At 72.1% G+C, this 114,679-nt stretch carries 99 protein-coding genes, 1 pseudogene and 1 riboswitch (1 of these 101 cut by a window edge); of the genes and pseudogenes, 69 read left to right on the forward strand and 31 right to left on the reverse strand.

The window, feature by feature from the left end:
* Positions 1-47: 47 nt before the first annotated feature.
* From ACFVHO_RS04605 to ACFVHO_RS04625, 5 genes are all read left to right on the forward strand, one after another.
* Positions 48-818 carry an enoyl-CoA hydratase/isomerase family protein gene (locus tag ACFVHO_RS04605; RefSeq protein ID WP_385710120.1) on the forward strand — a complete coding sequence of 257 codons (771 nt, stop codon included), beginning with the start codon at positions 48-50 and terminating at the stop codon, positions 816-818.
* A gap of 263 nt (positions 819-1,081) precedes the next feature.
* Entirely contained in the window at positions 1,082-1,585 is a 504-nt protein-coding gene (locus ACFVHO_RS04610) for an ATP-binding protein (RefSeq protein ID WP_385710123.1), read from the forward strand.
* Positions 1,586-1,970: 385 nt separating this feature from the next.
* On the forward strand, positions 1,971-2,753 hold the full coding sequence (locus tag ACFVHO_RS04615) for a polysaccharide deacetylase family protein (RefSeq protein ID WP_385710126.1): 783 nt from the start codon (positions 1,971-1,973) through the stop codon (positions 2,751-2,753).
* Positions 2,753-3,973 carry a hypothetical protein gene (locus ACFVHO_RS04620; RefSeq protein WP_385710129.1) on the forward strand — a complete coding sequence of 407 codons (1,221 nt, stop codon included), beginning with the start codon at positions 2,753-2,755 and terminating at the stop codon, positions 3,971-3,973. Before ACFVHO_RS04615 ends, ACFVHO_RS04620 begins: the two co-directional genes overlap by 1 nt.
* A 98-nt stretch (positions 3,974-4,071) precedes the next feature.
* A complete protein-coding gene (locus ACFVHO_RS04625; protein ID WP_385710132.1) occupies positions 4,072-5,007 on the forward strand; it encodes a LysR family transcriptional regulator in 936 nt (311 codons plus the stop codon).
* Between the two features lie 2 nt (positions 5,008-5,009).
* Here the strand turns inward: ACFVHO_RS04625 and ACFVHO_RS04630 are convergent, their stop codons facing one another.
* Positions 5,010-5,774 (reverse strand): SDR family NAD(P)-dependent oxidoreductase, encoded by a 765-nt coding sequence (locus tag ACFVHO_RS04630; protein ID WP_385710135.1) that lies wholly within the window; start codon positions 5,772-5,774, stop codon positions 5,010-5,012.
* A 56-nt stretch (positions 5,775-5,830) separates the two neighbouring features.
* Complete coding sequence (locus tag ACFVHO_RS04635) at positions 5,831-6,886, reverse strand: alkene reductase (RefSeq protein WP_385710611.1); 1,056 nt, start codon at positions 6,884-6,886, stop codon at positions 5,831-5,833.
* A gap of 269 nt (positions 6,887-7,155) precedes the next feature.
* On the opposite strand from ACFVHO_RS04635, the gene ACFVHO_RS04640 reads away from it, so the two are divergent.
* The gene (locus ACFVHO_RS04640) at positions 7,156-7,368 is read left to right on the forward strand and encodes an EF-hand domain-containing protein (RefSeq protein ID WP_030358919.1); all 213 of its coding nucleotides are present in this window, start codon (positions 7,156-7,158) and stop codon (positions 7,366-7,368) included.
* Positions 7,369-7,444: 76 nt separating this feature from the next.
* Here the strand turns inward: ACFVHO_RS04640 and leuA are convergent, their stop codons facing one another.
* Positions 7,445-9,226, reverse strand: coding sequence for a 2-isopropylmalate synthase (leuA, locus tag ACFVHO_RS04645; protein ID WP_385710138.1), 1,782 nt, complete (start codon positions 9,224-9,226; stop codon positions 7,445-7,447).
* A gap of 145 nt (positions 9,227-9,371) precedes the next feature.
* Here leuA and ACFVHO_RS04650 point away from each other — a divergent pair, with 145 nt between their 5' ends.
* The 3 genes from ACFVHO_RS04650 (at position 9,372) to nadE (ending at position 12,008) form a co-directional block, all read left to right on the forward strand.
* Positions 9,372-10,082 (forward strand): FadR/GntR family transcriptional regulator, encoded by a 711-nt coding sequence (locus ACFVHO_RS04650; protein WP_385710141.1) that lies wholly within the window; start codon positions 9,372-9,374, stop codon positions 10,080-10,082.
* A gap of 89 nt (positions 10,083-10,171) precedes the next feature.
* Positions 10,172-11,128 (forward strand): class A beta-lactamase, encoded by a 957-nt coding sequence (gene bla / locus ACFVHO_RS04655; protein WP_385710144.1) that lies wholly within the window; start codon positions 10,172-10,174, stop codon positions 11,126-11,128.
* 49 nt (positions 11,129-11,177) lie between these two features.
* Positions 11,178-12,008 (forward strand): ammonia-dependent NAD(+) synthetase, encoded by an 831-nt coding sequence (nadE, locus tag ACFVHO_RS04660; protein WP_385710147.1) that lies wholly within the window; start codon positions 11,178-11,180, stop codon positions 12,006-12,008.
* A 4-nt stretch (positions 12,009-12,012) separates the two neighbouring features.
* Here nadE and ACFVHO_RS04665 read toward each other — a convergent pair whose 3' ends face one another.
* Positions 12,013-12,954: an AraC family transcriptional regulator gene (locus tag ACFVHO_RS04665; RefSeq protein ID WP_385710149.1), complete on the reverse strand. Its 942-nt coding sequence runs from the start codon at positions 12,952-12,954 to the stop codon at positions 12,013-12,015.
* 101 nt (positions 12,955-13,055) lie between these two features.
* On the opposite strand from ACFVHO_RS04665, the gene ACFVHO_RS04670 reads away from it, so the two are divergent.
* Both ACFVHO_RS04670 and ACFVHO_RS04675 read left to right on the forward strand, forming a co-directional pair.
* Positions 13,056-14,072, forward strand: coding sequence for a zinc-dependent alcohol dehydrogenase family protein (locus ACFVHO_RS04670; protein ID WP_385710152.1), 1,017 nt, complete (start codon positions 13,056-13,058; stop codon positions 14,070-14,072).
* A 502-nt stretch (positions 14,073-14,574) separates the two neighbouring features.
* A pseudogene (locus ACFVHO_RS04675) lies at positions 14,575-14,880 on the forward strand (endonuclease domain-containing protein); the annotation flags it as partial.
* Here the strand turns inward: ACFVHO_RS04675 and ACFVHO_RS04680 are convergent.
* Positions 14,877-15,428 carry a glycoside hydrolase family 25 protein gene (locus tag ACFVHO_RS04680; protein ID WP_385710155.1) on the reverse strand — a complete coding sequence of 184 codons (552 nt, stop codon included), beginning with the start codon at positions 15,426-15,428 and terminating at the stop codon, positions 14,877-14,879. The pseudogene ACFVHO_RS04675 and the gene ACFVHO_RS04680 overlap by 4 nt on opposite strands.
* 244 nt (positions 15,429-15,672) lie before the next feature.
* Between ACFVHO_RS04680 and ACFVHO_RS04685 the strand changes: the two genes are divergently transcribed.
* The gene (locus ACFVHO_RS04685) at positions 15,673-16,551 is read left to right on the forward strand and encodes a phosphatidylinositol-specific phospholipase C (RefSeq protein ID WP_385710158.1); all 879 of its coding nucleotides are present in this window, start codon (positions 15,673-15,675) and stop codon (positions 16,549-16,551) included.
* 32 nt (positions 16,552-16,583) lie between these two features.
* On the opposite strand, the gene ACFVHO_RS04690 is transcribed toward ACFVHO_RS04685, so the two are convergent.
* The 4 genes from ACFVHO_RS04690 to gcvT form a co-directional block, all read right to left on the reverse strand.
* Complete coding sequence (locus ACFVHO_RS04690; RefSeq protein WP_385710161.1) at positions 16,584-17,954, reverse strand: L-serine ammonia-lyase; 1,371 nt, start codon at positions 17,952-17,954, stop codon at positions 16,584-16,586.
* Positions 17,955-18,114: 160 nt separating this feature from the next.
* Positions 18,115-19,377 (reverse strand): serine hydroxymethyltransferase, encoded by a 1,263-nt coding sequence (glyA, locus tag ACFVHO_RS04695; RefSeq protein WP_385710164.1) that lies wholly within the window; start codon positions 19,375-19,377, stop codon positions 18,115-18,117.
* A 25-nt stretch (positions 19,378-19,402) separates the two neighbouring features.
* Positions 19,403-19,780, reverse strand: coding sequence for a glycine cleavage system protein GcvH (gene gcvH / locus ACFVHO_RS04700; protein ID WP_385710167.1), 378 nt, complete (start codon positions 19,778-19,780; stop codon positions 19,403-19,405).
* 133 nt (positions 19,781-19,913) lie between these two features.
* Complete coding sequence (gene gcvT, locus ACFVHO_RS04705; RefSeq protein WP_385710170.1) at positions 19,914-21,038, reverse strand: glycine cleavage system aminomethyltransferase GcvT; 1,125 nt, start codon at positions 21,036-21,038, stop codon at positions 19,914-19,916.
* 165 nt (positions 21,039-21,203) lie between these two features.
* A riboswitch (glycine riboswitch) is annotated at positions 21,204-21,323 on the reverse strand.
* 143 nt (positions 21,324-21,466) lie between these two features.
* On the opposite strand from gcvT, the gene ACFVHO_RS04710 reads away from it, so the two are divergent.
* The 10 genes from ACFVHO_RS04710 (at position 21,467) to ACFVHO_RS04755 (ending at position 32,925) form a co-directional block, all read left to right on the forward strand.
* A complete protein-coding gene (locus tag ACFVHO_RS04710) occupies positions 21,467-22,189 on the forward strand; it encodes an AAA family ATPase (RefSeq protein ID WP_385710173.1) in 723 nt (240 codons plus the stop codon).
* Positions 22,190-22,282: 93 nt separating this feature from the next.
* Entirely contained in the window at positions 22,283-23,134 is an 852-nt protein-coding gene (locus ACFVHO_RS04715; RefSeq protein WP_385710176.1) for an enhanced serine sensitivity protein SseB, read from the forward strand.
* Between the two features lie 443 nt (positions 23,135-23,577).
* Positions 23,578-24,393: an enhanced serine sensitivity protein SseB C-terminal domain-containing protein gene (locus ACFVHO_RS04720; protein ID WP_385710179.1), complete on the forward strand. Its 816-nt coding sequence runs from the start codon at positions 23,578-23,580 to the stop codon at positions 24,391-24,393.
* Positions 24,394-24,763: 370 nt separating this feature from the next.
* Positions 24,764-25,768: an ABC transporter permease gene (locus ACFVHO_RS04725; protein WP_385710182.1), complete on the forward strand. Its 1,005-nt coding sequence runs from the start codon at positions 24,764-24,766 to the stop codon at positions 25,766-25,768.
* Positions 25,769-25,870: 102 nt separating this feature from the next.
* Positions 25,871-27,646 (forward strand): ABC transporter substrate-binding protein, encoded by a 1,776-nt coding sequence (locus tag ACFVHO_RS04730; RefSeq protein WP_385710185.1) that lies wholly within the window; start codon positions 25,871-25,873, stop codon positions 27,644-27,646.
* 166 nt (positions 27,647-27,812) lie between these two features.
* Positions 27,813-28,814: an ABC transporter permease gene (locus tag ACFVHO_RS04735; protein ID WP_385710188.1), complete on the forward strand. Its 1,002-nt coding sequence runs from the start codon at positions 27,813-27,815 to the stop codon at positions 28,812-28,814.
* Positions 28,811-29,953: an ABC transporter ATP-binding protein gene (locus ACFVHO_RS04740; RefSeq protein ID WP_385710191.1), complete on the forward strand. Its 1,143-nt coding sequence runs from the start codon at positions 28,811-28,813 to the stop codon at positions 29,951-29,953. The genes ACFVHO_RS04735 and ACFVHO_RS04740 overlap by 4 nt, the downstream gene beginning before the upstream one ends.
* Positions 29,954-29,964: 11 nt before the next feature.
* Positions 29,965-31,188 (forward strand): ABC transporter ATP-binding protein, encoded by a 1,224-nt coding sequence (locus ACFVHO_RS04745; protein WP_385710194.1) that lies wholly within the window; start codon positions 29,965-29,967, stop codon positions 31,186-31,188.
* Positions 31,189-31,352: 164 nt separating this feature from the next.
* Entirely contained in the window at positions 31,353-32,030 is a 678-nt protein-coding gene (locus ACFVHO_RS04750; protein WP_385710197.1) for a trimeric intracellular cation channel family protein, read from the forward strand.
* Between the two features lie 25 nt (positions 32,031-32,055).
* Positions 32,056-32,925, forward strand: coding sequence for a thioesterase family protein (locus ACFVHO_RS04755; protein ID WP_385710200.1), 870 nt, complete (start codon positions 32,056-32,058; stop codon positions 32,923-32,925).
* A 98-nt stretch (positions 32,926-33,023) separates the two neighbouring features.
* Here the strand turns inward: ACFVHO_RS04755 and ACFVHO_RS04760 are convergent, their stop codons facing one another.
* The 3 genes from ACFVHO_RS04760 to ACFVHO_RS04770 all read right to left on the reverse strand — a co-directional run bounded on the left by ACFVHO_RS04760 (position 33,024) and on the right by ACFVHO_RS04770 (position 35,697).
* The gene (locus ACFVHO_RS04760; protein WP_385710203.1) at positions 33,024-34,088 is read right to left on the reverse strand and encodes a YeiH family protein; all 1,065 of its coding nucleotides are present in this window, start codon (positions 34,086-34,088) and stop codon (positions 33,024-33,026) included.
* Positions 34,088-34,669: a cysteine dioxygenase gene (locus ACFVHO_RS04765; protein ID WP_385710206.1), complete on the reverse strand. Its 582-nt coding sequence runs from the start codon at positions 34,667-34,669 to the stop codon at positions 34,088-34,090. The genes ACFVHO_RS04760 and ACFVHO_RS04765 overlap by 1 nt, the downstream gene beginning before the upstream one ends.
* Positions 34,670-34,791: 122 nt before the next feature.
* Complete coding sequence (locus ACFVHO_RS04770; RefSeq protein WP_385710209.1) at positions 34,792-35,697, reverse strand: LysR substrate-binding domain-containing protein; 906 nt, start codon at positions 35,695-35,697, stop codon at positions 34,792-34,794.
* A gap of 202 nt (positions 35,698-35,899) precedes the next feature.
* On the opposite strand from ACFVHO_RS04770, the gene ACFVHO_RS04775 reads away from it, so the two are divergent.
* The gene (locus ACFVHO_RS04775; RefSeq protein ID WP_385710212.1) at positions 35,900-36,940 is read left to right on the forward strand and encodes a helix-turn-helix transcriptional regulator; all 1,041 of its coding nucleotides are present in this window, start codon (positions 35,900-35,902) and stop codon (positions 36,938-36,940) included.
* Here the strand turns inward: ACFVHO_RS04775 and ACFVHO_RS04780 are convergent.
* Positions 36,912-37,778: an alpha/beta fold hydrolase gene (locus ACFVHO_RS04780; RefSeq protein WP_385710215.1), complete on the reverse strand. Its 867-nt coding sequence runs from the start codon at positions 37,776-37,778 to the stop codon at positions 36,912-36,914. The genes ACFVHO_RS04775 and ACFVHO_RS04780 overlap by 29 nt on opposite strands.
* Before the next feature lie 100 nt (positions 37,779-37,878).
* Positions 37,879-38,529: a TetR family transcriptional regulator gene (locus tag ACFVHO_RS04785; RefSeq protein WP_385710218.1), complete on the reverse strand. Its 651-nt coding sequence runs from the start codon at positions 38,527-38,529 to the stop codon at positions 37,879-37,881.
* A 123-nt stretch (positions 38,530-38,652) separates the two neighbouring features.
* Between ACFVHO_RS04785 and ACFVHO_RS04790 the strand changes: the two genes are divergently transcribed.
* From ACFVHO_RS04790 to ACFVHO_RS04800, 3 genes are all read left to right on the forward strand, one after another.
* Positions 38,653-38,823, forward strand: a complete 171-nt coding sequence (locus ACFVHO_RS04790) for a hypothetical protein (protein WP_385710642.1) — start codon at positions 38,653-38,655, stop codon at positions 38,821-38,823.
* Positions 38,824-39,058: 235 nt separating this feature from the next.
* Positions 39,059-39,277 carry a DUF4190 domain-containing protein gene (locus tag ACFVHO_RS04795; RefSeq protein WP_385710221.1) on the forward strand — a complete coding sequence of 73 codons (219 nt, stop codon included), beginning with the start codon at positions 39,059-39,061 and terminating at the stop codon, positions 39,275-39,277.
* 64 nt (positions 39,278-39,341) lie between these two features.
* Complete coding sequence (locus ACFVHO_RS04800; protein WP_385710224.1) at positions 39,342-40,520, forward strand: cysteine desulfurase family protein; 1,179 nt, start codon at positions 39,342-39,344, stop codon at positions 40,518-40,520.
* Between the two features lie 147 nt (positions 40,521-40,667).
* Here the strand turns inward: ACFVHO_RS04800 and ACFVHO_RS04805 are convergent, their stop codons facing one another.
* Positions 40,668-41,390: an N-acetylmuramoyl-L-alanine amidase gene (locus ACFVHO_RS04805; protein WP_385710227.1), complete on the reverse strand. Its 723-nt coding sequence runs from the start codon at positions 41,388-41,390 to the stop codon at positions 40,668-40,670.
* A gap of 61 nt (positions 41,391-41,451) precedes the next feature.
* On the opposite strand from ACFVHO_RS04805, the gene mnmA reads away from it, so the two are divergent.
* Positions 41,452-42,594 (forward strand): tRNA 2-thiouridine(34) synthase MnmA, encoded by a 1,143-nt coding sequence (gene mnmA, locus ACFVHO_RS04810; protein WP_385710230.1) that lies wholly within the window; start codon positions 41,452-41,454, stop codon positions 42,592-42,594.
* 95 nt (positions 42,595-42,689) lie between these two features.
* Here the strand turns inward: mnmA and ACFVHO_RS04815 are convergent, their stop codons facing one another.
* Positions 42,690-43,646, reverse strand: coding sequence for an NADP-dependent oxidoreductase (locus tag ACFVHO_RS04815; protein ID WP_385710233.1), 957 nt, complete (start codon positions 43,644-43,646; stop codon positions 42,690-42,692).
* Between the two features lie 94 nt (positions 43,647-43,740).
* Between ACFVHO_RS04815 and ACFVHO_RS04820 the strand changes: the two genes are divergently transcribed.
* The gene (locus ACFVHO_RS04820) at positions 43,741-44,721 is read left to right on the forward strand and encodes a GlxA family transcriptional regulator (protein WP_385710236.1); all 981 of its coding nucleotides are present in this window, start codon (positions 43,741-43,743) and stop codon (positions 44,719-44,721) included.
* Positions 44,722-44,817: 96 nt separating this feature from the next.
* On the opposite strand, the gene ACFVHO_RS04825 is transcribed toward ACFVHO_RS04820, so the two are convergent.
* Positions 44,818-45,150, reverse strand: coding sequence for a DUF427 domain-containing protein (locus ACFVHO_RS04825; RefSeq protein WP_385710239.1), 333 nt, complete (start codon positions 45,148-45,150; stop codon positions 44,818-44,820).
* A gap of 112 nt (positions 45,151-45,262) precedes the next feature.
* On the opposite strand from ACFVHO_RS04825, the gene ACFVHO_RS04830 reads away from it, so the two are divergent.
* From ACFVHO_RS04830 to ACFVHO_RS04850, 5 genes are all read left to right on the forward strand, one after another.
* The gene (locus ACFVHO_RS04830; RefSeq protein ID WP_385710241.1) at positions 45,263-45,802 is read left to right on the forward strand and encodes a TIGR00730 family Rossman fold protein; all 540 of its coding nucleotides are present in this window, start codon (positions 45,263-45,265) and stop codon (positions 45,800-45,802) included.
* A 25-nt stretch (positions 45,803-45,827) separates the two neighbouring features.
* Positions 45,828-46,517 (forward strand): SDR family oxidoreductase, encoded by a 690-nt coding sequence (locus tag ACFVHO_RS04835; protein ID WP_385710244.1) that lies wholly within the window; start codon positions 45,828-45,830, stop codon positions 46,515-46,517.
* Between the two features lie 17 nt (positions 46,518-46,534).
* Complete coding sequence (locus ACFVHO_RS04840; RefSeq protein ID WP_385710613.1) at positions 46,535-47,533, forward strand: methionine synthase; 999 nt, start codon at positions 46,535-46,537, stop codon at positions 47,531-47,533.
* A 41-nt stretch (positions 47,534-47,574) separates the two neighbouring features.
* Positions 47,575-49,758 carry an NAD-dependent DNA ligase LigA gene (gene ligA, locus ACFVHO_RS04845; protein ID WP_385710247.1) on the forward strand — a complete coding sequence of 728 codons (2,184 nt, stop codon included), beginning with the start codon at positions 47,575-47,577 and terminating at the stop codon, positions 49,756-49,758.
* Positions 49,759-51,083: 1,325 nt separating this feature from the next.
* On the forward strand, positions 51,084-53,237 hold the full coding sequence (locus ACFVHO_RS04850; protein WP_385710615.1) for a putative bifunctional diguanylate cyclase/phosphodiesterase: 2,154 nt from the start codon (positions 51,084-51,086) through the stop codon (positions 53,235-53,237).
* Between the two features lie 129 nt (positions 53,238-53,366).
* Here ACFVHO_RS04850 and ACFVHO_RS04855 read toward each other — a convergent pair whose 3' ends face one another.
* Complete coding sequence (locus ACFVHO_RS04855; protein WP_385710250.1) at positions 53,367-54,872, reverse strand: glycosyltransferase 87 family protein; 1,506 nt, start codon at positions 54,870-54,872, stop codon at positions 53,367-53,369.
* A 241-nt stretch (positions 54,873-55,113) separates the two neighbouring features.
* On the opposite strand from ACFVHO_RS04855, the gene gatC reads away from it, so the two are divergent.
* From gatC to ACFVHO_RS04915, 12 genes are all read left to right on the forward strand, one after another.
* On the forward strand, positions 55,114-55,410 hold the full coding sequence (gene gatC, locus ACFVHO_RS04860) for an Asp-tRNA(Asn)/Glu-tRNA(Gln) amidotransferase subunit GatC (protein WP_016642027.1): 297 nt from the start codon (positions 55,114-55,116) through the stop codon (positions 55,408-55,410).
* Positions 55,411-55,416: 6 nt separating this feature from the next.
* Entirely contained in the window at positions 55,417-56,916 is a 1,500-nt protein-coding gene (gene gatA / locus ACFVHO_RS04865; protein WP_385710252.1) for an Asp-tRNA(Asn)/Glu-tRNA(Gln) amidotransferase subunit GatA, read from the forward strand.
* On the forward strand, positions 56,913-57,167 hold the full coding sequence (locus ACFVHO_RS04870; protein WP_385710255.1) for a hypothetical protein: 255 nt from the start codon (positions 56,913-56,915) through the stop codon (positions 57,165-57,167). Before gatA ends, ACFVHO_RS04870 begins: the two co-directional genes overlap by 4 nt.
* A gap of 18 nt (positions 57,168-57,185) precedes the next feature.
* Positions 57,186-58,703 carry an Asp-tRNA(Asn)/Glu-tRNA(Gln) amidotransferase subunit GatB gene (gene gatB / locus ACFVHO_RS04875; RefSeq protein WP_385710258.1) on the forward strand — a complete coding sequence of 506 codons (1,518 nt, stop codon included), beginning with the start codon at positions 57,186-57,188 and terminating at the stop codon, positions 58,701-58,703.
* Between the two features lie 186 nt (positions 58,704-58,889).
* The gene (locus ACFVHO_RS04880; protein WP_385710261.1) at positions 58,890-60,977 is read left to right on the forward strand and encodes a phosphocholine-specific phospholipase C; all 2,088 of its coding nucleotides are present in this window, start codon (positions 58,890-58,892) and stop codon (positions 60,975-60,977) included.
* Between the two features lie 252 nt (positions 60,978-61,229).
* A complete protein-coding gene (locus ACFVHO_RS04885; RefSeq protein ID WP_385710264.1) occupies positions 61,230-63,473 on the forward strand; it encodes an MMPL family transporter in 2,244 nt (747 codons plus the stop codon).
* A 35-nt stretch (positions 63,474-63,508) separates the two neighbouring features.
* Complete coding sequence (locus ACFVHO_RS04890) at positions 63,509-64,102, forward strand: GNAT family N-acetyltransferase (protein ID WP_385710267.1); 594 nt, start codon at positions 63,509-63,511, stop codon at positions 64,100-64,102.
* Positions 64,103-64,243: 141 nt separating this feature from the next.
* Positions 64,244-64,897 carry a hypothetical protein gene (locus ACFVHO_RS04895; RefSeq protein ID WP_385710270.1) on the forward strand — a complete coding sequence of 218 codons (654 nt, stop codon included), beginning with the start codon at positions 64,244-64,246 and terminating at the stop codon, positions 64,895-64,897.
* A gap of 142 nt (positions 64,898-65,039) precedes the next feature.
* A complete protein-coding gene (locus ACFVHO_RS04900) occupies positions 65,040-65,594 on the forward strand; it encodes a helix-turn-helix domain-containing protein (protein WP_385710273.1) in 555 nt (184 codons plus the stop codon).
* A 216-nt stretch (positions 65,595-65,810) separates the two neighbouring features.
* Positions 65,811-66,002, forward strand: a complete 192-nt coding sequence (locus ACFVHO_RS04905) for a hypothetical protein (RefSeq protein ID WP_385710276.1) — start codon at positions 65,811-65,813, stop codon at positions 66,000-66,002.
* Between the two features lie 148 nt (positions 66,003-66,150).
* Entirely contained in the window at positions 66,151-69,261 is a 3,111-nt protein-coding gene (locus tag ACFVHO_RS04910; protein ID WP_385710279.1) for an AAA family ATPase, read from the forward strand.
* Between the two features lie 137 nt (positions 69,262-69,398).
* On the forward strand, positions 69,399-69,614 hold the full coding sequence (locus ACFVHO_RS04915; protein WP_385710282.1) for a DUF6191 domain-containing protein: 216 nt from the start codon (positions 69,399-69,401) through the stop codon (positions 69,612-69,614).
* 65 nt (positions 69,615-69,679) lie between these two features.
* Here the strand turns inward: ACFVHO_RS04915 and ACFVHO_RS04920 are convergent, their stop codons facing one another.
* Complete coding sequence (locus ACFVHO_RS04920; protein ID WP_385710285.1) at positions 69,680-70,858, reverse strand: PQQ-dependent sugar dehydrogenase; 1,179 nt, start codon at positions 70,856-70,858, stop codon at positions 69,680-69,682.
* Between the two features lie 88 nt (positions 70,859-70,946).
* On the reverse strand, positions 70,947-71,945 hold the full coding sequence (locus tag ACFVHO_RS04925) for an aldo/keto reductase (RefSeq protein WP_385710288.1): 999 nt from the start codon (positions 71,943-71,945) through the stop codon (positions 70,947-70,949).
* A 106-nt stretch (positions 71,946-72,051) separates the two neighbouring features.
* Between ACFVHO_RS04925 and ACFVHO_RS04930 the strand changes: the two genes are divergently transcribed.
* The 6 genes from ACFVHO_RS04930 to serA all read left to right on the forward strand — a co-directional run bounded on the left by ACFVHO_RS04930 (position 72,052) and on the right by serA (position 82,328).
* Positions 72,052-73,002, forward strand: a complete 951-nt coding sequence (locus ACFVHO_RS04930; RefSeq protein ID WP_385710291.1) for a 2-hydroxyacid dehydrogenase — start codon at positions 72,052-72,054, stop codon at positions 73,000-73,002.
* Positions 73,003-73,656: 654 nt separating this feature from the next.
* Positions 73,657-76,737, forward strand: coding sequence for a putative bifunctional diguanylate cyclase/phosphodiesterase (locus ACFVHO_RS04935; protein WP_385710617.1), 3,081 nt, complete (start codon positions 73,657-73,659; stop codon positions 76,735-76,737).
* 253 nt (positions 76,738-76,990) lie between these two features.
* A complete protein-coding gene (locus tag ACFVHO_RS04940; RefSeq protein ID WP_385710294.1) occupies positions 76,991-78,850 on the forward strand; it encodes an acetolactate synthase large subunit in 1,860 nt (619 codons plus the stop codon).
* Positions 78,851-78,885: 35 nt separating this feature from the next.
* Positions 78,886-79,410 carry an acetolactate synthase small subunit gene (ilvN, locus tag ACFVHO_RS04945; protein WP_385710619.1) on the forward strand — a complete coding sequence of 175 codons (525 nt, stop codon included), beginning with the start codon at positions 78,886-78,888 and terminating at the stop codon, positions 79,408-79,410.
* A gap of 86 nt (positions 79,411-79,496) precedes the next feature.
* A complete protein-coding gene (ilvC, locus tag ACFVHO_RS04950; RefSeq protein ID WP_385710297.1) occupies positions 79,497-80,495 on the forward strand; it encodes a ketol-acid reductoisomerase in 999 nt (332 codons plus the stop codon).
* 228 nt (positions 80,496-80,723) lie between these two features.
* Positions 80,724-82,328, forward strand: coding sequence for a phosphoglycerate dehydrogenase (gene serA, locus ACFVHO_RS04955; RefSeq protein ID WP_385710300.1), 1,605 nt, complete (start codon positions 80,724-80,726; stop codon positions 82,326-82,328).
* Between the two features lie 91 nt (positions 82,329-82,419).
* On the opposite strand, the gene ACFVHO_RS04960 is transcribed toward serA, so the two are convergent.
* Complete coding sequence (locus ACFVHO_RS04960; RefSeq protein ID WP_385710303.1) at positions 82,420-84,051, reverse strand: MFS transporter; 1,632 nt, start codon at positions 84,049-84,051, stop codon at positions 82,420-82,422.
* A 135-nt stretch (positions 84,052-84,186) separates the two neighbouring features.
* On the opposite strand from ACFVHO_RS04960, the gene ACFVHO_RS04965 reads away from it, so the two are divergent.
* The 3 genes from ACFVHO_RS04965 (at position 84,187) to ACFVHO_RS04975 (ending at position 86,782) form a co-directional block, all read left to right on the forward strand.
* Entirely contained in the window at positions 84,187-84,879 is a 693-nt protein-coding gene (locus tag ACFVHO_RS04965) for a TetR/AcrR family transcriptional regulator (RefSeq protein WP_385710306.1), read from the forward strand.
* Between the two features lie 76 nt (positions 84,880-84,955).
* Positions 84,956-85,990 (forward strand): GlxA family transcriptional regulator, encoded by a 1,035-nt coding sequence (locus ACFVHO_RS04970; protein WP_385710309.1) that lies wholly within the window; start codon positions 84,956-84,958, stop codon positions 85,988-85,990.
* Positions 85,991-86,158: 168 nt separating this feature from the next.
* Positions 86,159-86,782: an isochorismatase family protein gene (locus tag ACFVHO_RS04975; RefSeq protein ID WP_385710312.1), complete on the forward strand. Its 624-nt coding sequence runs from the start codon at positions 86,159-86,161 to the stop codon at positions 86,780-86,782.
* 15 nt (positions 86,783-86,797) lie between these two features.
* Here ACFVHO_RS04975 and ACFVHO_RS04980 read toward each other — a convergent pair whose 3' ends face one another.
* Positions 86,798-88,126 carry a helix-turn-helix domain-containing protein gene (locus ACFVHO_RS04980; protein ID WP_385710315.1) on the reverse strand — a complete coding sequence of 443 codons (1,329 nt, stop codon included), beginning with the start codon at positions 88,124-88,126 and terminating at the stop codon, positions 86,798-86,800.
* Positions 88,127-88,276: 150 nt separating this feature from the next.
* On the opposite strand from ACFVHO_RS04980, the gene ACFVHO_RS04985 reads away from it, so the two are divergent.
* Positions 88,277-89,203, forward strand: coding sequence for a proline dehydrogenase family protein (locus tag ACFVHO_RS04985; RefSeq protein ID WP_385710318.1), 927 nt, complete (start codon positions 88,277-88,279; stop codon positions 89,201-89,203).
* A gap of 50 nt (positions 89,204-89,253) precedes the next feature.
* Positions 89,254-90,885 carry an L-glutamate gamma-semialdehyde dehydrogenase gene (gene pruA, locus ACFVHO_RS04990; RefSeq protein ID WP_385710321.1) on the forward strand — a complete coding sequence of 544 codons (1,632 nt, stop codon included), beginning with the start codon at positions 89,254-89,256 and terminating at the stop codon, positions 90,883-90,885.
* 99 nt (positions 90,886-90,984) lie between these two features.
* On the opposite strand, the gene ACFVHO_RS04995 is transcribed toward pruA, so the two are convergent.
* On the reverse strand, positions 90,985-91,854 hold the full coding sequence (locus tag ACFVHO_RS04995; RefSeq protein WP_385710324.1) for an alpha/beta fold hydrolase: 870 nt from the start codon (positions 91,852-91,854) through the stop codon (positions 90,985-90,987).
* Between the two features lie 144 nt (positions 91,855-91,998).
* Here ACFVHO_RS04995 and ACFVHO_RS05000 point away from each other — a divergent pair, with 144 nt between their 5' ends.
* A complete protein-coding gene (locus ACFVHO_RS05000; protein WP_385710327.1) occupies positions 91,999-93,093 on the forward strand; it encodes an alkene reductase in 1,095 nt (364 codons plus the stop codon).
* Positions 93,094-93,105: 12 nt separating this feature from the next.
* Here ACFVHO_RS05000 and ACFVHO_RS05005 read toward each other — a convergent pair whose 3' ends face one another.
* The 4 genes from ACFVHO_RS05005 to ACFVHO_RS05020 form a co-directional block, all read right to left on the reverse strand.
* On the reverse strand, positions 93,106-93,837 hold the full coding sequence (locus tag ACFVHO_RS05005) for a nitroreductase family protein (RefSeq protein ID WP_385710329.1): 732 nt from the start codon (positions 93,835-93,837) through the stop codon (positions 93,106-93,108).
* 102 nt (positions 93,838-93,939) lie between these two features.
* Positions 93,940-95,316 carry a lysophospholipid acyltransferase family protein gene (locus ACFVHO_RS05010; RefSeq protein WP_385710332.1) on the reverse strand — a complete coding sequence of 459 codons (1,377 nt, stop codon included), beginning with the start codon at positions 95,314-95,316 and terminating at the stop codon, positions 93,940-93,942.
* Positions 95,313-96,176 carry a phosphatidate cytidylyltransferase gene (locus ACFVHO_RS05015; RefSeq protein WP_385710335.1) on the reverse strand — a complete coding sequence of 288 codons (864 nt, stop codon included), beginning with the start codon at positions 96,174-96,176 and terminating at the stop codon, positions 95,313-95,315. The genes ACFVHO_RS05010 and ACFVHO_RS05015 overlap by 4 nt, the downstream gene beginning before the upstream one ends.
* On the reverse strand, positions 96,173-97,213 hold the full coding sequence (locus ACFVHO_RS05020) for a CDP-alcohol phosphatidyltransferase family protein (RefSeq protein ID WP_385710338.1): 1,041 nt from the start codon (positions 97,211-97,213) through the stop codon (positions 96,173-96,175). Before ACFVHO_RS05020 ends, ACFVHO_RS05015 begins: the two co-directional genes overlap by 4 nt.
* Positions 97,214-97,290: 77 nt before the next feature.
* Between ACFVHO_RS05020 and ACFVHO_RS05025 the strand changes: the two genes are divergently transcribed.
* On the forward strand, positions 97,291-97,851 hold the full coding sequence (locus ACFVHO_RS05025) for a GNAT family N-acetyltransferase (RefSeq protein ID WP_385710341.1): 561 nt from the start codon (positions 97,291-97,293) through the stop codon (positions 97,849-97,851).
* A 68-nt stretch (positions 97,852-97,919) separates the two neighbouring features.
* Here the strand turns inward: ACFVHO_RS05025 and ACFVHO_RS05030 are convergent, their stop codons facing one another.
* Positions 97,920-98,930: an NADP-dependent oxidoreductase gene (locus ACFVHO_RS05030; protein WP_385710344.1), complete on the reverse strand. Its 1,011-nt coding sequence runs from the start codon at positions 98,928-98,930 to the stop codon at positions 97,920-97,922.
* Between the two features lie 160 nt (positions 98,931-99,090).
* On the opposite strand from ACFVHO_RS05030, the gene ACFVHO_RS05035 reads away from it, so the two are divergent.
* Both ACFVHO_RS05035 and ACFVHO_RS05040 read left to right on the forward strand, forming a co-directional pair.
* Positions 99,091-100,059, forward strand: a complete 969-nt coding sequence (locus ACFVHO_RS05035; protein WP_385710347.1) for a LysR family transcriptional regulator — start codon at positions 99,091-99,093, stop codon at positions 100,057-100,059.
* Between the two features lie 216 nt (positions 100,060-100,275).
* Positions 100,276-100,404 carry a hypothetical protein gene (locus tag ACFVHO_RS05040; protein WP_087885970.1) on the forward strand — a complete coding sequence of 43 codons (129 nt, stop codon included), beginning with the start codon at positions 100,276-100,278 and terminating at the stop codon, positions 100,402-100,404.
* Positions 100,405-100,462: 58 nt separating this feature from the next.
* Here the strand turns inward: ACFVHO_RS05040 and ACFVHO_RS05045 are convergent, their stop codons facing one another.
* On the reverse strand, positions 100,463-102,052 hold the full coding sequence (locus ACFVHO_RS05045) for a purple acid phosphatase family protein (protein ID WP_385710350.1): 1,590 nt from the start codon (positions 102,050-102,052) through the stop codon (positions 100,463-100,465).
* A 164-nt stretch (positions 102,053-102,216) separates the two neighbouring features.
* On the opposite strand from ACFVHO_RS05045, the gene ACFVHO_RS05050 reads away from it, so the two are divergent.
* Both ACFVHO_RS05050 and ACFVHO_RS05055 read left to right on the forward strand, forming a co-directional pair.
* Positions 102,217-103,257 carry a 3-isopropylmalate dehydrogenase gene (locus ACFVHO_RS05050; RefSeq protein ID WP_385710353.1) on the forward strand — a complete coding sequence of 347 codons (1,041 nt, stop codon included), beginning with the start codon at positions 102,217-102,219 and terminating at the stop codon, positions 103,255-103,257.
* A gap of 252 nt (positions 103,258-103,509) precedes the next feature.
* Positions 103,510-104,598: a branched-chain amino acid aminotransferase gene (locus ACFVHO_RS05055; protein ID WP_385710355.1), complete on the forward strand. Its 1,089-nt coding sequence runs from the start codon at positions 103,510-103,512 to the stop codon at positions 104,596-104,598.
* 144 nt (positions 104,599-104,742) lie between these two features.
* On the opposite strand, the gene ACFVHO_RS05060 is transcribed toward ACFVHO_RS05055, so the two are convergent.
* Entirely contained in the window at positions 104,743-105,429 is a 687-nt protein-coding gene (locus ACFVHO_RS05060; RefSeq protein WP_385710357.1) for a TetR/AcrR family transcriptional regulator, read from the reverse strand.
* A gap of 132 nt (positions 105,430-105,561) precedes the next feature.
* Between ACFVHO_RS05060 and ACFVHO_RS05065 the strand changes: the two genes are divergently transcribed.
* A complete protein-coding gene (locus ACFVHO_RS05065) occupies positions 105,562-106,491 on the forward strand; it encodes a zinc-binding dehydrogenase (protein ID WP_385710359.1) in 930 nt (309 codons plus the stop codon).
* A 191-nt stretch (positions 106,492-106,682) separates the two neighbouring features.
* On the opposite strand, the gene ACFVHO_RS05070 is transcribed toward ACFVHO_RS05065, so the two are convergent.
* Positions 106,683-108,152, reverse strand: coding sequence for a cytosine permease (locus tag ACFVHO_RS05070; protein WP_385710361.1), 1,470 nt, complete (start codon positions 108,150-108,152; stop codon positions 106,683-106,685).
* Positions 108,153-108,396: 244 nt separating this feature from the next.
* On the opposite strand from ACFVHO_RS05070, the gene ureA reads away from it, so the two are divergent.
* The 6 genes from ureA to ACFVHO_RS05100 form a co-directional block, all read left to right on the forward strand.
* Entirely contained in the window at positions 108,397-109,095 is a 699-nt protein-coding gene (gene ureA, locus ACFVHO_RS05075) for an urease subunit gamma (RefSeq protein WP_385710363.1), read from the forward strand.
* Complete coding sequence (locus ACFVHO_RS05080) at positions 109,095-110,777, forward strand: urease subunit alpha (RefSeq protein WP_385710365.1); 1,683 nt, start codon at positions 109,095-109,097, stop codon at positions 110,775-110,777. Before ureA ends, ACFVHO_RS05080 begins: the two co-directional genes overlap by 1 nt.
* Positions 110,778-110,788: 11 nt before the next feature.
* Positions 110,789-111,811, forward strand: coding sequence for an agmatine/peptidylarginine deiminase (locus ACFVHO_RS05085; protein WP_385710367.1), 1,023 nt, complete (start codon positions 110,789-110,791; stop codon positions 111,809-111,811).
* Positions 111,812-111,898: 87 nt separating this feature from the next.
* Positions 111,899-112,444, forward strand: a complete 546-nt coding sequence (locus ACFVHO_RS05090; RefSeq protein ID WP_385710621.1) for a TetR/AcrR family transcriptional regulator — start codon at positions 111,899-111,901, stop codon at positions 112,442-112,444.
* 164 nt (positions 112,445-112,608) lie between these two features.
* A complete protein-coding gene (locus tag ACFVHO_RS05095) occupies positions 112,609-113,688 on the forward strand; it encodes a protein TolB (RefSeq protein ID WP_385710369.1) in 1,080 nt (359 codons plus the stop codon).
* Positions 113,685-114,679, forward strand: partial view of a TolB family protein gene (locus ACFVHO_RS05100; RefSeq protein ID WP_385710370.1) — the 5' portion only. The gene runs 130 nt beyond the window's last position; 995 of the gene's 1,125 nt are visible here — the first part of the coding sequence; it begins with the start codon at positions 113,685-113,687; its stop codon lies beyond the right edge, outside the window. Before ACFVHO_RS05095 ends, ACFVHO_RS05100 begins: the two co-directional genes overlap by 4 nt.

The following is a 114,679-nucleotide window of genomic DNA, read 5'->3' on the forward strand; positions in this document are numbered from 1 at the left end:
AGAGACAGTCCGCACGCCGCGTGCGGGGCACGGCTAACGTGCCCCGCATGACAACTGTGCATCTCGAAGTCGCCGAGGGCGTCGGCACGATCCGCCTCGACCGCCCCCCGATGAACGCCCTGGACATCGCGCTCCAGGACCGCCTGAAGGACCTCGCGGCGGAGGCGACCGCCCGCGACGACGTGCGGGCCGTCGTCCTCTACGGCGGCGAGAAGGTGTTCGCGGCGGGCGCGGACATCAAGGAGATGCAGGACATGGACCACGCGGCGATGATCGTGCGGTCCCGGGCCCTGCAGGACTCCTTCACCGCCATCGCCCGCATCCCCAAGCCGGTCGTGGCCGCCGTCACCGGCTACGCCCTCGGTGGCGGCTGCGAACTGGCGCTGTGCGCCGACTTCCGCATCGCCGCCGAGGACGCCAAGCTGGGCCAGCCCGAGATCCTGCTCGGCCTGATCCCGGGCGCGGGCGGCACCCAGCGGCTGCCGCGGCTCGTCGGCCCGGCCAAGGCCAAGGACCTGATCTTCACCGGCCGCATGGTCAAGGCCGACGAGGCGCTGACCATCGGCCTGGTGGACCGGGTCGTGCCCGCCGCCGAGGTGTACGAGCAGGCGCACGCGTGGGCCGCGAAGCTCGCCCAGGGTCCGGCGTTCGCGCTGCGGGCCGCCAAGGAGAGCGTGGACGCGGGTCTGGAGGCGGACATCGACACCGGCCTCGCCATCGAACGCACGTGGTTCGCGGGCCTGTTCGCCACCGAGGACCGTGAGCGGGGCATGCGCAGCTTCGTGGAGGACGGCCCCGGCAAGGCGAAGTTCCGCTGAAGTCAGGCCAGTTGAAGGCCCGTCAGCCAAAGTGTCCCCCGAAGGAGCGGTTTATGGCAGGCTTAAGACAACCTTAAGGCCGGGCCCTTGTAGGCGCTCCGTGATCACCTGTGAGCGAGAAGTCATCGCAGGTGGGGGCGGGTGCCGCAGGGGTCGAACTGCCGTAGGCATATGCCTGGACAGCCCCCCGGAATGGAAGCTTCCGGGGGGCTTATTCCGTCGGAACGGCCCCAATGCGGTCGCGGGGCGGCCATGATGGGGGCATGGCGGGGCAGGAGGGTTTCGAACAGCCGCAGCGGCGCACGGGCGCGACCGCGGCGCGCTGGTCTCCGGCGGTGGAGGACGAACACGCGCTGAAGGCGCTGGAGTTGTTCGGCAACCCCACCGACGCCGAGGTCCCGCTCCCCTCCCGCCCGGAGTCCGCGGCCATCGCCCGCCGCCTCGCGCAGGTGGTCGTCCTGCGCCACTGGGGCCTGACGCCCAAGCTCACCGAGGACGTCGTCCTCCTGGTGTCCGAGCTCGTCGGCAACGCCGTGCGGCACACCGGCGCCCGCGTCTTCGGTCTGCGCACGCTGCGGCGGCGCGGCTGGATCCGGGTGGAGGTGCGCGACCCCTCGCGGGGGCTGCCGTGCCTGATGCCCGTCCATGAGCTCGACGTCAGCGGCCGCGGGTTGTTCCTCGTCGACAAGCTCGCCGACCGCTGGGGCGTGGATCTGCTGCCGCGGGGCAAGACGACCTGGTTCGAGATGCGGATCACCGACCGCTGACGGCCGCGTCCGGGGCTCGTACGCGAAAGCCCCCGGGGCCGTGGGTGCGGCGCTGTCGGGGGCCTTCGGGCGGGACCGTGAACGATTGGGGTGTGTTCACGGCCGCGAAGACGACATAGCTCGGGTCAAGGAGAGTCGCTCGTCCCCGACTATGACAGGCGGGCGCCACCGATCCAAAACTCTCAATCCGGTCATATCGCATCAAGCCATGACAGTTTAAAGGTGAATCCTTGGTGAGATAGAGCACTTGCCTTGTAAACGATGGCTAAACGATGGCTGTGCGAGGCGATGGGAAGGGCTCATGGGGCCCTCCTGGTCCAGGCCAGCGACCCGCAAAGGTCCTGAATCGGGTCAATCATCGGCTTTCGCCACCGATCCCCATTAAATGGTCCCCGTGACTGAGCGTGCAGACGGGACCGACCGCCGCCGAGTACTGCGCACATCGGTGGGTCTGGCCCTCGCCGGCGCCCTCACCGCCGGCTGCTCCACCACGGAGCACCGGAACAAGCCCCGCCCCACCGGATCCCCCCACCGCGACCCCGCCCCCGGCCCCCGCGGCTTCCCCGGCCTGCCCGTCCAGATCGCCCACAGCCCCCGCGGCCGCCCCGAGGTCGCCCTCACCTTCCACGGCCAGGGCGACCCCGGCACCGCCCGCGCCGTGCTCGCCGAGGCCGAACGCGCGGGCGCCCGCGTCACCGTCCTCGCCGTCGGCAGCTGGCTCGACGCCCACCCCCGGATGGCCCGCCGCATCCTCGACGGCGGCCACGACCTCGGCAACCACACCCTGAACCACCGGGACATCAACGCACTGCCCGAGCGGGCCGCGTACGCGGAGATCACCGGCTGCGCCGACCGGCTGCGGCGGCTCACCGGCGGCATCGGCAACTGGTTCCGGCCCTCGCGCGCCCAGCGGGCCAGCCCGCTCGTCGCCCGCCTCGCGCGCCGCGCCGGTTACCCGCACGTCTTGTCGTACGACGTCGACTCCCTGGACTTCACCTCGCCCGGCGCCGCGGCCGTCACCCGCACCGTCGCCGCCGAGGTCCGCGCGGGCTCCGTGGTGAGCCTGCACTTCGGGTACGCGGACACGGTCGCCGCGCTCCCCGCCGTCCTCGACGAACTCCACCGCCGCGGCCTGCGCGCGGTCACGACCACGGAGCTGCTGACCTGATGACCCGCACTCGAACTCGCACCCGCACCCCGCTGCCCCTCACGCTGACCCGGCGGACCGCCGTGCTGCTCGCCGCCGGGACCGCCGTCGCCGCCGCCCTCGCCGGCTGCGGCACCGAGCAGGCCGACCGGCAGAACAAGGCCCTGTCCACCAAGGCCGTGCCCGAGCCCGCCAAGCCGAAGGCGGTCCAGGGCCTGCCCGGCATGCCGCCCGTCCTCGACCCCAAGGACGTCTACGCCGCCGACCGCCCGAACAAGCTCTCCCCGGTGGTCAAGGACTTCCCCGCGCGCGTCTACGTCCCCAACACCAACTCCAACACCGTCTCCGTCATCGACCCCAAGACGTACGAAGTCATCGACACGATCAAGGTCGGCGTCCAGCCGCAGCACGTCGTGCCGTCCTGGGACATGAAGACGCTCTGGGTCAACAACAACCGCGGCCACACGCTCACGCCCATCGACCCCAGGTCCGGCAAGGCGGGCAAGCCCGTCGAGGTGCACGACCCGTACAACCTCTACTTCACGCCGCACGGCAAGTACGCCGTCGTCATGGCCTCCCTCGACCGCGAGCTCGTCTTCCGCGACCCGCACACCATGAAGCGCGTCAAGACCGAACCGGTGAGCTGCTACGGCGTCAACCACGCCGACTTCTCCCTCGACGGCCGCTACTTCATCGTGTCCTGCGAGTTCTCCGGCGAACTCCTCAAGGTCGACACCGAGAAGATGAAGGTCGTCGGCCAGCAGAAGCTGCCCTTCAAGGGCGCCATGCCGCAGGACGTCAAGGTCTCCCCTGACGGCAAGCGGTTCTACGTCGCCGACATGATGGCCGACGGCATGTGGGTCCTGGACGGCGACACCTTCTCCAAGCCCGAACTGCTGCCCACCGGCAAGGGCTGCCACGGCCTGTACGTCAGCAGGGACTCGCGCGAGATGTACGTCTCCAACCGCGGCGAGGGCTCGGTGTCGGTCTTCGACTTCACCAGGAACAAGCTGACCAAGAAGTGGCACCTGCCCGACGGCGGCAGCCCCGACATGGGCGGCGTCTCCGCGGACGGCAAGGTCCTGTGGCTGTCCGGGCGCTACGACTCCGAGGTGTACGCCATCGACACCCGCACCGGCGTCCAGCTCGCCCGCATCCCCGTCGGCGGCGGCCCGCACGGCCTGGCCGTGTATCCGCAGCCGGGCCGCTACTCACTGGGGCACACCGGCATCTTCCGCTGAGCGGCTCGCGGCGTCGGCGGGCGGCCGTCGTTCAGAGAGTGTGAACGATGCGGCAGAATCGTGTACATCGGCTGTGTGATCAAGGGGGGATCAGTCGGATGATGGAACGCGCCGAGATGGAGATATTCCTGACGCTCGCGGAGGAGCTGCATTTCGGCCGCACCGCCGCCCGCCTGCACGTGTCGCCCGCCCTGGTCACCCAGACGGTCCAGAAGACCGAGCGGCGGCTCGGGGTGGCGCTGTTCGCGCGGACCAGCAGACGCGTCGCGCTGACCGAGGTCGGCGAAGGGCTGCGCGACGAACTGCGGCCGTTGTACGAGGGCATCAGGCGGGCGCTCGATCGCGCGGAGCTCGCCGGACGCGGCATCACCGGCACGATCACCGTCGGGTTCATGGGCAGCCAGAGCGGACGCTGGGTGGGGGCCGCCCGTGAGGTGTTCGAGCTGCGGAACCCGGAGTGCGGCGTACGCATCGTCGAGACCCAGCTGCACCACCACGTGGCGCAGTTGCGCGACGGCACCGCCGATCTGCTGCTGATCACGCTGCCCGCCGACGAGCCGGACGTGACGGTCGGCGCGGTGGTCACGCACAGCACCCGATATCTGGCCGTGGCCGCGAACCACCGCCTCGCGGGGCGCGAAGCGGTGTCGTTCGAGGACCTGGCGGGCGAGACCTTCATCTCCGTGGCCGGGACGGTGCCCGCCGAGTGGGCCGACTTCCACATGCCCCGGCGGACGCCCGGCGGGCAGCCGATCGGCAGGCACGGCGATCCGTGCGACACCTACGCCGAGGCCCTGGCCCTGGTCGCGACCGGGCGGGCCATTGTGCCCGGCGACGCCCAACTGCCGCTGCTGTACCAGCGGCCGGACCTCCGCTTCCTCCCGGCCCCCGACATGCCGCCGGTCGAGCAGGGCCTGGTGTGGCGGACCCGCGACGACGCCGACAAGCGCGTGCGGGCCTTCGCCGACGTCGTCCTTGAGATCGCGCCCCCGCTGGCGCCGCCCGGGACGACTTCCGTCCCGGGCGGCGCGTGAGCTCAGAGGACCTTCAGGAGCCCGCCGTCGATGACGTAGTCGCTGCCGGTGACGTACGAGGCGGCCGGGGAGCTGAGGAAGGCGATCACGTTGGCGACCTCCTGCGGGGTTCCCCAGCGCCCCAGGGTGACCTTGATCTGGTCGGGCAGGTCGGTCATGACCTGCTGGAAGTCCGCGCCACGGGCCTGGCTCACGCGCGGGCCGTACTCGTCCCACAGCGGGGTGCGGATCAGGGCGGGCGAGACGGTGTTCACCCGGATCCCGCGCGGCCCCAGCTCGTCGGCGAGCCCCTTGCCGAAGGCGGTCAGCGCGGACTTGGACGTTCCGTACCAGTGCGGGCCGGACGCGGGCCAGTGTGCGACGCTGGTGGAGACATTGACGACGGACTCGCGCAGCAGCGGCACCAGCGCACGGGTGATCCGCACGGTCCCGAAGAAGTTCAGCTCGAACGCCCGCTGCCAGGTGGCGTCGTCAAGGTCCGGCAGCGGCCCCAGGTCCAGGCCCGCAAGACCGCCGACGCCGTTGACCAGCAGATCGACATGGCCCCATTCTCTCTCGGCGACCCGCCGCAGCTCCTCGACGCCTTCGGGAGTGAGGAGGTCCGCCTCCACGGTCACGGCCCCGGTGTCCTTCAGCTCGGCCGAGACCGTGCGGTCCGCACCGAGCACCTTGACGCCCTCGGCGATCAGAGTGCGCACGACCGCGCCCCCGATGCCGCCGCTGGCGGCCGTCACCACGGCGGTCTTGCCCTTGAGCTGCAGATCCATGACTTCTCCTTGTGTTGTGCGCGGGATGGTGCGCGGGTGGTACGGGAAAGGTGGGGTCAGCGGTGTGCGTCGAGCGTCGGATAGTCGGTGTAACCGCGCTCGTCACCGCCGTAGAAGGTGGCCTTGTCGGCCGTGTTGTACGGCCCTTCGGCCCGGACGCGGGCGGGCAGGTCGGGGTTGGCGAGCCACATCTCGGCGAGCGCGACGGCGTCGGCGAGACCGTCGCGCAGGGCCTCAGCGCCGATCTCCGGCGTACTGGGGAAGGACTCGGCGTCCGGGTGCGCGCACAGGATCAGCAGGCCGGGCCACTCGGCGCGGATCAGCCGGGTGACGTCGCGGGTGAGGATCTCCAGGACGTGCAGATACGCGAGCGGAGTCGGCGCGAGCGCGCGCACGAGGGCGACGTACAGCTCGGTGGTGTCGCTCTCGCTGATCCCGTTGTAGGTGATGCCGGGCGAGATCCGCACCCCGACCCGCTCCGGACCGATCGCGTCGGCGACCGCAGCGACCACCTCGGCGGTGAACCGGATGCGGTTCTCGACGGAGCCGCCGTACGCGTCGGTCCGCGTGTTCGCGCCGTCGGCGAGGAACTGGTGGAGCAGGAACCCGTTGGCGGCGTGCAGCTCGACACCGTCGAAGCCCGCCTCCACCGCGTTGCGCGCGGCCGTGACGAAGTCCCCGACCGTCTCGCGGATGTCGTCGACGGTCATCTCGCGCGGCGTCGGATGGTCGAGCATGCCGTCGGCGCTGAACATCTGCTCGCCGGACGCGATCGGGGACGGGCCGACCGGGAGCGCGCCGTCCGCGTACAGGCTCGGGTGCCCGATCCGCCCGCAGTGCACGAGCTGGGCGAACATCCGGCCGTCCGCGGCGCGCACGGCGTCCGTCACCACGCGCCACGCCCCGACCTGCTCGTCGGTGTGCAGGCCCGGCGTCAGGATGTAGCCCTGCCCCAGCTCGTTGACCTGCGTCGCCTCGGTGATGATCAGGCCCGCCGACGCGCGCTGCGCGTAGTACTCGGCGGTCAGCCGCGACGGCACACCCCGCTCGTCCGCGCGGCTGCGTGTCATCGGCGCCATCACCAGACGGTTCGGCAGCTCCAGTTTGCCCATGGTCAACGGTTCGAAGTACCCCGCCACGACGTCACTCCTCCATGAAGAGGCCCCCGCCACGGTCGAGGCGGAGGCACTCGTCAAAGGTCGCCGTGCGGCGCGGCCGGAACAACGCGAGATATCGCAAGAATCCCGACGCGCGACTGAATGATCGGCAGCGGTGCGCTGGCCACGGCCGTACTCATTGCGATCGTCACCCGGTCCGGCCGTTACCCTGACCTCCGTCAGTAATGCAGAACGCAGTAGTGCGGAACGAAGGGGCGGACCCGGTGGCGGACATCGAAGAGGCACGCAAGCAGTTCGAGCGGTTCGACGCGGACGGCGACGGATTCATCACGGCCGCGGAGTACAAGCAGGCCATGGCGCAGATGGGGGACTGGAACGTCACCGAGTCGGTCGCCGAGGCCATCATCAAGTCCAAGGACGCCAACGGCGACAAGCTGCTGTCCTTCGACGAGTTCTGGGCGAGCCTGAACAAGTAGCGCGCGGCACGGCCGCCCCGCGCCCGGAAGGGGCCGCACCCGGTGTCCGGGGTGCGGCCCCTTCGCGCATCCCGCCTCAGCCCCCCGCCCGGTTCACCGCCGACACCACCGCCTGGACCGAAGCCGCAAGGAGCGAGGTGTCCACGCCCACGCCCCAGACGTCCGGCCCCTCGGCGCGGCTCGTCCCGTCGGCCGCGCCCGCCCCGGTCGCCCCGCCGACCCGGCACCGCGCGTACGCCGCCGCCTCGCTCGCGCCGCCCGACGCGAGGGCGTGCTCGCTGTAGTCGAGGACGTCCACGGCGACCCCCGCGGCGGCCAGCGCGTGCACGAACGCGGACAGCGGGCCGTTGCCGAAGCCCTCGAAGTCGCCCGTCCTGTCCCCGACCCGGAGCGTGCAGACGCAGCGGTGGGCGCCGTCCGCGGCGGTGTCCGTCGTCCAGGAGAGCAGGGACACCGCACCCCCTGAGCCCGGTCGCCCCGGCTCCAGATACGCCGTGCGGAACAGCGCGTACAGCTCGTCGGGGCTCGCCTCGCCGCCGCTGTCGTCGGTCGCCTCCTGCACCACCCGCGAGAAGTCGCGGCGCAGCCCCGAGGGCAGGTCGAGGCCGTGGTGGGTGCGCAGCAGATACGCCGTACCGCCCTTGCCCGACTGGGAGTTGACGCGGATCACGGCCTCGTACGAACGCCCGATGTCGGCCGGGTCGATCGGCAGGTACGGCACGCTCCAGGGTGCCTCGCGCGGCTCGACGCCCAGGTCGGCGGCCTGCTTGGCGTGGTGGGCGAGGCCCTTGGCGATGGCGTCCTGGTGGGTGCCGGAGAACGCGGTGTGGACGAGGTCGCCCGCGTACGGGTGGCGCGGGTGCACCGGCAGGCGGTTGCAGTGCTCGACGGTCGCGCGGACCGCGTCGATGTCGGAGAGGTCGAGCATCGGGTCGACGCCCTGCGCGTACAGGTTCAGGGCCAGCGTCACCAGGTCGACGTTGCCGGTGCGCTCGCCGTTGCCGAACAGACAGCCCTCGACGCGCTGCGCGCCCGCGAGCACCGCGAGCTCGGCGCAGGCGACGCCGGTGCCGCGGTCGTTGTGCGGGTGCACGGAGAGGATGACGGAGTCGCGGCGCGCCAGGTTCCGGTGCATGTACTCGATCTGGTCGGCGTACACGTTGGGCGTGGCGATCTCCACGGTCGCCGGGAGGTTGTGCGTCACCGGGCGGTCCGGGCTCGCGTCCCACAACTCGGTCAGCCCGTCGCAGAGTTCGAGGGCGAAGTCGGGCTCGGTGAGGTTGAAGGTCTCCGGTGCGAACTGGAACCGGATGTGCGCGCCGGGGCGGGCGTCGGCGAGGCGGGCCATGTGGGCGGCGGCCTCCGTGACGGTGGCGCGCACGGCGGCGCGGTCCCGGCCCAGGACGACGTCGCGCCACACCGGCGAGGTCGGGATGTACAGGTGGACCACCGCCCGCGGCAGCCCGTCGATCGACTCGAAGGTGCGGTCGATCAGGTCGGTCCGCGCCGGGGTGAAGACGACGGGCGTGACGTCGTCCGGCACGGCGCCCGCGCGCACCCGCTCGACGAGATGGCGTACGAAGTCGAAGTCCGCGCGGCTCGCCGACGGATAGCCGACCTCGATCTCCTTGAAGCCCATCGACACGAGCAGCTCGAAGAAGCGGTGCTTGCGCGCGGTGTCCATCGGCTCGGCGAGCGCCTGGTTGCCGTCGCGCAGGTCGACGGGGACCCACAGCGGGGCGCTCTCGATCCGTGCCGAGGGCCAGCCGCGGTCGGGGGCGAGGACGGTGACCCGGTCCTCGTGGGAGCGGTAGCGGTGGAAGGGCATCGGTCCGGGGCGCTGCGGGTTCCAGATCATGCGGAGCACCCTAAACACACCTCAGGTCCTCAGACAAGTACTCCTCAGACAAGTACACTCGGCGTACGCTCCTGACGCCCGCAGGCCGACAACAGACGGACCAGGCGTGCGTTCCCGACGCCGCAGACAGACAGGTGACCCCCGCATGCCGCTCGGCTCCCTCCGCCCCAGCCCTCTCGTCGAACAGGCCACGGAGCGGCTGCGCGAACAGATCACCACAGGTCACTGGCCCGTCGGCAGCAAACTCCCCGGCGAGACGACCCTCGCCGGAGAGCTCGGCGTCGGCCGCTCCACCGTCCGCGAGGCCCTGCGCGCGCTCGCCGGGGCCGGCCTCGTGCAGGCACGGCAGGGCGCCGGGGTCTTCGTCATCGCCGCGGCACCGGCCGAGGACTGGCCGACCCGGCTGCGCAGGGCGAAGATCGGCGACGTGTACGAGGTGCGGATGCTGGTCGAGGTGCAGGCGGCCCGGCTCGCGGCCACCCGCCGCACCCCCGCCGACATCCGGGCGATGCACGCCGCGCTCGCCGCCCGCACGGCCGCCGCCCCCGCCGCCGACGCCGCGTTCATCGACGCCGACATCGCCCTGCACGCGTCCGTCGTCGCCGCCGCCCACAACCCCGTCCTCACCGACCTGTTCGGCGAGTTCGTGCCCGCCCTGCGCGAGGGGCTCATCGCGCTGCTCGACCTCATCGACATCCGCCGGGCGGAGTCCGACCACGGCGACGAGGCCCACGAGGCGCTGGTCCGGGCGGTCGAGGCGGGGGACCCGGAGGTGGCGGAGCGGGTGGCGCTCGCCGAACTGCGGGCCACGTTCGGGAAGTTGACGGGGATCGGTGGCGAGGACGGCCGGGGCTGAGGGGGCCGGGGCGGACGCCGGGCGGGGCGGGGCCGAAGGTATCGTTCGCCTCAGCTCGTTGTGTTCGCAAAGCCTGACGGGGGATGGTCATGACGTCGTCGCCGCGCTCGGCCCTGACGCGCCGCGGATTCCTGGGAGCGGCGACGCTGGTCCCGCTGGCCGCCTGCTCCAGCGACGACGACCCGGTCACACGCCCCCGCGGCACGGCCCCGACCGAGTCTCCGTCGGCCTCCGCGCCCGACGCCCGCCGCCACCGCCGCCGATTCGCCGACCTGGAGCGGGAGTTCGACGCCCGCCTCGGCGTCTACGCCCTCGACACCGGCACCGGCACCACCCTCGCCCACCGCGCCGACGAGCGGTTCGCGTTCTGCTCGGCCTTCAAGGCCCTCGCCGCGGCGGCGGTCCTCGACGGCAACCCGCTGTCCCACCTCGACAAGCGCGTCACGTACAGCAGAGCCGACCTCATGAAGCACGCGCCGGTCACCGCGCGCCACGTCGACACCGGCATGACCATCCGGCAGCTGTGCGACGCCGCCATCCGCTACAGCGACGGCACCGCCGGGAACCTGCTGCTCCGCGACCTCGGCGGCCCCGACCGCCTGACCGCGTACGCCCGCGGCCTCGGTGACAAGGTCACGCGCATGGACCGCGTCGAACCCGCGATCACCCAGGCCACCCCCGGCGACCCCCGCGACACCAGCTCGCCCCGGGCCTTCGGCGGCACGTACCGGAAGATCGTCCTCGGCGACGCGCTCGCGGGGCGGAAGCGCGCCTTCCTCCTCGACCTCCTCAAGCGCAACGCCACCGGCGCCGAGCGGATCAAGGCCGGACTGCCGCGCGGCTGGACCATCGCCGACAAGACCGGCACCGGCGACTACGGCACCCTCAACGACATCGCCGTCCTCTGGCCCCCGAAGTCCGCGCCGCCCCTGCTCCTCGCGGTCATGACGAGCAAGACGGCGAAGGACGCCCCGTACGACCAGGCGCTGCTCGCGGAGGCCGCCGCCTACGTGACGTCCGTACTGCCCGGAAAGACCCCCCGGTAGGGCTCGGTAGGGTGGACGGCACATCGTGAACCGGAACAAGGAGCCAGACGTGAGCGAGTCGGCGGCCATCGCCCTGCAGCAGGAGATCGCCCGGGAACTCCAGGTGGCCGAGGTCTTCGAGGCCGAGCGCGAGATCGAGCGCCGGGTGGCGTTCCTCGCCGAGCGGCTGACCACCACGGGCCTGCGCTCCCTCGTGCTCGGCATCAGCGGCGGCGTCGACTCCACCACCACCGGACGGCTCTGCCAGCTCGCCGTCGAGCGGGCCCGCGCCGCCGGGCACGAGGCCCGCTTCCACGCGATGCGGCTGCCGTACGGCGTCCAGGCCGACGAGCACGACGCCCAGCTCGCGCTCTCCTTCATCCAGGCCGACGACGTGCTGACCGTGGACATCAAGCCCGCGAGCGACGCCGCCCTGGACGCCTCCCTCGCCGCCGGAGCGCGCTTCCGCGACGCCCACCACCAGGACTTCGTGCACGGCAACATCAAGGCCCGGCAGCGCATGATCGCCCAGTACGCGGTCGCCGGTGCGCACGACGGCCTCGTCGTCGGCACCGACCACGCCGCCGAGGCGGTCTCCGGCTTCTTCACCAAGTTCGGCGACGGCGCCGCCGACCTGGTCCCGCTCACCGGCCTCACCAAGCGCCGGGTGCGCGCCGTCGCGGACGCCCTCGGCGCCCCGGCCGAGCTGGTGTGGAAGACCCCCACGGCCGACCTGGAGACCCTCGACCCGGGCAAGGCCGACGAGGACGCCCTCGGCGTCACCTACGACGACGTCGACGACTTCCTTGAGGGCAAGCCGGTGGACGCGCGCGCCTTCGACACCATCGTCCGCCGCTACCGCCTCACCGACCACAAGCGGCAGCTGCCCGTCGCACCCTGAGGGACTACGCGCTCCGCCCCCTGCGGTACCGCCCCGGCGACACCCCGAACTCCCGCTTGAACGCCTTGGCGAACGCGAACTCCGAGGCGTAGCCGCTGCGTTCCGCCACCACGCGCAGAGGCGTGTCCTCCGTGCGCAGGAGGCGGCCCGCCGTCGTCATCCGCCACCACGTCAGGTACGTGAGCGGGGGCGAGCCCACCGTCGCCGCGAACCGGCGGGCGAACGGGGCCCGCGAGAGCCCGCCGAGCGCACCCAGCTCCGCCACCGTCCACGGGTGCGCGGGGTCGGCGTGCACGGCCCGCAGCGCCGCCGCCACCGCCGGGTCGGCGAGCGCCGCCGCCCACCCCGTCGGATGTCCGGTGCCGTGCCGCTTGCCCAGCCACCAGGCCCGCAGGATGTACAGCAGCAGCGTGTCGAGCAGCGCCGACACGATGGTGTCCGAGCCCGGCTTCGGCTCGTCCAGCTCCGCGCCGAGCAGCTCCACGGCCGCGCGCAGCGAACCGTGGGCGCCCACGCGGGCAGGCAGGTGGATCACCTCGGGCAGCTCGGCCAGGAGCGGGTGGGCGCGGGCGCGGTCCAGGCGGTAGGCGCCGCAGAGGAGCACCGCGGCGGGCGGCTCGCCCGGCGCCGTGTCCGGCAGCCGCTCGGGCGGCAGCGGCCAGGACCCGTCCGGCTCCAGCTCGAACCGGTCCAACGGCACGCCCGGCCCGCTCATCAGGGCGTGCCCGCTGCCGTGCGCGACGAACGCGATGTCCCCCGGCGCGAGCGCGATCGGCTCCGCCCCCTCCCGCCCCGGCACCAGCCAGGCCGACCCGCGCAGCAGCACATGGAACCCGGCCCCGCTGGACTCCCCGAACCGCGCGCCCCACGGCGCGTACTTGTCCCAGATCGCGGAGTGCGGCCGCCCCAGCCGCATGGCGGCGATCGCGTCACTCAGTACGTCCATGTCCGAACGGTAGCGGGCACGCCGAGCAGCGAGACGCACGGACAGAAAACCGAGATCGACGAGCATGGTTCGTCTCGCGGACGCTGCCTAGCGTGTGAGCCATGACGACAACGACCGCACCGCCCACATCAACTACCGCCCAGGCAGTGCTCTTTGACGAGACCGGCGGACCCGAGGTCCTGAAGGTGCGCGAGGTGGAACTCCCCGCCCCGGGCCCGGACGACGTCCTGATCCGCGTCGAGGCACTCGGCCTCAACCGCGCCGACGCCCTCTTCCGCTCCGGCACCTACTACTACCCGCCCACCCTGCCCGCCTCCCGCAACGGCTACGAGGCCGCGGGCGTCATCGAGGCGGTGGGCGCGGACGTGACGGCGTTCGCACCCGGCGACACCGTCCTCACCACCGGCAACTTCGAGCTCAGCGCCCACGGCGTGTACGCGGACCGCGTCGTGCTCCCGCAGCACGCGGTCGCCCGGCGCCCCGCCGACGTCGACGCGGTCACGGCGGCCGCCGTCTGGCTCACGTACACCACCGCCTACGGCGCCCTGCACCTGCGCGCGGGAATGCGCCCCGGCGACCACGTCCTGATCACCGGCGCGTCCAGCGGGGTCGGCACGGCGGCTCTCCAGGTCGCACGCCGAGCGGGCGCGACCCCCATCGCCACCACCCGCACCGAGGCCAAGCGCCGCGAACTCCTCGACCTGGGCGCCGAACACGTCATAGTCACCGACACGGAAGACGTTACGAAGGAAACGAAACGCCTCACCGAAGGCCGAGGCGCCGACATCGTCCTGGACGCGATCGGCGGCCCCGCCTTCCGGGCCCTCGGCGAGGCCGCCACGGAGAACGCCACCTACGTCCTCTACGGCTGGCTCGACAGCCGCCCCGCCACCATCCCGATGACCTGGCCCGTAACCGTCCACGGCTACAACAACGCCCTGGTCACCGACACCCCCGACGCCCGCCGCCGCGCCGCCGCCTACCTCAACTCGGGCCTACGGGACGGCACCCTGCGCCCCAGGATCGCGCAGGTCTTCGACGGCCTCGACCGCATGCCGGACGCCCACCGCCTGATGGAGACGAACACCCACATCGGCAAGATCGTGGTGCGGCCGTAGCCGCTGTGCCCCTGGGGCGCTTTGGGGTGTCGCCGTAACCCAGGGGCAATCGATCCGTTAATCGATATATGAGTAAATGTTCTGCACGTGGTGGCGATTGGGTATGCGACCGGACCTCTGACCGGTATCGACTGACCAGGGGGCTGTGCATGGGGCACTATCGGCAAGCACAGAGCGGCAAGACCCTGACGCGTATCCACTTCGCCCGAGCTGCACCGGCTGCCCACCCGGGGTGCCGCTTCGAAGGATGTGACCGGAGGCTGGTAGCCAAAGGGCTCTGCAACGGCCACTACCAGCAGCACAGAACGGGGAAGCCGTTGGCCCCGCTTCGGCGGAAGCGGGGCAATTCCACCCTTGCAGCGACCATCGAGAGTGGAACGGCTGACTGCCTCGGATGTGGTGAGAAGAAGCCGTTACGGGAGTTCGTCTCCACAAGGCCTCCGGTCTACCGAGGCCATACTGCAAAGCGTGCAATGCGGAGTACGTCCGCCTCAGCCACTACAACTTGACGCGGGAGTTCCTTGACCAGCTCTGGCTATATCAGCAAGAGGTCTGTGCCATCTGTGAGACCACTGACGTGACGGGGGTGCGTGGCTTGCACATTGATCACGATCATGCCTGCTGCAAAGGGCGTCGAAGCTGCGGAGCTTGCGTGCGAGGCCTCGTGTGTTCGAACTGCAATGCCTACGCTCTTGCCTGGTATGAGGCTCTCCCGCCCAGGCTACGCACTTTCGACCTGCTCGACGGCTATCTCGCCAACCCGCCGGCAAAGCTGCTCCGGCAGGAGCAGCTCGCCCAAGGCGGCTAGGGAGTGGCCCAGTCCCGCATCGCGTCCTCGCTCGCGAAGTCCGCCACGTTCTTGTCCAGCGGCGTCGACGTGTACTGGTGGATGCGCCACTTGGCCTGGATACGGGGCTTGCCCGCAGTTACATAATCGGCGATCCAGAGGCCGTCTCCCGCGAATGACGTGACGTCGTGGTTCAGCCAATAATCTCGATTACAGTACAAGATCGTCCGATGGTTGGGGCGCAGTCGCTTCACCTCCCTGATGAAGCGGTCCTTTTCCGTATTCGTCGCCGTCGTGCCGTCGCCGGTCCTTTCCCAGTCCACCGCCAGGAAATCCCCCGCCTTCTCCGGCGCCTTGCTCACGAAGTACTCGGCCTGGGCGGTGATGTTGCCCGGCCACAGGAAGTGGTAGAAGCCGACGACGCAGCCGCCGTCGCGGGCGAGTTTCGTCTGGGCGGTGAGGCGGGGGTTGATGTAGGAGCGGCCCTCCGTCGCCTTGATGATGACGAAGGAGAGTCCGTCGGTGGAGAAGGACGACTGGTGGGAGCTGACGTCGATGCCGCGCAGCATGGGGCCTCCAGCGGGGTGGGGGGAGTGGGTCCGGCGCCGGGGCCGTGGGGTGGCCGGGTCCGGCGCGTGACGGGTGGTTGGTTTCGGGTCTGACGGGTGAACGGTCAAAGGTTGACTGTTACTTGACCGTTCCCCGTGAGGGGATGGTTCCACCCTCGTACTGGCGTTCCTTGCCTCCGTGCGTGTATGGAGTACGGGCACGCGCGTCCGCCACCACCCCCCACTCACGGATACGGGATCCCACATGCCCCTGACCCGCCGCGCCTTCCTCACCGGCGCCACGGCCACCGCCGCCACCGCCCTCCTCACCGCCCCCGCCTCCGCCAGGAGCCGCACGCGTGCTCTCGGCGTGCAGAACTGGATGGCGGGCATCGACGCGGGGACACCGTTGCAGCGCCTCACGATTCCCGGGACGCACGACTCGGGCGCCCGCTTCGGCGGCTGGTGGGTGGAGTGCCAGAACACCACGCTGGGGCAGCAACTGGGCTCCGGCATACGGTTCCTGGACATCCGGTGCCGGGCCTTCGAGGGGTCCTTCACCATCCACCACGGCGCGTTCTACCAGAACCTGAATTTTGACGACGTGCTCGGCGCGTGCCGGGACTTCCTGCGCGGGCAACCCACGGAGACCGTGCTGATGCGGGTCAAGCAGGAGTACTCGGAGGCCGACGACGGGGCGTTCCGGGCGATCTTCGACGACTATCTGGACCGGCGCGGCTGGCGCTCCCTGTTCCACATCGGGAACGCCTGGCCGCGCCTCGGCGACGTACGCGGGAAGGTCGTCCTCATCGCCGACAATGGCGGCCTGCCCGGCGGCATCCGCTGGGGCGACGGCGGCCTCTTCGACATCCAGGACGACTACAACGCGGTGCCCGCCGCCAAGTTCCCCAAGGTCGAGGCGCACTTCAGGAAGGCCGCGGCCCAGCCCGGCAAGCAGTACATCAACTTCGTCAGCACGGCCGCCGCGATCCCGCCGCGCTGGAACTCCGACGACCTCAACCCGAGGACGCACACCCTCCTGGAGAGCGCGGAGGGACGCGGCTGGCGCGGGCTCGGGATCGTCCCGATGGACTATCCCAACACCCGCGCCGGACTCGTGGAGTCACTGATCGCGCACAACTAGCCGCGGCCGCGGTGAGCGGCGTGCGGCGGGGCTCAGCACTCGATGATGTTCACGGCGAGCCCGCCGCGCGCCGTCTCCTTGTACTTCACGCTCATGTCGGCGCCGGTCTCCTTCATGGTCTTGATGACCTTGTCGAGGGACACCTTGTGGCTGCCGTCGCCGCGCATCGCCATCTTCGCGGCGGTCACGGCCTTCACGGCCGCCATGCCGTTGCGCTCGATGCACGGGATCTGGACGAGCCCGCCGACCGGGTCGCAGGTCAGGCCGAGGTTGTGCTCCATGCCGATCTCGGCGGCGTTCTCGACCTGCTCGGGGGAGCCGCCGAGGACCTCGGCGAGGGCGCCCGCGGCCATCGAGCAGGCGGAGCCGACCTCGCCCTGGCAGCCGACCTCGGCGCCGGAGATGGAGGCGTTCTCCTTGAAGAGCATGCCGATGGCGCCCGCCGCGAGCAGGAAGCGGACGACGCCCTCGTCGTCGGCGCCGGGCACGAAGTTCATGTAGTAGTGCAGGACGGCGGGGATGATCCCGGCGGCGCCGTTCGTCGGGGCGGTGACCACGCGGCCGCCCGCGGCGTTCTCCTCGTTCACCGCCATCGCGTACAGCGTGATCCACTCCATGGCGCGGGCCTGCGGGTCGCCCTCGGCGCGCAGCTGCCGGGCCGAGTTCGCGGCGCGGCGGCGGACCTTCAGACCGCCGGGCAGGATGCCCTCGCGGGACATGCCCCGGGACACACAGGCCTGCATGACGCGCCAGATGTCGAGGAGGCCCTCGCGGATCTCGTCCTCGGTGCGCCAGGCCTTCTCGTTCTCCAGCATCAGCGCGGAGATGGAAAGGCCGGTCTCGGAGGAGAGGCGGAGCAGTTCGTCGCCGGTGCGGAAGGGGTACTTCAGGACGGTGTCGTCGGGGACGATCGGGTTCTCCCCGGCCACCGCGTCCTCGTCGACGACGAAGCCGCCGCCCACCGAGTAGTACGTCTTCTCCAGGACGAGGGCGCCGTCGGTGTCGTACGCGAAGACGGTCATGCCGTTCGCGTGGTACGGCAGGGCCTTGCGGCGGTGCAGGATCAGGTCGGCGTCGAAGTCGAAGGCGATGTCGTGCATGCCGAGGACGTTCAGGCGGCCCGTGGACTTGATCTCCTCGACGCGGTCGTCCGCGGACTCCACGTTCACGGTGCGCGGGGACTCGCCCTCGAGGCCGAGCAGGACGGCCTTGGGGGTGCCGTGGCCGTGGCCGGTGGCACCGAGGGAGCCGTACAGCTCCGCGCGTATCGAGACGGTGTGGGCCAGCAGGCCCTCGTTCTTGAGGCGGCGGGCGAACATGCGCGCCGCGCGCATCGGGCCGACCGTGTGGGAGCTGGACGGGCCGATGCCGATCGAGAACAGGTCGAAGACCGAGATGGCCACGGGAGAACTCCAATGATGGGTGGTAGACGCCTTTGTCCGCCGGGTGGTGCGGGGGCAGTGCTGAGCGTGCGGGGAACGTGGTGCGGGGCACCACGCGCACTGTCCTCATGTCCAGTGTGCGCGGTGCCCCGGAAGTCCGTACCAACTAAAGCGTACGAAACTACTTCAGGCCGGGGTACAGCGGGTGCTTCGCGGCCAGAGCGGACACCCGGGCCTTGAGGGCCTCGGCGTCGAAGTCCGGCTTCAGGGTCTCGGCGATCACGTCCGCGACCTCGCGGAAGTCCTCGTCCTGGAAGCCGCGGGTGGCCAGGGCCGGGGTGCCGATCCGCAGGCCTGAGGTGACCATCGGGGGCCGCGGGTCGTTCGGGATGGCGTTGCGGTTGACCGTGATGCCGACCTCGTGGAGGCGGTCCTCGGCCTGCTGCCCGTCCAGCTCGCTGTTCCGCAGGTCGACCAGGACCAGGTGCACGTCCGTGCCGCCGGACAGGACGTCCACGCCGACGGCCTTGACGTCGTCCCGCACCAGGCGCTCGGCCAGGATGCGGGCGCCGTCCAGGGTGCGCTGCTGGCGCTCCTTGAAGTCGTCCGAGGCGGCGACCTTGAAGGAGACGGCCTTGGCCGCGATCACGTGCTCCAGCGGGCCGCCCTGGAAGCCGGGGAAGACCGCGGAGTTCAGCTTCTTCGCGAAGTCCTTGTTGCGGGCCAGGATGATGCCGCCGCGCGGGCCGCCGAGGGTCTTGTGCGTGGTGGAGGTGACCACGTCCGCGAACGGCACCGGGTTCGGGTGCAGCCCGGCGGCGACGAGACCGGCGAAGTGCGCCATGTCGACCCACAGGTACGCGCCGACCTCGTCGGCGATCCGGCGGAACTCGGCGAAGTCGAGCTGGCGCGGGTAGGCGGACCAGCCCGCGATGATCACCTTGGGGCTGTTCTCCTTGGCCAGGCGCTCGACCTCGGCCATGTCGACCAGGCCGGCCTCGTCCACGTGGTACGCGACCACGTTGAACTGCTTGCCGGAGAAGTTCAGGCGCATGCCGTGGGTGAGGTGGCCGCCGTGCGCCAGGTCCAGGCCGAGGATCGTGTCGCCGGGCTTGGCGATGGCGAAGAGGGCGGCCTGGTTCGCGGAGGCGCCGGAGTGCGGCTGGACGTTGGCGTACTCGGCGCCGAACAGGTCCTTGACCCGGTCGATGGCGATCTGCTCGGTCACGTCCACGTGCTCGCAGCCGCCGTAGTAGCGGCGGCCGGGGTAGCCCTCGGCGTACTTGTTGGTGAGGACGGTGCCCTGGGCCTCCATGACGGCGACCGGAGCGAAGTTCTCCGAGGCGATCATTTCGAGGGTGGACTGCTGGCGGACGAGCTCGGCGTCGACGGCGGCGGCGACGTCCGGGTCGAGCTCGTGCAGAGGGGTGTTCATAAGCGTCATCGGAAGATCAGTCCTTACGCCGTGGTCAGCTGCCGGAGAAGGCGGTGTACTCGTCCGCGGAGAGCAGGTCGCCCGGCTCCTCGGCGACGCGCACCTTGAACAGCCAGCCGCCCTCGAAGGGGGCCGAGTTCACCAGGGACGGGTCGTCCACGACGTCCTGGTTGGCCTCGACGACCTCGCCGCTGACCGGCGAGTACAGGTCGCTGACCGACTTGGTCGACTCCAGCTCGCCGCAGGTCTCGCCCGCGGTGACCGTGGTGCCTGCGGCCGGGAGGTCGGCGTAGACGACGTCACCGAGCGCGTTGGCCGCGAATTCGGTGATGCCGATCGTGGCGACACCGTCCTCGGTGGCCGACAGCCACTCGTGCTCCTTGCTGTAACGCAGCTGCTGGGGGTTGCTCATGGCCTGAATTCTCCTGTACGCGGGCGAGTGCTGATGAACGTGGGTCTTACGGACTGAGACGGACGTGTGTCACCACGGGCGCCGACGGGACGCGGAAGGCGTCCGCGGCTCGCGCGAGGACGGCGCCGCCGGGCTACTTCTGGCGCTTGTAGAACGGCAGCGCGACGACTTCGTACGGCTCGTGCGTACCGCGGATGTCCACACCCACGCCCGCCGTGCCGGGGGCGGCGTGCGCCGCGTCGACGTACGCCATCGCGATCGGCTTGCCGAGGGTCGGGGACGGTGCGCCGGAGGTGACCTCGCCGACGACCTGGCCGTCGGCGACCACGCTCATGCCCGCGCGCGGGACCCGGCGGCCCTGGGCGATCAGGCCGACGAGCTTGCGCGGGGGAGCGGCCTCGGCGCGCTCGGCGGCGGCGCGCAGCGCCTCGACGCCCACGAAGTCGTCCGCGTGGGTCGTCTTGTCGAACTTGACGACCCGCCCCAGACCGGCGTCGAACGGCGTGAGGGCCGTCGTCAGCTCGTGCCCGTACAGCGGCATGCCCGCCTCCAGGCGCAGCGTGTCGCGGCAGGACAGGCCGCAGGGGACCAGGCCCACCGGGGCGCCGGCCTCGGTCAGCGCCCGCCACAGCTGCTCGGCGTGCTCGGGGGCCACGAACAGCTCGAAGCCGTCCTCGCCGGTGTAGCCGGTGCGGGCGATCAGGGCGGGGACGCCCGCCACGGTGCCGGGCAGGCCCGCGTAGTACTTGAGGCCGTCGAGGTCGGCGTCCGTGACCGCCTTCAGGATGCCGGGGGACTCGGGGCCCTGGACGGCGATGAGGGCGTAGGCGTCGCGGTCGTCGCGGATCACGGCGTCGAAGCCGCCGGCGCGCTCGGTCAGCGCGTCGAGGACGACCTGGGCGTTGCCCGCGTTGGCGACGACCATGTACTCGGTCTCGCCGAGGCGGTAGACGATCAGGTCGTCGAGGATGCCGCCGTCGGCCTGACAGATCATGGTGTAGCGGGCGCGGCCGACGCCTACGGAGCCGATGTTGCCGACGAGCGCGTGGTTGAGCAGGTCCACCGCCGCGGGTCCCGTGACCGTGATCTCGCCCATGTGGGAGAGGTCGAAGAGACCGGCGCGGGTGCGGACCGCGTTGTGCTCGTCGCGCTCGCTGGCGTACCGCAGCGGCATGTCCCAGCCCGCGAAGTCGGTCATGGTCGCACCGAGGTCGCGATGCAAGGCATCCAGGGCGGTGTGGCGTGAGGTATTGCTCATCAGTACTGGCTCCCGGGGCATGACGGGCGAGGTCGATCCTCCCCATCTGTCATCGAACCTGAGAGGTTCACCACGTCCCGTGCGTATGACGGGGCATGACTTGCACCTTGGGTGGAGCCGCCCCTGTGGCCAGTGACCGGGGATCGACCCGCTTTTCAGATGTGCCTCGCCCGCGCGGTACGGGGCCTGAGAGATTCAAGGGAGGAACTTGCTCCTTCGGCGCCCCGGGACGACGTCCGCGTCAGAGTGCGGTCACGTCTCCGGGAACTCTCCCGCGCGGATTCAAGCGGCCGGTATGGAGTTGGCGCGCACATCATTGCACGCGCCCCCGCTTCACGACAGCAGCAACTTCTTCACGACGGCGGTAACCGCGGAATGCCCTTGTGCGGCATTACCGTCTCTTTACACTCAACGGAGAAGTACTGGGGATGAGTGACGTGACCAGCATGGGGAGGCCGATCACGGTGCACAGGAGCGGTGCTTATGCGACCACCACGGGTGCGGCGCCGCCCGGGAGCGACGTGGTGCCGCCGCAGCCCGGTGCGCCCGTGCGCGAGAGCCTCGGGTACTTCCCCCGGCCCGTCGTGCGCGACCTCAGGGACCGGGCCCGGCGCGGCCCGCGCCGCCTGGTGTTCGCCGCGCACGACGTCGTGGTCGTGTCCGGGCTGCCCGGCAGCGGCAAGTCCACGCTGATGCGGCGCGCGGTGGCGGGGCCGCGCGTGGACTCCCAGGACACCCGGGACCGCTGGGCGGCCCGCATGCCCCGGCTCCTGCCGTACGCGCTCTACCGCCCCCTGGTCCGCCTCGCGCACTACGCGGGCCTGCGCCGGGCGCTGCGCTCGGGCGCGGGCGTCGTCGTGCACGACTGCGGTACGCAGCCGTGGGTGCGCCGCTGGCTGGGCCGCGCGGCGGCCCGGCGCGGCGCGACGCTGCACCTCCTCCTGCTCGACGTGCCCGTCGAGGTCGCCCTCGACGGGCAGCGGGAGCGCGGCCGGGGGGTCTCCCGGTACGCCTTCGCGCGGCACCGCAGGACGGTCGGCCGTCTCGTCCGCGCCGCCGAGCGGGGCGACCTGCCCCGGGGGTGCGGCTCGGCGGTGCTGCTCGACCGGGAGGCGGCGGGGGCGCTGCGGGAGATCGGGTTCGGGGGCTGAGGGGGCTGAGGGGGCGGTGCCGCGAGGCTCCCCGTTAGGGTCGGGCCCGCAGTACAGGAGTACGGCAGAGCGCAGAGCAGGGGTCGAGGACACATGAACTATCCGGGGGACTACCCGGGGGACGTCCCGGGCGGCATGGCGGGCGGCATTCCGGCACAGGGCCCGGGCCCGGGACCGGACCAGGGTCATCCGCACGGGCACCCGCACGAGGGCTGGCCGGCGAACGAGCTGGAGGAGGTCCTCGCCGCCTCGCTCGGTGCCCCGCCTTCGGACGCGGTGGGCGCCCGCATCGTCGAGACGCTGGGCCGCGGCCGGGTCTGGGTCCCGCTCCCGTCCGGCGGCGGCCCCGACCAGGGCACGCTCGATCTGCCCACGCTGGAGATCGACGGCCAGGCGTACGTCCCCGTCTTCACGTCCGAGCAGCAGTTCCAGCAGGTCACGGGGGGCCGGATGAGCTGGACGGTGGCGCCCGCGGTGGAGTTCGCGCGCGGGCTCCAGCCGCAGCTCGGCATCGTCCTGAACCCCGAGGGCACGGTCGCCGTACCGCTGCCGCCGCCCGCCGTGGCCGCGCTGTGCCAGGTGGGACGCACCGAGCTGGACGGCCCCACGAGCGGCGGCCGGGTCCGCCTCTTCGAGCCGGACTGGAAGGAGGACCCGGTCGACTTCCTGGGCGCCGCGTCCCGCGAGTTCCAGGCGACCGGGGTGGTCCTGACGGCCCGCCGCTGCCTGGCCAGCGTCGAGGGCGAGGACCCGTCCCTGTTCGTCGGCGTGGAACTCTCCTCCTGGGAGGGCGACGCCCGCGAGGCCCCCATGCAGGCCCTGGCCCGCGCCCTCACCGCCTTCCCCCCTGCCTGGCCGGTCAACCTGGTCCTCCTGGACGTGGCCCAAGACCCGGTAGCCGACTGGCTCCGCACCCACATCCGCCCCTTCTACACCTCCCACTGACCCCCTGCCGCAGGCTCTCTCCCACCCGCCCGCCCCCGCCATTACTTCGGCCGGGGCGGTCCGCACCGCCTGCCCGGAGTACCTTCAGCCCGCCCCGTGCTTCCCAGCCCGTCCCGGCGAAGCCTTCGGCCTGCCCCCGGCGAAGTATCAGCCCGTCCGGCGTTTGAGGACGAGGCGCGGAGCGCCGATTCGACGGCGCCCCCGGCGGAGTTGAGGCGGATGGCCCCCCGGGGCCCGCAGAAACGGGTGGGCGGGTGGGATGGCGGCCACGCAGTGGCGGTACAGCTTCCGCAGCCCCGGTGGCGGGAAACAGGACCAACGCCCACCCCGAGCCCCGATCAAGGCGCCCACGCCAGAAGTAAGCTGGTTCCATTGACTCGGTCGGAGCACGGCCGTGCGGACAGGTCGAGCACGTCGGGCAAGTCGTGAAGGGGCGGTTACGGGTGAGTGCGTCGGGCACGGCCGCGGGCGACGGGGCCTCCCCTGTTCGAGCGCGCCCGCGAGCTTGGGGAAACGTCGAGCACATGCTGCGCCAGGTGGCACCGGGGCGCTACGACGCGTACGAGGCGCTGCTCGGAGCCCTCGCCGACGACCAGGTGTGGATGCTCCTGTGGCACGGCCAGTCGGGTTCCCCCGACGCGCAGTACGGCAACATGGAGGTCGAAGGACTCGGCTACGCCCCCTGCGTGACCTCCGCCCAGGAGCTCTCCGCGAGCGGCTGGAACCGCGGTTACGAGGTCCTCGGCGGCCTCGACGCGGCCCGCGCCCTGTACCCCGACCACTACGGCCTGTGGCTGAATCCGCACGCCCCGGGCGGCGGCGTCGGCATCCCCTGGCTGGACCTGCGCCGCATCGCCAGTGGCCTGGACCTGCAGCCCGCCGGGCCCCTGCGCCTGACCGACCCGGCCATCGAACTCCCGCAGTTCTACGCCCTGTTGAGCCAGAACGCCCACCGGACCCCGACGGTCCGCTCGCTGCGCCGCGCCTGGGTGCAGCCCGTGCTCGGCGCCCCGTACCTGGCCATCGGCCTCGATGTGTACGACACCTCGCCGGGCGCGGTGGACACGGTCCGCGCGATGATGCAGCAGTCCATCGGCGCCGTCCCCGAGGGCCTGCCGGTCTCCACCGTGGCGATGGCCGACCCGCACGACCCGGTGGCGATGTGGCTGCGCGCCAACGCCCGCCCGTTCTACGACCGCGACGCGCAGGCGGCTCCGGCCCCCGCCGCGGGCGGATACGGCTATCCCGCTCCGTACTAGAACAAAAGGGAACAAACCCCTCCGCACTGATCAGGACAGCGTCCGGTTTTCGCCGGTGCGGAGCCTGCTGATCAGCGCCGACGTGCGCGATGTCCCCCAATGGTGCCGGAGTGGCGGTATGGACCCCCGTGGCGCCTTGGCCCTGAAGTGCCCCGTGTTCGCCCGGCGTTCAGTCTCGTCCGGATAACGGAACACCTCGATCAGCATCACGGTTGCGCATCCATTCCCCGACAAGTCTGGTAACAGATCACGACCCCGTTGAAGACTCCCGCACCAAGGGGCCTTCGCCCCTGTGTACGACGGACGATTCACGTCGCTACAGCGGCAAGTGCGGGCCGGTCACCGCCGGTTGAGAGGGGTCCCTGCCACGATGACGGCGCCATTGCATGACACACCTGCGGACGCGAAACCCACCGAGGACGTCGCTCCCGCAGCTGGTGCGGGGGTGAAGAAGGTCGAGGGACGGTCGCTCAAGCAGATCGCCTGGAACCGACTCAAGCGGGACAAGGTCGCCCTGGCCGGCGGAATCACCGTGCTCGTACTGGTCCTGGTCGCGGTCTTCGCGCCCCTGATCGTCAGCCTCCTCGGTCACCCGCCGAACGACTTCCACCAGGACAAGCTGGATCCGCTGACCAACCTGCCCACGGGCTCGCTCGGCGGTGTGAGCAGCGACTTCCTGTTCGGCGTCGAGCCCAACAAGGGCCGCGACGTCTTCAGCCGGATCGTCTACGGGGCGCGCATCTCGCTGCTCGTGGCCTTCCTCGCCGCCGTGGTCGCGGTGGTGCTCGGCACGCTCTTCGGCATCATCGCCGGCTACTTCGGCGGCTGGGTCGACGCGCTGATCAGCCGTGTGATGGACGTGCTGCTGTCCTTCCCGCAGCTGCTCTTCATCATCTCCCTGGTCTCCGTGCTCCCGGACGATCTGCTCGGCCTGCAGGGCACGAGCGTGCGGGTGGCGATCCTGATCCTGGTGATCGGCTTCTTCGGCTGGCCGTACGTCGGCCGCATCGTCCGCGGCCAGACGCTCTCGCTGCGCGAACGCGAGTACGTGGAGGCGGCCCGCAGCCTCGGCGGCGGCCGACGCCACATCCTCTTCCGTGAGCTGCTGCCCAACCTGGTCGCGCCCATCACCGTCTACGCGACGCTGATGATCCCGACCAACATCCTGACCGAGGCCGCCCTCAGCTTCCTCGGCGCCGGCGTCAAGCCGCCGACCGCCTCCTGGGGCGGAATGCTCCGCGACGCCCTGGAGACGTACGAGCACGATCCGATGTTCATGGTCTTCCCCGGCGTGACGATCTTCATCACGGTGCTCGCCTTCAACCTCTTCGGGGACGGTCTGCGCGACGCGCTCGACCCCAAGGGAACCCGCTAGCAGTCCCCAACTGACTTGCCCCTGCCGCAGTCAGGTGGCTCTTTCCATGGTTCTCAGGCAGCTCATGGCCAGGGACCGCGAATCTCGGAGGTTTGCGACAAAATGCCAACAGTTTCCTCGAAGCGACGGCTCACCGCTGGTGCGGCCTTCGTAGTCGCGGCGCTGGTGACCACCACCGCGTGCGGTGGCGGCGACGGCGACGGCGACGGCAAAGGCAAGGGCGCCGGGTACAACGCCGCCCTGAACAAGGTCGCCAACCCGTCGAAGAAGGCCGGCGGCACCCTGCGCATGGTCGGCAAGCAGGACCTCGACTCGGCCGACCCGCAGCGCGCCTACTACGGCATGTCCTGGGACTTCATGCGCTTCTACACCCGGCAGCTGGTGTCGTACGACACCAAGCCGGGCAAGGCGGGCACCAAGCTGGTCCCGGACCTCGCCGAGAGCAACGGCAAGATCTCGGACGGCGGCAAGACCTACACGTACAAGCTGCGCGACGGCGTCACCTGGGAGGACGGCTCGCCGCTGACCTCCAAGGACGTCAAGTACGGCATCGAGCGCATCTGGGCGACGGACACCATCACCGGTGGCCCGCAGTACCTGATGAAGGCGCTCGACCCCAAGGGCGAGTACAAGGGCCCCTACAAGGACTCGTCCAAGGACAAGCTCGGTCTGAAGGCGATCGAGACGCCCAACGACAAGACCATCGTCTTCAAGCTGCCGAAGCCCAACGGTGACTTCGAGCAGTTCCTGGCCATGCCGTCCGGCTCGCCCGTGAAGGCGTCCAAGGACACCAAGGCCAAGTACACCCAGCGGCCGTTCTCCGCGGGCCCGTACAAGTTCTCGCAGTACAAGCCGGGCAAGAAGATCATCCTGGTCCGCAACGACAAGTGGAAGAAGGACTCGGACCCGATCCGCGCCGCGCTTCCCGACAAGGTCGACGTGACGATCTCCGCCAACCTGGAGGAGAACGACAAGCGCCTGATGGCCGGCGACTACGACGTCGACCTCAACGGCACCGGCATGACCCAGTCCGGCCGCGTCACCGCCATCCAGAAGCACCGCGACAGCATCGACAACATGCACACGTCCTTCGTGCGCTACGTCGCGCTGATCCACACCGCGAAGCCGTTCGACAACGTGCACTGCCGCAAGGCCGTCTTCTACGGCACGGACTTCGCGGCCCTGCAGCAGACCCGCGGCGGCAAGCTCGCGGCCGGTGACATCGCCAACAGCACCTTCCCGAAGGCGATCCCGGGCTACAGCGCCTACGACCCGTACGGCGTCCTGGAGCGCCAGGGCAAGCCGGACGCGGCCAAGGCCAAGGACGAGCTGAAGAAGTGCAACAAGCCCGACGGATTCAGCGCCAAGATCACCGCTCGTAACAACAACCCGGGCGAGGAGGACACCGCCGAGGCGCTGCAGGCCCAGCTCAAGAAGGTCGGCATCAACCTCTCCGTCGAGACCCTCGACGGCGCGGACTCCTCCAGCATCACCGGTTCGCCGTCCGTGGTGAAGAAGCGCGGCTACAGCATGCAGATGAGCGGCTGGGGCCCGGACTTCCCCTCCGGCCAGGGCTACGCGCAGCCGCTGTTCGACAGCCGCTTCCTCGCCGAGACCGGTAACTACAACGAGTCCCAGATCAAGGACAAGAAGGTCGACGGGCTCTTCGACAAGGCGATCGCCGAGACCGACCCGGTCAAGGCCGGCGAGACCTACAAGGCCCTCGACAAGCGGATCCTCGACCAGGCTGACTGGATGCCCTTCCTGTACGAGAAGAACATCACCTGGCGCGGTCCGCGGCTGACGAACGCGTACATGTCCGACGCGTTCAACGGCCGGTACGACTACGTCTCGCTCGGCGTCAACGACAAGAAGTAACACCGTGAGCGCGTTGCCGCGGCGGGTGAACTCCCGCCGCGGCGGCCGCTCTTGACCGACCGCCACGCCACCGCCGCATCCCGCCAGTCCGAAGGGCAGGTGATGGCCCCGGGCGGCGACCGGAGCCCCTCACGAGGGGGCCTCGGCCACCGCCGGGCCGCGCACAGTGCTTGCTTATCTCATCCGGCGCCTGATCGCCGTAATCATCATGGTGCTGGTCGTACTGCTCGCGACCTTCACCGTCTTCTTCATGCTGCCCAAGTGGGCGGGACAGGACATCGCCGTCCTCTTCGCCGGCAAGGCGTCCGGAGCCGAGCAGCTCGAAGGCATCCGGACCAAACTCGGCCTCGACGACCCGCTGCTCGTGCAGTTCTGGGACTTCGTCAAGGGCATCCCGATGGGGCGCGACTACGCCAACGGCAGTGACGTCACCCACTGCCCCGCGCCCTGCTTCGGCTACTCCTTCCGCACCGAGGCCCCCGTCTGGGAGACCCTCAAGGACGCCCTGCCCGTCACCGGTGCGCTCGCCGCCGGTGCCTGTGTGCTGTGGCTCGGCGCCGGTGTCCTCACCGGTGTGATCTCCGCGCTCAAGCGGGGCACCGTCTGGGACCGCGCCGCGATGACCACCGCCCTCGCCGGCGTCTCGCTCCCCGTCTTCTTCACCGGCATGATCGCGATGGGCGTCTTCGTCCACAACCTCGGCTGGGTGAAGATCGCCGACAGCCTCAGTACGGACGACTCCATCGACGTCTGGTTCCAGACGCTGATCCTGCCGTGGATCGTGCTCGCCTTCCTGAACGCCGCGATGTACGCCCGCCTCACCCGAGCCACCATGCTGGAAGTGCTCGGCGAGGACTACATCCGCACCGCGCGCGCCAAGGGCCTCGGCGAGTCCGTCGTCATCCGCAGACACGCGCTGCGCTCCGCGATGACGCCGATCCTCACCGTCTTCGGACTCGACCTCGGCGTGCTCATGGGCGGCGCCGTGCTCACCGAGTCCACCTTCAACCTTCCGGGCCTCGGCCTGGAAGCGGTCAGGGCCATCAGCAGCAAGGACCTGCCCGTGATCCTCGGCGTCACCCTGTGTGCGGCCCTCGCGATCGCCATCGCCAACCTCGTCGTGGACATCATGTACGCCGTCATCGACCCGCGAGTGAGGCTGGGATGACCGAACTGTCCAAGAGCGGAGCGGCGCCCGAGGGCGGCGCGGAAGCCACCGTGTCGAAGACCGGCACGGCCGTCGGCGAGGTCGTCGCCGGCTCGCCCGCTCCCTCCGCCTTCCTCGAGGTGCGCGACCTCAAGGTGCACTTCCCGACCGACGACGGCCTGGTCAAGTCCGTCGACGGGCTCAGCTTCAGCCTGGAGAAGGGCCGCACCCTCGGCATCGTGGGCGAGTCCGGGTCCGGCAAGTCCGTGACCTCGCTCGGCATCCTCGGCCTGCACACCGCCGGGCAGTACGGCCGCCGCAAGGCGCAGCTGTCCGGCGAGATCTGGCTGAACGGCACCGAGCTGCTCAGCTCCCCGGCGGACGAGGTGCGCAAGCTCCGCGGCCGCGAGATGGCGATGATCTTCCAGGACCCGCTGTCGGCGCTGCACCCGTACTACTCGATCGGCAAGCAGATCATCGAGGCGTACCGGGTCCACAACAACGTCGACAAGAAGGCGGCGCGCAAGCACGCCGTCGAGATGCTCGACCGGGTCGGCATCCCGCAGCCCGACAAGCGCGTCGACTCCTACCCGCACGAGTTCTCCGGCGGCATGCGCCAGCGCGCGATGATCGCCATGGCGCTCGTCAACAACCCCGAGCTCCTGATCGCCGACGAGCCGACGACGGCCCTCGACGTGACGGTGCAGGCGCAGATCCTGGACCTGATCCGGGATCTGCAGAAGGAGTTCGGCTCCGCGGTCATCATGATCACCCACGACCTCGGCGTGGTGGCGGAGATGGCCGACGAGCTGCTCGTGATGTACGGCGGCCGCTGCGTCGAGCGCGGCTCCGCGCAGCAGGTCTTCCACGAGCCCCAGCACCCCTACACCTGGGGTCTGCTCGGCTCGATGCCGCGCATCGACCGCGACGAGACCGAGCGCCTCGTCCCGGTCAAGGGCTCCCCGCCCAGCCTCATCAACCTGCCGAGCGGCTGCGCCTTCAACCCGCGCTGCCCGTACGCCGACGTGCCCAAGGACCAGATCACGCGCAGCGAGCGCCCCGAGCTGAGCTTGGTCGGCTCCGGGCACTACTCGGCCTGCCACATGTCGCGCGAGGAGCGCACCAAGATCTGGACCGAAGAGATTGCGCCGAAGCTGTGAAGGGCCAGGACATGACCATCCCCGCGCAGGCGAAACCCGCCCCGGACTCCGAGCGGGACGTGCTCCTCAAGGTCGAAGGACTGGTGAAGCACTTCCCCATCAAGAAGGGGCTCCTGCAGCGCCAGGTCGCGGCCGTCCAGGCCGTCGACGGCATCAGCTTCGACGTGCGCTCCGGTGAGACCCTCGGCGTCGTCGGCGAGTCCGGCTGCGGCAAGTCGACCATGGGCCGGCTCATCACCCGGCTGCTCGAACCGACCGGCGGGCGGGTGGAGTTCGAGGGTACGGACATCACGCACCTGGGCACGGCGAGGATGCGGCCGCTGCGCCGCGACGTCCAGATGATCTTCCAGGACCCGTACTCGTCGCTGAACCCCCGGCACACCATCGGCACGATCGTCGGCGCGCCCTTCAAGCTCCAGGGCGTGAACCCCGAGGGCGGCGTCAAGAAGACCGTCCAGGGCATGCTGGAGCGGGTTGGCCTCAGCCCCGAGCACTACAACCGCTACCCGCACGAGTTCTCCGGCGGTCAGCGGCAGCGCATCGGCATCGCGCGGGCGCTCGCCCTGCAGCCGAAGCTGGTCGTGGCGGACGAGCCGGTGTCGGCCCTCGACGTGTCCATCCAGGCCCAGGTGGTCAACCTCCTGGACGACCTCCAGGACGAGCTCGGCCTCACCTACGTGATCATCGCGCACGACCTGTCGGTCATCCGGCACGTGTCCGACCGCATCGCGGTGATGTACCTCGGCAAGATCGTCGAACTCGCGGACCGCAAGGACTTGTACACCAAGCCCATGCACCCGTACACGAAGGCGCTCCTGTCCGCGGTGCCGGTGCCCGACCCCAACCGGCGCGGCGCCAAGAGCGAGCGCATCCTGCTGCGCGGCGACGTGCCCTCGCCGATCGACCCGCCGAAGGGGTGCCGTTTCCACACGCGGTGCTGGAAGGCGACGGAGATCTGCGCGGTCAAGGAGCCGGAGTTCATCGCCCTGGAGACGGCGCACCAGGTGGCCTGCCACCACCCGGAGAACGCGCCGGACCAGGCGCCGGAGGACACGAAGCTGCTCTCCGTGGCCCGAGAGGCCATTGATGTGGTGTCGGTCACCACTGCCGCCGACGTCGCCGCCGAGGAGCCCGCTGGCGCGGAAGCCGAGGACGCGGCTGCCCCGGCGAAGGAGGAGCCCGCCGCGGCTGCGGAGGAGGCTGAAGCCAAGGCGACCGACGTGACGAAGGACTGAGCGCACGCCGATCGGCCTGCGGCCTCGTCCTCAAACGCCGGACGGGCTTTTTCCCCGCCCGCCCCTTTTCGGGGGTGGGTGGGGGAAAGCCCGTCCGGCGTTTGAGGACGAGCTCGGCGGAGCCGGCGATTCGGGGCCACCCTCCCGGCGAGGGACAATGCGGCGTGCTTCAGGAACTGTTCAGTCCGGGGGTCCAGCACGCACTGGACATCGTCGGCATCTTCGTCTTCGCGATCTCCGGCGCCCTCCTCGCCGTCCGCAAGAACTTCGACGTCTTCGGCATCGCCGTGCTCGCCGAGGTCACGGCCCTGGGCGGCGGCCTCTTCCGCGACCTGGTGATCGGCGCGGTGCCCCCGGCCGCCTTCACGGACCTCGGCTACTTCCTCACCCCGCTGCTCGCCGCGCTCCTCGTGTTCTTCCTGCACCCGCAGGTCGAGCGCACCCAGTTCGCGGTGAACGTCTTCGACGCGGCGGGCCTCGGCCTGTTCTGTGTCACGGGCACCACGAAGGCGTACGACTACGGGCTCGGCCTGACCGCGTCGGCGACCCTGGGCCTGGCCACGGCGGTGGGCGGCGGCGTGCTGCGCGACATCATCGCCAACGAGGTCCCGTCCCTGGTGCGCTGGGACCGCGACCTGTACGCGGTCCCCGCCATCGTGGGGGCCACCATCGTCGCCCTGTCGATCCGCTTCGACGTGCTGAACGGGCTGACGACGGCGCTGGCGATCGTCACGGCGTTCGTCCTGCGGCTGCTCGCGATGCACTACCACTGGCGGGCGCCGCGCGCGTGGAACCGCCGCTCCTCGGCGTCGGAGGAGCCGGAGCATAAAGCTACCGCTTAGTAGTTTTGTGTTGTACGTTGCCGGTATGGCTGACACAGCAGCGGCGCCCCTCGCGCGCGCCACGGTCGGGGACAGCGAGTTCGACCGCGACACGGCGGTCACCCGGCGGGAGCCCGGCGTCTACGACATCGACCTCTCCGCGGGCTGGACCATCGTCAACGCCGTCAACGGCGGCTATCTCCTCGCCGTCGTCGGCCGCGCCCTCGCGGACGCGCTGCCGCACTCCGACCCGTTCACGATCTCCGCGCACTATCTGACGGCGTCCGACCCGGGCCCCGCCGTGATCCGCACCGAGACCGTGCGCACCGGGCGCGGCCTCTCCACCGGACAGGCCTCGCTGGTGCAGTTCGAGGCGGACGGCACCGAGGTCGAGCGGCTGCGCGTGCTCGCCTCGTACGGGGACCTGGACGCCCTGCCCGACGACGTGCGCACGACCGCCGAGCCGCCGGAGCTGCCCCCGGTCGACCAGTGCTTCGGCGCCGACGACGCCCCGCCCGAGCAGCGGGCGGTGCCCGGCTCGTCCGCGATCGCCGACCGGCTGTGGCTGAAGCTGGACCCGTCCACCCTCGGGTGGGCGCTCGGCCAGCCGTCCGGCAAGGGCGAGATGCGGGCGTGGTTCGGGCTCGCCGACGGGCGTGACGCGGATCCCCTGTCGCTGCTGCTCGCCGTGGACGCGCTGCCGCCGACGGCCTTCGAGATGGGCCTCTCCGGCTGGGTGCCCACCATCGAGCTCACCGTCCACGTGCGCGCCAGGCCCGCCCCGGGGCCGCTGCGCGTCGCCATCACCACGCGCAACCTCGCCGGCGGCTTCCTGGAGGAGGACGCCGAGGTCTGGGACTCCGCGGACCGCCTGGTGGCCCAGTCCCGCCAGCTCGCCCGCGCCCGCCTGCGCTGACAGGGCAGCACACCCCGCCCGGGCCGACCTCCGCGGCCCGGGCGTCGCGTGTCCGCGCACGCCCACCGGTCGTCCGGTCGCCGGGTGTCCGGGCAAGCTCACCCGGTCAGACACACCCCCGCGTACGACACCCCGCCGACCACCACCCACGCGCACAGCCCCACGAGCCCCACCCGGCCCCCGGTGCGTACCAGCGTCCGCAGGTCCACCGCGCTACCGAGGCCGAACAGGGCGGCGGCGAGGAGCAGTTCCTGGGCGATCCCGGCGGCGTCGAGGGCCGCGTCCGGGAGCCATCCGGTGCTGCGTACGCCGACCATCGCCACGAACCCCGCGACGAACAGCGGCACCAGCGGCGGCCTGCGCTCACCGGCGTCGGCGGTCCCGTCCGCGGCGGCCGCGCGCCGGGCCCGTACCGCGATCGCCACACCCGCGACCAGCGGCGCGAGCAGCGCCACCCGCATCAGCTTGACCAGGACGCCCTCGCCGAGGGCCGTGCCCCCGGCGGTCTGCGCGGTGGCGACGACCTGTCCCACGTCGTGCACACTCGCCCCGACCCAGCGCCCGAACTCCGCGTCGGTGAGCCCCAGCGGCCCCTGGAGCAGGGGGAGCACGGCGATGGCGAGCGTCCCGCAGAGCGTCACCACCGCGACCGAGGCGGCCGTGTCGCGCTCCTCGCTGCGGGAGACGTCGCTGACCGCGCCGATCGCCGACGCCCCGCAGATCGAGTAGCCGGTGGCGATGAGCAGCGGCTGGTCGCCGGGCAGGCCCAGCTTCCGGCCGAGCCACCAGGTGCCGAAGAACGTCGCCGCGACCACCACGAGCACCATCGCGACGGTCGCCCAGCCGACCCCGAGCACATCGCGCAGGCTGAGCTTCAGACCGAGCAGCACCACGCCGACCCGCATCAGGCGCTTCGCGGCGAAGGTGAGGCCGGGCCTGGCCCAGCCGCGTACCCACACCCGGGAACCCGGCACCTGCGCGGCGACGAGGCCGAGGACGATGGCGACCGTCAGCATCGGCACGTCCGGCACGAGCCGGTGCGTCAGCCAGGCGACGGCGACGCCCGCCGCGGCCAGGGCGAGGCCCGGCCAGGGCCCGGTGGCGCGCACGGGCGGACGCGGCGCCGACGCCGTCTTCGGCGGGCGCTGTCCGAGCAGGGCCATCAGCGGTCGGCCGGGAGGTCGTACACCCGTCGCACGCTGCTGCCGAGCCGTCCGATGTCCGCGCCGTAGACGTGCAGGGAGATCGCGCGTCCCGCGCCCGCGTTCCACACCCGGTGGATGTCTCCGGGCGGCGCGAAACCGCACACCGCGCCCTGCGGGTTCACCACGTCCTCCGTGGCGACGAGGTGCGCGGGAACGCCGTCCTCGGCGGGCACGAGCCGGTAGCGCCGCTCGTGCTCCTCGCCCTCGTGCACACCGGTCACGCACCACGACACGTGGTCGTGCACGGACGTGCGCTGGCCGGGCAGCCACACCAGGCCGACGAGGGAGAAGCTGCCGTCGCTCTCGGCGTGCAGGAGGTGCTGGCGGTAGCGGTCCGGGTCGCCCTCGCACTGCTCGGGGGTGAGCAGGTCGGCGGTGCCCAGGTGCGGGGCGAGGCGCTCGCCCACCAGGTACGCGGTCAGGTCCGGGGGCAGGCCGCGGCCGACGGCCTCGCGTATCTCCGCGACGAGCGCGTCGAGGCGCGGCGTCGTACAGGGGCGGGCGGGTGCGGTGCGGGTGTGCGCGGTGGGGGTGGTCATACTCGCAGCGTCGGCCCACCCCATCCATCACGTCCAACGACAGTCTTTTGGCGTGACCTCAAAAAGTGCTTATGGGTTGGCCGTTCAACGGTCGGCGGGGTGGTGGTCGGCGGCCGGTCCGGTCAGCAGCCGACACGGTTCGCCGCGACCGCCTTCAGCTCGTCGAGGACCAGTGCCGTGGCCGGAATGCGCAGATGCTCCCGCAGGACGTACGCCGACACCTGCCGCCGGGACGCCGGGTCGAGCGGGCGTCCCGTGACCGAGCGGTGGCACAGGAAGTTCAGGACGAGGCCCGGCATCATCGCGATGCCGAGGCCCTCGGAGACGAGGCTCTGGATGACGAGGTTGTCGTCCGTGGTGAAGGCGATGTCAGGGGCGAAGCCCTGCTCGGCGCACTCGTGCAGGAAGTTGGCGCGGCAGCGCAGGCACCCGGCGATCCAGCGCTCCTCGGACAGATCGGCGAGCCGCACCGAGCGGCGCCGCGCCATCGGGTGCCGGGTGGGCATCAGGACCGTCAACTGGTCCTCCATCAGCGGTACTTCGACGACCTCGTCCGGCACCTCTTCGAGCAGGCCGGGATAGGTGAAGGCGAGGGTGACGTCGGCGTCGCCGTGCACCAGGCGCTGCAGGGACTCCGGCGGCTCGTACTCCTGGAGTTCGACGCGGATGCCGCGGTGGTTGCGGGCGAGGCGGGCCAGCGCCTCCGGTATCAGCGTGGCCGTGGCGCTCGGGAACGCGCACAGTCTGACCCGGCCGGTGCGCAGCCGCGTGATCGCGTTCATCTGCTGCTGGGCCGCGTCGATGTTGCCGAGGATCACCCCGGCGTGCCGGGACAGCGCCTCGCCCGCCTCCGTCAGCCGCATCCGGCGGCCGACCCGGGTGAACAGGACCGTGCCCACGGACCGTTCGAGCGCCTTCATCTGCTGGGTGATCGCCGGTTGCGTATAGCCGAGCGAGCGGGCCGCGGCGGAGTACGAACCGGTGCGGACCACTTCGTGGAAGGACCTGATGTGCCGGGAGTCGAACACAGCCGAATCATAAGCAAAATTTGGGAACAAGTGACGGGCCTTTTCCGTCGCTTCTGGATCCGTCGTGCGCTTCCCGATCGAGCACGCCCGGCCGTCCGCGATCGGGAGCGTGTGCGATCCGTGATGGGGGGCGTGCGCGATCCTTGAGTGGGGGGCGTGCGCGATCCGTGAGTGGGGGGGGGCGTGCGCGATCCTTGACCGCGTGAAGTCCGACCGGCTGCTCTCGATCCTGCTGTTGCTCCAGACCCGCGGCACCGTCCCCGCGCCCGAACTCGCCGAGCGCCTTGAGGTGTCCGTCCGCACCATCTACCGCGACGTCGAGGCGCTGTCCGCGTCGGGCGTCCCGGTGTACGCCGAGCGCGGGCGGCACGGCGGCATCACGCTGCTGCCCGGCTACCGCACCGACGTCACGGGCCTGACCGCCGACGAGTCGCGCGCCCTGTTCGTCCTTGCCGCGCAGGGCGCCCACGCCGCGCTCGGCCTGGACGCGGCCATCGGCTCGGCCCTGCGCAAGGTGATGGCGGCGCTGCCCGCGCCGCACCGGCCCGCCGCCGAGCTGACCAGCCGCCGGATCCTCGTCGACGCCTCGCGCTGGACGCGCGGCCCCGGATCCGGGCTGCCCCTGGACCATCTGGGCACGCTCCAGGACGCGGTCTTCGCCGACCGGCGCGTGCGCGTCAGCTATGTGCACAGCGGGTCCGAGGGCGTGCGGGACTACACCCTGGACCCCTACGGCCTCGTCTCCAAGGCGGGTGTCTGGTACCTCGTGGCCGACCGGGACGGCGAGCCCAGGCTCTTCCGCGCGGACCGGGTGCGCTCGGCGAGCCTGATGGACGAGGCGGTGCGGCGCCGCCCGGGGGTCGAACTCGCGGACGTGTGGGAGCGGTTGAAGCAGTGGGTGGAGCGGCGCACCGGCGGCATCGAGGTCACCGCGCGGGTGCGCCGCGACCGCTACGGGCGCTTTCTGCGGTTGCACGGGGGTGCGATCACGGAGGTCGCGGAGGAGAGAGAGGAGAGGGGTGAGAGGGGTGAGAGGGAGCAGAGGGAGGAGGGGGCGGGGGACGGGGCTGCTGAGGGCGCGGGGGAGTGGGTGACCGTGCGCCTCGTCGTCGAGGAGGAGCGCGCGGCGCGCGTCCTGCTCGCCTTCTCCGACGCCGTCGAGGTCCTGTCGCCGCCGGAGATCCGGGAAGAGCTGGCGCGGGCCGCCGCGGCTGTCAGCGCACTGTACGAGGGCCCGCATTGAGGAAACGCGCGAGCGCCCCCGTGAGTTCCGCCGGGGCGTCCTCCTGTACGAGATGTCCCGCGCCCTCGATCAGACGCAGCTCGGCGCCGGGGACGAGACCGGCGAGTTCGTGGCCGCGCGCCACCGGGATCCAGGTGTCCTCGGTGCCCCAGCAGACCAGGACGGGCAGCTCCAACTCGCCGTACCTGCCCTGGATCTCGTCCGTGAACCGCTGGTCGTTCTGCTCGATCTGGCGGTAGAACGCGGGCCTGCCCGCCTCGGTGCACCAGGGCGCCACGAGCCGGTCGAGCACGGCCGGGTGCAGCCCGCGGTGGCTCGCCGAGCCGACGTACTCCCGTACCAGCGCCTCGTGCAGCGCGGGCGGCAGTTGGGCGAACACGTCCGCGTGCGCGCCGAGCAGCCGGTACGTGGGCGAGCCCCACGGCGCGAGGGCCACCGGGTCGACCACGGCGAGCCGGGCGTAGCGCGCGCCGTGCAGCAGGTGTGCCCGCAGGGCCACGCAGCCGCCGAAGTCGTGGGCCACGACGGCCGGGGGCTCCTGCCCGTCCAGGCCCCAGTGGGCGAGCAGCTCGGTGAACACCCGGGCCTGCGCGGCCAGCGAGACGTCCTGCCCGGCGCGCATCTCGGACGCCCCGTACCCGGGCAGGTCCCATACGTACACACGGTGTTCGCCCGCGAGCGCCTTGGCGACGCCCCGCCAGACGTACGACGAGAACGGGGTGCCGTGGACCAGGACGACGGGGGGCGCGTCGGCCGGTCCCAGGGCGGCCCAGCGGACGGTGCCCGACGAGGAGGCGAAGGTCTGGTCGAGGGTCCAGTCGGGATGCGTGGTTGTCATGACCGAGAAGGCTAGTTGCCCCTTACGGGTACGTCGAGTACCGGCCAGACTTGTCCGTCGTCATCCGCCGTCATCTGCCGACGCCCGTCGCTGTCCGTCGCTATCCGTCGTTCTTGTCTGCCGTCGCGTCCAGCCAGTGTCGGCGGCCCAGGGTGAGCAGGCGCAGTTGTCTGCGGGCCCGGTCGGCCACGGGCTCCTCGTCGTCGGTCCCCAGGAGCGCGGACGCGGTCATCACCATGTGGTCCACGTACATCCGGGCGAGCATCAGCAGGTCCGCCTCGCTCCAGCCCGCCGCCTCCGGCTCCTTGGCGAACTGCGCCGCCACCTCCTGGGCGAACAACGTGAGTTGGCCGCCTATGGCCTCGCGCACCGCCTTCACGCCGCCGTGCTGCTCGCGCGCGATGAAGCGGGCGTGGGCGGGGTATGCCCGGACGTACGCCACGATCAGGTCCACGGCGGCCGTGATGCGCTCCTCGCCGTCACCGGTCGCCGCGAGCGTGGCGACCAGCGTGGTGTGCAGGCTGCCCAGGGCCTCCTCGACGAGGGCCACGCCCAGGTCGGCCGTGTCGCGGAAGTGCCGGTAGAAGGCGGTGGGGGCCACGCCGACGGCACGGGTCACCTCGCGCAGGCCGAGGCTGGACAGGCTCTGCTCCGCGAGCAGGTGCAGCGCCGCGTCGAGCAGGGCCTGCCGGGTCTTCTGCTTCTGCGCCTGCCGGGCGCCCGGGGCCGGGCCGTCGAGGGTGTGACTCATGCCATGCAGTTAACAACTGTTCTCCGAGATTTGAAAGCCGTGGGAGGAGTAGACTCTCCAGTCAGTGAACAGTTGTAACCACAATCGTTCACCCAAGCTTCGACAGCTGTCCGGCCATCCGCTATGGGAGGGGTCCTTCTCGTGCTGTTCCTCGTCGCCGCACTCCTGCTCCTCGGCGTCGCCATGGGCACCGTGGCGCACGCCCCGCTGTCCGTCTCACTCGTCCTGGCCGCCGTCATCGGCGTCTGGCTGCTGGTGTTCGCGCTGCGCGAGCGGCACGCGCGCCACCGCTGACCGCCCCGCGGCCACCGACTCCGTACGACCTCCGACCACCCTGAGGAGTCGCACCATGGAACTCACCGCACAGGCACCCACCGACCGCGGTCCGCGGCGGACCGAGGCAGGTCCGCGGCCGACCCACGCGGGTCCGCGGCCGACCGACGCAGGTCCGCAATCGACCGGGAGCGGATCGCAGCCGACCGGAAGCGGGTCGGGGGACCGGCCCGTCGGCCGCCGCGACACCGACGGCATGGCCGTGGCCTCCTTCGTCCTCGGCCTGCTCGGGCTGCTCGTCCTGAACATCGTGCTCGGCCCCGTCGCCATCGTCCTCGCGTCCCTCGCGCTGTGGCGCGGCACCGCGCGGCGCGGCCGCGCGCTGCTCGGACTCGGGCTCGGCGTGGCCGATCTCGTCGTCCTCGGCACGCTGATGTCCCTGAACAACACGGTGTCCTGGAGCTTCGCGGGCTGACCGGCGCAGACGCGCCACCGCGGGGTCGGGGCCTTCGGTCACGGCTCGTAGAATCGTGCCCACCATGGCCTACCTCGACCACGCCGCGACCACCCCGATGCTCCCGGAAGCGATCTCGGCGATGACCGCCCAGCTCGCCGTCACCGGCAACGCCTCCTCGCTGCACGCGGCGGGCCGCCGGGCTCGCCGCACCGTCGAGGAGGCCCGCGAGACGCTGGCCGAGTCGCTCGGCGCGCGCCCCAGCGAGGTCGTCCTCACCTCGGGCGGCACCGAGGCGGACAACCTCGCCGTGAAGGGTCTGTACTGGGCGCGGCGCTCCGGCGCGGACGGCGGCCCGGCCCGCACCCGGGTCCTCGCGAGCCCCGTCGAGCACCACGCCGTCCTCGACGCCGTCGACTGGCTCGGCGAGCACGAGGGCGCCACCGTCGAGTACCTCCCCGTCGACGCGCACGGCCGCGTACACCCCGAGGCGCTGCGCGAGGCCATCGCCCGCAACCCCGACGACGTCGCCCTCGCCACCGTCATGTGGGCCAACAACGAGATCGGCACCCTCCAGCCGGTACGTGAACTGGCCGACGTCTGCGCCGAGTTCGACGTGCCGCTGCACGCCGACGCCGTGCAGGCCTTCGGGCAGGTGCCCGTCGACTTCGGCGCCTCCGGGCTCGCCGCGATGACGGTCTCCGGGCACAAGATCGGCGGCCCCTACGGCATCGGCGCGCTGCTGCTCGGCCGTGCCTACAGCCCCGTGCCCGTGCTGCACGGCGGCGGCCAGGAGCGACACGTGCGCTCCGGCACCCTGGACGTGCCCGCGGTCGCCGCGTTCGCCGTGGCCGGGCGGCTCGCCGCCGAGCGCCGCGAGTGGTTCGCCCGGGAGATCGGCGCGCTGCGCGAGGAACTGGTCGCGGCCGTCCGCGCCGCCGTCCCGGACGCGATCCTCGGCGGCGACCCGGACCCCGCCGGACGCCTCCCGGCCAACGCCCACTTCACCTTCCCCGGCTGCGAGGGCGACTCGCTCCTGCTGCTCCTGGACGCGCAGGGCATCGAGTGCTCCACCGGCTCGGCGTGCACCGCGGGCGTCGCCCAGCCCAGCCACGTCCTGCTCGCCACCGGTACCGACCCGGACCTGGCCCGCGGCACACTGCGGTTCTCCCTGGGGCACACGTCCACGAAGGCGGATGTGGACGCGGTGGCGGCGGCGATCGGCCCGGCGGTGGAGAGGGCGCGGACGGCAGGCTTGAGCTGAGTCCCTGCTGCTGCGGGTGATTCCCAGCCCCTCCGGCGGGGCGATCCAGCCCCTCCGGCGTTTGAGGAGCGGGGTCTGGGGCGGAGCCCCAGGATCGGGAAGGGGCGGGCTTGGGGAGCTCCCAGCCGGGCCCCCGCACCGGCCCCGCTAGGCGGGCGTCCTCGTCCGTGCAGGCCGACGGGCCCGATCCCGCTCCCGCCGCACCAGCCGCAGATACCGATCCCAGTCCCAGTACGGCCCCGGATCCGTGTGATCCGTCCCCTCCACCTCCACGTGCCCGATGATGTGCTCCCGGTCCACCGGAATGTCGTACCGCTCACAGATCCCCGCCGTGAGCCGCGCCGACGCCTCGTACATCGCGTCCGTGAACGACTCCTTCTTCTCCACGAAACCTTCGTGCTCGATGCCCACGCTGCGCTCGTTCATGTTCCTGTTGCCCGCGTGGAACGCCACGTCGAGCTCGCGGATCATCTGGGCGATGTGGCCGTCCTTGCGGACCACGTAGTGCGCGGCGGCGCCGTGGCCGGGGTCCTTGAAGACCTTCAGGGCGGTGCGGTAGCCGCCCTGCACGACGTGGATGACGACGCGGTCGATCTCGTAGTCGTCGGGGCGGTCGGCCCGCCGCCAGTTCGCGGAGGACGCCGCTATCCACTGCGCGCCCCGGGCGTCGACCGCGCCCTCCTCGCGCTTCTTCACCACTCCGGGAATCCGCCACCACAGGCGCCCCAGCTCGTCGCGGGCGACCAGGGCGGTGCCCACGCCCACGACGGCCGTGCCGCCGAGCAGCAGCGCGCGCCGGCTGACCGCGCGCTCCGGCGGCGGCTCGGCCTGCCCGGCGTCCCCGGCGCTCTCCGTCTTCTCGGCCCCCATGTGATCCTCAACGCATACTCAGGGGCGCCGGGTTCCCGCGGACCCGTACCCTGTTAGGGCTATGACTTCGCAGATCCCGTCGGCCCCGCCGCGCACCAGCCGCCCGCTCCGTGTCCTCGCCGCCATGTCCGGCGGGGTGGATTCCGCCGTCGCCGCCGCTCGTGCCGCCGAAGCGGGGCACGACGTGACCGGTGTGCACCTGGCGCTGTCGGCGAACCCGCAGTCGTTCCGCACGGGCGCGCGCGGCTGCTGCACCATCGAGGACTCGCGCGACGCCCGCCGCGCGGCGGACGTCATCGGCATCCCGTTCTACGTGTGGGACCTCGCCGAGCGCTTCCGCGAGGACGTGGTCGAGGACTTCATCGCCGAGTACGAGGCCGGGCGCACCCCGAACCCCTGCCTGCGCTGCAACGAGAAGATCAAGTTCGCCGCGCTCCTGGACAAGGCCCTGGCCCTCGGCTTCGACGCGGTCTGCACCGGGCACTACGCCCAGGTGATCACGGGCGAGGACGGGGTGCGCGAGCTGCACCGCGCCTCGGACATGGCCAAGGACCAGAGCTACGTCCTCGGGGTGCTCGACGACCGGCAGCTCGCGCACGCGATGTTCCCGCTCGGCGACACCGTCACCACGAAGGACGAGATCCGCGCGGAGGCCGAGCGCCGGGGTCTCGCCGTCGCCAAGAAGCCCGACAGCCACGACATCTGCTTCATCGCGGACGGCGACACCCAGGGCTTCCTGGCCTCGCGCCTCGGCAAGGCGGAGGGCGACATCGTCGACGAGTCCGGTGCGGTCGTCGGCAGCCACGAGGGCGCGTTCGGCTTCACGATCGGCCAGCGCAAGGGCCTGCGCATCGGCACGCCCGCGCCCGACGGCAAGCCCCGCTACGTCCTGGACATCTCCCCGGTCGACAACCGCGTGACGGTCGGCCCCGCCGCCGCTCTCGACGTGACGGCCCTGACGGCCGTCAAGCCCCGCTGGTGCGGTGCCGCCCCCTCCGGAGCGGGCACCTACACCGCGCAGCTGCGGGCCCACGGCGGCGAGACCGAGGTCACCGCCGAGCTGGTCGACGGCGCCCTGCACGTCAGCTTCACCGAGCCGGTGCGCGGTGTCGCCCCCGGCCAGGCGATCGTCCTGTACGACGGCTCGCGGGTGGTGGGCTCGGCGACGATCGCCTCGACCGAGCGGGTCGCTGCGCTGGCCTGAGGACGTGGCTGGCCTTGGCCGTCGGCCGGGTAGGGGGCTGCGTCCCTTTCCCCCGCATCGCCGCTTCGCGGCTCGTCCTCAATCGCCGGACGGGCTCAGACCGTGAGGACCAGCTTGCCCTGGGTGCGGGAGAGTTCGCCCAGGGCGTGCGCCTCGGCCGCCCGCTCCAGCGGGAACGTCTCGGCGACCTCGGCGCGCAGGCTGCCCTCGGCGACCAGACGGGCGATCTCCAGCATGCCGTGCCGGTCCGGCTCCACGATGGTCCAGCCCGTGCGGACGCCCGCCTCCCGCGCCCGCGCGGCGTCCGGCAGCCCCCCGGGGTCGGGCAGCGTCACCAGGTGGCCACCGGGCCGCAGCACGGGCAGGGAGCGGTCTCCGTAGGGCCCGCCGACGCCGTCGAGGACCACGTCCACGTCGCGCACGGCCTCGGCGAAGTCCGTCGTCGTGTAGTCGATCAGCTCGTCGGCGCCGAGGGAGCGCAGGAAGTCGTGCTTGTCGGCGCGCGCCGTCCCGATCACGTACGCGCCCTGCGCCTTGGCGATCTGCACGGCGAGGTGGCCGACGCCCCCGGCCGCCGCGTGGATCAGGACGCGCTGGCCCGCGCGCAGCTCCGCCGTCTCGATCAGGCCCTGCCAGGCGGTGAGGGCCGCCAGGGGCAGCGCGGCGGCCCCCACGTGGTCGATGTTCGCGGGCTTGCGGGCGAAGCGCCGGGCCGGGGCGGCGACGTACTCGGCGTAGCCGCCCGCCTGCTCCGGGAAGCGCGGCATGCCGAACACCTCGTCACCGGGCGCGAACAACGTCACCCCGGCGCCCACGGCCTCGACCGTGCCGGACACGTCGTAGCCGAGGATCGGGGTGTCGCCCCACGTCCCGAACCCGCCCGTGGCCCGCGTCTTCCAGTCGACCGGATTCACCCCGGCCGCGTGCACCTTGACCAGGATCTCGGTCATCCCGGGCTCGGGGCGGTCCACCTCGACGGGGACGAGGACATCGGGGGTGCCCCACGCGCGCGGGCTGACGGCACGCATGGTGGCGGTCGTACGGGAGCTCATTGATCTTGTCCTTTCTGGTGAGCGACCACCAGGGTGCGTCCGCCCGACCGCTCGCGGTGCTGGCAGTTTGGCCATCATGTGACAGGATCTGGCCATGGCATCCCACAGCACGCACCGCGTCGTCGTCCTCGCCCTGGAGGGGGTGTACGCCTTCGAGCTGGGCATCGCCTCGCGCGTCTTCGGCACCGCGCAGGACGAGGCGGGACGCCCCCTGTACGACATCGTGGTGTGCACGGTGGACGGCCGCCCCGTGCGGACGGAAGCGGGCTTCTCCGTAGCCGTCGAGCACGGACCCGAGGCCCTGGAGAGCGCCGACACGGTCGTGATACCGCCGACGAGCGAACTCGACAAGGGCCTGACCGGCGACCAGCTCCCGGAGCCGGTCGCCGCCGCGCTCGGCCGGATCAGGAACGGTGCCCGCCTGGTGTCGTTCTGCAGCGCCTCGTACGTCCTCGCCGCCGCGGGGCTCCTCGACGGGCGGCCCGCGACGACCCACTGGCACGTCGCCCCGCACTTCCAGCGCACCTACCCGCGCGTGCGTGTGGACGAGGACGTGCTCTTCGTGGACGACGGCGACGTCCTCACCTCGGCCGGGGTGGCCGCCGGGGTCGACCTGTGCCTGCACCTGGTGCGCCGCGACCACGGCAGCGCCGTCGCCAACCACGTCGCGCGCGTCTGCGTCGTGCCGCCCTGGCGCGACGGCGGCCAGGCGCAGTACATCGAACGGCCCGTCCCCGAGGCGACCCTCGCCACCACGGCGGACACGCGCGCGTGGGCGCTGCAGCGGCTCCAGGAGCCGCTGACACTGGGCGAGATGGCCGACCACGCGCGCATGAGCCTGCGCACGTTCACGCGCCGCTTCCGCGACGAGGTGGGCACCACGCCGGGCCGCTGGCTCACGGCCCAGCGCCTCGAACTGGCCCGCCACCTCCTGGAGGCCAGCGACCTGCCCATCGACCTGGTGGCCCACCGCGCGGGCTTCGGCACCGCCAACTCGCTGCGCCAGCACATGCGTTCTGTACTCGGCGTTTCTCCGGCGGCCTACCGCAGGACGTTCACGGCGACCGCGGCGTAGCGCTCCGCTCGGTGCGGAGGAGTTCTGCCCGCGGGCCGGTGGGGGCTTGTCGCGCAGTTCCCCGCGCCCCTTCTGGGCGCTCCCCGCCCTCGCCGGTCAGTGCGAGGTCACCTCAGTGACCTCGTAGAAGCAGAAGTGGTCCTTGATCTGGGCCACTTCCGGCTTCGGCTCCGGGTACGCCCACACGGCGTCCGGGGTGCCCGGCAGCGACCAGTAGGACGCCGTCCCCTTGAAGGGGCAGTACGTGTGCGTGTCGGACGGCGTGAGGAGGTCGGTGCGCACATCCTCCGGAGGCAGGTAGTAGCGCACCGGGAAGCCCGTCTCACGCAGCAGGAGCGGGCGCTTGCTCTCGGCCACGACCTGGCCGCCCTGCTGCACGCGCACGTGCTGGGTGCCCTGCTCGACGGTGATGCGGTGTCCCTGGGTCACGGTGGTGCCCTTCCGTAGGAGTCGTCTTCCTGGTTCAGCGCGTCCACGGGGGTCGTTCTTCCCGGTTCCGGGTGCTGCCGGGGTGCCTGAGTCGGAACGTACGGTGGATGCCATGAACATCTGTGTCTTCCTCTCCGCCGCCGACCTGCCCGAGACCTACACCCGCCCCGCCCGCGAGTTCGCCGAGCTGCTCGGCAAGGGCGGCCACACCCTGGTGTGGGGCGGTTCCGACGTGGGCCTGATGAAGGTCGTCGCGGACGGCGTGCAGGAGGCCGGCGGCCGCCTCACGGGCGTCTCGGTCGACTTCCTCGCCGCCAAGGCCCGGCCCGGCGTCGACGACATGGTGATCGCCAAGGACCTCGCCGAGCGCAAGGCGCTGCTCCTGGAGAAGGCCGACGCGGTCGTGATCATGGTGGGAGGCACGGGCACCCTCGACGAGGCCACCGAGATCCTGGAGCTGAAGAAGCACGGCCGGACCACCAAGCCGGTGGTGCTGCTCAACTCCGGCGGTTTCTACGACGGGTTGAAGGAGCAGTTCCGCCGCATGGAGGCCGAGGGCTTCCTGCCGGTGCCGCTGACCGACCTGGTCTTCTTCGCGGAGGAGCCGGTGGGCGCCCTCGCGTACCTGGAGGAGGCCATGGGCACGCGCTGACCGGCCGGAATGCGACCATGGGCACATGGCAACTCATGTGATCACCGGGGCGGGCTCCGGCATCGGCGCGGCCGTCGCCCGCCGTCTCCACGAGCGCGGGGACACCCTCGTCCTGCACGCGCGCGACGCGGGCCGCGCCAAGGAGCTCGCCGCCGAGTTCCCGGGCGCGAGCACCCTCGTCGGCGACCTCGCGGACCCCGACAAGCTCTCCTGGGCCTTCTCGCACCAGAGCCTCCCGGACCGCGTGGACTCGCTGCTCCACATCGCGGGCGTCGTCGACCTAGGCCCCGTCGGCGACCTCACCCCCAAGTCCTGGCGCCACCAGCTGAACGTCAACCTGATCGCGCCCGCCGAGCTGACCCGGCACTTCCTGCCCCAACTCCGCGTCACCCAGGGCCACGTGATCTTCGTGAACTCCGGCGCGGGCCTGCGCGCGAGCGCCGAGTGGTCGGCGTACGCCGCCTCCAAGCACGGCCTGAAGGCCCTCGCCGACTCCCTGCGCAACGAGGAGCACGGCAACGGCGTGCGCGTCACCTCCGTGTACCCCGGGCGCACGGCGAGCCCCATGCAGGCCAAGGTGCACCAGCAGGAGGGCAAGGAGTACGACGCCGCGCAGTGGATCGCCCCCGAGTCGGTCGCCACGACGATCGTGATGGCCCTGGACCTGCCGCGCGACGCCGAGGTCAACGACCTGACGGTGCGGCCCGGACGGTGAGCGAGGCGGTGAGCGGTATGCGGTGGGGCGGCGCCACCGGCGTCGGATCGATGCCCGGCGGCGACGCGCGCGAGACGGCGAAGACGGTGACCGGCACCTTCGACGGTGCCGACGAGGGCATGCCGTACCTGGCCGAGCTGCCCGCGCGCGGACCCGGCGCCGACATGATCGGCCGCACGGCCGGGATGCTCATCGAGCTGTACGCGCGCGTGGAGCCCAGCGGCTGGCGCCTCGGCGACCGGCCGGGACGTGACACGCGCCGCGCGGCGTCCTGGCTCGGCGAGGACCTGGACGCCCTGGAGGAGTTCACCCAGGGCTACACGGGCCCGCTGAAGGTCCAGGCCGTCGGCCCCTGGACGCTCGCGGCCGCCCTGGAGCTGCGCAACGGCGAGGCCGCGCTCTCCGACCCCGGCGCCTGCCGGGACCTGGCCGGATCGCTCACGGAGGGGCTGCGCGGCCACCTCGCGGAGGTCAAGCGTCGGGTGCCGGGCGCGGACCTCGTCCTGCAGCTCGACGAGCCCTCGCTCACCGCCGTGCTGCGCGGGCAGATCAGGACCGCGAGCCAGTACCGCACGCACCGCGCCGTGGACCGGCAGCTCGTCGAGAGCGCGCTGCGCGACGTCCTCGCCGTCCACGACGGGCCCGCGCTGGTCCACTCCTGCGCGCCCGACGTACCGTTCGCGCTGCTGCGCAGGGCGGGCGCGGACGCCGTGTCGTTCGACTTCTCGCTGCTCACCGAGCGTGATGACGAGGTGCTCGGCGAGGCCGTCGAGGCCGGCACGAAGCTGTTCGCCGGTGTCGTACCGGGCACCGACGGACCATTGTCAGACCCTGCCGGTAGCGTCATGGGTGTCAGGACGCTGTGGCGCAGGCTGGGGCTGAATCCGGGGTCACTCGCGGAGTCGGTCACGGTCACGCCGTCGTGCGGTCTCGCGGGTGCTTCGCCCGCATATGCCCGCGCGGCGCTCGCGCACTGCGCCCGGGCGGCGAGATCACTCGCGGACTCTCCTGAGTAACGCTGAGCAACTGGGTCTGAAGGCAACGGGAGGACGAGACGGTGGCTGTCGAACAGGAAGGCACGGTGCCCGCCGAGGCACGCGACGAGCATGCCCAGCTGGCCGAACGGATCGAGGAGCACCGCTTCCGGTACTACGTGAAGGACCAGCCGGTCATCAGCGACGCCGAGTTCGACAAGCTGCTGCGCTCGCTGGAGGCCCTGGAGGACCGGTATTCCGAGCTGCGCACGCCGGACTCGCCGACCCAGAAGGTCGCCGGGTCCTACGAGACCGACTTCGCCTCCGTCGAGCACCGCGAGCGGATGCTGTCCCTCGACAACGCCTTCGACGACGAGGAACTGGCCGCCTGGGCCGACCGCGTCGCCAAGGAAGTGGGCACCGGCGACCACCACTTCCTCTGCGAGCTGAAGATCGACGGCCTCGCGGTCAACCTGACGTACGAGAACGGCCGTCTGACCCGCGCCGCCACCCGCGGCGACGGCCGCACGGGCGAGGACATCACGCCCAACGTCCGCACCATCGCGGACATCCCCGAGCGCCTCCAGGGCGACCGCGTTCCGGCCCTCGTCGAGATCCGCGGCGAGGTCTTCTTCCCCATGGAGAAGTTCGAGGAGCTGAACGCCCGCCTGGTGGAGGCCGGCGACAAGCCCTTCGCCAACCCGCGCAACGCGGCGGCGGGTTCGCTGCGCCAGAAGGACCCGCGGGTCACGGCGACCCGCCCGCTGCACATGGTGGTGCACGGCATCGGCGCCCGCGAGGGCTTCGACATCGACTGCCTGTCGCACGCGTACGACCTGCTGCGCGAGTGGGGCCTGCCCACCGCCAAGCACAACAAGGTGGTCGACGGCCTCGACGGCGTCCGCGAGTTCATCACGTACTTCGGGGAGAACCGCCATTCCGTGGAGCACGAGATCGACGGCGTCGTCGTCAAGCTCGACGAGATCCCGCTCCAGGGCCGCCTCGGCTCCACCTCCCGCGCCCCCCGCTGGGCCATCGCCTGGAAGTACGCGCCCGAGGAGGTCAACACCAAGCTCGTCGACATCAGAGTCGGCGTCGGCCGCACCGGCCGCGTCACTCCGTACGCCGTGGTGGAGCCCGTCACCGTCGCGGGCTCCGAGGTCGAGTTCGCCACCCTGCACAACCAGGACGTGGTGAAGGCCAAGGGCGTCTTCATCGGCGACACGGTGGTGCTCCGCAAGGCGGGCGACGTCATCCCGGAGATCCTCGGCCCGGTCGTCGACCTGCGCGACGGCAGCGAGCGCGAGTTCGTGATGCCCGCCGAGTGCCCCGAGTGCGGCACGGCGCTGCGGCCCATGAAGGAGGGCGACATCGACCTCCGCTGCCCGAACGGACAGACGTGCCCCGCCCAGTTGCGCGAGCGCCTGTTCTATCTCGCGGGCCGCAAATGCCTGGACATCGAGAACTTCGGTTACGTCGCCGCGGCCGCGCTGACAAAGCCCCTCGAGCCCGCCGAGCCCCCGATCCTCGACGAGGGCGACATCTTCGACCTGTTGGTCGAGGAACTGCTGCCCATCAAGTCGTACGTCCTCGACCAGGACACCGGCCTGCCCAAGCGGGACCCGAAGACCGGCGAGGAAAAGGTCGTGACCTTCTTCGCCAACCAGGAGGGCGAGCCGAAGAAGAACACGCTCGCCATGCTGGAGAACATCGCCGCGGCCAAGGAACGCCCGCTGGCCCGCGTCCTCACCGGCCTGTCCATCCGGCATGTGGGCCCGGTCGCCGCCGAGGCGCTGGCCCGCGAGTTCCGCTCCATCGACCGCATCGAGCAGGCCTCGGTGGAGGAGCTCGAGGCCGTCGAGGGCGTCGGCAAGACCATCGCGGAGTCCCTCAAGCAGTGGTTCGCCGAGGACTGGCACCAGGAGATCATCCGCAAGTGGCGCGCCGCCGGAGTCCGGATGGAGGAAGAGGGCGCGGGCGAGGACGAGGGGCCGCGTCCCCTGGAAGGACTCACCGTCGTCGTCACGGGCACACTGGAGAACCACACCCGGGATGGCGCGAAAGAGGCGCTGCAGAGCCGCGGAGCAAAAGTCACCGGTTCCGTTTCAAAGAAGACGGGATTCGTCGTAGTGGGGGACAACCCCGGTTCGAAGTACGACAAGGCCATGCAACTGAAGGTTCCGGTTCTCAACGAGGACGGCTTCGCCGTCCTGCTCGAACAAGGGGCGGACGCCGCCAGGGAAGCCGCACTTCCGGCCGAAGAATAGCGGTTGAAGGCCACCCGTTCAGCGCATATCAGATGCATACGGGTGGCCGGGTCGCATTCGGGCAACCGTAGACGACCGCTGCCCGTGGAAGCCTTCTGCGGCCTACTGTTGAGGTGTGCGCCTGCCGTGCCCCGCTGCGGATGGGGTCTCCCCTGCTCGCCGAGAGCCGGGGCAGGGTTTTCGGACGCGGCTGTCCAGGGATCTTCAAGTCCGCGTGGCTCCGCGTGGCGTGGGCACCGCCGGCTGTGAGAGGGACGGGAATGGAACCGACCGAGAGCGTCGCCCCGGACTCATGGCTGCGGTCGCGCTTGCGGCGCGTGCTCGGCGCCCGGCGCGGGCGTACGCGCGACACGGTGCGCGACCCGAATGACGCCGCGTCCGCGCGGGTCGACGGGACGCCCGGCTTCCGTCCCCGCGAGCGCGCCTGGACCTCGGGTGGCGCGGACGCGGACGCGATCCTCGGCCGGGCGGCCGTTTCCGGCCCTGATGAGGCCCCGCAGGAGGAAGTAACGGGCATACGGGGTAAGCCAGTTGGTGAGGGACCGGAGCCGGGCGGACGACGGGCGCCTGTGCGGGGAACCGGCGGTCACGGAACTGCGGTCCCGGCGGAGGCTGGCGTGACGGCGAGTGCCGAAGGTGAACGGCGGGGTGCGGGTGGCCATGGTGCGCCCTGGCCCGGCAGCGACGAGACGGACACCGCGGTGGACGGCATGCCGTCCACCGCGTCACCGGCCGTGCGGGCGGCGGGAGTTGACGCCCCGTCCGGTGCGGACTTCGCCGAGAGCGCCGCGGTGGGCGCGGCGGCCGTGCATCGCGCGGTGAGCGCTTCCGGCGCGGTCGCGACGTCCGGCTCGGTGGCGACTTCGGGCGTGGTCGCGACTTCGGGTCCCGTGACGGCTGCCGGTGCGGTCGCGGCTTCCGGCGGCGGGAGTCCGGCGGTCCTCGCGGCGAGCGGCGCCGGGCTCGGTGACGGTACGGGACCCGGGCCCGCGGGAGCGCGGGGCGTCGCGGGTGGCTCCGAGGCCGCCGCGGGCGCCAGGGGCAGCGGCGCGGGCGGTGACGCCGGGGTCGTCCGGGGCGCGGCGGCCGGGACCGGCGGCAGCAGTGGGGCCGGGGGCGGCGGTGGCGTGGGGACCGGTGGTGTCGGCGCTGACGGTGCCGGTGGTCCCGGGAGCGGCGGGGTCGGGAGCGGTGCTGTCGGGACCGGTGCTGTCGGGACCGGCGGTGCCGGAGGTGGTGCCGTCGGTGGGGACGCCTCGACCGCTCGGGGAGCCTCGCGCGGTGGTGGCGGGGCGGACCCCTCGGGCAGCGGTGCGCGGCGCGGACTGTGGCGCGGCGGGCGCGGGACGGACATCCGGGGCCAGGGCGCGCTGGACGGGTCCGGGGTGGACGGGGGCGCGGACGAGGCCGAGGGGCGGAGCTGGCAGCTGCTGCCCGCGGCCGTCGTCGCGGCGGCCGCCGTCGTCCTCGGCACCGGCTTCTTCCACGCGTTCACCGGCGGCCACCCGCTCTTCCCCTCCGGCACGGTCGGCTGGTCCCTCGCCGTCCTGACCGGCCTCATCGTCGGCCACCTCGTCGCGCTCGGCCGCGACCGCTGGTGGGGCGGCACGGGCTCCGGCGGCGCGCTGACCGTCGCCGTGCTCCTGCTGTACGGCTGGATGCCCGCGGGCATGGTCAGCCTCACCGTCGTCGTCCTCGTCGGCGTCGCCCGCCGCCACCGCTGGCGACAGGGCGTGCTGCACGGCGCCGTCGACATCCTCGGCATCGGCGCGGGCGCGCTCACCCTCGCGGCGTTCGGCACGGCCCCGGCCGCCGACGCCCCCTGGAACCCGGAGAGTTGGGACCTCTACACGGCGCCCGAGGTCGCCCTCGTGGCGGTCGCGTACCTCGCCGTCACCCGCGTCCTGCTCTGGTACGTCCACGCCCCGCGCACCGGCGCGCTGCCCACCGTCACCCGCACCGCGCTGGTCCGGCAGGGGCTGCTCGGCGTGGCCCTGCTCGGCATCGCGCCGCTGATCTGCGTCGTCGCGATGTCCCTGCCGCTGCTCCTGCCCCTGTTCACGATCCCGCTCGTCGCCCTGGACTCGACGCTGTGGATCGCGCGCGCCAGAGCCGAGGAGCAGCTGCGGGACCCGCTGACCGGACTGCCCAACCGGCAGTGGCTCCTGGAGCGGACCTGGACGGCCCTGGACGACGCGGAGCGCATCGGTGCGCGCTCCGCCCTGATGCTGATCGACATGGACCGCTTCCGCTCGGTCAACGACACCCTCGGCCATCTCGCCGGTGACCGCCTCCTGCTGCAGATCGCCGACCGGCTGCGGCTCGCGCTGCCGCGCGGCGCGGAGGCGGCCCGGCTCGGCGGCGACGAGTTCGCGGTGCTGCTCCCGGTCGCCGACTCCACCACGTCGGCCACGCGCGTCGCCCGCTCCCTGGTCGCCGCCCTCGGCTCACCCCTCGACCTGGACGGCCTCACTCTCGTCCTGGAGGCGAGCGCCGGGCTCGCCGTCTTCCCTGACCACGCGCTCGACGCCGAAGGGCTGCTCCGGCGCGCGGACGTGGCGATGTACCAGGCCAAGCGGGACCGCACGGGCGTCGAGGTGTACGAGTCCAAGCGCGACTCCAACACCCCCGACCGCCTCGGCCTCCTCGGCGACCTGCGCCGTGCCCTGGACGCGGGCGACGTGGAACTGCACTACCAGCCGAAGGTCCGCTTCGACGGGCAGGTCGCCGGCCTCGAGGCGCTGGTGCGCTGGGTGCACCCGGAGCGGGGCAAGGTGCCGCCGGACGAGTTCATCGCCATCGCCGAGTCGTCCGGCCTGATGCCGCACCTCACGGAGTACGTCCTGGAGTCCGCCCTCGCCCAGGTCGCCAGGTGGCGGGCGCAGGGCCTGAAGGTGCCGGTCGCGGTGAACGTGTCGCCGCGCGACGTGCACACCCCCGGCTTCGCGGGCGCCGTCGCCGCGCGCCTGGCCCGGCACGGGGTGCCCGCGGGGGCGCTTCAGCTGGAGATAACGGAGCATGTGCTCCTGGAGGACCCGCAGCGCGCCGCCGACACCCTCGCCGGGCTCACCGGCCACGGCGTGAAGATGTCCCTCGATGACTTCGGCACCGGCTACTCCTCGCTGGTGCACCTGCGCCGCCTGCCCGTCAGCGAGCTGAAGATCGACCGGTCGTTCGTGGCCCGGCTCGCCGTCGACAACGAGGACGCCGAGATCGTGCGCTGCACGGTCGACCTCGCGCACTCCCTCGGCCTGCTCGTCGTCGCCGAGGGCGTCGAGGACGACGAGACCTGGGAGCGCCTGCGCGACCTGGGCTGCGACGCCGTGCAGGGCTGGCTGGTCGCCGCCGCGATGCCGCCGAACGAGACGACGGCGTGGCTGCGCACCCGGGGCGAACGCGGCTGGCACCGCGCGGTGGACCCCCCGGCCACCCCCACCCCGGAAACCCCGGATCCGTCCCCGACCCGCGCGGCCAAGTGACGTAACGACCACCTCGCCCCGGGGCCCCACCCGCACTCCGGCGCCCTGGGCCCCCGGCCCGCGCTCTGACGCCCCACCTCGGCCCGCGCCCCGACACCCCGGCACGCGCCCGTGTTCAGCGAATCGAACTCACGCCGACCCGTCGGACAGCCCCTGGCCCCCTGCTCCCACCTCGGCCCCCACGCCGACCTCGCCCTCACCACCGGGCCCCGGCACCGACGCCCCCGCGCCCGCCCCCGCGCCCGAAGACGCCCCGACCTCCCGCGCACCGCGCGCACCCCGCACAGCCCGCGCACCCCGTCCCCTCCGCCGCGAATCCCCCCACCCCCCGAACACCCAGACCGCCCACACGACGAACCCAAGACCGAGCCACACATAGAAGTTGCCCGAGAGGAAGTGGAACGGGTCCCAGTCCTGTTCGCGGTGCCAGTGGGGGGTGTACCAGAGGAGTCCGTAGGGCAGCAGTGGGCGGGTCGGGTCCCAGGTGCCGAAGCCGTCGATACGGATCGGCCACGCCGCGAACAGCGTGAACAGGCCAGCCACCCACAGCCAGGCGCGTGCCGTGGCCCGCCGGGCCGCAGCGTCGGCCGCGAGGACGAAGCCCGGCACGATCCAGACCCAGTGGTGGGTCCACGACAGCGGCGAGCACAGCAGCGTCAGCGCCCCGACGACGCAGATCGCCACCAGTTCACGGCCCCGCCGCGAAGCCACCGCCGCCGCGGCGAGCCCGGCCACCACGAGCAGCCCGCACGCCGCGCCCCACACCGGCCCGCCGACCCCGTCACCGCCGAAGCCCAGGCGGACGAAGACACCGTTCAGGGACTGGTTCGCCAGATAGTCCCGGCCGCCGGGGCTGCCCGCGAGCGCCCCGCCCCAGAAGTCCGCCGACGCCTCCGGCAGCGCGAACCACCCGCCGAGCACGGTGCCCCCGAACGCCGCCGTCGCAAGCCCGGCCGCCCGGAACCGGCGGGTGAGCAGCAGATACACGATGAACAGGCCGGGCGTCAGCTTCAGGCCCGCCGCGACGCCGACGCCGAGCCCCTTCCACGGCCGCCGGTCGGCCGTGGCGAGGTCCGTGACGACCAGCGCCAGGAGGACGAGGTTCACCTGCCCGAAGTCCAGGTTCTGCAGCACCGGCTCGGTCCACAGCGCGGCCCCGGCGACGGCGCACGCGCACCCGGCGGCGACCGGCCCGGCCGACCACCGGCTCCCCGCCCGCGCCGCCGACCCGCCCGCCACCCGCACCGCCGCCCACGCCACCAGCACCATCGACACGACCGAGACCCCCGCCATCACCCGCACCGCCACCGTCAGGTCCGCGCCCGCGAAGGCACGGAACGGCAGCAGGGCGAACGGCGGATACAGGTACGGCAGCCCGTGGATCCCGTACTCGCCCGCGTACAGGCCCCGGTCGGGCGCGTCCGCCGCGTCCAGGTACACGCTCAGGTCGGCCGGGCTGCGCGCCCCGGCGTACACCGGGTCCGTGACGACGTACCACCAGGCGACGAGCGAAGCGGTGAGGAGGAGCGCGCCGCCGAGGGGCGCCGCGAGGGCGAGGCCCCGTCCGCCCGCGGCGGCGCGCAGCCCCGTGAGAGCCCGATGCCGTAGTCCCCTGCCGGTCTGACGCAGTCCCATGCACGCATGTTCGGCCCCGCCGCGCGCCCCGTCCGGGCAGCTCACCGGCGGCTCACCGGGGGAGCGGGGGAACAGTGCGCCGGGTGGCGCAACGACGGAGCCACGGCACCCCACGGGGGACTCCACAAGCACCCCGCCGGAACCCCGCGCGCGGTCCCGGAGGGAACTCGGGCGCGGGCAGCACGGCCAGCCCCATAGGATTGGGGGCGAAACCATCACACTCACCCCTGAGGATCGCTGCATGCCTGGCATCACGCGCGAGGAGGTCGCCCACCTCGCCCGCCTTGCACGTCTGGAGCTGAAGGACGAAGAGCTCGACCACTTCGCCGGACAGCTCGACGACATCATCGGCGCGGTCGCACGCGTCTCGGAGGTCGCCGACCAAGACGTACCGCCGACCTCCCACCCGCTGCCGCTGACGAACGTCATGCGCGCGGACGAGGTCCGTCCGTCGCTCACCCCCGAGCAGGCGCTCTCCGGAGCCCCGGCACAGGAGCAGCAGCGTTTCAAGGTGCCGCAGATCCTGGGGGAGGACTAAGAAGTCATGACGGACAGCAACATCATCAAGCTCACCGCGGCCGACATCGCCGCGAAGATCGCCGCCGGTGAACTCACCGCCGTCGAGGTCACCGAGGCCCACCTGGCCCGCATCGAGGCCGTCGACGAGAAGGTGCACGCCTTCCTGCACGTCGACCGCGAGGGCGCGCTCGCGCAGGCCCGCGCCGTGGACGAGAAGCGCGCGCGGGGCGAGAAGCTCGGCCCGCTCGCCGGCGTCCCGCTCGCGCTGAAGGACATCTTCACCACCGAGGGCGTGCCGACCACGGTCGGCTCCAAGATCCTCGAGGGCTGGATCCCGCCGTACGACGCGACGGTCACCAAGCGCCTCAAGGCCGCCGACGTCGTCATCCTCGGCAAGACCAACATGGACGAGTTCGCCATGGGGTCGTCGACGGAGAACAGCGCGTACGGCCCGACGGGCAACCCGTGGGACCTCACCCGCATCCCCGGCGGCTCCGGCGGCGGCTCCTCCGCGTCCCTCGCGGCGTACGAGGCCCCGCTCGCCATCGGCACGGACACCGGCGGCTCCATCCGCCAGCCCGCGGCCGTCACCGGCACGGTCGGCGTCAAGCCGACCTACGGCGGCGTCTCCCGCTACGGCATGGTGGCGTTCTCGTCCTCCCTGGACCAGGGCGGCCCCTGCGCCCGCACCGTCCTCGACGCGGCCCTCCTGCACGAGGTCATCGCCGGGCACGACCCGCTGGACTCCACGTCCATCGACGCCCCGGTCCCCGCGGTCGTCGAGGCCGCCCGCAACGGCTCGGTCCAGGGCATGCGCGTCGGCGTCGTGAAGCAGTTCCGCGGCGAGCACTACCAGGCCGGGGTGATGCAGCGCTTCGACGAGTCCGTCGAGCTGCTGAGGTCCCTCGGCGCCGAGGTCGTCGAGCTGGACTGCCCGTCCTTCGACCTGGGCCTGTCGGCGTACTACCTGATCGCGCCGTCCGAGTGCTCCTCGAACCTGGCCCGCTTCGACGCCATGCGCTACGGCCTGCGCGTCGGCGACGACGGCACCCGCTCCGCCGAGGACGTCACGGCGCTCACCCGCGAGGCCGGCTTCGGCGACGAGGTCAAGCGCCGCGTGATGCTCGGTACGTACGCGCTCAGCTCCGGCTACTACGACGCGTACTACGGCTCCGCCCAGAAGGTCCGCACGCTCATCACGCGCGACTTCGAGAAGGCCTTCGAGCAGGTCGACGTGATCGTCTCGCCGACCACGCCCACCACCGCCTTCCCGATCGGCGAGCGCGCCGACGACCCGATGGCGATGTACCTGGCCGACCTCTGCACCATCCCGACCAACCTGGCGGGCAACGCCGCCATGTCGCTGCCCTGCGGCCTGGCGCCGGAGGACGGCCTGCCCGTCGGACTGCAGATCATCGCCCCTGCCCTGAAGGACGACCGCCTGTACAAGGTGGGCGCTGCCGTAGAGGCCGCCTTCGTGGAAAAGTGGGGTCACCCGCTGTTGGAGGAGGCACCGTCGCTGTGAGCAGCAAGCCGTCGAAAACACTGACCAAGGCCAAGGGCTTCAAGAAGTCCAAGACCGGCACGTATCTGTCCATCGGTACCACCGCGTTCGGCGCGCTCAGCACGCTCAAGCAGGTCAAGAAGGCCCGCGCCGAGCACGACACGCTCAAGCTCGTCGACGCGGTCGTCTCCGCCGCCGCCATCGTCACGGGCATCGCCATCCTGGTGCGCGAGCTGAAGCGCATCGGCGACGACGACGTTCTGCTCGGCTGAGAGGGAAGTTCCAACACCGTGACTGCCACGACCACCCCCGAGCTGGTGTCGTACGAGGACGCGCTCGCGACGTACGACCCGGTCATGGGCCTTGAGGTCCATGTCGAGCTCGGCACGAAGACCAAGATGTTCTGCGGCTGCTCCACGGAGCTGAAGCAGGACGCCAACACGCAGACCTGCCCCACCTGTCTCGGCCTGCCCGGCGCGCTGCCGGTCGTCAACGAGATCGGCGTGGAGTCCGCCATCAAGATCGGCCTCGCGCTGCACTGCGAGATCGCCGAGTGGTGCCGCTTCGCCCGGAAGAACTACTTCTATCCGGACATGCCGAAGAACTTCCAGACCTCCCAGTACGACGAGCCGATCGCCTTCAACGGCTATCTGGACGTCCAGCTGGAGGACGGCGAGGTCTTCCGCGTGGAGATCGAGCGCGCCCACATGGAGGAGGACACCGGCAAGTCGACGCACGTCGGCGGCGCGACGGGCCGTATCCACGGCGCCTCGCACTCCCTGCTCGACTACAACCGCGCGGGCATCCCGCTCATCGAGATCGTCACCAAGCCGATCGTCGGTGCCGGTGAGCGCGCCCCCGAGGTCGCCAAGGCGTACGTCGCCGAGCTGCGCGAGCTCATCAAGGCCCTCGGTGTCTCCGAGGCCCGCATGGAGCAGGGCCAGATGCGCTGCGACGTGAACCTCTCGCTGCGCCCGCACGGCCAGGAGAAGTTCGGCACCCGCTCCGAGACGAAGAACGTCAACTCGCTGCGCTCCGTGGAGCGGGCCGCCCGCTTCGAGATCCAGCGCCACGCCGCCGTCCTCGGCGCGGGCGGGACGATCATCCAGGAGACCCGGCACTTCCACGAGGAGGACGGTTCGACCACGTCGGGCCGTGTGAAGGAAGAGGCGGAGGACTACCGCTACTTCCCCGAGCCGGACCTGGTGCCGGTCGCCCCGTCCCGCGAGTGGGTCGAGGCCCTGCGCGCCACCCTGCCCGAGCTGCCGCTCGCCCAGCGCAACCGGCTGCGCGAGGAGTGGGGCGTCTCCGCCCACGACATGCAGTCGATCCTCAACGCCGGTGCCATCGGCCCGATCGTCGCCACGATCAACGCGGGCGCGGACGCCGTCTCCGCCCGCAAGTGGTGGATGGGCGAGCTGGCCCGCAACGCCAACGAGCAGGGCGTGGACCTCGGTTCGCTGCCGATCACCCCGGAGCACGTGGCGCGGGTCTCCGCGCTCGTCACCGCCGGTGAGCTGAACGACAAGCTGGCCCGCCAGGTCATCGACGGCGTCCTCAAGGGCGAGGGCACGCCCGACGAGGTCGTCGACAAGCGCGGCCTGAAGGTCGTCTCCGACGAGGGCGCGCTGACGGCGGCCGTCGAGGAGGCCATCGCCGGCAACCCGGCCATCGCGGACAAGATTCGCGGCGGCAAGGTGGCGGCGGCCGGAGCGTTGGTCGGCGCGGTCATGAAGGCCACTCGCGGCCAGGCCGACGCGGCCCGCGTCAAGGAGCTGATCCTGGAGCAGCTGGGCGTCGAGGGCTGACGCCGACTCGTTCCCGTACGTGAAGGGGCGCCGCACCGTGAAGGTGCGGCGCCCCTTCACGTGGCGCCGACGTTCACGCCGACTTCGGTCACCGGTCTTCCATGAGCCACCAGGATTCACTACCGTCCCAGCTCAGCAGACCAATGGATCAAAGGACAACCATTGGGTGTCGACTGGAGGTTGGGCGTGGCAGCGGAGATATCGCGCAGACGGCTGATGGCTGTGGGCGGTGGTGCCCTGGGCGCCGCCACCGTGGGTTCGTTCCTGCCGCCGTCCCTGCAGCAGGCGCTCGCCAAGGAGCCGCCGAAGGGCGGGCTCGGCGCGATCGAGCACGTGGTGATCCTGATGCAGGAGAACCGCTCCTTCGACCACTACTTCGGGACCCTGCGCGGCGTCCGGGGCTTCTCGGACCGCAACGCGATCCAACTGCCCGGCGGCAAGAGCGTGTTCGAGCAGCCCGGCCCGCTGCGCTCGGTGCTGCCCTTCCCGGTGCGCGAGGCGGCCGCCGCCCAGCAGAAGGACCTCCAGTACATAGGCGCGCTCGACCACTCCTGGAGCGGCGGCGCCAAGGCCTGGCACGACGGCTGGATGGACGGCTGGATCACCGCGAAGACGGCGGCCACGATGGCGTACTACACGCGCGAGGACATCCCGCTGCACTACGAACTCGCCGACACCTTCACCGTCTGCGACGCCTACCACTCCTCCATCCACACCTCCACCAGCCCCAACCGCAACCACCTGTGGAGCGGCAAGACAGGCTTCGAGGCGAACGGCAAGCGCGCCGTCGAGAACGACGCGTACGCCGAGGGCACCCACCCCGGCTACGACTGGGGGACGTACGCGGAGCGTCTGGAGAAGGCCGGGATCAGCTGGCAGACGTACACCGAGTGGGAGAACTTCACCGACAACCAGATCGAGTTCTTCACCACCTTCAAGGCCATCGCGCGCAAGGTTCTCGCCAAGACCGGCGACACGTTCATGGAGGCGTTCTACGCAAAGGTCCGCGACGCGAAGGACGAGGTGGAGCGGGGCAAGCTGCTCGCCGCGCTCGACGAGGGCGTCAAGACGCTCAGCAAGCGGGAGCGGTCGCTGTTCGAGCGGGGGCTGCGGCGGGTGCCCACCGGCACGCTGGCCGACCGGTTCGCGAAGGACGTGGCGCGCGGCAAGCTCGCCAAGGTGAACTATCTGGTGCCGTCGGCCCTGGACTCCGAGCACCCGTCGGTGTCCTCGCCCGTGCACAGCGCCACCATCGTCTACAAGGTCCTGGACGCGCTCGCCTCGCACCCCGAGGTGTGGCGGCGCACGGCCGTCTTCATCAACTATGACGAGAACGACGGCTTCTTCGACCACGTGCCGCCGCCCGTGCCCGCGGCGGGCAACCAGGAGGAGTACTGGCAGGGGCGGCCGACGGGGCTCGGCGCGCGGGTGCCGATGCTCGTGGTGTCGCCGTGGACCGTCGGCGGCTATGTGTGCTCCGAGGTCTTCGACCACACCTCCGTCGTGCGCTTCCTGGAGAAGTGGACGGGCGTGCGCGAGCCCAACATCGGCCACTGGCGCCGGACGGTCACCGGCGACCTCACCAGCGCCTTCGACTTCCACCGCGGCCACCGCCAGCCCGAGGTCGACAAGCCCGGCGCCATCCCGGTGTTCAGCGGCCGCTGGCAGCCGAAGCCGCCGGAGAAGCAGTCGATGCCCGCGCAGGAGCCGGGCGTGCGCCGCGCCCGCCCGCTGCCGTACCAGCCTGACGCCGACCTCAAGCGCACCAAGGACGGCGCCCTGAAGGTGCGGCTGCGCAACGGCGGACGGCGGGCCGCGCACTTCGCGCTGTACCCGTACGCGGGCGAGTTCCCCGTCCCGCAGCACCAGGACGTGGGCCACGACGGCTCCTGGATCCTGCCCGAGGGGAGTGACGCGTATCACTTCACCGTCACCGGGCCGAACGGATTCCGCCGCGAATTCGTAGGACAGAGGGAAGGCGCGGCCGCCCTCTCCTCGGCGATCACCCGGCGCGAGCTCCACCTCACGCTGGCCAACCGGGGCAAGGGGCACCTCGTCTTCACGGTCAAACCGCTCGGATACGTGGAGGAGGCGGACGTCCGGCGGCGCACCCGCACGGTACGGATCAAGGCAGGAAGCAGCCGCACCATCGCCTGGCAGACGGGCGACGAGCGCGGCTGGTACGACATCGAGGTCACCGCCGAGGGAGACAAGGGCTTCCGGCGGCGCCTGATGGGACACATCGAGAACGGTCGCGCGAGCGTCTCGGGCTGACCTGTTCACCGGGAACCCCAGAGGGCCTCGAAGCCTTCTGGGGTTCCTCTTGTGATCTTGTGAGTAAGGCCACGAAAGGGACCAAGGATCTCCGGGGGCTGTCAGAGTGTCTGCGCATGGGTCATCTCGCCGCATAAGCGATGATCATGATCCATTTCCCCGCTCATGTCGCTCATGTGTTCTTTACGGGTCACTCCGATGCTTCCCGGCTGCTCCCGCTGAAGATCCACGAATCACTCAGGGAGCCAGTTCGTGGCAGCACTCGCCCGGTGGTGCGTCCGGCACCGCCTAGTCGCCGTACTGCTCTGGCTCCTCGCACTCGGCGGCACGGCCGCCGCTGCCGCCGCCGTCGGCTCCGCGTACTCGAACAACTACGAAGTGCCCGGCACCGAGTCCGACCGCGCGACGAAGCTCCTGGGCGCGGGCTTCCCCGACCTCGGCGGCGACAGCGACACCGTCGTCTGGCACACCTCCGCCGACCAGAAGGTCCGCTCCGCCGCCGTCGAGCAGACGATGACCGAGACCCTCGACGACATCGCGGAGCTGCCCGGGGTCGCCTCCGTCACCAGCCCCTACACCGACCGGGGCGCCGCCCAGATCAGCGCCGACGGCCGCACGGCGTACGCCACCGTCACCTTCCGTGAGCAGATCGACTCCGTCGACCGGGCCCAGGCCCAGGCCGTCGTCGACACCGCCAAGGCCGCCGAGAGCGACGGCCTCGACATCGAGCTCGGCGGCGCCGCGATCGGCCTCACCGAGTCCAAGAGCGCCAAGACCGCCGAGATCGTCGGCGTGGCCGTCGCCGCCGTCGTGCTCTTCCTGGCCTTCGGCTCGCTGGCCGCCTCGCTGCTCCCCATCGCCACGGCGCTCGTCTCCGTCGGCACGGCGTACGCGGGCATCGTGCTGCTCGGCCACTTCATGACCGTCGCCGACTTCGCCCCGATGCTCGGCACCCTCATCGGGCTCGGCGTCGGCATCGACTACGCGCTGTTCATCGTGACCAGACACCGCAAGGGCCTCAAACGCGGCCTGCCCGTGGCCGAGGCCGCCGAGCGGGCCGTCGCCACCACCGGCCGCGCCGTCGTCTTCGCGGGCGCCACCGTCTGCATCGCCCTGCTCGGCATGCTGATCCTGCGCCTGAGCTTCCTCAACGGCGTCGCCATCGCCGCCTCCCTCACGGTGATCCTGACCGTGGCCGCCTCGGTGACCCTGCTCCCGGCGCTCCTCTCCTTCATCGGCCCCCGCGCCCTCAGCCGCCGCGAGCGGCGCAGGCTGGCCGAGCGCGGGCCCGAGCCGGAGCTGCCGACGGGGCTCGCCGCCCGCTGGTCGGCGTTCGTGGAGCGGCACCCCAAGCTGCTCGGCGGCGTCGCCGTGGCCGTGATCGCGCTGCTCGCCGTCCCCACCCTCTCCCTGCACCTGGGCACCTCCGACCAGGGCAACAACCCCTCGTCGGCCACCACCCGGCAGGCCTACGACCTGCTCGCCGACGGCTTCGGCCCCGGCGTCAACGGCCCCCTCACCCTCGTCACCGAGGTCAACGGCGCCGCCGACCGGCTCGCCCTCGACAACCTCGGCTCCACCCTTAAGTCCACCCCGGGCGTCGCCTCCGTGAGCCCCGTGACGTACGACGACGGCGGCAGCGCGGCCTTCCTCACCGTCGTGCCGGACTCCGCGCCCCAGTCGCAGCGGACCAGCGACCTGGTCGACCGGCTCCGCACCGACGTGCTGCCCAAGGCCCAGACCGGCACCTCCCTCGATGTGCACGTCGGCGGCGTGACGGCCGGGTACGACGACTTCGCGGAGATCATCGTCGGCAAGCTCCCGCTGTTCGTGGGCGTCGTGATCGGCCTCGGCTGCGTCCTGCTCCTGCTCGCCTTCCGCTCGGTCGGCATCCCGCTCAAGGCCGCCGTGATGAACGTGGCGGCGGTGGCGGCGGCGTTCGGCGTCGTGGTGGCGGTGTTCCAGTGGGGCTGGGGGAGCGAGCTGATGGGGCTCGGCCGGGCCGGGCCGATCGAGCCCTTCCTCCCCGTGATCATGGTCTCGGTCCTCTTCGGCCTCTCCATGGACTACCAGGTGTTCCTGGTCAGCAGGATGTACGAGGAGTGGCTCGAGACCGGCGACAACCGCGTCGCCGTCCGGGTGGGCCTCGCCGAGACCAGCCGCGTGATCAACTCCGCGGCCGTGATCATGATTTCGGTCTTCCTGGCGTTCGTACTCAGCGGGGACCGGGTGATCGCGATGTTCGGCATCGCGCTCGCGGCGGCCGTCGCGCTCGACGCGTTCGTCCTGCGGACGCTCCTGGTGCCCGCGCTGATGCACATGCTCGGCGGCGCCAACTGGTGGCTGCCGAGGCGTCTGGACCGCTGGCTGCCCCGGATCAGTATTGAGGTGCCCGAATCGCGCGTGCGTGCGACGATCCCCGGGCAGCGCCCGACGGGGGATGCTCCGCTCGCGCTGGAGGACGTGACGGCTGAGCGGCACGGGGGCGCGCGATAGGGCGCGCGGGAGTGCCCGAACGTATGAGGAGCGGGATGTTCGCGATATCCGTGGGCGAAGGGGCCGAGCTGCGGCCGATCGAGCCGTGGCAGGCCGAGGAACTGTTCGCCCATGTGGAGCGGGCACGTGAGTACGCGGGCCCCTGGGTCCCGTTCACCGTCAAGGTCAAGGACGTGGAGTCGGCGCGGGCCCACCTCCAGCACTTCGCCGAGCGGCAGGCCGCCGACACCGGGCGCCTCTACGGCATCTGGCTCGACGGGACGCTCGTCGGCGGCGTCCTCTTCCGGATCTTCGACACGGCCGTCGAGTCGTGCGAGGTCGGCGTGTGGCTGGAGCCCTCGGCCGCCGGGCGCGGGCTCGTCACCGCCGCGTCGCGGGTCATCATCGACTGGGCCGTCGACCAGCGCGGCATGCACCGCGTGGAGTGGCTGGTGTCCTCCCTCAACGAACGCAGCAAGGGCGTGGCGAAGCGGCTCGGCTTCGTGCGCGACGGGGTGCTGCGGGAGAGCTTCCCCTGGCAGGGGATCCGGCACGACATGGAGGTGTGGTCGGTGCTCGCGCCGGAGTGGCGGGAGGCGCGGGCCGCTCGGGAGGCGGCGGAGGCTGCGGAGGGCCGGGGGCAGGGCTAGGGCCAGGGCTCTCGGGCTGGGGCCGGTGCGGGCCGGTGTCGCTCGGGGGCGCTTGGTCGCCTTCGGCGCTGTTAAGCGGGTTCTCATAAACGGGCCCTCTCCGTAAGGGAGTTCTCATACTGCGTCCGTACGGTGCGGGGCATGGGAACCAAGGCAGTTGACGAGTCCGCAGAAACCTCCGAGGCCGGGGCCGAGGCCGAGGTCGACCTCAAGAAGACCGACGGGGCCGACGGGGCCGACGGGTCCGACGGGTCCGAGGGGGCCGACGGGGCGGACGGGGCCGAGAAGGTGAGCCCGGCAGTCGCTGACGCCGACGCCGGTGAGGACGCCGACGAGGACGAGGCCGAGGACGACCTGGACGACGAGTTCGAGGTCGCCGCGGCCGACGACGCCGCCTCGTCCGCCGGTGTCGGCCAGGGCGCCGGTGCCGTCGTCGCCGCCGCCCTCGGCGTGGTCGGGCTCTCCGGCGGCTGGCTCGGCACCGTCGCGTCCGCGCGCGAGTCGCTGATGGGGCAGCTCAAGACCTCGCAGGGCGCGAGCGTGGCCCAGCAGGTGGAGCAGGTCTACGGCGACTCCTGGAAGACCACCGCCCTGGTCGGCGGTCTCTTCGCGCTCGCGGCCCTGGTGGTCGGCGTCGGCGTGCTGCTGCGGCCCGCGTTCGGCGATCCGGCGCGGGCGCAGGCGCCGTGGACCAAGTCGGTGGCGTGGGCCGGAGTCGCGCTCGGCGTGATCGGCCTGGCGCTGGCGATCGCGAAGTACACGAACATCATCCTGGGACTGCCCTCGACGAGTTAGCGCACCGTCGCAGCCACGTGCCGAGAGCGCGGCGCAGCTTTCAGCCACACCGTCAACTCCCTTCTGGCCTCGCCTCTTTCCCGTCCGACGCGGACGCGGGGGGCGAGGCCGACGATCTTTTTGAGGGTGAGAACATCGGCCCATGGAAACGGTCGAACTCCTGCTGCATCCCGTACGCATACGCATCGTCCACGCGATGTACGACGGTCGTACCCGCACGACCACCGAACTGCGCTCGCTGCTGCCCGACGTCTCCAAGGCCACCCTGTACCGGCACACGAGTCTCCTGGTCGAGGGCGGACTCCTGGTAGTGGCCGACGAGCAGCCGGTGCGCGGCTCCATGGAGCGCCACTACCGGCTGCACCGGGGCCGCGTGGTGCTCGACCCCGAGGCGGCCGCGGCGCTGTCCCTGGACGACTTCCGGCGCGCCTTCGCGGTGGCGACGGCGACCCTCATGGCCGAGTTCAACACGTACCTGGAACGGGGCGACGCCGCCCCCGTCGCCGACCTGGTGGGCTTTCGCCAGTACTCGCTCTGGCTCAGCCCCGACGAACTCGCGGAGATGATCGCCGAGCTGCGCGAGGTGATCGTGGCCAGGGCGGCCAACGAACCCACGCCACAGCGCACCCGCCACCTCCTGAGCCCCATCGTGTTCCCCGCCGAAGGCCCTCCGACCAGGGGCGACACCTCGTCCTAGGTACCCCCTCCCAGGTACGGAACCAGGCCCTCCGCCCCCCTGCCTAAGCCCTCACCTGCCCTAAGGACCCCCTCACCCCTGCCCTAAGGCCCCCACCAGCCCCAAGATGCGGCACTCTCCCGATGTGCCACACCCCCCTGGCAGACGAAAGTGGAGTCATCGCCGAAAGCGAAGGCGAAACCCACCGAGCACCACCGAGAAGCCAGGGAGCACACCGTGTTCGAGTACGAACTCCACCAGCAGCGGACCGCCGAACTCGCCCAGGTCGCCCAGCACGACCGCCTCGTGCGGGAGGCCCGCAAGGCCCGCGCCGGCCGCCGGGGCCGAGGCGGCAACGAGGCCGAGGGGCGGGTGAGCCCCGGGCGCGTAGCGGAACGGATCACGGACCGCTTCACCCACGCCGCGTGACGGGCCGGGCGTGCCCGCCCCGCACCCGGTGCCCGGGGTGAACCCCACCCCGGGCACCCCACCCGAGGCCTCCGAGGCCGCACCGCCACCGGCCGCCCCGGTTTCGCCCACCGGGAAACGCCCTGCCACAAAGTCGCAGGTCTGTGCGATGCTCACCGCCATGGAGACCAGGTCCGTCAGCCCGGTTTTCGTCGGCCGGACCGACGAACTGGGCACACTGCAGGACGCGCTCGCCCGCGCCGCCGAAACGGCCGCGGGCGAGCCGCAGGCATTGCTGCTCGGCGGTGAGGCGGGCGTCGGCAAGACCAGGCTCCTCGAGGAGTTCGCCGCCGTGGCCTGCGCGCGCGGCGCGGTCGTCGCCGTCGGCGGCTGCGTCGAGATCGGCGCCGACGGACTGCCCTTCGCCCCCTTCTCCACCGCCCTGCGCACCCTGCGCCGCATGCTGCCCGACGAGTTCGCCGCGGCGGCCACGGGCCAGGAGGAGGAACTGGCCCGGCTGCTGCCCGAGCTGTGCGACTCGACCCCGCTCCACAGCACCGGCTGGCGCAGCGGCGAAGAGGCCACCGCCAGGCTCTTCGAGCTGACCGCACGCCTCCTTGAAGACCTCGCCGCCGAGCAGACCGTCGTCCTCGTCCTCGAAGACCTGCACTGGGCCGACGCCTCCACCCGCCACCTCCTGTCGTACCTCTTCCGCACGCTGCGCCGCGGCCGCCTCGTCGTCCTCGCCACCTACCGCGCCGACGACATCCACCGCCGCCACCCGCTGCGCCCCCTGCTCGCCGAACTCGACCGCCTGCGCACGGTCCGGCGCGTCGAGGTGGCCCGCTTCACCCGTGACGAGGTCGGGTGCCAGATGGCCGGGATCCTCGGCGCCGAGCCCGCGCCGAAGCTGGTCGACGACGTCTTCGCGCGCTCCGACGGCAACGCCTTCTTCGTCGAGGAACTCGCCGTCGCCTCCCACGGCGGCAGCTGCGCCGCCCTCACCGACTCGCTGCGCGACCTGCTGCTCGTCCGCGTCGAGGACCTGCCCGAGGACGCCCAGCGGGTGGCGCGGATCGTCGCCGAGGGCGGCTCCACCGTCGAGTACGACCTGCTCGCCGAGGTCAGCGGCCTCGCCGAGGACGACCTGATCGACGCCCTGCGCGCCGCCGTCGGCGCCAACATCCTCATCGCCTCGCCCGGCGGCGACGGCTACCGCTTCCGGCACTCCCTGGTCCGCGAGGCCGTCGGCGACGACCTGCTGCCCGGCGAGCGCTCCCGCATCAACCGCCGCTTCGCCACCACCCTGGAGGCCGACCCCGCGCTCGTCGCCCCCGACCAGCGCACCACCCGCCTCGCCAGCTACTGGTACCACGCCCACGACGCCGCCAAGGCCCTGCCCGCCGTCCTCAACGCCTCCGTCGAGGCCCGCTGCAGACACGCCTACGCCGAGCAACTGCGGCTCCTGGAGCGGGCGATGGAACTGTGGGACGCCGCCCCCGACGACGTCCGCGTCCAACTGCGCCCCGTCGACTACACCGAGGTCTACCCGCCCTGCGGCTGCGACCCCGAGACCACCCCGCTGCGCTATCTGGACCTGATGGCCGAGGCCGCCGTCGCGGGCCGCCTGTGCGGTGAGCGCGAACGCGCCCTGAAGATCACCAAGCGGGCCCTGCGGCTCCTGGACGACGAGCCCGACGCGCTGCGCGCCGCCTGGTTCTGGGTGCAGCGCTCCCGGCTCGTGCAGACCCTCGCCCGCGGCGACGGCTGGAAGGAGCTCGCCACCGCGCAGGACCTCGTCCGCGGCCTGCCGCCGTCGGTCGTGCACGCCGAGGTGCTCACCATGGTCGCCGGGTGGCTGATGCTCCACGAGCCGGGCCCGGAGGCCTTCGCCGCCGCCGAACAGGCCGTGGAGTACGCCCGCATGGTCGGCGCCCGCGACATCGAGCTGTCCGCCCGCCTCACCCTCGGCGGCCTGATGGTCGACGCGGGCGACATCGACGCCGGGCTCGCCGAGATGTTCGCCGTGCGCGAGCAGGTCCTCGCCGGCGGCAGCGTCGGCCCGATCGGCCGCACCTTCATCAACCTGCCGTCCGTCCTCGAAGGCATCGGCCGCTCCCGTGAGGCCGCCGAACTCCTCGACGAGGGCATCCGCCTCGCCCAGCGCTACGGCCTCCTCGAATCCGAGCCCTGGATGTGGGCCAACAAGGCCGAGGCGCTGTACGCCCTCGGCCGCTGGACGGAAGCCGTCGAAGCGGCCCGCCGCGCGGGCCTCAGCGCCAAGCCGCGCGGCGGCGCCTCCCTGCGCCTGGCCCACCTCGCGCTCGCCCGCGGTGACATCGCCGAGGCCGCCCACCAACTCGCCCAGGCCCGCGAGCACTTCGGCACCCATGACCCGATGCCGCAGAACTCCCTGCCGCTGCACCGCGTCGCCATCGGCGTCGCCGCGGGCGAGGGCCGCCTCCTCGACGCCCGCACCGAACTCGACCGCGCCGTCGCCGAGGGCTTCCCGCCCGGCACCCAGCGCTACGGCTGGCCGCTGCTCCTCGCCGCCGCCACCGCCGAGGCCGACGCCCGCGGCCTGCCCATCGCCGCCCCCGGCCGCGCCGACACCCTCCACCTCATCCGCACCACCGCCAAGGCCCTGCCCGCGACCGCCCCGGTCTGGCACGCGTACGAACTCTGGGTCCGCGCCGAACTCCTGCGCGCCGAAGGCCGCGCCACCCCCGAGGACTGGCTGGCCGCCCTCACCGCCGCCGGCCCGCTGGAGCGGCCCTACGACCTCGCCCGCGTCCGGCACCGGCTCGCCGCCGCCCTGCTCACGCCCGGAGGCGGGTCCGGAGCGGGATCCGGAGCAGGATCGGGAGGCGGATCCGGTGACGCCGACCGGGACCGCGCCGCCGAACTCCTCCGCCAGGCCGGAGCCGTCGCCGAGCACCTGGGCGCCCGCCCCCTCGCCGAGAGCGTCGAGCGGCTCGCCCAGCGCACCCGGCTCTCCCTCACCGGCGCGCCCCCGACCGCACCCGCCGACCCCGCCGACGCCCTCGGCCTGACCTCCCGCGAACGGGACGTCCTGCGCCTGGTCACCGCCGGCCGCACCAACCGCCAGATCGCCGAGGAACTGTTCATCTCCCCGAAGACGGCGAGCGTGCACGTCTCCAACATCCTCGGCAAGCTCGGCGTCGCGGGCCGCGGCGAGGCAGCGGCCCTCGCCCACCGCCTGCAGCTCTTCCCCGGCGACGGACCGCAGGCGGCCGACGCCGTGGTGCGCGCCCCCTAGGGCCTGGCCGATGGGTCGGACAGGCCCCAGGGGCGCACGGCTCCCCGCGCCCCTGGCGGGGCGCCCGTCCCGGCTCGTTTCCGGCGGCGTCGCTTACGCTGGGAAGGGCAGGACCACCGTCCGGCCTTGGAGGCGCAGTGTTCAACGTGTTCGAGCAGCTCTTCGCCCCGGGGCGCAAGCACACGGACGACGAGAACAAACGCTTGGAGCTGACGCGGGTCGACGTGGACGACGGTGACCCCGGCCGCGGCCCGATAGACCTGTCCTCCGGCAAGGTCGTGGTGCGGGTGCCGCAGCAGGCTCCCGGGGACAGCGCCGACCGCGCGGATCCTGAGGGTGGGTCTGAGGCCTGAGGCCCGGCCGCTGACGCTGGGTTCCGTGGACGCCGGACTCCTTCGCCCGCCGCTTCACCGGCGCCTCACTTCACGCGCACCTCCAGAATCCTGTCGTCCTCCTTCCCCGGGGTCCCCCGGGAGTCGGTCTCGCTGGTCACCAGCCACAGCTTGTCGCCGCCCGCCGCGACCACCGTGCGCAACCGTCCGTACTCCTCCTTGAGGAACGCCTCCGTCTTCGGCTCCCCGGCCACGCCCCGCACCGGGATCCGCCACAGCCGCTGGCCGCGCAGGCCCGCCATCCAGACCGAGCCCTTCGCGTAGGCAACGCCGCTCGGCGAGGCCTCGGACGTCTTCCACTGGGCGACGGGCGCGTGGAAGGCGTCATCGGAGTCGCCCTTGCCCTCGACCTCCGGCCAGCCGTAGTTGTCGCCGGCCTTGATCTCGTTCAGCTCGTCCCAGGTGTCCTGGCCGAACTCCGAGGCCCACAGGCGCTTGTCCTCGTCCCAGTCCAGGCCCTGGACGTTCCGGTGGCCGTACGAATACACGGGGGAGCCGTCGAAGGGGTTGCCCGGGGCCGGGGCGCCGTCCGGGGTCAGGCGCAGGATCTTGCCGCCGAGGGACTTCTTGTCCTGCGCCAGATCCGTCTCACCGGTCTCGCCCGTGCCCGCGTACAACATCTTGTCCGGGCCGAAGGCGATCCGCCCGCCGTTGTGGATCACGCCCTTCGGGATGTCCTTGAACACCGTGTCGGGGGCGCCCAGTTGCTGGCCGGACGGCTTCTTCTCGTCGTACAGCATGCGGGCGATGCGGTTGTCCGACTCGGTGGTGAAGTAGGCGTACACCTGGTGGTCGGACGCGTACGTCGGGGAGAGGGCGAGGCCCATCAGGCCGCCCTCGCCCGCCGCGGCGACGCCGGGCACCGAGCCGACCTCGGTCTTCTTGCCGCTCTCGCCGTCGATTCGGGTGATCGTGCCCTCGTCGCGCGAGGACACAAGGAGGTCACCGCCCGGCAGCGGGGCCAGGCCCCAGGGGGACTTCAGGCCCGTGGCGAGCGTCTTGGTGACCTCGGCCGAGCCCTTCTCCGGCGGTGCGTCGGAGGCGTCGCCCGACGGCGACGCGCCCGGGTCGGCGGAGCCGGACTCCGCGCTCTTGTTCTCCGAAGGGCCGTCGTCGTCCGACGAGCACCCGGCCGCCAGCAGGAGCGCGGCGGCGGCCAGCACGGCCGTCGCGGCGGCACGACGAGGATGGTGAGCACTCAGCACGGTCAGGATCCCTTCGACGCGGAGCTTCTACTGTTCATACACCGCAGCCGCCCCGCAGGTTCCCATCCACCGCGCGCCATTTCCGACGTCAGTCCCACGACCCCTGCGCCGGAGGCAGCGCCGCCAGCTCCGCCAGGTCCACGGATGTCAGCGCCACCCCGGCGGCCCCGGCGTTCTCCCGCGCCCAGCGCTCCCGCTTCGCGCCCGGTATCGGCACCACCTGCGGACCCTGTGCGAGCACCCACGCCAGCGCCACCTGCGCGGGCGTCGCGCCGTACCGTTCCGCCACCCGGCGCAGGCCCACCACCAGCGGCTGGTTGGCCGCCATCATCTCGGCGGTGAACCGGGGATGCCGGGCCCGCAGGTCGTCCGGCTCGAAGCCCTGCCCCGGCGTCAGCGTGCCGGTGAGGAAGCCGTTGCCCAGCGGCATCGCCGCGAGCAGCCCCACACCGCGCGCCGCGCACCACGGCAGCAGCGCCACCAGCGCCTCCGGCGACCACACCGAGAGCTCGGCCTGTACCGCCGCCACCGGGAAGACCTGCTGGACGCGCTCCAACTGCCGGATCGTGGCGTCGTGAAGACCCGTGCCCGCCGCCGCGCGACGGCCCGCCCTGGCGCCCACCGCACACAGCCCGAGCGCGCGCACCTTCCCGGCCGACACCAGCTCGGCCATCGCGCCCCAGGTCTCCTCGACGGGCACCTCGGGGTCGGCGCGGTGCAGCTGGTACAGGTCGATGGTGTCCGTCTGCAGGCGCCGCAGCGACGCGTCGCAGGCCCGCTTCACATAGCCGGGGCGACCGTTGGCGACGATGTGCTGCTCGCCGACGAGCAACCCGCACTTCGTCGACACGAAGGCCTCCGCGCGCCGCTCCTTGAGCACCCGGCCGATCAACAGCTCATTGGTGAACGGCCCGTACATGTCCGCCGTGTCGAGGAGAGTCGACCCCTCGTCGAGCGCCGCGTGCACCGTCCGCATCGAGGCGTCACCGCGCTGTCGGGAGCCGGTGTAGGCCCAGCTCATCGGCATGCAGCCGAGTCCGACGGCGCCCACCCCGAGCGCCCCCGCGCCGATCGTCCTGCGCTCCACCTGGCCGTACCCTCCCCTGTCCGGTGATCTTCGTCCGGGCGGCCCCCAACGTAACCTCTGCGCCCACCCGCGCCGCGTGCGGCCTGTGCGCATTAGCCTCCTGGGCATGACGACCGACGTATGGCTGCCCGTGGCAGCGTCCGAGATCGAGGGTCTGCCGGCCGCCCAGGACGAGGGCTTCACCTACCGATTCTGGGACGGCGGCGACGACTATCCCGCCGACCCCGCCGACTGTGTCTTCTACGGGGTCCCCTACATGATCGACCCCGCGGTCTGCGCGCGCCCACTGGCCAGGATGACGTCCCTGCGCGTCGTCCAGACCCTGACCGCGGGCGTCGACCACGTGCTGCCCGCCGTCGAACAGCTCGCTCCGGGTGTTCAGTTGTGCAACGCGCGCGGGGTGCACGAAGCCAGCACCGCCGAGCTCGCCCTGACACTGACCCTCGCCTCCCTGCGGGGCATTCCGCGTTTTGTGGAGGGACAGCGGGTACAGGAGTGGCGCCAGGGGTTCAACCCGGCCCTCGCCGACAAGTCCGTCCTCATCGTGGGCTACGGAGCGATCGGTTCGGCGATCGAGGACCGGCTCACGGGCTTCGAGTGTGCGCGGGTGGCGCGCGTTGCGCGCTCCGAGCGTGCCACGGCGCGCGGTCCTGTGCTTCCGCTCTCCGAACTGCCCCGACTGCTGCCCGAAGCCGATGTCGTGATCCTCTCCACGCCGCTCACCGACTCCACGCGCGGAATGGTGAACGCCGATTTCCTCGCGCACATGAAGGACGGCGCGCTCCTGGTGAACGTGGCCCGCGGCCCCGTCGTCGACACCAAGGCGCTCCTGGCCGAGCTGGAGAGCGGCCGCCTCACCGCGGCCCTCGACGTCACCGACCCGGAGCCGCTGCCCCCCGGTCACCCCTTGTGGCAGGCCCCTGGCGTGCTCATCAGCCCGCACGTGGGCGGCCCGACATCCGCGTTCCTGCCCCGCGCCAAGCGCCTGCTGTCCGGCCAGTTGAACCGGTACGCCGCCGGGGAGCCGCTCGCCAACGTCGTCCTGACGACCGCGTAGCCAAGGGGCGCGGAAGCGGTAGGGAACGTTCCGCGCACGCTCCGCACCCGCCCGCGTGCGCCGCGTGTCCGCATTGACCCTGGCAGTCACGGAGAGTAGAGCGACCCTGTCCCTGAGTGACGAGACTGGTGTATCGTCCCGACTGGGGATGCGCCGTGGACCATTCGGCGCCGGGGACGTGGCAACAGGACTGCGAGGGGGGCGACGGGCGATGTGCGGCCTATGGGCGAACGATCCGACGCGGCGGGACCACCGCCGACAACTCTCGCGCACACCGATCCGCAGACGCCGGGACGCCACCCGGCGTCACCGACTGCTGCGCCGCTCCGGTGGCCTGTGCCCGGCCTGTGGCCGCCCACGGCCGCCGCGCACCCGGCCGCCCCGCACGAGCCCACCGCGTCCGACCCCGTCGTGCACGAGCACAGCGCGCATGAACCGACCCCGCACCAGCTTGCCGCGTACGACCCCGTCGTGCGCGCGGCCACGCCGCACCGCGCGGCGGATCAGCGACCTCCGCACCGTGAGTCCGCCCTGTCGCGGCCCCGCACCGGGCCCGGTCCGTGGACGTGGCGCCCCTGGCCGGGGCGTCGCCGCGAGGAGCGGGGCGGGCCGGTGAGCGGGCAGTCGGCTTCCGCGACCGTCCTGGAGAGCAGGATCGGGCCGCCCGCGCCGCCGCCGGGAGCGCCGCTGACCCGGCGCCCGGCCCCCGGCTCCGGACTCCTCTCGCAGGTCGTCCTGCTGCTGGTCTGCGGGGGATACGCGACCGGGTCCGCGCTCGGCTGGGGATCGGACCGCCTGGCGCTCGTCATGGGCGACTTCGGGCTCAGCACCGCCGCCGCCATCGCCGCCGTCTCCTGCTTCCGGTACTCCCGGACCCGTCGCAGCCGCTTTCGACCCGCCTGGCTGCTGTTCGCGCTCTCCTCGGCGATGGCAGCCTGCGGCAACGCCGTCTGGGGTTGGTACGAGGTCGTTCTCGAACGCCCCGTGCCCAGCCCTGGCTACGCCGACCTGTTCTTCCTGTGCTTCGCGCCGCCCGCCATCATCGGGCTGCTCGTGCTCGCCAAGCGGCCGGTCACGAAGGCCGGCTGGGTGTGCCTCGCGCTCGACGCCTGGCTCATCGGCGGCTCCCTGCTCACGCTCTCCTGGAGCCTCGCCCTCGCGCACAACGCGCAGTTCGAGGGCCCCAGCGTCGCGCACGCCGCGCTGTCGCTCGCGTATCCGCTCCTGGACATCGCGCTCGTCAGCATGGTCCTCGCGCTGCACTTCAGGCGCTCCTCGGCGAACCGCACCGCCGTGAACACCGCCATCGGCGCCCTCGCCCTCACGGTGATGTGCGACGCGCTGTTCACCTCGCCGATGCTGCACGCGAGTTACCGCTCGGGTCAGCTCCTCGACGCGGGCTGGTTCGCCGGTTCGCTCCTGCTCGCCTACGCGCCGTGGGCGGCGTCCGGACACACCCGCGGCGACTCGGGGTCCGCCCGCGCCGACGAGAGCCCGGTGCGCGCGGCGTACCGGGCGTACGGCAGAACCCGTGCCGACGGCCGCGGCCCCCGGGCGCACGACGAGCGCTACGACCGCGACGACCGTCCCGGCGAGCGCCCCGACGGCCGCGGGCGGTACGCCACCACCCGCCCCATCGCCGGATCGCTCGCCGCCCTCACGCCCTACCTGGCCGCGGCCGTCTGCACCCTGGGGATCCTCTACAACGTCCTCAACGGCCGCAGCGTCGACGAAGTCGTGCTGTTCACCGCGGGCACGGTCGTCCTCGCACTCGTGGTGCGCCAGGGCATCATGCTGCTCGACAACATCACGCTCACCCAGGAACTGGCCCAGAAGGAGAACCACTTCAGGTCCCTGGTCCAGGGCTCCAGCGACGTCATCATGATCGCCGCGCCCAGCGGCATCCTGCGCTACGTCAGCCCGGCCGCCGCCGGGGTCTACGGCCGCGAGGCCGACGACCTCGTGGGATCCGAACTGGCCACGCTCATCCACCCCGAGGACCTCGGCCGCGTCGTCCACGAAGTGCGCCGCTTCCTCGCCGCCAACCCCGTGGAGGAACCCACCACCCGCATCGAATGCCGCTTCAAGTCCGGCTGCGGCGACTGGCTCAACGTCGAGTCCACCGTCAACCGCCACCACGGCGGCCTCATCTTCAACAGCCGTGACGTCACCGAACGCGTGCGCCTGCAGGCGCAGTTGCAGCACAACGCCGAGCACGACCCACTCACCGACCTGCCCAACCGGGCACTCTTCACCCGCCGAGTCGCCGCCGCGCTCGGCGGTCGCAGAGTGACCGACCGGGGCACCGCGGTCCTCTTCATCGACCTCGACGGATTCAAGGCCGTCAACGACACCATCGGGCACCAGGCGGGCGACGCCCTGCTCGTGCAGTCCGCCCAGCGGCTCCAGGAGGCCGTCCGCGCCTCGGACACCGCGTCCCGGCTCGGCGGGGACGAGTTCGCCGCTCTCATCGTCGGCGACGGCACCCGCGACCAGGCCGCCCGCGAGCGGCACATCTTCGAGCTGGCCGACCGCCTGCGGATCCGCCTCTCCCAGCCCTACGACATCGACGGCAACGACGTCCGGGTCGCCGCGTCCATCGGCGTGGCCTTCGCCGAACCGGGCGTCGGCGCGGGCGAGTTGCTGCGCAACGCCGACCTCGCGATGTACCGCGCGAAGGCGGCGGGCAAGGGCCGCGTCGAGCTGTACGCGCCCCAGATGCAGGCCGACGTGGCACGCAAGGCCGAGCTGGCCACGCGGCTGCGCAGCGCCCTGCACGACGGCGAGTTCGTGCTCCTGCACCAGCCCGTGGTGTCCCTGGAGACCGGCCGGGTCACCTCCGTGGCGGCCCAGGCGCGCTGGCGCTCGGCCCAGGGCATCCTCTTCACGCCGGCCGAGTTCCTGCGCACCGCCGACGGCGGCGACCGCGCCGCCGAGCTGGGCCGCTGGCTCCTGGAGGAAGCCGTCGAGCAGGCCGCCGAGCGCGGCAGAACGGGCCACGCGGTGCCCATCTGCGTGCGGGTCGGCGCCCGCCGCCTGGTCGACCGCTCCATGCCGCTCGGCTCCATCGAGGCGCTGCTCACCCGGCACGGTCTGCCCTCCGGCGGACTCGTCATCGAGCTGGCCGACAGCGACCCGAGGGTGTCCGTGGACGACCTGGAGCGTCGTCTGGCGTCCCTGCGCCGCCTCGGCGTCCGCGTCGCCCTCGACGGGTTCGGCAGCGGCAGCGCGGCGATCACGGCGCTGCGCAGGCTCCCCGTGGACGTACTGAAACTGGACCGCGGTCTGGTCGAGGGCGTCGTGGAGTCCGCGCGGCTCCACAAGATCACCTCGGGGCTGCTGCGGATCGCGGGCGACCTGGGCCTGTGCTCCGTCGCCGAAGGCGTCGACCTGCCCGAACAGGTCATCGCCCTGCGCGCGATGGGCTGCACGCACGGGTACGGCATGGCGTTCTCGGGCCCGCTCGACGAGTACCGGCTGCGCCGGGCGCTCACGGTGGGGGAGTATCCCGTGCCGCACGGCGCCGTGGAGCCGGTGTGTGTGGGCGGCCCGTCCGAGCCCGCTGTCTACGGGGAGGGTGCGCCCGCCTTCAAGGCCGCCTCGGCGGCGTACGGCGATTCGCCTACGCCCTTCGGCGGGCCCACGACACCCTTCGGCGCGGCGGGGGCGGCTCTCGCGGCCGGATCTCCCTCCTATGGGCGCTCACATAATGAGACGCCCGTCCCACCTACTTGACAGGTGTGGCGCGCCAGGGGGAGGGTCAGAGCCATGCGCACCCGAATTCTCGTACTTGGAAAGCGCGTCGGCTGAAGCTGGGACGCACCGGTCCGGACACCGGAAACACCCAGCGACCGCACCCGGCGCGCTCCCCTCGCTTGCCTCACGGCACGAGGGGTTTTTTGTTGCACTGGCACCTGCCAAACCCTGGCAAAAACCCCGCGCCACCCCCGCAGAATCCTCAGCAAAGACCCTCAGCTTCGAGAAGAGAATGCCGATGACCGAGCAGGCCACCGGGGCCCACCATCCGCAGCCCCGGCCCCGATCCTCAGGACCGCAGTCCGTCGCCGTCGAGCACGTCACGGGCGCGCAGTCGCTGATCCGTGCACTCGAGGAAGTCGGGGCCGACACGGTATTCGGCATTCCCGGAGGCGCCATCCTCCCCGCGTACGACCCGATGATGGACTCCACCCGGGTGCGCCACATCCTGGTCCGCCACGAGCAGGGCGCAGGCCACGCGGCCACCGGGTACGCGCAGGCCACCGGCAAGGTCGGCGTCTGCATGGCGACGTCGGGCCCCGGCGCCACCAACCTGGTCACGCCCATCGCGGACGCCCACATGGACTCCGTCCCGCTGGTCGCGATCACCGGCCAGGTGGCGTCCAAGGCGATCGGCACGGACGCCTTCCAGGAGGCGGACATCGTCGGCATCACCATGCCGATCACCAAGCACAACTTCCTGGTCACCAAGGCCGAGGACATCCCGCGCACCATCGCGGAGGCCTTCCACATCGCCGCCACCGGCCGCCCCGGCCCGGTCCTCGTCGACATCGCCAAGGACGCCCTGCAGGCGCGCACCACGTTCTCCTGGCCGCCCCAGCAGGAGCTGCCCGGCTACCGCCCGGTGACCAAGCCGCACGCCAAGCAGATCCGCGAGGCCGCGAAGCTCATCACCGCCGCCAAGCGCCCCGTCCTGTACGTCGGCGGCGGCGTCATCAAGGCCGGTGCCACCGCCGAGCTGAAGGTCCTCGCCGAACTCACCGGAGCGCCCGTCACCACCACCCTGATGGCGCTCGGCGCGTTCCCCGACAGCCACCCGCTGCACGTGGGAATGCCGGGCATGCACGGTGCGGTCACCGCCGTCACCGCGCTGCAGAAGGCCGACCTGATCGTCGCCCTCGGAGCCCGCTTCGACGACCGCGTCACCGGCAAGCTGGACAGCTTCGCCCCGTACGCGAAGGTCGTGCACGCCGACATCGACCCCGCCGAGATCGGCAAGAACCGCACCGCGGACGTCCCGATCGTCGGCGACGCCCGCGAGGTCATCGCCGACCTGGTGCAGGCCATCCAGGCCGAGCACACGGCAGGCCACACCGGTGACTATGCCGCCTGGTGGACCGACCTCAACCGCTGGCGCGAGACGTACCCGCTCGGCTACGACCACCCGGACAACGGTCAGCTCTCGCCGCAGCAGGTCATCGAGCGCATCGGCCAGCTGGCCCCGGAGGGCACGATCTTCGCCGCGGGCGTCGGCCAGCACCAGATGTGGGCCGCGCACTTCATCCAGTACGAGCAGCCCGCGACCTGGCTCAACTCCGGCGGCGCCGGGACCATGGGCTACGCCGTCCCGGCCGCGATGGGCGCGAAGGCGGGACAGCCCGACCGCACGGTCTGGGCGATCGACGGCGACGGCTGCTTCCAGATGACCAATCAGGAACTGACCACCTGCGCCCTGAACAACATCCCGGTCAAGGTCGCCATCATCAACAACGGCGCCCTCGGCATGGTCCGCCAGTGGCAGACGCTGTTCTACAACCAGCGCTACTCCAACACCGTGCTGCACAGCGGCCCGGAGGCGGACGGCAAGCAGCCGAGCGCCGGCACCCGGGTCCCGGACTTCGTCAAGCTGTCCGAGGCGATGGGCTGTCACGCGATCCGCTGCGAGGACCCGGCCGACCTGGACAAGGTCATCGAAGAGGCCAACTCCATCAACGACCGCCCCGTCGTGATCGACTTCATCGTCCACGAGGACGCCCAGGTGTGGCCGATGGTCGCCGCAGGCACCTCCAACGACGAGGTCATGGCCGCCCGGGGCGTGCGCCCCGACTTCGGCGACAACGAAGACGACTGAGAGCAGCAGGAAGAGGAATGACCGCCATGACCCCCATGTCGAAGCACACGCTCTCGGTCCTCGTCGAGAACACCCCCGGCATCCTGGCCAGGATCGCCGCCCTCTTCTCCCGCCGCGGCTTCAACATCGACTCCCTCGCCGTCGGCGTCACCGAGCACCCTGACATCTCCCGCATCACCATCGTCGTGAATGTCGAGGAACTCCCGCTCGAACAGGTCACCAAGCAGCTCAACAAGCTGGTCAACGTCCTGAAGATCGTCGAACTCGAGCCGGGTGCGGCCGTGCAGCGCGAGCTGGTCCTCGCCAAGGTGCGCGCCGACAACGAGACCCGCTCCCAGATCGTCGAGATCGTCCAGCTGTTCCGCGCCAAGACCGTGGACGTCTCCCCGGAGGCGGTCACCATCGAGGCCACCGGCAGCAGCGACAAGCTGGAGGCCATGCTCAAGATGCTGGAACCCTTCGGCATCAAGGAGCTGGTGCAGTCCGGCACCATCGCGATCGGCCGCGGCTCGCGCTCCATCACCGACCGCAGCCTGCGCGCGCTCGACCGCACCGCCTGACGTTCCGCATTCCGGAACCCCCCGACCTTCCTGACCGAGCCCGCCGTACGGTGGGACGCAACATCAGCACACATAGGAGATATCCAGTGGCCGAGCTGTTCTACGACGCCGACGCCGACCTGTCCATCATCCAGGGCCGCAAGGTCGCGGTCATCGGTTACGGCAGCCAGGGTCACGCCCACGCCCTCTCGCTGCGCGACTCCGGTGTGGACGTGCGGGTCGGCCTGCACGAGGGCTCCAAGTCCAAGGCGAAGGCCGAGGAGCAGGGCCTGCGCGTGGTCACGCCCGCCGAGGCCGCCGCCGAGGCCGACGTCATCATGATCCTGGTGCCGGACCCGATCCAGGCCCAGGTCTACGAGGAGTCCATCAAGGACCACCTCAAGGAGGGCGACGCGCTCTTCTTCGGCCACGGCCTGAACATCCGCTTCGGCTTCATCAAGCCCCCGGCGGGCGTCGACGTCGCCATGGTCGCGCCCAAGGGCCCGGGTCACCTGGTGCGCCGTCAGTACGAGGAGGGCCGCGGCGTCCCGTGCATCGCGGCGGTCGAGCAGGACGCCACCGGCAAGGGCTTCGAGCTGGCCCTGTCGTACGCCAAGGGCATCGGCGGCACCCGCGCGGGCGTCATCAAGACGACCTTCACCGAGGAGACCGAGACCGACCTCTTCGGCGAGCAGGCCGTCCTCTGCGGCGGTACGGCCGCGCTGGTCAAGGCCGGCTTCGAGACCCTCGTCGAGGCGGGCTACCAGCCGGAGATCGCCTACTTCGAGTGCCTGCACGAGCTGAAGCTCATCGTCGACCTGATGTACGAGGGCGGCCTGGAGAAGATGCGCTGGTCGGTCTCCGAGACCGCCGAGTGGGGCGACTACGTCACCGGCCCGCGCATCATCACCGACGCCACCAAGGCCGAGATGAAGAAGGTCCTCGCCGAGATCCAGGACGGCACCTTCGCCCAGCAGTGGATGGACGAGTACCACGGCGGTCTGAAGAAGTACAACGAGTACAAGACGCAGGACTCCGAGCACCTCCTGGAGACCACCGGCAAGGAGCTGCGCAAGCTCATGTCGTGGGTGGACGAGGACAAGTAGGCCGCACGTCGGGGCCGGGGCGAGCGCCCCGGCCCCGACGTTGTCCGCCGCGTCCAGCCACGTCCGGGTGATCCTTCCAGTGAGGCGCATAAGGCACCCGGACGCGCCACTACACTGCAAACCACATTCGCGTCAGGCCCACAGCGTCGTGCGTCTTCCACGCGGTAGCCACCTCCACCGCCTGCGGCCGTCGGGACGGCCGTCCGCTTTGGACTAGTGAGGACTCACGTGAGCACTGCTGCCAACGGCAAACCGGTCGTACTCATCGCTGAAGAGCTGTCGCCCGCGACCGTCGACGCCCTGGGCCCGGACTTCGAGATCCGGCACTGCAACGGCGCGGACCGCGCCGAGCTGCTGCCCGCCATCGCCGACGTCGACGCCGTCCTGGTCCGCTCCGCGACCAAGGTCGACGCCGAGGCCATCGCCGCCGCCCCCAAGCTGAAGGTCGTCGCCCGCGCGGGCGTGGGCCTCGACAACGTCGACGTCTCCGCCGCCACCAAGGCCGGCGTGATGGTCGTCAACGCCCCGACGTCGAACATCGTCACCGCCGCCGAGCTGGCCTGCGGTCTGCTCGTCGCCACCGCCCGCAACATCCCGCAGGCCAACACCGCCCTCAAGAACGGCGAGTGGAAGCGCTCCAAGTACACCGGCGTGGAGCTGGCCGAGAAGACGCTCGGCGTCGTCGGCCTCGGGCGGATCGGCGCGCTCGTCGCCCAGCGCATGAGCGCCTTCGGCATGAAGGTCGTCGCCTACGACCCGTACGTGCAGCCCGCCCGCGCCGCCCAGATGGGCGTGAAGGTCCTCTCCCTCGACGAGCTCCTCGAAGTCTCCGACTTCATCACCGTGCACCTGCCGAAGACCCCCGAGACCCTCGGCCTCATCGGCGACGACGCGCTGCACAAGGTCAAGCCGTCCGTGCGCATCGTCAACGCCGCGCGCGGCGGCATCGTCGACGAGGAGGCGCTGTACTCCGCCCTCAAGGAGGGCCGCGTCGCGGGCGCCGGACTCGACGTGTACGCCAAGGAGCCGTGCACCGACTCCCCGCTCTTCGAGCTCGACCAGGTCGTCTGCACCCCGCACCTCGGCGCCTCCACCGACGAGGCCCAGGAGAAGGCGGGCATCTCCGTCGCCAAGTCCGTGCGGCTCGCCCTCGCGGGCGAGTTGGTGCCCGACGCCGTGAACGTCCAGGGCGGCGTCATCGCCGAGGACGTGCGCCCCGGCCTGCCCCTCGCCGAGAAGCTCGGCCGGATCTTCACCGCCCTCGCGGGCGAGGTCGCCGCGCGGCTCGACGTCGAGGTGTACGGCGAGATCACCCAGCACGACGTCAAGGTGCTCGAACTCTCCGCCCTCAAGGGCGTGTTCGAGGACGTCGTCGACGAGACCGTGTCGTACGTCAACGCCCCCCTCTTCGCCCAGGAGCGCGGCGTCGAAGTGCGGCTCACCACCTCCTCCGAGTCGCCCGACCACCGCAACGTCGTCACCGTGCGCGGCACCCTCGGCGACGGCGAGGAGATCGCCGTGTCCGGCACGCTCGCCGGGCCCAAGAACCACCAGAAGATCGTGGCCGTCGGTGACTACGACGTCGATCTCGCGCTCGCCGACCACATGGTCGTCCTCCGGTACGCGGACCGGCCCGGTGTCGTCGGCACCGTCGGGCGCGTGCTCGGCGAGGCAGGGATCAACATCGCCGGGATGCAGGTCGCCCGTGCCGATGTCGGGGGTGAGGCGCTCGCCGTCCTCACCGTCGACGACACGGTGCCGCAGCCGGTCCTGGCGGAGCTGTCCGAGGAGATCGGGGCGGCTTCGGCGCGGTCGGTGAACCTGGCGGACTAGGGCCCTGCGGGGCTTTCCCCAGTCCCGCCCCTTCCCGAAACCGGGGGCTGCGCCCCCGGACCCCCGCTGATCGGCGCTCCGCGCCTCGTCCTCAAACGCCGGACGGGCTGAAACCATCCAGCCCCTCCGGCGTTTGAGGAGCGGGGTCTGGGGCGGAGCCCCAGTTCGGGAAGGGGCGGGATCGGGGAGCTCCGCGCAGCGCCACTGCCGCAACTCCCGCCGCCGCGAGCAGCACCCCCGCCCCCACCACCGCGGCCATATGCATGCCGCTGGTGAACGACGACCGCGCCGCCGCCACAAGCGCCTCCGCCGCAGGCGAGGGCAAGTGCGCGGCGACGGCCACCGCGCCGCCGAGTGTCTCCCGCGCCTCATCCGGCGCCCCCGCGGGCATCTCCCCGCGATACACCGCCGTACCGACCGACCCGAGCAGCGCCATCCCGAGCGCCCCGCCGAACTCCTGCCCGGTCTCCAGGAGCGACGACGCCGCCCCGGCCTTCTCGGCGGGCGCCGCCCCCAGCGCCAGGTCGGTCAGCTGCGAGCCGACGACGACCGCGCCGCAGGCCAGCACGCCCGCCCCGGCGAGCACCGTCCACATCGCGTCGGTGTCCGCGAGGAACAGCAGCCCGTACCCGCACGCCGCGACCGCGAAGCCGCCCGCGACCACATACGCCCGGTCGACGCCGCGCCCCACCAGCGCCGTCGCGACCGGTGCCGCGCAGCCGATGAGGACCGAGGGGAGCAGCGCCCACAGGGCCGCCTCCAGCGCGCTCTTGCCGAGGACGGACTGCAGGTACTGCGTCGTGTAGTACGCCGAACCCATCATCGCGAACGACGAGATGAGGTTGAGGAGGACGGCGGGGCCGAAGCCGCGCGCCCCGCGGAACAGGGCGGGGGAGATCAGCGGTGACGCGGCCGTGCGCTGGCGGCGGACGAAGAGGGCGGCGAAGACGAGGCCCACGGCGATCGACACGACGTACTCCTGGTGCGGGCCCTCGGAGGGGATCTCCTTGAGGCCGTAGACGACGGGGAGCACCGCCGCCAGGGAGAGGGGCACGCTCAGGAGGTCGAAGCGGCCCGGGTGCGGGTCCCTGGACTCCGGGATGAGGACCGGCGCGAGGACCAGGAGCAGCGCCATCGCGGGCAGGTTCACCAGGAACACCGAGCCCCACCAGAAGAACTCGACGAGCACCCCGCTGAGCACCGAGCCGAGCGCGACACCGGCGACGAGCACACCGGACCAGATGCCGATCGCCTGCGCGCGCTGCCCGGGGTCGCGGAACAGGGTGCGCACCAGCGCGAGCGTGGACGGCATCAGGGTGGCGCCGCCGATGCCGAGGACGGCGCGGGCGGCGATGAGGAGTTCGGCGCTGTCGGCGTACGCGGCGGTGAGGGAGGCCGCGCCGAACGCGGCGGCGCCGCAGAGCAGCAGCTTGCGGCGGCCCACGCGGTCGCCCAACGAGCCCATGGTCATGAGCAGTCCGGCGAGCACGAAGGCGTACACGTCGAAGATCCACAGCTGTTGGGTGCCGGTCGGCTCCAGGTCGGCGTTGATCGCGGGAACCGCGAAGTACAGGACCGAGACGTCCATCGAGACGAGCAGCAGCGGCAGCATCAGGACGGCCAGGGCCGTCCACTCCTTGCGGCCCGCTCGGGCGGGGACGGGTGCGGAGGTCAGGGGCGGCGGCGACTGCGGGGGTGGGGACGAGGGTGGGTTCGTAGGCATGACCGGGACTGTACGGGCGTATAAAACAACTGTCTAGTACGGACGTGTGAGACTGGCGTGTGAGACGGGTGTGTGGGACGAGCGTGTGGGACGAGCGTGTGGGACGGGTGTCTGGATCGTGGGTAGGGTTGGTGCATGGGACACCGTGAGGATCTGCTCGAAGGCGCCAAGCGCTGCCTGCTGGAGAAGGGGTTCGTGCGCACCACGGCCCGCGACGTCGTCAAGGAGTCGGGGACGAACCTCGCGTCGATCGGGTACCACTACGGCTCGAAGGACGCTCTGCTCGCGCAGGCCTACATCGCGCTCATCGAGTCCATCGGCGACGCCTTCGACCCGGTGGGCGACGCGGGCGGGGCGCCGGGCGGCTCCCTCGAGCGGTTCCGGGAGGTGTGGGGCAACGTCATCCGTACGTTCCCCGAGGCGCGCGGGGTGTGGTTGCTCAGCCTGGAGTTCGTCACCCACGGCGACCGGCTGCCCGGAGTGCGCGAACTCGTCGCCAGGGCGCAGCGGGAGGGGCGCGCGGGGCTCGCCGCGCTGCTGCTCGACGTCGACGAGGGCACGCTGGGCGACGACGTCCTCGACGCGGAGGGGCGGCTCTACGCGACGCTGCTCAACGGGCTGATGGTGCAGTGGCTCTTCGACCCGGACTCGGCGACGGACGCGGCGCAGCTGACGGAGGGACTGCGGCGCGTGATGGAGCGGGCGGGGGCGCCTGGGGTGGCGAGGGAGCCTCGGAAGGGCGGGGCGCCTGGGGTGGATGAGGTGCCCCGGGTGGATGGGGCGCCCGGGGTGGATGGGGTGCCCGGGGCGGGCAGGGCTGACGGCTGACGCGGGTCTCCGGTGTGGCCGGATGTGACAGAAGCCCGTCATTGTGGATGTGCGGGGCGCGGGCGACGATAAGTGCATGCCCCGCTCCCGACGCATCGTCATCGCGGTCTTCCCGGACGTCGACCTTCTCGACGTGACCGGTCCGGCCGAGGTGTTCGCGCTGGCCAACCGGGAGACCGGCGGCCGCGCGGGCTACGACGTGCAGCTGGCGGGACCGACCGGCGGCGCCGTCACCACGTCGGCGGGGGTGCGGCTCCTCGCCGACCTCTCCTTCGCCGAGGTCGCCGAGGTCGCCGAGGTCGGCGGGGGCGGCGGGGGCGGTGTCGGGGGGTGTGGCGGTGTCATCGACACGCTGCTCGTGCCCGGAGCCGTCGACATGCTCCCCGAAGGTCCGGTCGCCCGGATCGACCAGGACGTCGTGGCGTGGGTGAAGCAGACCGCGCCCGGCGCCCGGCGGGTGGCGTCGGTGTGCGTCGGCGCGCACGTCCTCGCCGCGGCGGGGCTGCTCGACGGGAAGCGGGTGACCACCCACTGGTCGACCGCCGCCCAACTCGCCGCCGAACACCCGGCGGTGACGGTCGACCCCGACCCGATCTTCGTGCGGTCCGGGCGGGTGTGGACCGGGGCGGGCATCAGCGCCTGTATGGATCTGGCGCTCGCCCTGGTGGCCGAGGACCTGGGCGAGAAGGTCGCCCTCACGGTGGCCAGGCAACTGGTGATGTACCTCAAGCGCCAGGGCGGGCAGAGCCAGTTCTCCGTACCGCTGAGCCGGCCGCCCGCGTCCCGGCGGGACATCGAGGAGCTGCGGATGTACATCGCGGAGCACCTCGACGCCGACCTGTCGGCGGCGGCGCTCGCCGGGCGGATGTCCCTCAGCGAACGGCACTTCGCGCGGGTCTTCCGCCAGGAGACCGGCACCGGGCCCGCCGCCTACGTCGAGGCCGTCCGGGTGGAGGCGGCCCGCCGCCTCCTCGAAAGCACCGACGAACCGCTCGAACAGGTCGCCGCGGCCAGCGGGTTCGGCTCCGTGGAGACCCTGCACCGGGCGCTGCGCAAACAGATCGACACGACCCCCGCGGCCTATCGCCGCCGCTTTCGCACCACCACCTGATCCACATCTGATCCACATCTGATCCACCCGCCTGATCCGTCCATCTGATCCGCCGGATCCGGCACCACCTTCACCCACCGGCCCCGGGCCCCGGGCACACACGCGAGCCGTGCGGCTTCGCCGTGCCCGCGCGCCCGTCGCGTACCCACCTCGAAAGGAACCTCAGCCATGACCGCTGCCACGAAGCCCTCCGCCACCCTCCGCGAGGTGATCGGCCTGGAGGCCGGGCTGCCCCGGCTCGGTGACACCACCCTGATCCTGATCGACTACCAGAACACGTACACCACCGGCGTGATGGAGCTGGAGGGCGCGCGCGAGGCGCTCGCCGCCGGCGCTCGGCTCCTGGCCGCCGCCCGCGCCGCCGGCATCCCCGTGATCCACGTCGTGAACGACGGGGGCGAGGGCACTCCCTACGACATCCGCGCGGAGATCGGCGCCGTCTGCGACGAGGTCGCCCCCGTCGACGGGGAGCCCGTCGTGGTCAAGCAGTTCCCCAACTCCTTCCACGACACCCGGCTCCAGGAGGTCCTCGGTGAGCTGGGCGTCGAGGCGGGCGCGGAGCTGGTGCTCGCCGGGTTCATGACGCACATGTGCGTCACCTTCACCGCCCAGGGGGCCTTCAACCTCGGCTACCGGCCCACCGTCGTCGCCGAGGCCACCGCCACCCGCACCCTCGCCGACACCGACGGCACCGCCCTGCCCGCGACGGCCCTGCACACCGCCGCGCTGGCCACGATCGGCGACCTGTTCGGCCGGGTCGCGCCGACGGTGGACGACCTGGTCACGACCTGATCGGCCAGGCGTCCGCTACAGGCGCGACGCCTTGAGGACCATGTGCAGCAGGAGCCGGTCCTCGCCCTCGTCCAGGTCCAGCTTCGTGAGCTGCTCCACGCGCGAGAGGCGGTAGTAGAGGGTCTGGCGGTGGATGCCCAGCTCGGCCGCCGCGCGTCCCGCCTGGCCCGCGCGGTCGAGGAACACCTCGGCCGTGCGGGCCAGTTCGCGATGGGTGGGGGAGAGGAGTTCGCGGGCCGCCGCGTCCCGCGCCGCCTCCGGGGGAAGGGCCGTGAGCAGCCGGTAGGGCCCGATGTCCGACCAGCGCGCGAGCGGCGCGAACCGCGGTTCGGCGAGCGCCGCCCGCGCCGCCGCCGTCGCCTCGCCCCAGGCCGCCCCCAGGTCGTCGAGCCCCCGCCGCGCCCCGGCCACCCCGGCCGCCGCGCCCTGCCCCGCCGACTCCGCCAGGCGCGCGGCCGCCGTGAGGGCGGGCGTCAGGGCGTCCGCCGACCGGAGGCGCACCAGGACCGCGAGCGCCTGGCCGAGGACGCCGGGCGCGGTGGCCCACGGCACCGTGCACAGCGCCGCCGCGCCCGGCACCGTCCGCAGTGCGGGCGCCTCGTCCGGGTCGGCGATCGGGTCGGGGGCGGGGGCGGCGGCCGCCGGTCCGCCGCCGGAGTGCCGTCGGGAGCCGGGGGAGTGCCAGGGCGCCACGCACACCAGGGCGTGCGGCCCGTCCGCGCGCGGCCCGAGCGCCGTGTGCAGCGCCGCCACCGTCATGTCCCGCTGCCAGCCGCGCTCCGCCGTCAGGGCCGCCCGGAACTCCCGGGTGAGGTCGGCGCCCGCCTGGGCCTCCTCCGCGAGCAGCGCCCCGATCCGCGCGGCCACCTCCATGGCGGCGGTGAGCTGGGCGTCCGTGGGGCCCGGCTCGTCGTCGAGCAGCCAGACGTAGCCCAGGGCGAAACCCCGATGGCGTACCGGGAGGCAGACGCGGCCGCGGTGCACGCCCGCTTCCGGGGTGGGCGGGATCCGGACCGGGCTTGTGGCGCGGGTGATGCCGAAGCTCTCGAACCAGGCGCGGACCTGGGCGGTGGAGCGGCGGGTGAGGATCGAGCGGGTCCTGACCGGGTCGAGGTCGGGCGCGTCGAGGCCGTCGCCGCCGTCGTGGGCGCCGAAGGCGATCAGCTCGAAGTCGCGGTTCTCCAGCGTGGCGGGCGCGCCGAGCAGGGTCGAGATCTCGTCGACCAGTTCCTGGTAGTCGCCCTTCACCCGCTGCCGCCCTTCGCTCGCGCCCGTGCCGTACGAAGCCCGTCCCGGGCCCGTCCGGAATCCATTGTCACGCAGTCCAGCCCGCCCCTCATACATATGTCTGAGATCCAGCCCACGGATGCGTGACAGGTGTCGATGGCCCACGGTCGGAGGGATCCATAAGTTTCACGGTGGTTCTCCGTGTCGTACCGGTTTTGTCGCAAAATTGTCGGTACGGCACTCGCTCGTACTCCCGTGGAGGTGCCCGTGCTGGGTCCCGTGATCCTTGCCGCGTCGCGCAGTGACCAGATGCGCCGTTTCGTGTCGGCGGCGCCGGGCACCAAGCAGGTCGTCGACCGGTTCATCGCCGGTGAGACGGTCGACCAGGTGGTCCCGATCGTCGTCGACGCCGCCGACAAGGGCCTCGAGGTCACCCTGGACGTGGTGGGCGAGGACATCACCACCGTCGAGCAGTCCCACGCCGCGCGCGACGCCTACCTGGAGCTCATCGACCGGCTCAAGGACCTCGGCCTCGGCACCAAGGCCGAGATGTCCGTGAAGCTGTCGATGTTCGGACAAGCGCTGGAGGGCGGCCACGAACTGGCCCTCGCCAATGTCCGGCCCGTCGTGGAGGCCGCCGCCGCGATCGGCACCACCGTCACCCTCGACGCCGAGGACCACACCACCCTCGACTCGATGTTCGCCATCCACGAGGAGCTGCGGCAGGACTTCCCGCAGACGGGCTGCGTGATCCAGTCGTACCTGTTCCGCACCGAGGACGACGCCCGCCGCCTGGCCGCCAACGGCAGCCGCGTGCGCATCGTGAAGGGCGCCTACAAGGAGCCCGCCTCCGTCGCGTACCAGGACAAGGCCGAGATCGACAAGGCGTACGTCCGGATCCTGAAGATCCTCATGGAGGGCTCCGGCTACCCCATGATCGGGTCCCACGACCCGCGACTCATCGCCATCACCCAGGAGCTCGCGCGCCGCGCCGGGCGCAAACTGGACGAGTACGAATTCCAGATGCTGTACGGCATCCGCAGCGACGAGCACCTGCGACTCGCCGCCGAAGGCCACCGGATGCGCGTGTACACCGCCTACGGCACCGACTGGTACGGCTACTTCATGCGCCGTCTCGCGGAGAAGCCGGCGAACCTGCTGTTCTTCGCCCGGTCGGTCCTCACCAAGGGCTGAGCCCGCCCCCGGCCGCCAGATTTCCCCCGCACAAAGGAGTTACGGAACTCATGGACGCTGTGACCCAGGTCCCCGCCCCGGTCAACGAGCCGGTCCACGGCTACGCCCCCGGCTCCCCGGAGCGCGCCCGGCTCGAGACCAAGCTCAAGGAGCTGTCCGAGAACCCGATCGAGCTGCCGATGACGATCGGCGGCGTGAAGCGCCTCGGCGGCGGCGAGCCCTTCCAGGTCGTGCAGCCGCACAACCACCAGGCCGTCATCGGCACCGGCCGCGGCGCCACCCAGCAGGACGCCCAGGACGCGATCGACGCCGCCCTGGCCGCCGCCCCGGCGTGGCGCGCGATGTCCTTCGACGACCGCGCCGCGATCATCCTGCGCGCCGCCGAGCTGCTGTCCACGACGTGGCGCGAGACGCTGGCCGCCTCCACCATGCTCGGCCAGTCCAAGACCGCCCAGCAGGCCGAGATCGACACTCCCTGTGAGCTCGTCGACTTCTGGCGCTTCAACGTGAAGTACGCCCGCGACCTGCTCGCCGAGCAGCCCCCGGCGAACTCCACGGGCGTCTGGAACCGTCTGGACCACCGCCCGCTCGAGGGCTTCGTCTACGCGATCACCCCGTTCAACTTCACGGCCATCGCGGGCAACCTCCCCACCGCCCCGGCCCTGATGGGCAACGTGGTCGTGTGGAAGCCGTCCCCGACGCAGACGCACGCCGCCGTCCTCCTCATGCAGCTCCTGGAGGAGGCGGGCCTGCCCAAGGGCGTCATCAACCTGGTCACCGGCGACGGCATCGCGGTCTCCGAGGTCGCCCTGCACCACCGCGACCTCGCGGGCATCCACTTCACCGGCTCGACGGCGACCTTCCAGCACCTGTGGAAGACGGTCGGCGAGAACATCGCGAAGTACCGCACCTACCCGCGTCTGGTCGGCGAGACCGGCGGCAAGGACTTCGTCGTCGCGCACCCGAGCGCCGACCGCGCCGTCCTGAAGACCGCGCTGACCCGCGGCTCCTTCGAGTTCCAGGGCCAGAAGTGCTCCGCGTCCTCGCGCGCGTACATTCCGGCCTCCATCTGGAACTCGGGCTTCAAGGAGGAGTTCGCGGCCGAGGTCGACGGCATCAAGATGGGTGACGTCACCGACCTGTCGAACTTCATCGGCGCCGTCATCGACGAGCGTTCCTTCGCGAAGAACAAGGCCGCGATCGACCGCGCCAAGGCGGACGAGACCTGCACGATCGTCGCGGGCGGCACCTACGACGACTCCGTCGGCTACTTCGTGCGCCCGACCGTCGTCGAGTGCACCGACCCGGCCAACGAGGTCTTCACGACGGAGTACTTCGGCCCGTTCCTCGCCGTGCACGTCTATGAGGACGACAAGTACGAGGAGATGCTGACCCAGATGGAGTCGGCGTCGGACTACGCGCTCACCGGCTCGGTCATCGCGGGTGACCGCGCCGCCGCCGCGTACACGATGGAGAAGCTCCGCTACGCCGCGGGCAACTTCTACATCAACGACAAGTCGACCGGCGCCGTCGTCGGCCAGCAGCCCTTCGGCGGCGGCCGTGCCTCCGGCACCAACGACAAGGCCGGCGCCCCGCAGAACCTGCAGCGCTGGACCCTGACCCGCGCCATCAAGGAGACGCTGGTCCCGCCGACCGAGTACGGCTACCCGCACATGGGCTGACCCCCCGACCGGCGTCGGACCCGCCCGAGGTCCGACGCCACCCACACCCCCGCCCCCGGCCTGGGCCCCACCCCGGCCGGGGGCGGTGACGTGTCCGGACTACCGCACCCGCCGGGCGAGGAAGTCGTCGATCAGGCCGGCGATCTGCTCCGCGTGCGTCTCCAGGGCGAAGTGGCCCGTCGGCAGCAGGTGGATCTCCGCCTCGGGCAGGTCGCGCTGGAAGGCGACCGCCCCCGCGGGCACGAAGATCTCGTCGTGGCCGCCCCACACGGCGAGCACCGGCACCTGGCTCGCGCGGAAGTAGGCGTGGAAGTCCGGGTAGAGGTCGATGTTGCTGCCGTAGTCGCCCATGAGGGCCAGCTGGATCTCGTCCTGGCCCGCGCGCGCCATCAGGGCCGCGTCGTGCTCCCAGGCGTCCGGGCTGACCGCGCTCGGGTCCGGGACGCCGTGCGTGTACTGCCACTTGATGCCCTCGGGGGAGCGGATCTCGCGCACCGGCCCGGCCGTCTCCTCGCTCGGCGCCGCGATGTACGCGAACACGGGCGCCCACGCCTCCTTGCCGAGCCCCTCCTCGTACGCGTTGCCGTTCTGCGTGACGATCGCCGTGACCCGGTCCGGGTGGGCGAGCGCGAGGCGCAGGCCGATCGGGGCGCCGTAGTCCTGCACGTACAGCGCGAACCGCTCCAGGCCGATCGCCTCGGTGAACTCGGCGGTGACGAGGGCGAGTTCGGCGAAGGTGTACGGGAAGTCGGCGACGGCGGGCGTCGCCGAGCGCCCGAAGCCGATGTGGTCCGGAGCGATCACGCGATAGCGCCCGGCGAGGCGCGGGATGAGGTCCCGGAACATGTGCGAGCTGGTCGGGAAGCCGTGCAGAAGCAGCAGGGCGGGGGCGTCGGCGGGGCCCGCCTCGCGGTAGAAGACCTCGTGGCCGCGGACGTCGATGGACCGGTAGTGCACCTGGGTGCTCATCTCTAACCCCTCAAGTTTGCTTTGGTGGTTGCGATAGGGCGAGTAGAGCATGCTCGCGACTAACTGGTCAAGATGCTTTTAATGGTTAGAGGAATCGCGCTCGCACTTGAATGTGACACCGGCGTCAACTTCTACGGTTCCGGCATGACGAACGCCTCGCTTCTCGCCCCGTACTCCGCCGGTCACCTCGGCCTCCTGCCCAACCGCATCGTCATGGCTCCCATGACCCGCGCCCGCGCCGCCGAGGACGGCACCCCGTTGCCCGTCGTCGCCGACCACTACGCCCAGCGCGCGAGCGCGGGCCTCATCGTCACCGAGGGCATCTGGCCCAGCAGCCGGGGCCAGAGCGGCTGGCGCTTCCCCGGGCTCGAGACCGCCGCGCACATCGAGGGCTGGCGGCACGTGACCGACGCCGTGCACGCCGCGGGGGGCCGTATCTACGCGCAGTTGATGCACGGCGGCCGCAACGGCCACCCGCTGGCCCGCATCGACGGCGACCTGCCGCTCGCGCCGTCGGCCGTGACCCCGCCCGGCCACGCGCACGGCCCCGACGGCAGCAAGCCCGACTACGTCGCCCCGCGCGAGATGAGCCTCGACGACATCCGCACGGCGGTCCAGGACTTCGTGGACGCCGCCCGCAACGCCGTCGAGGCCGGTTTCGACGGCGTCGAACTGCACGGCGCCAACAGCTACTTGATCCACCAGTTCCTCGCCGACAACACCAACCTGCGCGACGACGCGTACGGCAGGGGCTCGGTCGCCGACCGCATCCGGTTCGCCGTCGAGGTCGTGCGCGCCGTCGCCGACGCCATCGGCGCCCGGCGGCTCGGCCTTCGGCTCTCCCCCGGCAACCCGCAGTTCGGCATGTCCGAGGCCGACCCCGGCCCCGTCTACCGCGCGCTGCTCGACGAGATCGACGGACTCGGCCTCGCCTACCTCCACCTCACCGACAACGACACCTACCCCGCCCTCGCCGACCTGCGCCCCCACTGGCACGGCCTGCTCATCGGCAACGTCGGCGAGAACGGCGACCCGACGACGCGCGAGGCCGGCGAGGCCGTCCTCGCGTCCGGCCGCGCCGACCTCGTCTCCTACGGGCGGGCGTTCATCTCCAACCCCGACCTGCCCGAGCGGTTCGCGGTCGGCGCGGCCCTCCAGGACATCGACGCGGCGCACCTCTATACGCACGGGGCCGAGGGCTACACCGACTACCCGGCGTTGGCAGGGGAGCCGGTGTAGCCGCCGGGCCGGTCAGACCTCCACGAGCACCTGGTCCAGTGCTTTGCGCACCAGGTCGGGGACCTGGCAGTCCGGGGCCGGATAGCCGACGGGGACCACCGCGAACGCCTTCTCGTTCGCCGGGCGGCCCAGCACCTCCGACAGGAACCGCATCGGGCTCGGCGTGTGCACCAGCGCGGCCAGGCCCGACAGGTGCAGCGCGGACAGGAGCATGCCGACGGCGATGCCGACGGACTCGTCCACGTAGTAGTGCTTGTGCTTGGTGCCGTCCTCGCCCAGCCAGTACCGCTGCTGGAAGACGACGATCAGCGCGGGCGCGTCCGTCAGGTGCCGCTTCACCTCGTCCGTGCCGAGCGGGCGTAGCGCGGCCAGCCACTCCTCGCCGAGCCGCCCGTCGTAGGAGATGCGCTCCTCGTGCTCGGCGGCCTCGCGGATGCGGCGGCGTATCTCGGGATCCTGTACGAGGACGAACGTCCACGGCTGCTGGTGCGCGCCCGACGGCGCGGTCGCCGCGCAGGCGATGGCGTCCCGCACCGCCTGCGTCGGCACCGGGTCCGACGAGAACTGCCGCACCGTGCGGCGCTCCCGCATGCGGTCCCTCAACTCCGCGGCCTGGCTGAGGGATTCGGCCTCCGGCATGCGGGCCGGGCGGTAGGGGACGGAGCGGTAGGGCTGCCCGTGGATGGGGGTCCAGCGCTCTTCGGGGTGTCCGGTCTCCGGCTTGCTCTGTTCGGTATCAGGCATGAGCCGAGTGTGCCGCGCGGGGGCGGGGGCGGACAGGGGGCGGTAGCGGGTTTCGGGGGCGGGCCGGGTGTCGGTGCGTCGGCCCCTTCGGGCAGGTGCCGGTCAGCTCCAGCTGCCTACGATCAGCGAGAGGCCGATGGTGAATCCGGTGCCGAGCAGGGCCAGATACAGGCCGTACCAGCGGCGCAGGCGGTGGGCGAGGAAGCCGAACGCGCCGCACGCCAGGCCCACCGTGAGGGTGCGTGAGCCGCGCGCGAGGGCCGACTGGGCCAGCCAGTCCGGGGCCGGGACGTCGGCGTGGCCCGCTCCGGCCGCGTACACCTTGAAGGGGATGCCGTTCCACGGCTGGTCGCGGACCGCCGCCGCGGAGTCCGTGGCCAGCTCTTGTCGCACCTCCGCGCGCATCCGGTCCGTGGTGAGCGGCTGTGGCAACTGGGCGCCGGACGCGGCGAGTTGGAGGGCGAGGACGCCGCCCGCCAGCGTTCCCGCCAGGGCCGCGAGGGACAGCTTCAGGGCGCGGCGCGGTACCGCCACGCACACGATCGCCAGGAGCAGCTCCGGCATCAGCGGCCAGCTCAGGGCCTCCGCGAACGCCCAGGCGAACGCCAGCGGCAGCGCCCAGCGGCTCGCGAGGACGCGGGCGACGCGCTTGCGGACGCGTGAGTCCTTCAGGGGTTCCTCGGTGGTACGGCGGTGCAGTGCCGACACCGCGTCGCGGGCCTCCTCCGGGGTCGCCGTCGGCGGGAGCGGGGTGCCGATGCGGACGCGGACCAGGGCCGGGCGCAGGGGGCCGTGCTTCGGCAGGAGGCGGTCCGTGCCCGCGATGCCCACCGGGACCACGGGGACGTTCGCCTCCCTCGCCAGGACCAGGGCGCCCTTGTGGAACGCGCCCAGCTCGCCCGCCCGGGCGCGGGTGCCCTCCGGGAACAGGACCACGGCGCGGCCCGCGCGCAGGTCGGCCGTCCTGGCCAGGAGGTCGTCCATGCCGCCGCCCGTGCGGCGTACGGGGAAGCCTGCGGCCAGGCGGGAGCAGACGCGGCTGCGCCAGCGGGAGGCGAACCAGTAGTCCGCCGCCGCGGCGATCGTGGGGGCGTGGGTCGCGTCCAGGGCGGCCAGGAGGGCCGCTGTGTCCGCGTGGGAGGTGTGGTTCGCGACGACCACGCAGCCGCCCTTGGGGAGGTGGCCGTGGCGGGAGACGCCTCCGGTGAGGGTGAGGAGGGTCCACCAGAGGGCTCGCCGTAGGAGCGCCGCGGTGTGCTTTCCCCAGTCCCGCCCCTTCTCCGAAACCGGGGCTCTGCCCCTGGACCCCGGGGTGGGTGTCCCGTTGCCGTGGGACGGGCCGCCGCCGATCGGCGCTTCGCGCCTCGTCCTCAAACGCCGGACGGGCTGAGAAGTTGCCGGGCCGCGTGTTCGGCGGGCCGTCCCCCGGACCCGGTACGGGTGCGCGGGCCGGTGTGGGCTGCGGGGCAGCGTCGTCACAGTGTCACCGCCATCGTCACGAGCAGGGCCAGGAGCAGGGAGTCGACCCGGTCCAGGAGGCCGCCGAAGCCGGGGAGCCAGGTGCCCGCGTCCTTGACGCCCGCCTCGCGCTTCACCATGGACTCCAGGAGATCGCCGAGGACGCAGCCGGTCAGGACGGCGAGCCAGAGCAGGGGTGTGAAGGCGCCGACCGCGGCCAGGGCGGCGGCGGTCGCGGCGGCCGAGCCGAGGACGCCCGCCCAGGTCTTGTTGGGGGACAGGGCGGAGAGGGGGCGGGCCAGCGGGCCCCGGCGGCCCAGGGCCGTGCCGCCGCACCACGCGCCCACGTCGCCGAACGCCACCGCCACGCCCACCGCCACCGCCGTGTCGCCGAGCAGGACGAGGCCGGTCAGGGACACGGGGATCCACAGCAGGCCGAAGACGGTACGGGCGGCGCGGGTGAAGCCGTGGGCCGCGTCGCCGGAGAACAGCGCGGGCAGCGCGGCGACGAGCAGGAGCGCGCCGAAGGCCCGTACGTCGAGGGCGTCCGGCGCGGCCCAGGCCGCCGCCGGGAGCAGGACCGCCGCCGTCCACAGCACCGCGCGTTCGCCGCGCGGCAGGGCCGCCATCCGGGCGTACTCGCCGACCGCGACCGCCCCGAGCCCCGCCGCGAGCACGAACGCGCCCGCCGGGCCCGCCCAGAACGCCCCGAGGAACAGCGGCGCCGCCAGCGCCCAGGTCCGCCACCGCCGCCGCAGCTCGGCCCGCATCCGCACCCGCGCGGGCAGCGCGGCCACGGCCACACCCCCGGCCCCGAGCACCCCGGCCACGACCGGCACGGCCCGCCCGACCGCCTCACCGACAAGAACCGCGAGACTCATCGCACCCTCAACTCCCCATGCACTGCAAGCGTTTCGGACCGGCTGGACGTCCTCGCCCGCCCCGGCGACGGGACCGCCTCCGGCTGCCCCGCCGCCTCCGGCTGTCCCGGTCGCCCAGGCTCTTCCAACGCCCCCGACTCCCGCGGAGCCTGCGGCTGCCCCGGTGTCGTCGGCGGCCCGGGCCTCTCCGGCTGTCCCGGCGTCGCTTGCTGTTCCGGCGAGGGGGGCGTCTCTGGCTGCCCCGCCGCCTCCGGCCGCCCTGGTCGCGCCGGTGCTTCCAGCGCCTCCAACTGCCGCGGAGCCTGCGGCTGCCCCGGCCTCTCCAGCCGCCCCGGAGCCGTCCGCGGCCCCGGCGCCGTCGGCTGCCTCGCCTCGCCCAACTCCCGCCACAGCCGCACGCACCGCGTCCCCGCCGTCACCGCCGAGCCCGCCGCGATCACCGCGAGGATCGGGACCCACCAGCCGGACGCCGCCGCCACGACCACGAGGGCGCAGCGTTCCGTCTTGCCGACCGGGCCGCCGTTGAGGCGCGGTGCGCCCGCCGCCGCGCCCGCGAGGGAGACCCAGGACGGGAGTGTCGCCGCCAGGGCCGCCGTCGCCACCAGCCACAGGGGGGCCAGGGGCAGGAAACCGGCGATGACGGCCAAGTCGGCAGCCCTGTCGCCCAGTTCGTTGAGGAGGGCGCCGCGCCGCGTGGTGCGGCCGGTGTCGCGGGCCAGGGCGCCGTCGAGGTTCGCGAACGCCAGGCGGGCCGCGAGCAGGAGCGCCACCGGCAGGGCCGCGAGCAGGGCCGCGAGCGGGGCCGGGAGCCAGGTGGGGAGCCAAGTCGGGAGCCAGGTCGGTGGCCAAGTCGGGAGCCAGGCCAGGGTCGCTCCCGCGCCCGCCGCGCACACCACGCCCGCCGCGGTCAGCGTGTCCGGGGACACCTCGCGGCGGGCCAGCGCGCCGCGCACGCCGGAGAGCTTCCGCGCGTACCAGGGCTTCAGCGCGTACAGGCCGGGACCGGGAGATCCTGAGGAGCCGGAAGGAGCGTTCATGCAGGTGACTCTGCCGCCGCCGGGGGCGCCGGAAAATCGGGGTGCGTACTCAAATGGGGTCTGAGTACCGTAGGTCCGTGATCAATTCGACCACCTCCCCTTCCCCTGTCGGCGCGGTGCTGCGCACAGCCCACACCGCCGACTTGACCGCCGCCGAACTCAGCGCGGGACGCGCCCTGATGGACCTCGCCTTCGACGGCGACTTCAGCGACGAGGACTGGGCGCACGGACTCGGCGGCATGCACGCGCTCGTCCACGACGCGGACGGCACCCTGCTCGCGCACGGCAGTGTCGTCCAGCGCCGCGTGCTGCACAACGGCCGTTCCCTGCGCGTCGGTTACGTCGAGAACGTCGCCGTGCGCCCCGACCGGCAGCGCCAGGGCCTCGGCGGGCAGGTGATGAGCGCCCTGGAGCGGGTCGTCGACGGCGGCCACGACCTCGGCGTCCTCTCCCCGTCCGACGAGGGCGAGAAGCTGTACCGCGCGCACGGCTGGGTGACCTGGCCGGGCACCGTCGGCACGCTCGGCCCCGAGGGCCCGGTCTCCATGCCCGACGAGGACCCGCCGATGCTGTGGGGCGCCGACCTCGACCCGGCCCACGAACTGCTCATCGACTGGCGGGACGGGGACGTGTTCTAGGAGGCCGGGCCGCCGCCGCTGAGGTACGGCCGCGCGATGCGGCTACGCGGTACGGCCGCGCGGTACGGCTACGCGTCCGTCGCGCGGATGATCATCTTGCCCACGTTCGCACCGCGCAGCATCCCCAGGAACGCCGTCACGATCTGGTCGAAGCCGTCCACGATCGTCTCGTCGAGGCCGATGCGTCCGCTCTGCAGATGCGGCACCACGAAGTCGTACAACTCGTCCTGCAGATCACGGTGGTTGCGCACGTGGAAGCCCTCCATGCGCAGGCTCTTCTCCACGATCTCGGTGAGGTTGCGGGGCGCGGACAGCGGCTGCGGGTCGTTGTACTGCGCGACGGTCCCGATCCGCACGATCCGGCCGAACTCCCGCAGGCCCTCGATCGCCGCCTCCAACTGCTCGCCGCCGACGTTGTCCACGTACACGTCGACGCCGTCGGGGGCGGCCTTCGCGAGCAGGTCCACGGCGGGACCCGCGTGGTAGTCGAAGGCGTCGTCGTAGCCGACCTGCTCCGTCAGGTACGCCACCTTCGCGGGCGAGCCCGCGCTGCCGACGATCCGGCCCGCGCCCATGACCCGCGCGAGCCGCCCCGTGGCCGTCCCCACACCGCCCGCCGCCGCGGAGACGAACAGGTCCTCGCCCTCGCGCAGCTTCGCGATCCGGGTCAGACCCACGTACGCCGTCAGGCCCGTGCCGCCGAGGATGCTCATGTACGCCGACAGCGGCACCCCGTCGAAGCGCGGCAGGCGGCGGACCTCCTCCGGGGTCACCACCGCGTGGGTGCGCCAGCCCTGCCGGTGGAAGACGATCTCGCCCTCGGCGAGCTCCGGCGCCCGGGAGGCGGTCACGCGGCCGATGGTGCGGCCTTCGAGGGGGGCGTTCAGGGCGAACTCGCCGTCCATCATCTCGCGGTGGTACGGGTCGACGGACCAGTAGAGGTTCTCCACCAGGGCGGTGCCCGGCGCGGGCTCCGGCACCGCGGACTCCACGAACGCGAAGTCGTCGGGGGTGGGGAAGCCGTGCGGGCGGGCGATCTGGTGGACGGTGCGGGCGCGGGTGCCGGAGAAGCTGTTCATGGAGCTGACCGTAGAGGGGGAATGCGGGGGAGCGGCAGAGGGTTCGGTTCATGGAACGCGCCGAAGCATGAGCGCTCCTCATGGGGTCAGATGGGATTCCCCTGCGAGGGGTGCTCGGCGGAGGATCCGGACAGAACCAGACAGGACCAGGTGAGAACCGGTGGCCGAGCCCGACCTCGCCCCGCACGAACTGCGGATCATCGTCGCCGTCGAGCGCGCCCGGAGCTTCTCCGGCGCCGCCCGAGACCTCGGCCTCACGCAGTCGGCGGTGTCGCACTCGGTGCGCGGCACGGAGCACAAGCTCGGGGCGGTGCTCTTCGAACGCGGCCGCAAGGGCGCGACGCCCACCCCGGCGGGCGAGCGGGCCGCCGCCCACGCGCGCCGCGTGCTGCGGCTCCTGGAGACCCTCGTCGCCGAGACCCGGGGCGCCGCGAGCGCCACGAGCACCGGCGGCCCCGGGGAGCCCACCCTCACCGGCCCCCTGCGCATCGCCGCCTTCCGCAGCGCCGCCCTGCATCTCCTGCCGCCCGCCCTCGCGAACCTGCGGGCCCGCCACCCCGGCCTGGAACCCGAGGTCCGCGTGGTCCGTGAGCTGGGCCGCGGCACCGCGGGCGAGGTCGCCGACGGGCGCGCGGACCTCGGCATCGCGACCATCGGGACCACCTCACCGATCCCGCCCGGCCTCGTCGGCGGCGTGCTCGTCGAGGAGCCCTACTCCTTCGTGCACCCGGCGGGGCACCCCGACCCGCGCTCCCTGCCGCTCGTGGACTGGGCCGAGAACTGCACCTCGTACACCCGCGACTGGTGGGCGGGCCAGGACTGGATCCCGCGGGCGACCACGCAGACCGAGGACGACGGGGCGGTGCTCGCGATGGTGAGCGCCGGGCACGCCATGGCGATCATGCCCGCCCTGTCCCTGACCGGAGCGCCGTCGACGGTGCAGATCACCGATCTTGGCGCCGACCGCCCGACGCGCTCCGTGGGCTATGTCACCACGCCTGAGCAGGCCGGATCGCTGGCTGTTCGGGCCCTCATCCGGGAGCTGCGGGCCCTGCGGGCGCACCCGGAAGCGGAAGCGGAGTCGTCCGCCCCGGTGAGCGCCGTCTCAGATAGTAGGAAGTCCGAGTAACTGTAGAGACAAGTCGGCGAAGCTGTCTTAGCTTTGTAGGAGCCGAACGTCTCGCTCGATCAAGCGATTGGCGGCTGCGAGCCGGGCCCCGCGCAGGCGAACCCTGCGGCCCACGCTCCCCGCCCCTTCTGGCGTCTCGTAACCCTCTTTTCTCCTCGTACGACCGTGCGTACGTGGATCCGCACTCCCGGATGCGATCTAAGGAGTCGATTTCCCATGGCCGAGACGACCGCCCGCCGAGTCCGCCACGCCGTCCGCCCCAGCGAGTCCGAGCGCAAGAACGCCGCCGCCGCCCTTCAGCGGGCCCTGGACCGCAGGGACAACGGCGGCGAGACGGGGCACTGAGCCCCGTCGCCCCGTCCGTCCCCCAGCCTCCGTGCTCGATCCAGCTCCCGTGCTCGATCTAGCTCCCGCGCTCGATCTCGAAGTGGTCCACGCGCTCGCCGCTCTCGGCGAGCGCGGAGACCGTGAGCTTCGGGTGCGCCCCGGCCGTCACCTCCACCGCGAGGAACGAGAAGCCGGTGTAGCGCACCCGTGACCACTGCACCGTGTCCGGGTCGGGCAGGCGCAGCTTGGTCCAGTGGAAGGTGAGGATCGTGCCCTCGTCCTTCTCGTGGCCCTCGTAGCTGTCCTCGACCCCGGCCGGGAAGCTGTACAGGTCCTTGCCGGCGCCGCCCGCGGTGACGTACACGATGCCGTCGCGCGTCGGATCGGTCGACGCGCCGACCGGTACCGGTTTGCCGACCTCGCCGCCCTTGATGGCGTCGGTCCGCTCGTAGACGTGGTTGTGGCCGTTGATCACCAGGTCCACCTGGTGCTTGGTGAACAGCGGCAGCCACGCGTCGCGCACTCCGCCGTCGGAGCCGTGCGTCGCCGTGGAGTACGTGCAGTGGTGGAAGAACACCACGATGAAGTCGATGTCCTCGTCGGCGCGCAACTGCCCGAGCCGCTTGTCGAGCCAGGCGGTCTGCTTGCCGTCCGTGTAGCCCTTGTTGGCGGGGATCTCGTACGAGACGTCGTTCGCGTCCAGGGCGACGACGCCGACGTTGCCGTAGCGGAACGAGTAGACGCCCGGCGCGTTCTTCGCGTCGAAGCCGTTCTCGGGCAGCGACCAGCGGGCCGACTGGCCGCCGTAGCCGTTCGGCGAGTACCACGCCTCCATGTCGTGGTTGCCGGTCGTCACCATCCACGGCACGGACTTCGCCACCGACTCGGTCTGCGCGAGGAACTGGTCCCACACGCGGGCGTCGTACCTGTCGCCCTCCTTGCCGTGGCCCGTGGTGTCCGCGTAGCAGATGTCGCCCGCGTGCAGATGGAACGACGGGTTCTGCCCCAGGATCAACTGGTCGTTGGCCAGCGCCTCGTAGCTCACGCCCTGGTCGCCGAAGGCCGTGAAGACGAACTTCTCCGGCCGCGCCGGGGCCGTGCGGAACGAGCCGAGCGTGGCGAGGCGCTCCGGCGACGCCGGGTCGAAGCCGTCGTGGCCGACGCCGTAGTAGTACGTGGTGCCGGGCTTCAGGCCGTCGAGGGCCGCGTGCAGGTAGTACTGCTCGACCTTCGGGAGCTTCTTCGACAGGGACGGCGTGTGCAGGTCGCGCACCTCCGCCTCGATCTTCCGGCTCAGCTCCCAGGGCTTCAGGCCCACCCGCACGTAAGGGGACTTGACCGCGAACGGCACCTGCCAGGAGATGCGCATCTGCGTCTTCGGGTCGGCGCCGAACGCGAGATGGCGGCCGAACGGCGCGACGAGCTTCCCGTCGACCCGCACCGGGCCGCGCGGCGCCGCGAGCGGGGACGTGGCGGTGGGGCGCTCCGCGTACGCGCTGCCCGAGCTGCCCGCGAGGAGGCCGATGCCGCCCGCGACGCCCGCCGTCGCGAAGGAACTGGCGAGCACCTTGCGGCGCGAGAACCTCGCGCGCAGGTATTCGTGCTGCTCCGGCATGCTCAGGCGGCTCGCGAGCTCCTCCGGGAGCCCGACGTTGGGGGTGTCCATGACCAGGGAACTTCCCAGGGACGTCCAACTCAGGCCGGACGTACAGGTGAAGAGAGCGTGTCCATGTGGTGGCGCACATGCGGAACCTTCCGATCCCTGTCCCCTTCTTGTCCGTATGGCGGACAGGGAATGTCATTGGATGGGACGAGGAGTACGGTGCCGTCATGTCTCGCAGCATCAATCTCGCAGTGATCCCCGGAGATGGGATCGGCCAGGAAGTCGTGGCCCAGGGGCTCAAGGTCCTCAACGCCGTCCTCCCGCAGGATGTGAAGCTGGAGACCAAGGAGTACGACTTCGGGGCGCGCCGCTATCACGCGTCCGGTGAGACCCTCACCGACGCCGACCTCGCGGACCTCAAGAAGCACGACGCGATCCTGCTCGGTGCCATCGGCGACCCCTCGGTCCCCTCCGGCGTCCTGGAGCGCGGCTTCCTGCTCAAGCTCCGCTTCGCCTTCGACCACCACGTCAACCTGCGCCCCTCGCGGCTGCTGCCCGGCGTGGCCACGCCGCTCGCGGGCCAGCCCGAGATCGACTTCGTGGTCGTGCGCGAGGGCACCGAGGGCCCCTACACCGGCAACGGCGGCACCATCCGCAAGGGCACCCCGCACGAGGTCGCCACCGAGGTCTCCGTGAACACGGCCTTCGGCGTGGAGCGGGTCGTCCGGGACGCCTTCGCCCGCGCGCAGGCCCGCCCGCGCAAGAAGCTGACGCTGGTCCACAAGAACAACGTGCTCGCCTTCGCGGGCCACCTGTGGACGAACGTCTTCAACGCGGTGGCCAAGGAGTTCCCCGAGGTCACCACCGACTACATCCACGTCGACGCGGCCACGATCTACCTGGTCACCGACCCCGGCCGGTTCGACGTGATCGTCACCGACAACCTCTTCGGCGACATCATCACCGACCTCGCCGCGGCCGTCTCCGGCGGCATCGGCGTCGCGGCCTCCGGCAACATCAACCCGAGCCGCGAGTTCCCCTCGATGTTCGAGCCCGTGCACGGCTCGGCGCCCGACATCGCGGGCCAGGGCAAGGCCGACCCGACCGCCACCGTGCTGTCCGTCGCCCTGCTGCTGCGCCACCTCGGGTACGACGACGAGGCGAACCGCGTCGAGGAGGCCGTCTCCGCCGACCTCGGCGGACGCGGTGACACCACTCGTACCACCGACGAGATCGGCGACGCGCTCGCCGTACGCGTAGCGGGCTGATCCGCCGGTCACCAGCTCCGTCACAGCAAGCCGCCGGGTCGCACAAGCACCCGGCGGCTTCTCGTTTGCGCCCACCGGGTGTCACCATCGAACCCAGGGCCGCCCCAGGCCGCCGTTTCGTCCAGGTCGTCCCGCGAGCGATAATCGAACGTGGGGCCGCGAAACGGCGCACGCCCGGACGCCGCGAGGAATCGCGCGCGTACGGGTCTCGGCGCGGTCCGTCACACACAAACCGGTGAAGGACACGCAACCATGACGACGCCCACGATCGAGCTCAAGCCCTCCTCGACCCCGGTCTCCGCCAAGGAGCGCGAGGCGGTCCTGGCCAGCCCCGGGTTCGGCCGCCACTTCACCGACCACATGGTGACCATCCGCTGGACGGAGGGCCGCGGCTGGCACGACGGCCAGCTCGTTCCCTACGGCCCGCTCTCCCTGGACCCGGCGACGACCGTCCTGCACTACGCCCAGGAGATCTTCGAGGGCCTCAAGGCCTACCGCCAGCCCGACGGCTCCGTCGCCCTGTTCCGCCCCGAGGCCAACGCCCGGCGCTTCCAGGCGTCCGCCCGTCGCATGGCCATGCCGGAGCTGCCCGTCGACACCTTCCTCGAGGCCTGTGACGCGCTGGTCCGCCAGGACATCGACTGGGTGCCCGCGCACGGCGGCGAGGAGTCGCTGTACCTGCGCCCGTTCATGATCGCCACGGAGGCCGGGCTCGGTGTGAAGCCGGCCAACGAATACCTCTTCGTCGTCATCGCCTCGCCCGCCGGCGCCTACTTCCCCGGCGGCGTCAAGCCCGTCTCCATCTGGCTCTCCGAGGACCGCGTGCGCGCCGTCCCCGGCGGCATGGGCGACGCCAAGACCGGCGGCAACTACGCCGCGTCCCTGCTCGCCCAGGCCGAGGCCGCCGAGAAGGGCTGCGACCAGGTCGCCTACCTCGACGCCGTCGAGCACAAGTGGGTCGAGGAACTGGGCGGCATGAACCTGTACTTCGTGTACGGCGACAAGATTGTCACCCCCGAGCTGACCGGCTCCCTGCTCGCCGGTATCACCCGCGACTCCCTGCTCTCCGTCGCCCGCGACCTCGGCTACACCTCCGAGGAGGGCCGTGTCTCCATCGACCAGTGGCAGGCCGACACCGCGAACGGCACCCTCACCGAGGTCTTCGCCTGCGGCACCGCCGCCGTCATCACGCCCGTCGGCACGGTCAAGTCCGCCCGCGGCGAGTGGACGCAGAGCGACGGCGCGCCCGGCGAGGTCACCATGAAGCTGCGGGACGCGCTGCTCGACGTCCAGCGCGGTGTCGCGGCCGACCCGCACGGGTGGATGCACCGCCTGGGCTGAGCCCACTCTCGATCGTCCGGCCACGGAGGCCGGGTCCGGCAGTCACCTGCCGGACCCGGCCTCCGTGTCTTTTCGGACCGTTTCAGCCCGTTTCAGACTGTTTCGGGCCGCCTCAGGTCGCCTCGGGCCGCCTGTCGGGTCGCCTCAGGCCGTCTTCTCGGGGTGACCCGGGCGTGCGGTGAGCGCCAGGCTCTCGGGCACGGCCGCGCTCGCGCGGCGGAACGCGGCGGCGAGAGCGGCCCGGCCGGGCGCGGGCGCACCCGTGGTCCAGGAGTCCAGGCCCCGGTGCCAGGCGGCCACGAGCAGGTCCACGGCGAGATGCGCGCGGAGGTGGTCCGGGTCGTCCGGGTCGTCCGGGGTGCCACCGAGGTCGAAGCGGCGTACGACGATGTCCAGGGCGGCGCGGCCGGTGCGGTCGCAGAACGCGAGGCCGTGCGCGTCCATCGACGGGTTCCGCGCGGCGAGACGGCGGCTGAGCAGCACCCGGTGCGCCCACTCCTCCTCGCCGGGCATCCGGTCGAGCGTGGTGAGCAGGACGTCGCGCAGCAGCTCGTGCAGCGGCCCGCCCTGCGGACGCACCTGCTCCAGCTCGTCGAGGAACACCGTCCACAGGTCGTGCAGCGGCGCGCAGGCCACGTCTTCCTTGCTGGTGAACGTGCGGAAGAAGGTCCGCTTGGACACCTCCACGGTGTCGCAGAGCTCGTCGAGCGTGACGCCGTCGAAGCCGCGCTCCGTGAACAGCTCCAGGGCGGTGTCCACCAGGGCCTGCCGGGTGCGGAGCTTCTTGCGTTCGCGCAGGGGGAGCTGGGCGGTGGGGCGGGCGGAGTCCATATGGGGAGTGTAGCTCGGTAGCCAATGCTCCTTGATGGCTTGTGCCACTGAGTGGCACTATGGCTGCGCCCCGGTTCGGGGCGACTGCCGTGCCCGGCTTGCTTCGTCCTGCCTGTGAAAGGTGACTTCGTCATGCGTGCTCTCCTCGTCGACCCCACCGCCCCAGCCGGACTCCGCCTCGGTTCCGCGCCCGACCCCCAACCCGCCCCGCACCAGGCCCTCGTCAGGGTCGCCGCGACCTCCCTCAACCACGGCGAGGTCGCGATCGTCGCCCCCGGTGCCGCGCCCGGCACCGTCCTCGGCTGGGACGCCGCCGGGTACGTCGAGCGGGCCGCCGCCGATGGCTCCGGGCCCCCGGCCGGCACGCCCGTGGTGACCCTCGGCGAGGCCGGCGGCTGGGCCGAACTCCGCGCCGTGGACACGCGATTCATGGGCGTGGTGCCGGACGGGGCCGACCTCGGCGCCATCAGTACGATCCCCGTCGCCGGGGCCAGCGCGCTGCGGGCCCTGCACCGGGTGGGGCCCCTGCTCGGGCGGCGGATCCTGGTCACCGGGGCCACGGGTGGGGTCGGGCGGTACGCCGTGCAGTTGGCCCGGCAGGGCGGGGCGTACGTGGTCGCCGCGACCGGGGACCCGGCGGGGCGGGGGGAGATGCTGCGGGGGCTCGGCGCGCACGCCGTCGTGTCCGACCCCGCCGAGGTCGAGGGGGTCGTCGACGGGGTCGTGGATCTCGTGGGCGGGCGGCAACTGGTCGCCGCGTACGAGAAGTTGGCCGAGGGTGGGGTGTTGGTTGCCGTGGGGCACTCGGGTGGGGACGGCGAGCACTTCGCGCACGGGGTGCTGTACGGGGACCAGGGGCGGCACGATCGGTCGGTCGTGAGCTTCTTTCTGCTGGGATGTGGGGGGCTTGCTCGGGACTTGGAGTGGCTGGCCGGGGAGGTTGCCGGGGGGCGGCTCGATGCGGGGGAGGCGTGGCGTGGGGCGTGGGGGGATGCCGGGGCGGCGGTGGCGGCGCTGCGGGGGCGGCGGCTGCATGGGAAGGCTGTGCTGGAGGTGGGGTAGGGGGCCTTGCAGGGGGCTCCCCAACCCCGCCCCTTCCCGAAACCGGGGCTGCGCCCCTGGACCCCGGGGGGTGGTGTTCCCGTGCGGGTGGGACGGTCCTCCGCCGAATCGGCGCTCCGCGCCTCGTCCTCAATCGCCGGACGGGCTGAAAACTACTTCGCCGGGGCGGGCTGAAGGTGCCGGGCTGTTGGTCAGTCTGTGGACAGGTGGGGCGGGTGGGTGGGGGAAAGCCCCTCCGGCGTTTGAGGAGCGGGGTCTGGGGCGGAGCCCCAGGGTCGGGAAGGGGCGGGGTTGGGGTACATCGCGTAAGCGGCACCCCCCACCACCCCCGACAGCAGGAAACTGCAGTCCACCCCGCCCGTGAGGGGCAGCAGGGGCCCTTCCCAGGAGGGGAGGGAGACGGCGAGGAGGCCGACGGTCGCGCCCAGGGCCCAGGCCACCGTGGCCCCGGCGTTCCAGCCGGACCGGTACCAGTAACGCCCGCCTCGGGAGCGCCGGTTGAACACCTGGAGGGCATCGGCGTCGTACTCGCCGCGGCAGCGGACGAAGCCGATGAGGGTGATCACGGCCCAGGGCGTCCCGATGGCGGTGAGGAGCAGCACGAAGGAAGTCATGGCGTCCTGCGCGGACCAGGCGAAGTGACCGACGAAGACGCATCCGGTGGCCACCACCGCCACGGTGTACGTGGCCCGCGCCCGCGAAGCCCGCGGCACGATCGCGTCGAGATCGAGCCCCATGGAGTACAGCATCAGCCCGGCGTTGCCGACGGACCCGGCGGACGCGGCGAGCAGGAGCGGGACGAGGTACCAGCCGGGCGCCGCCGAGACGAGGGGCTCGGCGTAGTCGAGGGCCGCGCGGGCGGCGTAGGCGGTGAAGGTGCCGAAGAGCTGGGGGACGAGCAGCCCGGCGGTCAGGCCGAGACAGGTGGCGCGCAGGACGGAGCGGGAGCTGTGCCGCGCCGGTGAGACGTAGCGGGTGTAGTCGCCCAGCAGGGTGATGAAGGCGATGGGCCCGGAGAGGCCCGCGGCGACGAGCGCGAGGAGCCACGTCGGCCAGAACGAGCCGAGCGCGTAGCCGCCCGCGTCGGGCAGCGCCGAGGTCGTGAAGTCGGGGGCGTACGCGACGAGGCCGAGGACGAGCAGGGCGGTCATGCCGACCGCGAGGACGCGGGAGAGGCGAAGGAGGACCCGGTAGCCGTACACCGCTCCGGCGACCGTCGCCGCCGCGAGCAGCGCGTACACCAGGCTGTAGGAGAGGCCGCCCGCCGGCAGGCCGGTCAGGCGGTGCAGGGTGCCGACCATGACGTCGCCGCCGATCCAGATGGTCAGCGCGGTGTAGCCGAGGGACAGGAGCAGTCCGACGACCGAGCCGACGAGGCGGCCGCGGACGCCGAACTGCGCGCCCGACGACGTCGACAGGTTCGTCGCGGTCCGCAGCGAGACGAGCGCGAGCGGCGCCGTGAGCGCCGTGCCGATCAGCGTGCCCGCCACCACCGCGCTCACCGACTGCCAGAAGCCGAGGCCGAAGGAGACCGGCAGCCAGCCGAAGACGATCACTCCGAGGCAGAGGTTGGAGCCGAGGAGGATCGCGACCACGTCCCGGGGACCGCTGGTGCGTTCCTCCTCGGGGATGGTGTCGACTCCGCGCTGTTCTATCGGCATGGGCTGCCCCTGACGCTCGCTCGAATCGGTCTTCGGTCTTCGGGTCCTTGGACCGGTCTTCGGACTTCGGGTCTTCGGACATGGGATTTCTCGTGTGTTTGAGTGGCGTTCAATGTGGATGACGTTCTGCTTCCACGTCAATGCTTTCGGTCTGGGAGTTTGACGTTTAGAGTGATGCTCTAAGTGGTCGATCCGGAAGATCCGGGTCCGGACCCGGTGACCCACGGATGCGAGGAGTGGCGGCGTGCGCCTGACCCCCACGGAACGCGACCGGCTGCTGCTGTTCGGCGCCGCCGAGCTGGCCAGGGCCCGCAGGGCGCGCGGCCTCAGGCTGAACGTGCCCGAGGCGACCGCCCTGATCGCCGACACCGTCTGCGAGGCCGCCCGCGACGGGGCCCGGCTCGCCGAGGCCATCGAGCGGGCGCGGTCCGTCCTCGGCCCGGACGACGTCCTGCCCGGCGTCGCCGACGTCGTCACCGAGGTGCATGTGGAGGCCGTCTTCGACGACGGGTCGCGGCTCGCCGTGGTCGCGGACCCGATCGGCGGCGGCTCCCTCGGCCCGGACGCCCCCGGCGCGCTGCGGCCCGCGCCGCCCACGCCGGACCGCGCCCCCGTCGTCACCCTCACCGTGCACAACACCGCGACCGTGCCGGTCAGCGTGACCTCGCACTTCCACTTCTTCGAGGCCAACCCGCGCCTGGACTTCGACCGCGCGGCCGCCTACGGCATGCGGCTCGCCGTCCCCGCGGGCTCCTCCCTGCGCTTCGGCCCCGGCGAGCGCGTCGAGGCCGGACTCGTGCCCATCGGCGGCGCGCGCGTCGCCATCGGCTTCGCCGGTCTCGTCGACGGGCCGCTCGACGCGCCCGGCGCCAGGGACGAGGCCCTGCGCAGGGCGGCGGCCTGCGGCTATCTCGGAGCGAGCACCCCTGAGGAGGGCGAGTGATGGACCCCTACGAGTACGCGTCCGTGCATGGTCCGCGGGCCGGGGACCGGGTGGTCCTCGGGGATTCGGGGCTTGTGGTGCGGGTGGAGTCCGATGCGCAGTTGGCGGGGGACGAGTTCCTGGCCGGGTTCGGCAAGACGGCCCGTGACGGGTTGCATCTGAAGGCCGCCGCCGTGCGGGAGACCTGTGATGTCGTGATCAGCAATGTGCTGGTGATCGACGCCGTGCTGGGGATCCGGAAGGTGTCGATCGGGATCCGGGAGGGGCGGATCCACGCCATCGGGCGGGCGGGGAATCCGGACACCCTGGACGGGGTGGACGTGGTCGTCGGCACCGGGACCTCGATCGTGTCGGGTGAGGGGCTGATCGCCACCGCCGGTGCCGTGGACACGCACGTGCATCTGCTGTCGCCGCGCATCATGGAAGCCTCCCTCGCCTCCGGCGTCACCACCGTCATCGGGCAGGAGTTCGGGCCGGTGTGGGGGGTCGGGGTCAACTCGCCGTGGGCGCTGCGGCACGCGTTCAACGCCTTCGACGCCTGGCCGGTCAACATCGGCTTCCTCGGGCGCGGTTCGTCGTCCGACAAGGCGCCGCTGATCGAGGCGCTCGCGGAGGGCGGGGCGTCCGGGTTCAAGGTGCACGAGGACATGGGGGCCCATACCCGTGCCCTCGATACGGCGTTGCGGGTCGCCGAGGAGTACGACGTCCAAGTCGCGCTGCACAGTGACGGGTTGAACGAGTGTCTGTCGGTCGAGGACACCTTGAGCGTGCTGGAAGGGCGGACCATCCACGCCTTTCACATCGAGGGGTGCGGGGGCGGGCATGTGCCGAACGTCCTGAAGATGGCGGGGGTGCCGAACGTCATCGGCTCGTCCACCAATCCCACCCTGCCCTTCGGGCGCGATGCCGTGGCCGAGCACTACGGGATGATCGTCTCCGTCCATGACCTGAAGACCGACCTGCCCGGTGACGCGGCCATGGCCCGCGACCGGATCCGCGCCGGGACCATGGGGGCCGAGGACGTCCTGCACGACCTCGGCGCCATCGGGATCACGTCCTCGGACGCGCAAGGGATGGGCCGGGCCGGTGAGACCGTCCGCAGGACCTTCGCCATGGCCGGGAAGATGAAGGCCGAGCTGGGGCCGATGGAGGGCGACGGGCCGCACGACGACAACGGACGCGTCCTTCGGTACGTCGCCAAGCTGACCATCAACCCCGCCCTCGCCCACGGCCTCGCCCACGAGGTCGGCTCCATCGAGGTCGGCAAGCTCGCCGACATCGTGCTCTGGCGCCCGGAGTTCTTCGGCGCGAAGCCGCAGCTGGTCCTGAAGTCCGGCTTCCCCGCGTACGGCGTCGTCGGCGACCCCAACGCCGCCACCGACACCTGCGAACCCCTCGTCCTCGGCCCGCAGTTCGGGGCGTACGGCGCGACCCCCGCGGACATCTCCGTCGCGTTCGTCGCCGGGGCCGCCGTCGAACAGGGCAACGACCTGATGCCCACCCGGCGCCGCCGCGTCGCCGTGCGCGGCACCCGCGGCATCGGCCCCGCCGATCTGCGCCTGAACTCCCGCACCGGCGCCGTCGACGTCGACCAGCGCACCGGCCTGGTCAGCCTCGACGGCGACCCGCTCCGCTCGGAGCCCGCCGACTCCGTCTCCCTCAACCGCCTGTACTTCCTGTGAGGACCGCAGCCATGACCTTCCGCATGCCCGCCGAGTGGGAGCCGCACGAGCGCACCTGGATGGCCTGGCCGGGACCGAACGTGACCTTCGACGACCCCGGGGCGCTCGCGGAGTCCCGCCGCGCCTGGGCCGCGGTGGCCCGGGCCGTCCGCCGCTTCGAGCCGGTCACCGTCGTGTGCGGGCCCGGGCAGTCCGCTCAGGCCGCTGAACTCCTCGGCCCGGACGTCGAGTTGGTGGAGCGCGAGCTCGACGACGCCTGGATGCGGGACATCGGCCCCACCTTCGTGACCGACCGCGCGGGCCGGCTCGGCGCCGTGGACTGGACGTTCAACGGCTGGGGCGCCCAGGAGTGGGCCAGCTGGGAGCACGACGCGAAGATCGCCCGCCATGTCGCGGACCTCGCGGGCGCCGAGACGCACTCCTCGCCGCTGGTCAACGAGGGCGGCGGCATCCACGTCGACGGCGAGGGCACCGTGCTCCTCACCGACACCGTGCAGCTCGGCCCCGAACGCAACCCCGGCTGGACCAGGGAGCAGGTCGAGGCGGAGGTGCACGCCCGCATCGGCACCCGCAAGGCCCTGTGGCTGCCGCGCGGCCTCACCGCCGACTATCCCGGCCACGGCTTCGGCACCCTCGGCCACGTCGACATCGTCGCCGCGTTCGCCGCCCCCGGCGTCGTCCTCGTCCACTCGCAAGCGGACCCCGCCCACCCGGACTTCGAGGTCAGTCGCGAGGTCGTCGGCGTACTCAAGGGGCAGACGGACGCCCGCGGCCGCGCCCTGGAGATCGTCGAGGTGCCCGCGCCGACCGCCCTCGCCGACGACGAAGGCTGGGTCGACCACTCGTACATCAACCACTACCTGTGCAACGGCGGCGTCGTGCTGTGCGCCTTCGACGACCCGCACGACGAGCTGGCCGCGGGCATCTTCCGGCGGCTGTTCCCGCGCCGGACCGTGACGCTCGTCGACGCCCGTACGATCTTTGCCGGGGGTGGTGGCATCCACTGCATCACCCAGCAGCAGCCAAGGACCTAGCAGCCGGAGTACCACGTGGCCGAAGCGAGCACCCCGCGCAGCGCACGCAGGAACGCGCCCCCGCGGGAGGACGTCCTCGCGACGGCCATGGAGATGATCGCCGACCGCGGCCTGGAACAGCTCACCATGGCCGCGCTCGGCCGCGAGGTCGGCATGAGCAGCGGCCACCTCCTCTACTACTTCGGCTCCAAGGACGAGCTGCTCCTGCGCACCCTGGAGTGGAGCGAGGGACGGCTCGGCGCCGAGCGCGGACGGCTGCTCGCCCGGCAGGGCCCTGCCCGCGCCCGCCTCGACGCGTACGTCGAGCTGTACGTCCCCGACGGGCACCGCGACCCGCACTGGATCCTCTGGCTCGAGGTGTGGAACCGGTCCCTGAACGCGGACGAGCAGGGGCGCGACCGGCAGGCCGCCATCGAGGGCTCCTGGCACCGCGACCTGGTGGCGCTGCTCGCCGAGGGCGTCTCGCGCGGGGAGTTCCGGGCCGTCGACGCCGACCGGTACGCGGCCCGGCTCCGGGCGCTGCTCGACGGCTTCTCCATCCATGTGGCGATCGGCCTGCGCGGCACCGGACGGGACCAAGTCCTCGCCCACGCAAGGGAGTTCCTGGACGAAACGCTCGCCCCGCAGGGGTAGTCTCCTCGCCCACGGACGCGCGAGGGGGCGTCCAGGTTGTACGTACTCCTGCGGATTGCGGGGCGCCGGAGAAAGCGCTTGTATCCCGGTGGGTCCCCGGCGCCGGGCCGGGGGAGGCGCGCCCGGAGGCACCACGGGCGCGCGAGGGGATTCCGGGGGGAATCATGCGCAGAGCAGTCCGTGCCGTGTCCGCAGCCGCGCTCACCACCGCACTCGCCGCCGTCGCGTTACCGTCGGCCGCGCACGCGGCCGACCCGTCAGACACCTCGGGGCCGTCCGCGCCCCGCGTGGAGCGCGTCAGCGTCGCCGCCGACGGCACCGAGGCCAACGGCGCGTCGGGCGCCGCCACGGTCACGACGAACGGCGGGCACGTCGCCTTCAGCAGCGCGGCCACCAACCTGACGCCCGACACCTACCCGCGGCCCCAGAGCTCCGCGCACGTCCGCGACCAGGACTCCCGCAAGGTCAGCAGGATCCGGGACAGCCTGACCGCGCCGAGCGTCAGCGACGACGGCCGGTTCGCCACGTACCTCGACTGGGGCTCGCACACCACCAACGCGTTCGTGGTGGACCTGACGACGGGGGAGAAGCGCCGCGTCGACGCCAAGGGCTTCAAGGAGGGCTCCGGCGAGTCCGAGATCAGCGCCGACGGCCGCCACGTCGCGTACGTCCTGCGCCCGCAGCACCCGGCCGACCCGTACCGGATCGAGGTCTACGACTGGGCCACCGACACCCGCGAGGTCGTCAGCGAAGGACCGCCCGACGCCGCCCGCGACATGGTGAACCCGTCCATCAGCGACACCGGCCGCTTCGTGGCCTACGAGGACGCCGGCACCAAGCAGGTCTGGGTCCGCGACCGCGACACCGGCAGCCTGAAGCGCGTCGACGACGGCACCGCCTCCAAGCTCGTCGAGATCAGCGGCAACGGCCGCACGGTGGTGCTGAACTCCGCGAACGGCGCCTACGTACGCGACCTGCGCAGCGGCAAGGTCAGGCACTTCTCCGGCACCACGGCCAAGGCCGTCGGACCCGAGGGCCGCCATCTGCTCTACAGCGACGACGCGTCGACGCTGCGCCTGCGCGACCTGCGCACCGGCCGCGTGCACGTCGTCGGCACCGGCTCGGCCGTCCCCGGCGCGGTCGGCGCCAAGGGCCGCACCGTCGTCTACACCTCGGCGGAGACCGACGTCGTGCCCGGCGACACCAACGGCCTGAACGACGTCTTCAAGTGGACGCGCGGGTGAGCGTGCCCCGGCGGCCCGGGAGAGGGCGCGCGGGAACCCTGGCGGCCGCCGCCCTCGCCCTGAGCACCGCCTCACTGACGACGACCGGCACCGCGCACGCCCACGCGGACACCACGACCCACACCGCCCCCGGTACCGCCACCGACGCCGCGCACCGCGCCCCCCGCACCGAGCGGGTGAGCACCGGGAGCGACGGGGCGCAGCTCGACGGGCGCTCCCTCGAAGCCGGGATCAGCGCCGACGGCCGGTACGTCGCCTTCGCCACCAAGGCGGAGCGGCTCGGCTGCCACCAGCAGTCGTACACCTGCCTCGTCCTGAAGGACCGGGTCACGGGCGAGCTCACCCGGATCCCGAACGACGGCGACTCCTCCTGGGGCACGGCGATGCTCAGCCGCGACGGCCGCCGCGTCGGCCACACGGCGGGCACCAAGTCCCCGGCGCCCATGCTGTACGACCGGGAGACGGGCCGGAACGTGAACGTGGGGGCGCCGGGGAACGGCACCGGCCTGCTCAGCGCCGTCTCGCCCGACGGGGGCACGGTCGCGTACACCTCCGGCGACCGCTTCCACCCGGCCAAGGACCTGCGCGTCCGCGACCTGGCCACCGGGGCCGACGAACTGATCGGCGGCGACGGCCGGTTCGGGGCCGCGTCCCTGAGTGCCGACGGGCGGCTCCTCGCGTACGCGGCCCGGGGCGCGGACGGGGCGGACCTGTTCGTCCGCGACCGGAGGACCGGGGCGACGACGCAGATCGACCAGGGTCTCGGCGAGGCGGGGTTCGTCCAGCTCGCCGAGAACGGCCGCACCGCGCTCTTCGCCGCCGGGGGCAGGACGTACGCGTACGACGTCCGCAAGGGCGCGGCCCGCGAGGTCGCCGACAGGCCCGTCGGGTCCGCGAGCCCGGACGCCCGGTACGCCGTCCTGGCCGAGGGCGCGGACGGCACCGCGCTCACCCTGCTCGACGTCCGCTCCGGCGTGCGCACGCCCGTCGG

This window comes from Streptomyces sp. NPDC127108 (assembly GCF_042677545.1).
GTDB lineage: Bacteria > Actinomycetota > Actinomycetes > Streptomycetales > Streptomycetaceae > Streptomyces.

Coding starts and splice junctions, on each gene's coding strand:
- ACFVHO_RS04790 (WP_385710642.1), top strand. CDS start 38,653: ATGGGAGGGGTCCTTCTCGTGCTGTTCCTCGTCGCCGCACTCCTGCTC.
- ACFVHO_RS05085 (WP_385710367.1), top strand. CDS start 110,789: ATGACCTTCCGCATGCCCGCCGAGTGGGAGCCGCACGAGCGCACCTGG.
- pruA (WP_385710321.1), top strand. CDS start 89,254: ATGGACGCTGTGACCCAGGTCCCCGCCCCGGTCAACGAGCCGGTCCAC.
- ACFVHO_RS04830 (WP_385710241.1), top strand. CDS start 45,263: ATGAACATCTGTGTCTTCCTCTCCGCCGCCGACCTGCCCGAGACCTAC.
- gcvH (WP_385710167.1), bottom strand. CDS start 19,780: ATGAGCAACCCCCAGCAGCTGCGTTACAGCAAGGAGCACGAGTGGCTG.
- ACFVHO_RS04890 (WP_385710267.1), top strand. CDS start 63,509: ATGTTCGCGATATCCGTGGGCGAAGGGGCCGAGCTGCGGCCGATCGAG.
- ACFVHO_RS04710 (WP_385710173.1), top strand. CDS start 21,467: ATGAGTGACGTGACCAGCATGGGGAGGCCGATCACGGTGCACAGGAGC.
- ACFVHO_RS04665 (WP_385710149.1), bottom strand. CDS start 12,954: ATGGACGTACTGAGTGACGCGATCGCCGCCATGCGGCTGGGGCGGCCG.
- ACFVHO_RS05050 (WP_385710353.1), top strand. CDS start 102,217: ATGTCTCGCAGCATCAATCTCGCAGTGATCCCCGGAGATGGGATCGGC.
- ACFVHO_RS04910 (WP_385710279.1), top strand. CDS start 66,151: ATGCTCACCGCCATGGAGACCAGGTCCGTCAGCCCGGTTTTCGTCGGC.
- ACFVHO_RS05060 (WP_385710357.1), bottom strand. CDS start 105,429: ATGGACTCCGCCCGCCCCACCGCCCAGCTCCCCCTGCGCGAACGCAAG.
- ACFVHO_RS05015 (WP_385710335.1), bottom strand. CDS start 96,176: ATGAGTCTCGCGGTTCTTGTCGGTGAGGCGGTCGGGCGGGCCGTGCCG.
- ACFVHO_RS04795 (WP_385710221.1), top strand. CDS start 39,059: ATGGCCGTGGCCTCCTTCGTCCTCGGCCTGCTCGGGCTGCTCGTCCTG.
- ACFVHO_RS04725 (WP_385710182.1), top strand. CDS start 24,764: ATGACGGCGCCATTGCATGACACACCTGCGGACGCGAAACCCACCGAG.
- ACFVHO_RS04930 (WP_385710291.1), top strand. CDS start 72,052: ATGACGACCGACGTATGGCTGCCCGTGGCAGCGTCCGAGATCGAGGGT.
- ACFVHO_RS05070 (WP_385710361.1), bottom strand. CDS start 108,152: ATGCCGATAGAACAGCGCGGAGTCGACACCATCCCCGAGGAGGAACGC.
- ACFVHO_RS04855 (WP_385710250.1), bottom strand. CDS start 54,872: ATGGGACTGCGTCAGACCGGCAGGGGACTACGGCATCGGGCTCTCACG.
- ACFVHO_RS04900 (WP_385710273.1), top strand. CDS start 65,040: ATGGAAACGGTCGAACTCCTGCTGCATCCCGTACGCATACGCATCGTC.
- ACFVHO_RS04785 (WP_385710218.1), bottom strand. CDS start 38,529: ATGAGTCACACCCTCGACGGCCCGGCCCCGGGCGCCCGGCAGGCGCAG.
- ACFVHO_RS04615 (WP_385710126.1), top strand. CDS start 1,971: ATGGTCCCCGTGACTGAGCGTGCAGACGGGACCGACCGCCGCCGAGTA.
- gatC (WP_016642027.1), top strand. CDS start 55,114: ATGCCTGGCATCACGCGCGAGGAGGTCGCCCACCTCGCCCGCCTTGCA.
- ACFVHO_RS05065 (WP_385710359.1), top strand. CDS start 105,562: ATGCGTGCTCTCCTCGTCGACCCCACCGCCCCAGCCGGACTCCGCCTC.
- ACFVHO_RS05040 (WP_087885970.1), top strand. CDS start 100,276: ATGGCCGAGACGACCGCCCGCCGAGTCCGCCACGCCGTCCGCCCCAGC.
- ACFVHO_RS05090 (WP_385710621.1), top strand. CDS start 111,899: ATGGAGATGATCGCCGACCGCGGCCTGGAACAGCTCACCATGGCCGCG.
- ACFVHO_RS04780 (WP_385710215.1), bottom strand. CDS start 37,778: ATGACAACCACGCATCCCGACTGGACCCTCGACCAGACCTTCGCCTCC.
- ACFVHO_RS05005 (WP_385710329.1), bottom strand. CDS start 93,837: ATGCCTGATACCGAACAGAGCAAGCCGGAGACCGGACACCCCGAAGAG.
- ACFVHO_RS04965 (WP_385710306.1), top strand. CDS start 84,187: ATGGGACACCGTGAGGATCTGCTCGAAGGCGCCAAGCGCTGCCTGCTG.
- ACFVHO_RS04975 (WP_385710312.1), top strand. CDS start 86,159: ATGACCGCTGCCACGAAGCCCTCCGCCACCCTCCGCGAGGTGATCGGC.
- ACFVHO_RS04605 (WP_385710120.1), top strand. CDS start 48: ATGACAACTGTGCATCTCGAAGTCGCCGAGGGCGTCGGCACGATCCGC.
- ACFVHO_RS04610 (WP_385710123.1), top strand. CDS start 1,082: ATGGCGGGGCAGGAGGGTTTCGAACAGCCGCAGCGGCGCACGGGCGCG.
- ACFVHO_RS05030 (WP_385710344.1), bottom strand. CDS start 98,930: ATGAACAGCTTCTCCGGCACCCGCGCCCGCACCGTCCACCAGATCGCC.
- gcvT (WP_385710170.1), bottom strand. CDS start 21,038: ATGAGCAATACCTCACGCCACACCGCCCTGGATGCCTTGCATCGCGAC.
- ACFVHO_RS05080 (WP_385710365.1), top strand. CDS start 109,095: ATGGACCCCTACGAGTACGCGTCCGTGCATGGTCCGCGGGCCGGGGAC.
- ACFVHO_RS04840 (WP_385710613.1), top strand. CDS start 46,535: ATGCGGTGGGGCGGCGCCACCGGCGTCGGATCGATGCCCGGCGGCGAC.
- ACFVHO_RS04765 (WP_385710206.1), bottom strand. CDS start 34,669: ATGACCACCCCCACCGCGCACACCCGCACCGCACCCGCCCGCCCCTGT.
- glyA (WP_385710164.1), bottom strand. CDS start 19,377: ATGACGCTTATGAACACCCCTCTGCACGAGCTCGACCCGGACGTCGCC.
- ACFVHO_RS04685 (WP_385710158.1), top strand. CDS start 15,673: ATGCCCCTGACCCGCCGCGCCTTCCTCACCGGCGCCACGGCCACCGCC.
- ACFVHO_RS04630 (WP_385710135.1), bottom strand. CDS start 5,774: ATGGATCTGCAGCTCAAGGGCAAGACCGCCGTGGTGACGGCCGCCAGC.
- ACFVHO_RS05020 (WP_385710338.1), bottom strand. CDS start 97,213: ATGAACGCTCCTTCCGGCTCCTCAGGATCTCCCGGTCCCGGCCTGTAC.
- mnmA (WP_385710230.1), top strand. CDS start 41,452: ATGACTTCGCAGATCCCGTCGGCCCCGCCGCGCACCAGCCGCCCGCTC.
- ACFVHO_RS04895 (WP_385710270.1), top strand. CDS start 64,244: ATGGGAACCAAGGCAGTTGACGAGTCCGCAGAAACCTCCGAGGCCGGG.
- ACFVHO_RS04970 (WP_385710309.1), top strand. CDS start 84,956: ATGCCCCGCTCCCGACGCATCGTCATCGCGGTCTTCCCGGACGTCGAC.
- ACFVHO_RS05095 (WP_385710369.1), top strand. CDS start 112,609: ATGCGCAGAGCAGTCCGTGCCGTGTCCGCAGCCGCGCTCACCACCGCA.
- ACFVHO_RS04715 (WP_385710176.1), top strand. CDS start 22,283: ATGAACTATCCGGGGGACTACCCGGGGGACGTCCCGGGCGGCATGGCG.
- ACFVHO_RS04730 (WP_385710185.1), top strand. CDS start 25,871: ATGCCAACAGTTTCCTCGAAGCGACGGCTCACCGCTGGTGCGGCCTTC.
- ACFVHO_RS04745 (WP_385710194.1), top strand. CDS start 29,965: ATGACCATCCCCGCGCAGGCGAAACCCGCCCCGGACTCCGAGCGGGAC.
- ACFVHO_RS04805 (WP_385710227.1), bottom strand. CDS start 41,390: ATGGGGGCCGAGAAGACGGAGAGCGCCGGGGACGCCGGGCAGGCCGAG.
- ACFVHO_RS04815 (WP_385710233.1), bottom strand. CDS start 43,646: ATGAGCTCCCGTACGACCGCCACCATGCGTGCCGTCAGCCCGCGCGCG.
- ACFVHO_RS04740 (WP_385710191.1), top strand. CDS start 28,811: ATGACCGAACTGTCCAAGAGCGGAGCGGCGCCCGAGGGCGGCGCGGAA.
- ACFVHO_RS05000 (WP_385710327.1), top strand. CDS start 91,999: ATGACGAACGCCTCGCTTCTCGCCCCGTACTCCGCCGGTCACCTCGGC.
- ACFVHO_RS04625 (WP_385710132.1), top strand. CDS start 4,072: ATGATGGAACGCGCCGAGATGGAGATATTCCTGACGCTCGCGGAGGAG.
- ACFVHO_RS04940 (WP_385710294.1), top strand. CDS start 76,991: ATGCCGATGACCGAGCAGGCCACCGGGGCCCACCATCCGCAGCCCCGG.
- ACFVHO_RS04680 (WP_385710155.1), bottom strand. CDS start 15,428: ATGCTGCGCGGCATCGACGTCAGCTCCCACCAGTCGTCCTTCTCCACC.
- ACFVHO_RS04650 (WP_385710141.1), top strand. CDS start 9,372: ATGCCGCTCGGCTCCCTCCGCCCCAGCCCTCTCGTCGAACAGGCCACG.
- ilvN (WP_385710619.1), top strand. CDS start 78,886: ATGTCGAAGCACACGCTCTCGGTCCTCGTCGAGAACACCCCCGGCATC.
- ACFVHO_RS04995 (WP_385710324.1), bottom strand. CDS start 91,854: ATGAGCACCCAGGTGCACTACCGGTCCATCGACGTCCGCGGCCACGAG.
- ACFVHO_RS04980 (WP_385710315.1), bottom strand. CDS start 88,126: ATGTATGAGGGGCGGGCTGGACTGCGTGACAATGGATTCCGGACGGGC.
- ACFVHO_RS04800 (WP_385710224.1), top strand. CDS start 39,342: ATGGCCTACCTCGACCACGCCGCGACCACCCCGATGCTCCCGGAAGCG.
- leuA (WP_385710138.1), bottom strand. CDS start 9,226: ATGATCTGGAACCCGCAGCGCCCCGGACCGATGCCCTTCCACCGCTAC.
- ACFVHO_RS05055 (WP_385710355.1), top strand. CDS start 103,510: ATGACGACGCCCACGATCGAGCTCAAGCCCTCCTCGACCCCGGTCTCC.
- ACFVHO_RS04670 (WP_385710152.1), top strand. CDS start 13,056: ATGACGACAACGACCGCACCGCCCACATCAACTACCGCCCAGGCAGTG.
- ACFVHO_RS04820 (WP_385710236.1), top strand. CDS start 43,741: ATGGCATCCCACAGCACGCACCGCGTCGTCGTCCTCGCCCTGGAGGGG.
- ACFVHO_RS05045 (WP_385710350.1), bottom strand. CDS start 102,052: ATGGACACCCCCAACGTCGGGCTCCCGGAGGAGCTCGCGAGCCGCCTG.
- gatA (WP_385710252.1), top strand. CDS start 55,417: ATGACGGACAGCAACATCATCAAGCTCACCGCGGCCGACATCGCCGCG.
- ACFVHO_RS04620 (WP_385710129.1), top strand. CDS start 2,753: ATGACCCGCACTCGAACTCGCACCCGCACCCCGCTGCCCCTCACGCTG.
- ACFVHO_RS04755 (WP_385710200.1), top strand. CDS start 32,056: ATGGCTGACACAGCAGCGGCGCCCCTCGCGCGCGCCACGGTCGGGGAC.
- ACFVHO_RS04960 (WP_385710303.1), bottom strand. CDS start 84,051: ATGCCTACGAACCCACCCTCGTCCCCACCCCCGCAGTCGCCGCCGCCC.
- ACFVHO_RS04760 (WP_385710203.1), bottom strand. CDS start 34,088: ATGGCCCTGCTCGGACAGCGCCCGCCGAAGACGGCGTCGGCGCCGCGT.
- bla (WP_385710144.1), top strand. CDS start 10,172: ATGACGTCGTCGCCGCGCTCGGCCCTGACGCGCCGCGGATTCCTGGGA.
- ACFVHO_RS04835 (WP_385710244.1), top strand. CDS start 45,828: ATGGCAACTCATGTGATCACCGGGGCGGGCTCCGGCATCGGCGCGGCC.
- ACFVHO_RS04635 (WP_385710611.1), bottom strand. CDS start 6,886: ATGGGCAAACTGGAGCTGCCGAACCGTCTGGTGATGGCGCCGATGACA.